This is a genomic window from Cellulomonas sp. CW35 (genome assembly GCF_052378485.1).
Lineage (GTDB): Bacteria > Actinomycetota > Actinomycetes > Actinomycetales > Cellulomonadaceae > Cellulomonas > Cellulomonas uda.
In genome coordinates, this window is record NZ_CP199000.1 from 170,646 (window position 1) to 281,494 (window position 110,849).

Annotated in this window: 122 protein-coding genes and 1 riboswitch (2 of these 123 cut by a window edge); of the genes, 54 read left to right on the plus strand and 68 right to left on the minus strand. The window is 74.3% G+C overall.

What is annotated here, in order from left to right; all coding sequences use genetic code 11:
- On the minus strand, positions 1-241 hold the 5' end (the start) of the coding sequence (locus ACT17Q_RS00735; RefSeq protein ID WP_444664016.1) for a hypothetical protein. Its footprint begins 278 nt before the window's first position; the window shows 241 of its 519 coding nt (coding positions 1-241); it begins with the start codon at positions 239-241; its stop codon lies beyond the left edge, outside the window.
- Positions 242-396: 155 nt separating this feature from the next.
- Here ACT17Q_RS00735 and ACT17Q_RS00740 point away from each other — a divergent pair, with 155 nt between their 5' ends.
- Positions 397-1,923: a phytoene desaturase family protein gene (locus ACT17Q_RS00740; protein ID WP_444664018.1), complete on the plus strand. Its 1,527-nt coding sequence runs from the start codon at positions 397-399 to the stop codon at positions 1,921-1,923.
- A 34-nt stretch (positions 1,924-1,957) separates the two neighbouring features.
- Here ACT17Q_RS00740 and ACT17Q_RS00745 read toward each other — a convergent pair whose 3' ends face one another.
- A complete protein-coding gene (locus ACT17Q_RS00745; protein ID WP_444664020.1) occupies positions 1,958-2,227 on the minus strand; it encodes a DUF4235 domain-containing protein in 270 nt (89 codons plus the stop codon).
- 71 nt (positions 2,228-2,298) lie between these two features.
- Positions 2,299-2,413: riboswitch (TPP riboswitch) on the plus strand.
- A 78-nt stretch (positions 2,414-2,491) separates the two neighbouring features.
- Here ACT17Q_RS00745 and ACT17Q_RS00750 point away from each other — a divergent pair.
- The 4 genes from ACT17Q_RS00750 (at position 2,492) to ACT17Q_RS00765 (ending at position 7,500) form a co-directional block, all read left to right on the plus strand.
- Positions 2,492-3,646, plus strand: coding sequence for a thiamine ABC transporter substrate-binding protein (locus tag ACT17Q_RS00750; protein ID WP_094181320.1), 1,155 nt, complete (start codon positions 2,492-2,494; stop codon positions 3,644-3,646).
- A 1-nt stretch (position 3,647) separates the two neighbouring features.
- Positions 3,648-5,429, plus strand: coding sequence for an ABC transporter permease (locus ACT17Q_RS00755; RefSeq protein ID WP_444664022.1), 1,782 nt, complete (start codon positions 3,648-3,650; stop codon positions 5,427-5,429).
- 101 nt (positions 5,430-5,530) lie between these two features.
- Positions 5,531-6,631, plus strand: a complete 1,101-nt coding sequence (locus ACT17Q_RS00760) for an ABC transporter ATP-binding protein (RefSeq protein ID WP_208405369.1) — start codon at positions 5,531-5,533, stop codon at positions 6,629-6,631.
- A gap of 98 nt (positions 6,632-6,729) precedes the next feature.
- Positions 6,730-7,500, plus strand: a complete 771-nt coding sequence (locus tag ACT17Q_RS00765; protein ID WP_444664024.1) for a hypothetical protein — start codon at positions 6,730-6,732, stop codon at positions 7,498-7,500.
- A 66-nt stretch (positions 7,501-7,566) separates the two neighbouring features.
- On the opposite strand, the gene ACT17Q_RS00770 is transcribed toward ACT17Q_RS00765, so the two are convergent.
- The gene (locus ACT17Q_RS00770; RefSeq protein WP_444664026.1) at positions 7,567-7,827 is read right to left on the minus strand and encodes a hypothetical protein; all 261 of its coding nucleotides are present in this window, start codon (positions 7,825-7,827) and stop codon (positions 7,567-7,569) included.
- A 463-nt stretch (positions 7,828-8,290) separates the two neighbouring features.
- On the opposite strand from ACT17Q_RS00770, the gene ACT17Q_RS00775 reads away from it, so the two are divergent.
- Positions 8,291-9,079, plus strand: coding sequence for a PadR family transcriptional regulator (locus ACT17Q_RS00775; protein WP_444664028.1), 789 nt, complete (start codon positions 8,291-8,293; stop codon positions 9,077-9,079).
- 102 nt (positions 9,080-9,181) lie between these two features.
- On the opposite strand, the gene ACT17Q_RS00780 is transcribed toward ACT17Q_RS00775, so the two are convergent.
- Positions 9,182-10,291, minus strand: a complete 1,110-nt coding sequence (locus tag ACT17Q_RS00780; RefSeq protein WP_444664030.1) for a GNAT family N-acetyltransferase — start codon at positions 10,289-10,291, stop codon at positions 9,182-9,184.
- Positions 10,292-10,354: 63 nt separating this feature from the next.
- Here ACT17Q_RS00780 and ACT17Q_RS00785 point away from each other — a divergent pair, with 63 nt between their 5' ends.
- Positions 10,355-11,005 (plus strand): hypothetical protein, encoded by a 651-nt coding sequence (locus ACT17Q_RS00785; RefSeq protein WP_444664032.1) that lies wholly within the window; start codon positions 10,355-10,357, stop codon positions 11,003-11,005.
- 64 nt (positions 11,006-11,069) lie between these two features.
- Positions 11,070-12,359, plus strand: coding sequence for an Nramp family divalent metal transporter (locus ACT17Q_RS00790; RefSeq protein WP_444664034.1), 1,290 nt, complete (start codon positions 11,070-11,072; stop codon positions 12,357-12,359).
- Between the two features lie 49 nt (positions 12,360-12,408).
- Here the strand turns inward: ACT17Q_RS00790 and ACT17Q_RS00795 are convergent, their stop codons facing one another.
- From ACT17Q_RS00795 to ACT17Q_RS00805, 3 genes are read right to left on the minus strand one after another with little or no spacing between them, the layout of a single operon-like run.
- Positions 12,409-13,320: a hypothetical protein gene (locus ACT17Q_RS00795; RefSeq protein WP_444664036.1), complete on the minus strand. Its 912-nt coding sequence runs from the start codon at positions 13,318-13,320 to the stop codon at positions 12,409-12,411.
- Position 13,321: 1 nt separating this feature from the next.
- Positions 13,322-13,897, minus strand: coding sequence for an RNA polymerase sigma factor (locus tag ACT17Q_RS00800; protein ID WP_268532497.1), 576 nt, complete (start codon positions 13,895-13,897; stop codon positions 13,322-13,324).
- A 29-nt stretch (positions 13,898-13,926) separates the two neighbouring features.
- Complete coding sequence (locus ACT17Q_RS00805; RefSeq protein WP_444664038.1) at positions 13,927-15,201, minus strand: MFS transporter; 1,275 nt, start codon at positions 15,199-15,201, stop codon at positions 13,927-13,929.
- A gap of 119 nt (positions 15,202-15,320) precedes the next feature.
- On the opposite strand from ACT17Q_RS00805, the gene ACT17Q_RS00810 reads away from it, so the two are divergent.
- Positions 15,321-15,548: a chemotaxis protein CheW gene (locus ACT17Q_RS00810; RefSeq protein WP_444664040.1), complete on the plus strand. Its 228-nt coding sequence runs from the start codon at positions 15,321-15,323 to the stop codon at positions 15,546-15,548.
- A gap of 15 nt (positions 15,549-15,563) precedes the next feature.
- Here the strand turns inward: ACT17Q_RS00810 and ACT17Q_RS00815 are convergent, their stop codons facing one another.
- The 3 genes from ACT17Q_RS00815 to ACT17Q_RS00825 form a co-directional block, all read right to left on the minus strand.
- Complete coding sequence (locus ACT17Q_RS00815; protein WP_444664042.1) at positions 15,564-16,241, minus strand: uridine kinase; 678 nt, start codon at positions 16,239-16,241, stop codon at positions 15,564-15,566.
- Positions 16,242-16,387: 146 nt separating this feature from the next.
- Entirely contained in the window at positions 16,388-17,335 is a 948-nt protein-coding gene (locus ACT17Q_RS00820) for a hypothetical protein (RefSeq protein WP_444664044.1), read from the minus strand.
- A 222-nt stretch (positions 17,336-17,557) separates the two neighbouring features.
- On the minus strand, positions 17,558-19,480 hold the full coding sequence (locus ACT17Q_RS00825) for a M3 family metallopeptidase (RefSeq protein WP_444664046.1): 1,923 nt from the start codon (positions 19,478-19,480) through the stop codon (positions 17,558-17,560).
- A 184-nt stretch (positions 19,481-19,664) separates the two neighbouring features.
- On the opposite strand from ACT17Q_RS00825, the gene ACT17Q_RS00830 reads away from it, so the two are divergent.
- The 8 genes from ACT17Q_RS00830 (at position 19,665) to ACT17Q_RS00865 (ending at position 29,541) form a co-directional block, all read left to right on the plus strand.
- Positions 19,665-23,411 (plus strand): nitrate reductase subunit alpha, encoded by a 3,747-nt coding sequence (locus tag ACT17Q_RS00830; RefSeq protein WP_444664048.1) that lies wholly within the window; start codon positions 19,665-19,667, stop codon positions 23,409-23,411.
- A 13-nt stretch (positions 23,412-23,424) separates the two neighbouring features.
- Positions 23,425-25,170 (plus strand): nitrate reductase subunit beta, encoded by a 1,746-nt coding sequence (gene narH / locus ACT17Q_RS00835; protein ID WP_232514484.1) that lies wholly within the window; start codon positions 23,425-23,427, stop codon positions 25,168-25,170.
- Complete coding sequence (gene narJ / locus ACT17Q_RS00840) at positions 25,167-25,850, plus strand: nitrate reductase molybdenum cofactor assembly chaperone (protein WP_094181308.1); 684 nt, start codon at positions 25,167-25,169, stop codon at positions 25,848-25,850. The genes narH and narJ overlap by 4 nt, the downstream gene beginning before the upstream one ends.
- Entirely contained in the window at positions 25,850-26,608 is a 759-nt protein-coding gene (narI, locus tag ACT17Q_RS00845; RefSeq protein WP_268534551.1) for a respiratory nitrate reductase subunit gamma, read from the plus strand. Before narJ ends, narI begins: the two co-directional genes overlap by 1 nt.
- A 26-nt stretch (positions 26,609-26,634) precedes the next feature.
- Positions 26,635-27,858, plus strand: a complete 1,224-nt coding sequence (locus tag ACT17Q_RS00850) for an MFS transporter (RefSeq protein ID WP_444664051.1) — start codon at positions 26,635-26,637, stop codon at positions 27,856-27,858.
- Between the two features lie 121 nt (positions 27,859-27,979).
- Positions 27,980-28,165 carry a hypothetical protein gene (locus ACT17Q_RS00855; RefSeq protein ID WP_444664053.1) on the plus strand — a complete coding sequence of 62 codons (186 nt, stop codon included), beginning with the start codon at positions 27,980-27,982 and terminating at the stop codon, positions 28,163-28,165.
- Positions 28,166-28,249: 84 nt separating this feature from the next.
- Positions 28,250-28,753, plus strand: a complete 504-nt coding sequence (locus ACT17Q_RS00860; RefSeq protein ID WP_094181305.1) for a hypothetical protein — start codon at positions 28,250-28,252, stop codon at positions 28,751-28,753.
- On the plus strand, positions 28,744-29,541 hold the full coding sequence (locus tag ACT17Q_RS00865) for a polysaccharide pyruvyl transferase family protein (protein ID WP_444664055.1): 798 nt from the start codon (positions 28,744-28,746) through the stop codon (positions 29,539-29,541). Before ACT17Q_RS00860 ends, ACT17Q_RS00865 begins: the two co-directional genes overlap by 10 nt.
- Before the next feature lie 6 nt (positions 29,542-29,547).
- Here the strand turns inward: ACT17Q_RS00865 and ACT17Q_RS00870 are convergent, their stop codons facing one another.
- The 5 genes from ACT17Q_RS00870 to ACT17Q_RS00890 all read right to left on the minus strand — a co-directional run bounded on the left by ACT17Q_RS00870 (position 29,548) and on the right by ACT17Q_RS00890 (position 32,569).
- Positions 29,548-30,486, minus strand: coding sequence for a cation diffusion facilitator family transporter (locus ACT17Q_RS00870; protein ID WP_094181303.1), 939 nt, complete (start codon positions 30,484-30,486; stop codon positions 29,548-29,550).
- An 85-nt stretch (positions 30,487-30,571) separates the two neighbouring features.
- Positions 30,572-31,531: an LLM class flavin-dependent oxidoreductase gene (locus ACT17Q_RS00875; RefSeq protein WP_268534561.1), complete on the minus strand. Its 960-nt coding sequence runs from the start codon at positions 31,529-31,531 to the stop codon at positions 30,572-30,574.
- Positions 31,532-31,549: 18 nt separating this feature from the next.
- On the minus strand, positions 31,550-31,876 hold the full coding sequence (locus ACT17Q_RS00880) for a hypothetical protein (RefSeq protein WP_268534563.1): 327 nt from the start codon (positions 31,874-31,876) through the stop codon (positions 31,550-31,552).
- A 73-nt stretch (positions 31,877-31,949) separates the two neighbouring features.
- Positions 31,950-32,270, minus strand: a complete 321-nt coding sequence (locus ACT17Q_RS00885) for a hypothetical protein (RefSeq protein WP_268534566.1) — start codon at positions 32,268-32,270, stop codon at positions 31,950-31,952.
- Positions 32,267-32,569, minus strand: coding sequence for a hypothetical protein (locus ACT17Q_RS00890; RefSeq protein ID WP_444664058.1), 303 nt, complete (start codon positions 32,567-32,569; stop codon positions 32,267-32,269). Before ACT17Q_RS00890 ends, ACT17Q_RS00885 begins: the two co-directional genes overlap by 4 nt.
- On the opposite strand from ACT17Q_RS00890, the gene ACT17Q_RS00895 reads away from it, so the two are divergent.
- The 4 genes from ACT17Q_RS00895 to ACT17Q_RS00910 all read left to right on the plus strand — a co-directional run bounded on the left by ACT17Q_RS00895 (position 32,568) and on the right by ACT17Q_RS00910 (position 35,366).
- A complete protein-coding gene (locus ACT17Q_RS00895; protein ID WP_444664060.1) occupies positions 32,568-32,897 on the plus strand; it encodes a sulfurtransferase TusA family protein in 330 nt (109 codons plus the stop codon). The two genes, ACT17Q_RS00890 and ACT17Q_RS00895, sit on opposite strands and share 2 nt — an antisense overlap.
- Positions 32,894-33,367, plus strand: a complete 474-nt coding sequence (locus ACT17Q_RS00900) for a fluoride efflux transporter FluC (protein WP_444664062.1) — start codon at positions 32,894-32,896, stop codon at positions 33,365-33,367. Before ACT17Q_RS00895 ends, ACT17Q_RS00900 begins: the two co-directional genes overlap by 4 nt.
- Entirely contained in the window at positions 33,364-33,720 is a 357-nt protein-coding gene (locus ACT17Q_RS00905; protein ID WP_444664064.1) for a fluoride efflux transporter FluC, read from the plus strand. Before ACT17Q_RS00900 ends, ACT17Q_RS00905 begins: the two co-directional genes overlap by 4 nt.
- A gap of 158 nt (positions 33,721-33,878) precedes the next feature.
- Positions 33,879-35,366, plus strand: coding sequence for an AAA family ATPase (locus tag ACT17Q_RS00910; protein ID WP_444664066.1), 1,488 nt, complete (start codon positions 33,879-33,881; stop codon positions 35,364-35,366).
- Positions 35,367-35,462: 96 nt separating this feature from the next.
- Here the strand turns inward: ACT17Q_RS00910 and ACT17Q_RS00915 are convergent, their stop codons facing one another.
- Positions 35,463-35,783 carry a hypothetical protein gene (locus ACT17Q_RS00915; protein ID WP_444664068.1) on the minus strand — a complete coding sequence of 107 codons (321 nt, stop codon included), beginning with the start codon at positions 35,781-35,783 and terminating at the stop codon, positions 35,463-35,465.
- Positions 35,784-35,832: 49 nt separating this feature from the next.
- A complete protein-coding gene (map, locus tag ACT17Q_RS00920; protein ID WP_094181298.1) occupies positions 35,833-36,609 on the minus strand; it encodes a type I methionyl aminopeptidase in 777 nt (258 codons plus the stop codon).
- A gap of 194 nt (positions 36,610-36,803) precedes the next feature.
- Here map and ACT17Q_RS00925 point away from each other — a divergent pair, with 194 nt between their 5' ends.
- Positions 36,804-38,312: an aldehyde dehydrogenase family protein gene (locus ACT17Q_RS00925; protein ID WP_444664070.1), complete on the plus strand. Its 1,509-nt coding sequence runs from the start codon at positions 36,804-36,806 to the stop codon at positions 38,310-38,312.
- A 120-nt stretch (positions 38,313-38,432) separates the two neighbouring features.
- On the opposite strand, the gene ACT17Q_RS00930 is transcribed toward ACT17Q_RS00925, so the two are convergent.
- Complete coding sequence (locus tag ACT17Q_RS00930; RefSeq protein ID WP_444664072.1) at positions 38,433-38,816, minus strand: mycothiol transferase; 384 nt, start codon at positions 38,814-38,816, stop codon at positions 38,433-38,435.
- 155 nt (positions 38,817-38,971) lie between these two features.
- Between ACT17Q_RS00930 and ACT17Q_RS00935 the strand changes: the two genes are divergently transcribed.
- Positions 38,972-39,106: a hypothetical protein gene (locus ACT17Q_RS00935; RefSeq protein ID WP_444664074.1), complete on the plus strand. Its 135-nt coding sequence runs from the start codon at positions 38,972-38,974 to the stop codon at positions 39,104-39,106.
- Between the two features lie 134 nt (positions 39,107-39,240).
- Here ACT17Q_RS00935 and ACT17Q_RS00940 read toward each other — a convergent pair whose 3' ends face one another.
- From ACT17Q_RS00940 to ACT17Q_RS00955, 4 genes are all read right to left on the minus strand, one after another.
- The gene (locus tag ACT17Q_RS00940; protein WP_094181294.1) at positions 39,241-39,513 is read right to left on the minus strand and encodes a DUF7218 family protein; all 273 of its coding nucleotides are present in this window, start codon (positions 39,511-39,513) and stop codon (positions 39,241-39,243) included.
- A gap of 66 nt (positions 39,514-39,579) precedes the next feature.
- Entirely contained in the window at positions 39,580-40,632 is a 1,053-nt protein-coding gene (locus ACT17Q_RS00945; RefSeq protein WP_444664076.1) for a zinc-dependent alcohol dehydrogenase family protein, read from the minus strand.
- Between the two features lie 52 nt (positions 40,633-40,684).
- The gene (locus ACT17Q_RS00950; RefSeq protein ID WP_444664078.1) at positions 40,685-41,848 is read right to left on the minus strand and encodes a GNAT family N-acetyltransferase; all 1,164 of its coding nucleotides are present in this window, start codon (positions 41,846-41,848) and stop codon (positions 40,685-40,687) included.
- Between the two features lie 885 nt (positions 41,849-42,733).
- Positions 42,734-44,680, minus strand: a complete 1,947-nt coding sequence (locus ACT17Q_RS00955) for a glycoside hydrolase family 11 protein (RefSeq protein WP_444664080.1) — start codon at positions 44,678-44,680, stop codon at positions 42,734-42,736.
- A 431-nt stretch (positions 44,681-45,111) separates the two neighbouring features.
- Here ACT17Q_RS00955 and ACT17Q_RS00960 point away from each other — a divergent pair, with 431 nt between their 5' ends.
- Together ACT17Q_RS00960 and ACT17Q_RS00965 are read left to right on the plus strand one after the other, a co-directional pair.
- Entirely contained in the window at positions 45,112-45,537 is a 426-nt protein-coding gene (locus tag ACT17Q_RS00960; protein WP_444664082.1) for an NUDIX hydrolase, read from the plus strand.
- Between the two features lie 277 nt (positions 45,538-45,814).
- Positions 45,815-47,521, plus strand: a complete 1,707-nt coding sequence (locus ACT17Q_RS00965) for a Tat pathway signal sequence domain protein (protein ID WP_444664084.1) — start codon at positions 45,815-45,817, stop codon at positions 47,519-47,521.
- A gap of 58 nt (positions 47,522-47,579) precedes the next feature.
- On the opposite strand, the gene ACT17Q_RS00970 is transcribed toward ACT17Q_RS00965, so the two are convergent.
- Entirely contained in the window at positions 47,580-48,245 is a 666-nt protein-coding gene (locus tag ACT17Q_RS00970) for a DUF6518 family protein (RefSeq protein WP_444664086.1), read from the minus strand.
- Positions 48,246-48,407: 162 nt separating this feature from the next.
- Here ACT17Q_RS00970 and ACT17Q_RS00975 point away from each other — a divergent pair, with 162 nt between their 5' ends.
- Both ACT17Q_RS00975 and ACT17Q_RS00980 read left to right on the plus strand, forming a co-directional pair.
- Positions 48,408-49,223, plus strand: a complete 816-nt coding sequence (locus tag ACT17Q_RS00975) for an alpha/beta fold hydrolase (RefSeq protein WP_444664088.1) — start codon at positions 48,408-48,410, stop codon at positions 49,221-49,223.
- A gap of 366 nt (positions 49,224-49,589) precedes the next feature.
- Positions 49,590-49,739: a hypothetical protein gene (locus tag ACT17Q_RS00980; RefSeq protein WP_444664089.1), complete on the plus strand. Its 150-nt coding sequence runs from the start codon at positions 49,590-49,592 to the stop codon at positions 49,737-49,739.
- Positions 49,740-49,892: 153 nt separating this feature from the next.
- Here ACT17Q_RS00980 and ACT17Q_RS00985 read toward each other — a convergent pair whose 3' ends face one another.
- Entirely contained in the window at positions 49,893-50,087 is a 195-nt protein-coding gene (locus tag ACT17Q_RS00985; RefSeq protein ID WP_444664091.1) for a hypothetical protein, read from the minus strand.
- 162 nt (positions 50,088-50,249) lie between these two features.
- Positions 50,250-50,459: a hypothetical protein gene (locus ACT17Q_RS00990; protein WP_444664093.1), complete on the minus strand. Its 210-nt coding sequence runs from the start codon at positions 50,457-50,459 to the stop codon at positions 50,250-50,252.
- A gap of 176 nt (positions 50,460-50,635) precedes the next feature.
- Here ACT17Q_RS00990 and ACT17Q_RS00995 point away from each other — a divergent pair, with 176 nt between their 5' ends.
- The 3 genes from ACT17Q_RS00995 (at position 50,636) to ACT17Q_RS01005 (ending at position 52,619) form a co-directional block, all read left to right on the plus strand.
- Entirely contained in the window at positions 50,636-51,262 is a 627-nt protein-coding gene (locus tag ACT17Q_RS00995; RefSeq protein ID WP_444664095.1) for a DUF6318 family protein, read from the plus strand.
- A gap of 62 nt (positions 51,263-51,324) precedes the next feature.
- On the plus strand, positions 51,325-52,071 hold the full coding sequence (locus ACT17Q_RS01000; RefSeq protein ID WP_444664097.1) for a hypothetical protein: 747 nt from the start codon (positions 51,325-51,327) through the stop codon (positions 52,069-52,071).
- A gap of 41 nt (positions 52,072-52,112) precedes the next feature.
- Complete coding sequence (locus ACT17Q_RS01005; protein ID WP_444664099.1) at positions 52,113-52,619, plus strand: AAA family ATPase; 507 nt, start codon at positions 52,113-52,115, stop codon at positions 52,617-52,619.
- A 62-nt stretch (positions 52,620-52,681) separates the two neighbouring features.
- Here ACT17Q_RS01005 and ACT17Q_RS01010 read toward each other — a convergent pair whose 3' ends face one another.
- Complete coding sequence (locus tag ACT17Q_RS01010) at positions 52,682-53,017, minus strand: type II toxin-antitoxin system PemK/MazF family toxin (protein ID WP_444664101.1); 336 nt, start codon at positions 53,015-53,017, stop codon at positions 52,682-52,684.
- Entirely contained in the window at positions 53,014-53,262 is a 249-nt protein-coding gene (locus ACT17Q_RS01015; protein ID WP_094181281.1) for a hypothetical protein, read from the minus strand. The genes ACT17Q_RS01010 and ACT17Q_RS01015 overlap by 4 nt, the downstream gene beginning before the upstream one ends.
- A gap of 9 nt (positions 53,263-53,271) precedes the next feature.
- Between ACT17Q_RS01015 and ACT17Q_RS01020 the strand changes: the two genes are divergently transcribed.
- The gene (locus tag ACT17Q_RS01020; protein ID WP_157732614.1) at positions 53,272-53,409 is read left to right on the plus strand and encodes a hypothetical protein; all 138 of its coding nucleotides are present in this window, start codon (positions 53,272-53,274) and stop codon (positions 53,407-53,409) included.
- 50 nt (positions 53,410-53,459) lie between these two features.
- Here the strand turns inward: ACT17Q_RS01020 and ACT17Q_RS01025 are convergent, their stop codons facing one another.
- Positions 53,460-56,753 carry a DEAD/DEAH box helicase gene (locus ACT17Q_RS01025; RefSeq protein ID WP_444664104.1) on the minus strand — a complete coding sequence of 1,098 codons (3,294 nt, stop codon included), beginning with the start codon at positions 56,751-56,753 and terminating at the stop codon, positions 53,460-53,462.
- Positions 56,754-56,870: 117 nt separating this feature from the next.
- Between ACT17Q_RS01025 and ACT17Q_RS01030 the strand changes: the two genes are divergently transcribed.
- From ACT17Q_RS01030 to ACT17Q_RS01040, 3 genes are all read left to right on the plus strand, one after another.
- Positions 56,871-57,512, plus strand: coding sequence for a DUF6318 family protein (locus ACT17Q_RS01030; protein WP_444664105.1), 642 nt, complete (start codon positions 56,871-56,873; stop codon positions 57,510-57,512).
- Positions 57,513-57,604: 92 nt separating this feature from the next.
- Entirely contained in the window at positions 57,605-58,327 is a 723-nt protein-coding gene (locus ACT17Q_RS01035; protein ID WP_444664107.1) for a PKD domain-containing protein, read from the plus strand.
- Between the two features lie 267 nt (positions 58,328-58,594).
- Positions 58,595-60,271 carry an NERD domain-containing protein gene (locus tag ACT17Q_RS01040; protein WP_444664109.1) on the plus strand — a complete coding sequence of 559 codons (1,677 nt, stop codon included), beginning with the start codon at positions 58,595-58,597 and terminating at the stop codon, positions 60,269-60,271.
- Positions 60,272-60,352: 81 nt separating this feature from the next.
- On the opposite strand, the gene ACT17Q_RS01045 is transcribed toward ACT17Q_RS01040, so the two are convergent.
- The 4 genes from ACT17Q_RS01045 to ACT17Q_RS01060 form a co-directional block, all read right to left on the minus strand.
- On the minus strand, positions 60,353-60,751 hold the full coding sequence (locus ACT17Q_RS01045; protein ID WP_444664111.1) for a PIN-like domain-containing protein: 399 nt from the start codon (positions 60,749-60,751) through the stop codon (positions 60,353-60,355).
- Between the two features lie 11 nt (positions 60,752-60,762).
- Positions 60,763-61,440 carry a DUF433 domain-containing protein gene (locus ACT17Q_RS01050; RefSeq protein ID WP_444664113.1) on the minus strand — a complete coding sequence of 226 codons (678 nt, stop codon included), beginning with the start codon at positions 61,438-61,440 and terminating at the stop codon, positions 60,763-60,765.
- Between the two features lie 66 nt (positions 61,441-61,506).
- Positions 61,507-62,403 (minus strand): nuclease-related domain-containing protein, encoded by an 897-nt coding sequence (locus ACT17Q_RS01055; protein WP_444664115.1) that lies wholly within the window; start codon positions 62,401-62,403, stop codon positions 61,507-61,509.
- Between the two features lie 142 nt (positions 62,404-62,545).
- Positions 62,546-63,568 (minus strand): glycosyltransferase family 4 protein, encoded by a 1,023-nt coding sequence (locus tag ACT17Q_RS01060; protein ID WP_444664117.1) that lies wholly within the window; start codon positions 63,566-63,568, stop codon positions 62,546-62,548.
- Positions 63,569-63,771: 203 nt separating this feature from the next.
- Between ACT17Q_RS01060 and ACT17Q_RS01065 the strand changes: the two genes are divergently transcribed.
- The 7 genes from ACT17Q_RS01065 (at position 63,772) to ACT17Q_RS01095 (ending at position 70,058) form a co-directional block, all read left to right on the plus strand.
- Entirely contained in the window at positions 63,772-64,905 is a 1,134-nt protein-coding gene (locus tag ACT17Q_RS01065; protein ID WP_444664119.1) for a glycosyltransferase, read from the plus strand.
- The gene (locus ACT17Q_RS01070; protein WP_444664121.1) at positions 64,905-65,963 is read left to right on the plus strand and encodes a glycosyltransferase; all 1,059 of its coding nucleotides are present in this window, start codon (positions 64,905-64,907) and stop codon (positions 65,961-65,963) included. The genes ACT17Q_RS01065 and ACT17Q_RS01070 overlap by 1 nt, the downstream gene beginning before the upstream one ends.
- On the plus strand, positions 65,960-67,498 hold the full coding sequence (locus tag ACT17Q_RS01075) for a glycoside hydrolase family 130 protein (protein WP_444664123.1): 1,539 nt from the start codon (positions 65,960-65,962) through the stop codon (positions 67,496-67,498). The genes ACT17Q_RS01070 and ACT17Q_RS01075 overlap by 4 nt, the downstream gene beginning before the upstream one ends.
- Complete coding sequence (locus ACT17Q_RS01080) at positions 67,495-67,902, plus strand: cupin domain-containing protein (protein ID WP_094181268.1); 408 nt, start codon at positions 67,495-67,497, stop codon at positions 67,900-67,902. The genes ACT17Q_RS01075 and ACT17Q_RS01080 overlap by 4 nt, the downstream gene beginning before the upstream one ends.
- Positions 67,903-68,041: 139 nt before the next feature.
- Positions 68,042-68,434 carry a LapA family protein gene (locus tag ACT17Q_RS01085; protein WP_444664125.1) on the plus strand — a complete coding sequence of 131 codons (393 nt, stop codon included), beginning with the start codon at positions 68,042-68,044 and terminating at the stop codon, positions 68,432-68,434.
- A gap of 55 nt (positions 68,435-68,489) precedes the next feature.
- A complete protein-coding gene (locus ACT17Q_RS01090; protein WP_444664127.1) occupies positions 68,490-68,951 on the plus strand; it encodes a hypothetical protein in 462 nt (153 codons plus the stop codon).
- Positions 68,952-68,957: 6 nt separating this feature from the next.
- Positions 68,958-70,058 carry a fatty acid desaturase family protein gene (locus ACT17Q_RS01095; RefSeq protein WP_444664129.1) on the plus strand — a complete coding sequence of 367 codons (1,101 nt, stop codon included), beginning with the start codon at positions 68,958-68,960 and terminating at the stop codon, positions 70,056-70,058.
- Between the two features lie 10 nt (positions 70,059-70,068).
- Here the strand turns inward: ACT17Q_RS01095 and ACT17Q_RS01100 are convergent, their stop codons facing one another.
- Positions 70,069-70,500, minus strand: coding sequence for a hypothetical protein (locus tag ACT17Q_RS01100; protein WP_444664131.1), 432 nt, complete (start codon positions 70,498-70,500; stop codon positions 70,069-70,071).
- On the opposite strand from ACT17Q_RS01100, the gene ACT17Q_RS01105 reads away from it, so the two are divergent.
- Complete coding sequence (locus ACT17Q_RS01105; RefSeq protein WP_444664133.1) at positions 70,486-70,917, plus strand: hypothetical protein; 432 nt, start codon at positions 70,486-70,488, stop codon at positions 70,915-70,917. The two genes, ACT17Q_RS01100 and ACT17Q_RS01105, sit on opposite strands and share 15 nt — an antisense overlap.
- Here ACT17Q_RS01105 and ACT17Q_RS01110 read toward each other — a convergent pair.
- From ACT17Q_RS01110 to ACT17Q_RS01170, 13 genes are all read right to left on the minus strand, one after another.
- Complete coding sequence (locus tag ACT17Q_RS01110; protein ID WP_444664135.1) at positions 70,905-71,324, minus strand: DUF2510 domain-containing protein; 420 nt, start codon at positions 71,322-71,324, stop codon at positions 70,905-70,907. The two genes, ACT17Q_RS01105 and ACT17Q_RS01110, sit on opposite strands and share 13 nt — an antisense overlap.
- Positions 71,321-71,770 carry a DUF2510 domain-containing protein gene (locus ACT17Q_RS01115; protein ID WP_444664137.1) on the minus strand — a complete coding sequence of 150 codons (450 nt, stop codon included), beginning with the start codon at positions 71,768-71,770 and terminating at the stop codon, positions 71,321-71,323. Before ACT17Q_RS01115 ends, ACT17Q_RS01110 begins: the two co-directional genes overlap by 4 nt.
- Complete coding sequence (locus tag ACT17Q_RS01120; protein ID WP_444664139.1) at positions 71,767-72,540, minus strand: hypothetical protein; 774 nt, start codon at positions 72,538-72,540, stop codon at positions 71,767-71,769. The genes ACT17Q_RS01115 and ACT17Q_RS01120 overlap by 4 nt, the downstream gene beginning before the upstream one ends.
- Positions 72,541-72,594: 54 nt before the next feature.
- On the minus strand, positions 72,595-72,909 hold the full coding sequence (locus ACT17Q_RS01125; protein WP_444664141.1) for a hypothetical protein: 315 nt from the start codon (positions 72,907-72,909) through the stop codon (positions 72,595-72,597).
- Between the two features lies 1 nt (position 72,910).
- Positions 72,911-73,471, minus strand: coding sequence for a hypothetical protein (locus ACT17Q_RS01130; protein WP_444664143.1), 561 nt, complete (start codon positions 73,469-73,471; stop codon positions 72,911-72,913).
- Positions 73,471-73,758 (minus strand): WXG100 family type VII secretion target, encoded by a 288-nt coding sequence (locus ACT17Q_RS01135; RefSeq protein ID WP_268531100.1) that lies wholly within the window; start codon positions 73,756-73,758, stop codon positions 73,471-73,473. The genes ACT17Q_RS01130 and ACT17Q_RS01135 overlap by 1 nt, the downstream gene beginning before the upstream one ends.
- A 79-nt stretch (positions 73,759-73,837) precedes the next feature.
- On the minus strand, positions 73,838-74,542 hold the full coding sequence (locus ACT17Q_RS01140; RefSeq protein ID WP_444664145.1) for a DUF2510 domain-containing protein: 705 nt from the start codon (positions 74,540-74,542) through the stop codon (positions 73,838-73,840).
- Entirely contained in the window at positions 74,539-75,480 is a 942-nt protein-coding gene (locus ACT17Q_RS01145) for a hypothetical protein (protein WP_444664147.1), read from the minus strand. Before ACT17Q_RS01145 ends, ACT17Q_RS01140 begins: the two co-directional genes overlap by 4 nt.
- Before the next feature lie 58 nt (positions 75,481-75,538).
- On the minus strand, positions 75,539-76,240 hold the full coding sequence (locus ACT17Q_RS01150) for an anti-sigma factor (RefSeq protein WP_232514477.1): 702 nt from the start codon (positions 76,238-76,240) through the stop codon (positions 75,539-75,541).
- A gap of 7 nt (positions 76,241-76,247) precedes the next feature.
- Complete coding sequence (locus tag ACT17Q_RS01155) at positions 76,248-76,928, minus strand: RNA polymerase sigma factor (protein ID WP_444664149.1); 681 nt, start codon at positions 76,926-76,928, stop codon at positions 76,248-76,250.
- Complete coding sequence (locus tag ACT17Q_RS01160) at positions 76,925-77,602, minus strand: sortase domain-containing protein (protein ID WP_444664151.1); 678 nt, start codon at positions 77,600-77,602, stop codon at positions 76,925-76,927. Before ACT17Q_RS01160 ends, ACT17Q_RS01155 begins: the two co-directional genes overlap by 4 nt.
- A 3-nt stretch (positions 77,603-77,605) precedes the next feature.
- On the minus strand, positions 77,606-78,439 hold the full coding sequence (locus ACT17Q_RS01165) for a DUF4397 domain-containing protein (protein ID WP_444664153.1): 834 nt from the start codon (positions 78,437-78,439) through the stop codon (positions 77,606-77,608).
- Between the two features lie 129 nt (positions 78,440-78,568).
- Positions 78,569-79,192, minus strand: coding sequence for a TetR/AcrR family transcriptional regulator (locus ACT17Q_RS01170; protein WP_444664155.1), 624 nt, complete (start codon positions 79,190-79,192; stop codon positions 78,569-78,571).
- A 73-nt stretch (positions 79,193-79,265) separates the two neighbouring features.
- On the opposite strand from ACT17Q_RS01170, the gene ACT17Q_RS01175 reads away from it, so the two are divergent.
- Entirely contained in the window at positions 79,266-80,165 is a 900-nt protein-coding gene (locus ACT17Q_RS01175) for an ABC transporter ATP-binding protein (RefSeq protein WP_444664157.1), read from the plus strand.
- 5 nt (positions 80,166-80,170) lie between these two features.
- Positions 80,171-81,775 carry an ABC transporter permease gene (locus tag ACT17Q_RS01180; protein ID WP_444664159.1) on the plus strand — a complete coding sequence of 535 codons (1,605 nt, stop codon included), beginning with the start codon at positions 80,171-80,173 and terminating at the stop codon, positions 81,773-81,775.
- Positions 81,776-81,981: 206 nt separating this feature from the next.
- Here ACT17Q_RS01180 and ACT17Q_RS01185 read toward each other — a convergent pair whose 3' ends face one another.
- The 7 genes from ACT17Q_RS01185 to ACT17Q_RS01215 all read right to left on the minus strand — a co-directional run bounded on the left by ACT17Q_RS01185 (position 81,982) and on the right by ACT17Q_RS01215 (position 88,759).
- Complete coding sequence (locus ACT17Q_RS01185; protein WP_094181250.1) at positions 81,982-82,428, minus strand: SRPBCC family protein; 447 nt, start codon at positions 82,426-82,428, stop codon at positions 81,982-81,984.
- A gap of 77 nt (positions 82,429-82,505) precedes the next feature.
- Positions 82,506-83,939, minus strand: coding sequence for a cellulase family glycosylhydrolase (locus tag ACT17Q_RS01190; protein WP_444664161.1), 1,434 nt, complete (start codon positions 83,937-83,939; stop codon positions 82,506-82,508).
- A 204-nt stretch (positions 83,940-84,143) separates the two neighbouring features.
- Complete coding sequence (locus tag ACT17Q_RS01195) at positions 84,144-85,187, minus strand: NAD(P)/FAD-dependent oxidoreductase (RefSeq protein WP_444664163.1); 1,044 nt, start codon at positions 85,185-85,187, stop codon at positions 84,144-84,146.
- Positions 85,188-85,190: 3 nt separating this feature from the next.
- Positions 85,191-85,715 carry an isoprenylcysteine carboxyl methyltransferase family protein gene (locus tag ACT17Q_RS01200; RefSeq protein WP_444664165.1) on the minus strand — a complete coding sequence of 175 codons (525 nt, stop codon included), beginning with the start codon at positions 85,713-85,715 and terminating at the stop codon, positions 85,191-85,193.
- The gene (locus ACT17Q_RS01205; RefSeq protein ID WP_444664167.1) at positions 85,712-86,839 is read right to left on the minus strand and encodes a type III polyketide synthase; all 1,128 of its coding nucleotides are present in this window, start codon (positions 86,837-86,839) and stop codon (positions 85,712-85,714) included. The genes ACT17Q_RS01200 and ACT17Q_RS01205 overlap by 4 nt, the downstream gene beginning before the upstream one ends.
- Positions 86,840-86,917: 78 nt before the next feature.
- Positions 86,918-87,733, minus strand: a complete 816-nt coding sequence (locus ACT17Q_RS01210; protein WP_444664169.1) for a UbiA family prenyltransferase — start codon at positions 87,731-87,733, stop codon at positions 86,918-86,920.
- A gap of 201 nt (positions 87,734-87,934) precedes the next feature.
- Complete coding sequence (locus ACT17Q_RS01215; RefSeq protein ID WP_444664171.1) at positions 87,935-88,759, minus strand: tryptophan-rich sensory protein; 825 nt, start codon at positions 88,757-88,759, stop codon at positions 87,935-87,937.
- 123 nt (positions 88,760-88,882) lie between these two features.
- Here ACT17Q_RS01215 and ACT17Q_RS01220 point away from each other — a divergent pair, with 123 nt between their 5' ends.
- The 4 genes from ACT17Q_RS01220 (at position 88,883) to ACT17Q_RS01235 (ending at position 91,731) form a co-directional block, all read left to right on the plus strand.
- Positions 88,883-89,275, plus strand: coding sequence for a cupin domain-containing protein (locus ACT17Q_RS01220; protein ID WP_141317734.1), 393 nt, complete (start codon positions 88,883-88,885; stop codon positions 89,273-89,275).
- Positions 89,276-89,357: 82 nt separating this feature from the next.
- Complete coding sequence (locus ACT17Q_RS01225) at positions 89,358-89,591, plus strand: FeoA domain-containing protein (RefSeq protein ID WP_141317736.1); 234 nt, start codon at positions 89,358-89,360, stop codon at positions 89,589-89,591.
- Positions 89,588-91,495, plus strand: coding sequence for a ferrous iron transporter B (gene feoB / locus ACT17Q_RS01230; RefSeq protein WP_444664173.1), 1,908 nt, complete (start codon positions 89,588-89,590; stop codon positions 91,493-91,495). Before ACT17Q_RS01225 ends, feoB begins: the two co-directional genes overlap by 4 nt.
- Positions 91,492-91,731, plus strand: a complete 240-nt coding sequence (locus tag ACT17Q_RS01235; RefSeq protein ID WP_141317740.1) for a hypothetical protein — start codon at positions 91,492-91,494, stop codon at positions 91,729-91,731. Before feoB ends, ACT17Q_RS01235 begins: the two co-directional genes overlap by 4 nt.
- Before the next feature lie 10 nt (positions 91,732-91,741).
- Here ACT17Q_RS01235 and ACT17Q_RS01240 read toward each other — a convergent pair whose 3' ends face one another.
- The 5 genes from ACT17Q_RS01240 to ACT17Q_RS01260 all read right to left on the minus strand — a co-directional run bounded on the left by ACT17Q_RS01240 (position 91,742) and on the right by ACT17Q_RS01260 (position 96,005).
- Positions 91,742-92,512, minus strand: a complete 771-nt coding sequence (locus ACT17Q_RS01240) for a hypothetical protein (RefSeq protein ID WP_444664175.1) — start codon at positions 92,510-92,512, stop codon at positions 91,742-91,744.
- A gap of 83 nt (positions 92,513-92,595) precedes the next feature.
- Positions 92,596-93,222: a DUF6318 family protein gene (locus tag ACT17Q_RS01245; protein ID WP_141317744.1), complete on the minus strand. Its 627-nt coding sequence runs from the start codon at positions 93,220-93,222 to the stop codon at positions 92,596-92,598.
- A gap of 144 nt (positions 93,223-93,366) precedes the next feature.
- On the minus strand, positions 93,367-94,764 hold the full coding sequence (locus tag ACT17Q_RS01250) for an endo-1,4-beta-xylanase (protein WP_444664178.1): 1,398 nt from the start codon (positions 94,762-94,764) through the stop codon (positions 93,367-93,369).
- Between the two features lie 105 nt (positions 94,765-94,869).
- A complete protein-coding gene (locus ACT17Q_RS01255) occupies positions 94,870-95,565 on the minus strand; it encodes a sigma factor (RefSeq protein ID WP_444664180.1) in 696 nt (231 codons plus the stop codon).
- A 53-nt stretch (positions 95,566-95,618) separates the two neighbouring features.
- A complete protein-coding gene (locus ACT17Q_RS01260) occupies positions 95,619-96,005 on the minus strand; it encodes a YciI family protein (RefSeq protein ID WP_444664182.1) in 387 nt (128 codons plus the stop codon).
- A gap of 159 nt (positions 96,006-96,164) precedes the next feature.
- On the opposite strand from ACT17Q_RS01260, the gene ACT17Q_RS01265 reads away from it, so the two are divergent.
- Complete coding sequence (locus ACT17Q_RS01265; protein WP_094182365.1) at positions 96,165-96,587, plus strand: NUDIX hydrolase; 423 nt, start codon at positions 96,165-96,167, stop codon at positions 96,585-96,587.
- Positions 96,588-96,680: 93 nt separating this feature from the next.
- Here the strand turns inward: ACT17Q_RS01265 and ACT17Q_RS01270 are convergent, their stop codons facing one another.
- Positions 96,681-97,478 (minus strand): lipase maturation factor family protein, encoded by a 798-nt coding sequence (locus tag ACT17Q_RS01270; protein WP_444664184.1) that lies wholly within the window; start codon positions 97,476-97,478, stop codon positions 96,681-96,683.
- A 40-nt stretch (positions 97,479-97,518) separates the two neighbouring features.
- Here ACT17Q_RS01270 and ACT17Q_RS01275 point away from each other — a divergent pair, with 40 nt between their 5' ends.
- The 4 genes from ACT17Q_RS01275 (at position 97,519) to ACT17Q_RS01290 (ending at position 102,014) form a co-directional block, all read left to right on the plus strand.
- A complete protein-coding gene (locus tag ACT17Q_RS01275) occupies positions 97,519-98,676 on the plus strand; it encodes a hypothetical protein (RefSeq protein WP_444664186.1) in 1,158 nt (385 codons plus the stop codon).
- Positions 98,677-98,924: 248 nt separating this feature from the next.
- Positions 98,925-99,443, plus strand: a complete 519-nt coding sequence (locus ACT17Q_RS01280; RefSeq protein WP_444664188.1) for a uridine kinase — start codon at positions 98,925-98,927, stop codon at positions 99,441-99,443.
- A gap of 38 nt (positions 99,444-99,481) precedes the next feature.
- Positions 99,482-100,693, plus strand: a complete 1,212-nt coding sequence (locus ACT17Q_RS01285) for an MFS transporter (protein ID WP_444664190.1) — start codon at positions 99,482-99,484, stop codon at positions 100,691-100,693.
- A gap of 136 nt (positions 100,694-100,829) precedes the next feature.
- Entirely contained in the window at positions 100,830-102,014 is a 1,185-nt protein-coding gene (locus ACT17Q_RS01290; protein ID WP_444665349.1) for an APC family permease, read from the plus strand.
- Here the strand turns inward: ACT17Q_RS01290 and ACT17Q_RS01295 are convergent.
- The 9 genes from ACT17Q_RS01295 to ACT17Q_RS01335 form a co-directional block, all read right to left on the minus strand.
- Positions 102,003-103,901: a heavy metal translocating P-type ATPase gene (locus ACT17Q_RS01295; protein WP_444664192.1), complete on the minus strand. Its 1,899-nt coding sequence runs from the start codon at positions 103,899-103,901 to the stop codon at positions 102,003-102,005. The genes ACT17Q_RS01290 and ACT17Q_RS01295 overlap by 12 nt on opposite strands.
- Positions 103,902-103,971: 70 nt before the next feature.
- Positions 103,972-104,244 (minus strand): metal-sensitive transcriptional regulator, encoded by a 273-nt coding sequence (locus ACT17Q_RS01300; protein ID WP_444664194.1) that lies wholly within the window; start codon positions 104,242-104,244, stop codon positions 103,972-103,974.
- Positions 104,245-104,266: 22 nt separating this feature from the next.
- Positions 104,267-104,398, minus strand: coding sequence for a hypothetical protein (locus ACT17Q_RS01305; RefSeq protein WP_255407174.1), 132 nt, complete (start codon positions 104,396-104,398; stop codon positions 104,267-104,269).
- A gap of 35 nt (positions 104,399-104,433) precedes the next feature.
- A complete protein-coding gene (locus tag ACT17Q_RS01310) occupies positions 104,434-106,137 on the minus strand; it encodes an FAD-dependent oxidoreductase (protein WP_444664196.1) in 1,704 nt (567 codons plus the stop codon).
- A gap of 66 nt (positions 106,138-106,203) precedes the next feature.
- Positions 106,204-106,593, minus strand: coding sequence for a DUF1905 domain-containing protein (locus ACT17Q_RS01315; RefSeq protein ID WP_141317752.1), 390 nt, complete (start codon positions 106,591-106,593; stop codon positions 106,204-106,206).
- A 57-nt stretch (positions 106,594-106,650) separates the two neighbouring features.
- Positions 106,651-107,943, minus strand: a complete 1,293-nt coding sequence (locus tag ACT17Q_RS01320; RefSeq protein WP_444664198.1) for a flavin-dependent oxidoreductase — start codon at positions 107,941-107,943, stop codon at positions 106,651-106,653.
- Between the two features lie 38 nt (positions 107,944-107,981).
- Entirely contained in the window at positions 107,982-108,446 is a 465-nt protein-coding gene (locus ACT17Q_RS01325; RefSeq protein WP_268534663.1) for a DUF3237 family protein, read from the minus strand.
- Between the two features lie 129 nt (positions 108,447-108,575).
- Positions 108,576-109,418: a tetratricopeptide repeat protein gene (locus tag ACT17Q_RS01330; protein ID WP_444664200.1), complete on the minus strand. Its 843-nt coding sequence runs from the start codon at positions 109,416-109,418 to the stop codon at positions 108,576-108,578.
- A 143-nt stretch (positions 109,419-109,561) separates the two neighbouring features.
- The gene (locus tag ACT17Q_RS01335) at positions 109,562-110,368 is read right to left on the minus strand and encodes a Nif3-like dinuclear metal center hexameric protein (protein WP_444664202.1); all 807 of its coding nucleotides are present in this window, start codon (positions 110,366-110,368) and stop codon (positions 109,562-109,564) included.
- Positions 110,369-110,459: 91 nt separating this feature from the next.
- Between ACT17Q_RS01335 and ACT17Q_RS01340 the strand changes: the two genes are divergently transcribed.
- Positions 110,460-110,849 carry the 5' end (the start) of a cold-shock protein gene (locus ACT17Q_RS01340; RefSeq protein ID WP_444664204.1) on the plus strand. Its footprint extends 558 nt past the window's final position, so only the first 390 of its 948 coding nucleotides appear in the window; its start codon is at positions 110,460-110,462; its stop codon lies beyond the right edge, outside the window.

Genomic DNA, 110,849 nt, shown 5'->3' on the forward strand with positions numbered 1-110,849 from the left:
GCGACGCGCCGTCCGCGGTTCGCACCGTGCTGAACAGGCGGAACGCGGTCACCGGCCACGCCTCGGCCTCCACCAGCGCACCCAGCGCGATGACGCCCAGCACGGTCCACGTGACCGCTCGGGCGCGGCGCCGTGCCCGCGCGTCCTCGCGCAGGTCCTCGTGCAGGTCCTCCCGCACCGTCGCCGCGGTGGGCTCCCGGCCCACGCCGTCCGCCGCCCCGCTCAACCCGTCCCCCCGCACGTCACCGTCCGCCCCCTCGGCCGACGGGACGAACTCTGCCAGACGCCGCGCACCGGACGGGCGGCTTTCGCGCCTCGACCTCGCGCGCCGCTCGCGCGCCCACGCGCTCGCCCTCGCGCACGCCCACCGCTCGCGGGTCGCGCCGTGGTGGTTGGATGGCGGGGTTCCTGGACGGGCGAGGCGAGGGGTCGCAGGTGCGCGGGCGCGGCGAGGGTCACACCGAGGTCGTCGTCGTGGGCGCCGGACCCAACGGCCTCGCGGCCGCGGTCACGTGCGCGCGCGCCGGGCTCCAGGTCACGGTGCTCGAGGCGCAGCCCGACGCGGGCGGCGGTGCGCGCACGCTCGACCTGGGCCTCGCGCCGGGCGTGGTGCACGACGTGTGCTCGGCGGTGCAGGCGATGGCGTGGGCGTCGCCGTTCTTCCGCGGTTTCGACCTGGCCGCGCGCGGCGTCGAGCTCCTGACCCCCGAGGTCTCGTACGCGCAGCCCCTGCCCGGCGGGCGGTCGGGCCTCGCGTACCGCGACCTGGACCGCACGGTGGAGGCGCTCGGCGAGGACGGGCCCGCGTGGCGTGCGCTCGTCGGGCGGCTGTCGGAGCACTGGCCGCACGTGGTGCGGCTCGCGCTCGGTGACAAGCGCTCGGTCCCGCCCGGCCTGCTCCCCGGCGGCGTGCCGAGCGCGGCGGCGTTCGGGTTCGCCGTGCTCGAGCAGGGCACCCGTGCGTGGGACCGGCGGTTCTCCGGGGACCTCGCACCCGCGCTGCTCACGGGTGTCGCGGCGCACGCGAGCACCCCGCTGCCGTCGCTCGCCGCGGCCGGGACCGCGCTGCTGCTCGCGTCGCTCGCGCACGCCGGGTCCGGCTGGTCCATCCCGCGCGGCGGCTCGCGCGCCATCACCGACGCGCTGCGCGCCGACCTCGAGGCGCACGGTGGTCAGGTCCTCACGGACCACCCGGTGCGCACCGCGGCCGACCTGCCGGGCGCGCACGCCTACCTGTTCGACACGACGCCGCGCACGGTCGTCGAGGTGCTGGGCGACGAGCTGCCCGCTCGCGCGCGGCGGGCGCTGAGCGCGTTCCGGTACGGCGACGGCGCCAGCAAGGTCGACTTCGTGCTCTCCGGGCCGGTGCCGTGGACGGACCCCGAGGTCGCGCTCGCGGGCACCGTGCACCTGGGTGGGACGCGCCGGGAGATGGCCGACGCCGAGGCGCAGGTCGCGCGCGGGCAGCACCCCGAGCGGCCCATGACGTTGCTGAGCGACCCCGCGGTGGTCGACGAGACGCGCGTCGTCGACGGCCTGCGTCCCCTGTGGACGTACGCGCACGTGCCCGCCGGGTCGGACGTCGACGTGACCGAGGCGGTCACCGCGCACGTCGAGCGGTACGCGCCCGGGTTCCGCGACCTCGTCGTCGCGAGCCGGTGCGTCCCCGCCGCGCGGATGTCCGGCCACAACGCGAACTACGTCGGCGGGGACATCGCGTCCGGCGCGGTCACCATGTGGCAGATGGTCGCGCGGCCCACCCCGCGGCTCGACCCGTACGCCGTCGGGCTCGACGGCGTGTACCTGTGCTCGGCCTCGACCCCGCCCGGACCCGGCGTGCACGGGCTCGGCGGCTGGTTCGCGGCGCGGCGCGCGCTGCGGGACGTCTTCGGCATCACGCAGGCGCCCGACCTGCACCCCTGACGCCGGGGCGCCGGGCGACGGGACGGGGGCCGGCTCAGTCGGTGATGTCGGTCTTCACCGCGAAGCGCGCCGTGCCGCGCGTCGCGAGCGCACGAGCGACCGCGACCGCCGCACCGGACAGCGCCGCGGCCACGAGGATCTCCGCGAGCTGCGAGTCGCCCGGGTCCTCCGCCTTCGGCGGCTTGTGGCCGCGCGCGGCCTGCCAGGACTGGGCGATCACCTGGTTCGCCGCCCACGCCGCCGCGGCGGCCGCGGCGAGTCCGACGAGCTTCGCGAGGACGGGGGTCGAGGGCTTGCCTGCCATGGACGCCGACGCTACCGCCCACGGGCGGTCCGCGCGCGCCGCTCGGCGTCCGGGCGCGGGTAGCATCGACCCCTGAACGACAGGGGAGCGCCGGGCTGACACCAGGGCGCTGAGAGTGCGGGACAGCCGCAGACCCTCGAACCTGATCCGGGTGATACCGGCGTAGGGAGTCGGGACTTCTCACCTCCGCCTCGTCGTGCCGGGGTCCTCGGTGCGACGAGGTGGTGGACCCCTCCTCGCAGACGACGCCAGGAGGCAGAACGCATGACCGGTCCGACGGTGCGCGGCACCCGCGCATCCCGACCCACCCGCCGCACGGCCGCGCTGCTCGGCGGCCTGCTGGTCCCCGCGCTCGTCCTCGCGGGCTGCGCGATCGCGGACGAGAGCACGCGGCCGGGCAGCACCCCCACCGCGGGCACGACGGGGACGGCCGGCGCCGACCCGTCCGCCGAGCTCGGCGGCACCGTCACCCTCGTGACGCACGACTCGTTCGCGCTGTCCGACGGCCTGCTCGAGAAGTTCACCGACGCCACGGGCGTCGAGGTCCAGGTGGTCCAGCCCGGCGACGCCGGCGCGCTCGTCAACCAGCTCGTCCTCACCAAGGACGCGCCGCTGGGTGACCTCGTGTACGGGATCGACAACGCGTTCGCGTCCCGCGCCCTCACCGAGGGCGTGCTCGAGCCGTACCGGTCGCAGGGCGACGCTGCGGACGACGCGATCGGCTTCGCGGTCGAGGGCGACGACGCGGGCGCGCTCACCGCGGTCGACTTCGGCGACGTGTGCCTCAACGTCGACGAGCAGTGGTTCGCGAAGCACGACCTGCAGCCGCCGACGACGCTCGACGACCTCACGAAGCCCGCGTACGAGGACCTGCTCGTCGTCCCCAACGCGGTGACCTCCTCACCCGGGTTCGCCTTCCTGCTCGCGACCATCGGCGCCAAGGGTGACGAGTGGCCGCAGTACTGGCAGGCGCTCGTCGACAACGGGCTCAAGGTCGCCGACGGCTGGTCCGACGCGTACTTCACGGACTTCTCCGGCGGGGGCGGCGGCGGGCCGCGGCCCATCGTGCTGTCCTACGCGTCGTCGCCGCCGTCGACCGTCCCCGAGGGCGGCGACGAGCCGACGACCTCGGCGCTGCTCGACACGTGCTTCCGGCAGGTCGAGTACGCGGGCGTGCTCGCGGGCGCCGAGAACCCCGCGGGTGCGCGCGCGCTGCTCGACTACCTGCTGTCCTACGAGGTGCAGGTCGACATCCCCGGCTCGATGTACATGTACCCCGTGAGCTCGCAGGTCGTGCTGCCCGCGCAGTGGACGCTGTGGGCGCCGCTGGCCGAGCACCCGTTCGAGGTCGCACCGGGCGACATCGCCGCGAACCGCGACGTGTGGCTCTCGACGTGGTCGCAGACCGTGATCGGCTGACATGACCGCGACGACCGAGCTCCCGCGCCCCGTGCGCGACGCACCGACCGTCGGGCCCGCGCGCCCGACGGCCCGCGTGCGCGTGCGGGGAGCGGGGCTCGGTCGGGGCGCGGCCTGGACCGTCGCGGTCCTCGTGCCGCTCGCGTTCCTCGTCGTCTTCTTCGCCTACCCCGTCGCCGTCATGGCCGGACGGGGGTTCGTGAGCGACGGGCGGCTCGACCTGTCGGGGTTCGCGGACGTGTTCGCGCGTCCTCGCACGTGGCGGATCATCGGGCAGACGCTCGCGCAGGCCGGCCTCGCCACGACCGTCAGCGTGCTGCTCGGCGTGCCCGGTGCGTACGTGCTGTACCGGCGGCGGTTCGCGGGCCGCGCCGCGGTGCGCGCGCTCGTCACCGTGCCGTTCGTGCTGCCGACCGTCGTCGTCGGCGTCGCGTTCCGGTCGCTGCTCGTCGAGAACGGGCCGCTCGGGTTCCTGCACCTCGACGGCACGTTCGCCGCCGTCGTCGCGGCGCTCGTGTTCTTCAACTACGCGATCGTCGTGCGCGGCGTCGGCGGCATGTGGGAGCGCCTGGACCCGCGCGCCGAGCAGGCCGCCCGGGCGCTCGGCGCGACGCCGTGGCGTGCGTTGCGCACCGTCACCCTGCCCGCGCTGACGCCCGCGATCGCGTCCGCCGCGTCGCTCGTCTTCCTGTTCTGCGCGACCGCGTTCGGCACCGTGCTGGTGCTCGGCGGGCTGCGCTACGGCACCGTCGAGACCGAGATCTGGGTGCAGACCACCCAGTTCCTCGACCTGCGCGCCGCCGCCGTGCTGTCCGTGGTGCAGCTCGTCGTCGTCGTGGTCGCGCTGCTCGCCGCGAACCGGGCCCGCGCACGGCGTGAGCGCGCGCTCCCGCTCGCGAGCACCGGGACCGCCGTGCGGCCCCTGCGGCTGCGCCGCCGCGCCGGCGAGCCCCGCGACGACGGGCTGGGGCTCGAGCGTGCCGCGGCCCTCGTCACCGCGCTCGTCGTCGCGCTCCTCGCGCTGCCGCTGGTGAACCTCGTCGTCCGCTCGCTGCGCGTCGGCGACCGCTGGGGGCTCGACCACTACGTCGCGCTGTCCAGCGTGCGCGGCGGCGTCACCGTGACCGTCTGGCAGGCCGCGCTCACGTCGCTGCGCACCGCCGTCGACGCGACGCTCCTCGCGCTGCTCGTCGGCGGGCTCGTCGCGCTCGTCGTGTCCCGCCGCCCGCGCCGGCCCGCCGCGCGCCGCGCCGTCGCCGGGATGGACGCGCTGTTCATGCTGCCGCTCGGGGTGTCCGCCGTGACCGTCGGGTTCGGGTTCCTGCTCGCGATGCACCAGCCGTTCGGGCTCGACCTGGACCTGCGCCGGTCGCCGTTGCTCGTGCCGGTCGCGCAGGCCGTCGTCGCCGTCCCCCTCGTCGTGCGGACCGTGCTGCCCGTGCTGCGCGCCATCGACCCACGGCTGCGCGAGGCCGCCGCGACGCTCGGCGCCGCACCCGGACGGGTGCTGCGCTCGGTCGACCTCGCCCTGGCCGGGCGGGCGCTCGGGCTCGCCGTCGGGTTCGCGTTCGCCGCGTCGCTCGGGGAGTTCGGCGCGACGTCGTTCCTCGCGCGGCCCGACCGGCCCACGCTGCCCGTCGTGATCTTCCGGCTCATCGGCCGGCCCGGGCCCGAGTCGTACGGTGCGGCGCTGGCCGCGTCGGTCGTGCTCGCGGTGCTGACGGCGGGCGTCGTCGCGGTGTGCGAGCGGCTGCGCCGCGCGGGAGAGGGAGGCGAGTGGTGACCACGGGGAGCACGAGCACGGGCGTCCCGACGACGGGCGTCCCGACGACGGCGGCGGGCGTCGCTCCGGCGCCGGCAGCCCCGAGGCCCGCCTCGAGCGGGCTGGGCGTGCGCGACGTCGTCGTGCGCTACCCGTCCGCGCGCCGCCGGCTGCCCGGCACCACCGCCGTCGACGGGGTGAGCCTCGACGTCGCGCGCGGCGAGGTGCTCGCGCTGCTCGGCCCGTCCGGGTGCGGCAAGTCGTCGTTGCTGCGCGTGGTGGCGGGGCTCGAGCCGCTCGCGGGCGGCGACGTCACGTGGGACGGGCGGTCCGTCGCCGACGAGCCCGTGCACCGGCGCGACTTCGGCCTGATGTTCCAGGACGGCCAGCTGTTCGCGCACCGCGACGTCGCGGGGAACATCGCCTACGGGCTGGCCGGCCGGCCGCGCGCGGAGGTCGCGGCGCGGGTCGAGCGGCTGCTCGAGCTGGTCGGGCTGCCCGGTGCGGGGGCACGGTCGGTCGCGACGCTGTCCGGTGGTGAGCGTCAGCGCGTCGCCCTGGCCCGCGCGCTCGCCCCCGCACCGCGCCTGCTGCTGCTCGACGAGCCGCTGTCCGCGCTGGACCGTTCGCTGCGCGAGCGCCTCGCGCTCGACCTGCGCGCCGCACTGCTCGCCACGGGCACGACCGCGCTGTTCGTGACGCACGACCAGGACGAGGCGTTCGTCGTCGCCGACCGCGTCGCCGTGATGTCCGCCGGGCGTCTGCTGCAGGTCGCCGCGCCCGCCGAGCTGTGGCGCGCGCCGGCAAGCGAGGACGTCGCCCGGTTCCTGGGGTACGAGGCGTTCGTCGTCGCCGCGGACGCGCCGGCCACCGTGCGCGCGGCCGCCGGGGACGTGCCCGACGAGGCGTCGACGCTCGCGCTAGCGCCGGGCGCGCTCGTCGTCGTCCCCCCCGCGACGCCGTCCCCGACCTCGGCAGCCGGTTCACCCACGACCTCGCGCACGACCGCGCCCGCTGCGCCGGTGGACGGCGTCGTGCTCGCGGTCCGGACGCGGCGCGGCACACCCGCGCTGCACGTCGAGGTCCCCGGCGTCGGCGAGGTCACCGCCACCGCACCGGCCGGTCTGCTCCCGGCTCCGGGCACCGCGGTGCACCTGCAGGCGACGCCCGGCGCGGTCGTCGTCCTCCCCCCGGCTCCCGCCCCGTCCCCGCCGGCGGGCTGACGCCCGCCCGTCCCTCGCCCGGCGACCGGGCCGACGTGCGCGCACCTGGTCGCGGGGCTAGCGTCCGAGACGACGAACCAGACGGGCAGGTGAGCGCCATGACGTTGGACCGTCGAGAGGTCGTGTCCCTCGAGATCCCCGCAGGTCTCGCCACGGTGTGGGAGCACCTGCGCGAGCCCGCGCTCGTCGGCCGGTGGTACGGCCCGGACGCCGGCGGCCAGGACCCCGGTGCGCGCGCGTTCGTCGAGACCGCGATCGAGCGGCGCGACGTCGAGCACGACTCCACCACCCACACGCTCACCTGGCCCAACCACGACGTCCTGCGCGTGAGCGCGGCCGCGCACGCGCCGCACCGCACGCGCCTCGTCGTCACGCGGCGCAGCCACGACGCCCTGCCCGTGCGGTTCGACGGCAACATGGACGAGGTCGACGAGCGGTGGATCGCCGACGTCCACCAGCTCCAGTTCGCGCTCACGCACCAGCCCGGCCAGGACCGCCGCACGCTCGTCGTGCAGGACGCCGACGCCGGTGAGCGCCGCACGCGCCTGCTCGACCGGCTCGGGCTGCACGGCGTGCGCGGTGTGCCCGTCGGGGGGCACCTGCAGGCGCAGCGTCCGGACGGGTCGATGCTCGGCGGCACGCTGCTCTACAAGACCGACCACCAGGTGGGGGTGCGGCTGCACGGGCCGAGCGACTCGTTGCTCGTCGTGCTCGAGACGCCCATCGGGGCCCACCCGCCGCACGGCACGGTGACCGCCGTGCTGTCCGTGTACGGGGTGCAGGACGACGAGTTCGCCGAGGTCGCCGCGCGCTGGCAGGCGTGGTGGCGGTCGGTCGGCGTGCACGAGCCGCTGGTCACCACGGGCTGACGCGCCGGTCGTCGGCGACCCGGCAGTCGCCTGTCAGGCGCCAGTCAGCCGCCCGTCAGCCGCCCGTCAGCCGGGGGGCGGGGCGTCGGCGCCCGGCTGCTCGTCGTGGCGGCCCAGGATCGTCGCGACGACGAACGCGAGGACGAGCGTGAGGTACGCCGCGCGGCCCTGCTGCCAGTGCCACGCCCCGACGCCGAGCGCGACGAGGCCGACGACGAGCGCGCCCGACGTGAGCAGCAGCACGCCGCGCTCACCGCGCCGGCGCAACCGCCGCACGTGCCAGGCGGCCACCACGCCGGCGGCCAGCGCCACCCCGAACGGAATCACGCCCCCGAAGTCTAGGCCGCCCCCGCCTCCGACCCCGCCCGTCTCCGACCCCGCCCACCCCCACCCCGCCCCGCTCCACGACCCCGCCTTTCCTCCGGGTCAGCGCCGCGATACCGCGAGCGATGGCGGTCTCGCGGACAGGGCGACGGTCGACCCCGGGGTTGCTCCGGGTCAGCGCCGCGATACCGCGAGCGATGGCGGTCTCGCGGACAGGGCGACGGTCGACCCCGGGGTTGCTCCGGGTCAGGGGCGCGATACGGCGAGCGATGGCGGTCTCGCGACAGGGCGACGGTCGACCCCGGGGTTGCTCCGGCTCAGAGGCGTGAGAGGCGGAGGAAGGGCGGGGTCGTCGTCGGTCGCGGGGTGGATGGCGCGGAAGGGGTTGTGGACGATGTATTGGCGATATATCGTTAGCGCGTCGCCGGAACACCGGCGCATCCACGAACCTCCAGGAGGCACCCCGATGCGACACGATCACGCAGGGTGCGGGCGGCGCGACGAGCGCCCCGACCCGATCGAGAACATCACCGGCCGCGAGCGCGGCGAACGACGACGCCGGCCCGAGGGCGGGCCCTGGGCGGACGTCCCGGACGGCTGGGACGGGCCGCGGCGCGGGCGTCGCGGCGGTCGCGGCTTCGGTCCGCGCGGCGGCTGGCCCGAGGGCCCGGGCGGGCCGGGCTTCGGCTTCGGACCCGGCGGTCCGCACGGCTTCGGCGGCCCCCGCGGCCACCGCGGCCGGGCCGGGCGCGGCGACACGCGCGCGGCGATCCTGCTGCTCCTCGCGGAGCAGCCCATGCACGGCTACCAGCTCATCCAGGAGATCGCCCAGCGCACCGAGGGGCGGTGGCGGCCCAGCCCGGGCGCGGTCTACCCCGCGCTGTCGGCGCTCGAGGACGAGGGTCTGGTGAGCATCGAGCGTGAGTCGGGCCGCAAGCTGGCCCGGCTCACCGAGGCGGGCGGCACGTACGTGACGCAGCGCGCCGACGAGCTCGGCGACCCGTGGCAGGCCGCGAGCGAGCGGCCCGAGCACCCCGGGCGGGCGCTGCGCCGCGCGATCGACACCCTCGCGGGTGCGGCCGAGCAGGTCGCGCGCGCGGGCACGCTGGAGCAGGTGGAGCGGGCCGTCGCCGCGATCGACGCGGCCCGCCGCGAGCTGTACCGCCTGCTGGCGGACGAGCCCACGGCCCGCGGGGCCGGCGGCGCGACGCCGGACGCCCCGGTCGACGAGCCCCAGGACCCCCAGGAGTCCTGACACGCGGCTCGGGACGCACGAACGGCCGGTGACGCATCTCGCGTCGCCGGCCGTTCGACGTCCCCGGCTCGTCGGGGCCCACCACGGGGCACTGCCCGGTGGTCAGGCGACCTTGAGCTGCCACTCGCCCGCGCAGCCCGCGGGGCGGAACCCGAGAGCGATGTTGATCGCGAGCATGTGGTCGTTCTCCTCGGCGTTCCACGTGTCGATGCGCCGCGCCTGCGGGCGGACCTCGGCGAGCCGCTGGAGGTTGACCGCCTTGAGCAGCATCCCCAGCCGGTGGCCGCGGTGTCCTTCGGCGACGAGCGTGTCCTCCTGGTGCACGAGGTCGCGCACCGGGGGGATCTCCTCGAGCGTCGTGTAGCCGGCGAGCCGGCCGGTCGCGACGTGCTGCACAGCCACCGTCCACGAGCGGATGCCCCGCGCGTCGTGCGTGTCCTCGAGGGTGCGCACACGCTTCGCGTCCCACACGTCCTGCTCGTAGTCGAGCCCGCCGAGCGGCGGGGCGACGCTCATCTCCGTGTAGAGCGCCGCGGCCTGGTCGACGAGCTCGTCGGGCACGTGCTCGTCCCACGTGACGACGCGGTACGCGTCGCCGGCGGCCCGCGCGGCATCGGCGCGGAACGACTCGAGCGTGTCGGGGTCGACGGGCAGCTCGAGGACCGAGCGGCGCGCGACCTGCTCGAGCGCCCAGCCGCGCGCGGCGAGGAACCGTACGCCGGCGTCGTCGACGGGCACACGTCCGGAGCCGGTGGTCGCCGAGCGGGCCGTCGGGCCCTCGGGCGGCTCGGCGCGGTGGTCGGTCTCGGCCATGAGCGTGGTGCGGCCGTGCGCGCGGGCGAGCCGCAGCACCTCGTCGTACAGGGCGCCGCCGATGCCCTGGCGCCGGTGGGCGGGTCGCACCACCACGCCGACGTACGCCCAGGCCGTGTTCTCCTGCAACGGGAGGAAGAGCAGGCCGGTGCCGAGCACGTGCTCGTGCCGCACCTCGTCGTCCGGGGGCGCGTCGTCGGCGACGGCGACCAGCCGGATCGTCCTCTCGTACGGCTGCGGGCGCGACGACTCGAGCAGCTCGGCGGCCGTGCGCGCGTAGTCGTCGTTGCCCCACACGTCGCGGTTGACCTCGTTGACCGCCTCCGTGTACCCGCGCAGCAGCGCGGCCCCCGGCTCCGTCGCCGAGGCCGTGACCGGTACCTCCCGGATGCTCACCATGTGGACAGGGTGCGCGCGCGAAGGTCCCCGGCGCCACCGGAAATCGGTGCCTACCCTCGGGGCATGAACTGGCTCGAGGTCGTCGGGTGGATCGGCTCGGTGCTCGTCGTCGTGTCGCTGATGCAGGCACGCGTGCTGCGCTTCCGGGTGCTGAACCTGGCGGGCGCGGCGATCGCGACCGTCTACAACGTCGTGATCGACGTGTGGCCGTTCGCGGCCATGAACGGCGCGATCGCGGTCATCGACGTGTACTGGCTGTGGCGGCTGCTGCGCGAGCGGCACGACGAGGCCGCGTACGAGGTCGTCGAGGTCGCGCCCGACGACGCGTACCTGCAGCGTGTGCTGGACGTGCACGCGGCGGACATCGCGCGGTTCGCGCCGTCGCCGGTGGTGCGTCCGACGAGCGCGGCGGGCGCGGCGGGTGCGGGGGCGACGGCCGCGTTCCTCGTCGTGCGCGGCGACGAGACCGTGGGGGTGGTGCAGCTGCGCGACGAGGGCGCGCGCACCGCGCGGGTGCTGCTCGACTACGTGACGCCGCGGTTCCGCGACTTCACGCCGGGGGAGTTCGTGTACCGGCGCAGCGGGGTGTTCCGCGAGCGGGGGTTCGACCGGCTGGTGGTGGAGCCGCTCGCGACGAACCGGGACTACTTCCGGCGGGTGGGGTTCGCGCCGGGCGCGGACGGGACGTGGACGCGGGCGGTCGCGGCGGCGTAGCCCGTCCGGGCGGAACGCGTCGGAGTACAGGGGTGCGCGCCCGGCTGTCCGCGCTAGAGTTCGGATGACCGAACTTCTGGACGAGGAGAGCCGGATGGCCGACGCGCCCACCGTCGCGCGCACGCCGCACGAGCGGCCCCACGTGCCGCGCCGCCGCGGCGGTGCCGTGCTCCTGGGACCCGCGTTCGTCGCCGCCATCGCGTACGTCGACCCGGGCAACGTCGCCGCGAACCTCACCGCCGGGGCGCGCTACGGCTACCTGCTGCTGTGGGTGCTCGTCGCCGCCAACGCCATGGCGGTGCTCGTCCAGTACCAGTCCGCCAAGCTCGGCCTCGTCACCGGCCGGTCGCTGCCCGACGTGCTGGGCGCGCGCCTGCGCCGCGGACCGCGCCTCGCGTACTGGGCGCAGGCCGAGCTGGTCGCCGCCGCGACCGACGTCGCCGAGGTCGTCGGCGGCGCGATCGCGCTGCACCTGCTGTTCGGGCTCCCGCTGTGGCTCGGCGGCGTGGTCGTCGGTGCCGTGTCGCTCGTCCTGCTCGCGACGCAGGACCGCTACGGGCAGCGGCGGTTCGAGCACGTCGTCGTCGCGCTGCTCGCCGTCATCACCATCGGGTTCCTCGCCGGGCTCGTCGTCTCGCCACCCGACGCGCGCGGCATGCTGTCCGGCCTCGTGCCACGGTTCGAGGGCAGCGACTCCGTGCTGCTCGCCGCCTCGATGCTCGGCGCCACCGTCATGCCCCACGCGATCTACGTGCACTCCGCGCTCGCACGAGACCGGCACGGGCACGCCGAGCCCGGGCCGTGGCGCGACCGGCTGCTGCGCGCGACTCGCTGGGACGTCGGCATCGCGCTCGTCGTCGCCGGCATCGTCAACATCGGCCTGCTGCTGCTCGCCGCCGCGGGCCTGCGGGGCGAGCCGGGCACCGACTCGATCGAGGGTGCGCACGCCGCGATCACCGACGCGCTCGGGCCCGTCGTCGGGCTCGCGTTCGCGGTCGGGCTGCTCGCCTCCGGCCTCGCGTCCACGTCCGTGGGGGCCTACGCCGGCGCGACGATCATGGCCGGTCTCCTGCACCGGCGGATCCCCATCCTCGTGCGGCGCGTCGTGACGATCATCCCCGCCGTGCTGCTGCTCGCCCTCGGTGCCGACCCGACGTGGACGCTCGTCGTCTCCCAGGTGGTCCTCAGCTTCGGCATCCCGTTCGCCGTGATCCCGCTCGTGCGGTTCACGCGCAGCCGTGACGTCATGGGCGAGGCGCGCACACGCACGCCGCTGCACGTGGCGCTCGTGGTGGTCGTCGCGCTCGTCGTCGTCCTCAACGCGACGCTGCTGGTGCTGCTCGTCGCGTCCTGACGGGGCGGCGCGGGTCACGTCGGCTGCGCCGGTGACCCGCGCCGCGCGGTCAGTCCTCCGCGACCTCCGTGACGACGTCCTCGGCGGGCGGCTCCTCGCCCGCGCGACGCACGTCCACGGTGAAGCGGTCCAGCTCCGCCGCCGTGCCGGCGGTCCCGTCCGCGAGCGTCGGTCGCACCTCCCGCACGGTCTCGTCCGACGGCCACCACGCGGCCCACACGCCGTCCGCGACGCTCGCCTCGAGCGTCGACCCGTCGCTCAGCCGCACCTCGACGGCCGCCACGTCACCCCCGACGCGCCCGAGGGCGAAGCCCCACGGCTCGTCCGACCCGACGTTCTGCACACCGGCCGAGACGAACGACGCACCGTCGTCACCCGGCAGCGTGTCCTCACCGACGAAGCCCAGCCCCACCTGCTCGCCGTCCGACGACCCCGTGCCGTCCACGAACGCCGAGCCACCCGCGTCGGTCGCGGTCACCGACGTGCGCACGCGCGGGCCGATCAGGCACGACTGGAGGCCGGCGTCGGAGCTCAGGACGGCGAACGTGGTGGCGCCCCGGCGGTCGGCGACCACGGGGCGCGCGCCGTCGAGGTTGAGCGGCAGGTCCGTGCCGGAGGCACCCGCGGCGGCGTCGGTGCGCAGCGCCAGGCACGCGTCGCCCGCCGCCGCGAGCTCGTCGGGGCCGAGCGTGGCCGGCACCGCGGTCCAACCCGCGAACGCCGCGGAGTCGGTCGGGTTCGGGACGAGCAGCGGCACGGCGGCCACCGCGGCGGCCGCGACGCCGACGAGCGCCAGGCGTGCGGCGCGGGGCCGGCGGCGCGGCGCGCGGTCGGCGAGCGTGGGCACGTCGTCGGCCGCGATGCGTGCGGTCACCAGGCGGTGCGCATCGCTCAGCCCGTCCGGGTCGATCGGGTCCGTGGGGCGGAGCGCGGCGAGGCGGTCCGTGGTCGAGGAGGTCATGTCAGCCTTCCGGGGTGACGAGGGTGAGTGCGGAGCGCGCGGCGGGCGAAGGCGCCGGGTCGTCGGCGTCGCTCTGCGAGGCGAGCGAGCCGTCGAGACGGCGACGGGCGCGGTGCAGGCGCACCTTGAACGCCGAGACCGAGCAACCGGCCACGCGGGCCGCCTGCGCGGGGAGCAGCCCGTCCCACGCGACGAGCAGGAGGGCCTCCCGCTCGACCGGGGTGAGGGCCGCCAGGGCCCGCAGCAACGCGTCACGCTCGGAGACGACCTCGTCCGCGGAGGACGAGGCGGGGGCCACGACGGCGTGCAGACGAGCGAGCTCGTCGGACAGCACACGCGCGCGGTGGCGCGAACGGCGGTGGGACGCGACGGTGTTGCGGGCGACGACGAGGAGCCACGGGAGCGGCTCGCCGGGCACGTCCGCGAGCCGCCGCCAGGCGACCAGGAACGTCTCGGCGACGATCTCGGGCGCCTCGTCACGGTCGACGTGGCGCAGCGCGTACGCCTGGATGCGGGGGGCGTAGCGGTCCCACAGGTCGGAGAACCGCTGCGCGTCGCTCGGCTGGGCTGTGCTCACACCTGGAAGTGTCCCGGGCGGGCCCAGGGTTACGTCGGTGGGTGTCCCGGCTCCGCGTCGGTGACCGGCGCGGGCTGCTCGTCGGCGTGCGCGACGTGCCGCAGCTGCCCCCAGATGAGGACGACGAACACGGTGGACCCCACGAACGCGAACCAGAACGGCGCGGTCACCCCCCACTCGCGCGCGAGCACCCCGCCGATCGCCGAGCCGAGGACCAACCCGCCGAACACCCCCACGAGGTTCACCGACCCGACGCGCCCCTGCAGCTCGGTCGGTACCGCGCGCTGGCGCACCGTGATGCTCGTCGTCCCCCACACGAACGCGTGCGCGCCGAACACGAAGAAGATGACGAGCGCGACCCACGGGGTCGACGTGAGCGCGAGCGCGAGGTGCGTGAGCGTCTCGATGACCAGGCCGATGCGCATGAGGTTCGCGAGCGACACCCGCCGCGTGATCCAGCCGTACGCCGAGGTCCCGACGAGCCCGCCGACGGCCTGCACGGTCGTGATGACGCCGAAGCCGACCGCGCCCATCCCCAGGTGCTCGCGTGCGTACAGCACGAGCACGGCCCAGGCCGCGCCGAACGTGACGTTGAAGATGAGGATCGTCAGCACGAGCGTGCGCACCGCCGCGTGGTGCACCACCCAGCGCACGCCCTCGGCGATGTCCGCGCGGATGTGCGTGCGCTCCGCGCGAGCACGCCCGTGCGGCGGGAGCCGCAGCCGCGAGATGAGCACCGCGCCCGCGAGCACCAGCACGCCGTACGCCGCGAACGGCGCCGCCTGACCGGCCGCGAACATCGCCGCGCCGATCGGCGGGGCCGCCATCTGGTTGACCGTCAGCAGGCCCGTCTGGATGCGCTGGTTCGCCGCCGCGAGGTGGTCGCGGTGCACCAGCATCGGCACGAGCGTGCTGGACGCGTTGTCCGCGAACGTCTCCGTGGTGCCCAGCACGAACAGCGCCGCGAGCACGAGCGCGATGGGCGCCGCGTCCACCGCCACGGCCACCGCGAGCGCCGCGACGACGAGCGCCCGCAGCACGTCGACCGTGATGACCAGCCGTCGCCGGTCCAGCCGGTCCGTCAGCGCACCGGCCCACAGCCCGAACACCAGCGGCGGCAGCCACTGCACCGTCGCGGCGAGCGCCACGAGGAACGCGTCGTCGGTGCGCGACGCCACGAGCAGCGGTCCCGCCGCGAGCACCAGCCCGTCCGCGAGGTTCGTCGTCCACGACGACGCGAGCACCCAGCGGAACGGGACGCCCAGCCGGCGGGGCACGAGCAGTTCCACGGTCCGGCGCAGCACCGTGCGACGATACCCGGCGCCGGGGACCCAAGGCCCTGGTCGGCCCGCCGGACCCGTGGGACGATCACGAGAGCCGGAGACCCCGGCCCCTGGTCAGAACATCCCACGAGGAGCTCGTCGTGTCCGCCGTCACCCTGTCCCCTGCTGCCCGTCCCGCCCGCCCGTCCGTCGCCACCTCGGTCCGGGTGCGCCGCTTCGTCGAGACCGTCCGGTGGGCGCCCGCCCCGCGGTTCGAGGGCTCGGCCGGCCGCCGCGCGGCGTTCGTCGGCTACCTCGTCGGCAGCATGGTCGCGTGGGTGCTCCTGGGTGTGGGGGTCTCGGCGCTGCTCGGCGCGCTCGTCGCCTGACGCCCGGCGTCCTGGCTACCGTCCCGGACTCGCGTCCGGCAGGGGTGCGCGGAGCACCGGTGCGGTGGGGTCGGTGTTGTCGACGACGAGCGTGGCGCGCTGCGCGGGCGCGCACGTGCTCAGGTAGAGCCGCTGCCCCTCGACGTACCGGCGGTTGCGGGCGTCCTGCGGGTCGGGCGGGCAGCCGTCGCGCACCGCCATGCGGCGGAACGTCTCCGCGAACGGCACGTCGAGGAACAGCGAGAGGTCCCACTGGTCGGCGAGCTCGTCGCGGTGCAGGAAGATCCCGTCGACGACGAGCACCGCGTCGTCCGGTGCGACGCGCTGCGGGGTGTCGACGCGCTCGTCGGACCGGTGGTCGAACACCGCGGTGCGGTACCGCCGGTCGCCGCCCGGGCCGAGCGGCACCAGCACCTCGCGGCGCAGCGCGGCGTAGTCGTAGGAGTCGAGGAAGAACCCCTCCGGCGAGGTCCGGCCTCGCCGGTACCGCTCGCGCGCGGGGTGGTGGAAACCGTCGACCGACACCCGCACCACAGGGACGTCCGCCGCGCGCAGCGCGTCGGCGAGCCCGTCGGCGAACCATGTCTTCCCGGCCCCGTCGACCCCGTCGACCCCGACCCGCACGGGCCGCCCGCCCCCGCACTCACCGATCTGCCGCACGACCCCGACCACGTGCCGCACGACATCCCCCACCGGCCCAACGTACCCGCCGCCCCCACCGGCCCGCCCCTCCCCCCCGGCGTGGTCGCGGGTCCGGTGGTCGGTCGCGCAGTCATCCGCGCGTCCCACCATCAGATGCGCGAACCACCACCAGACGCGCGACTCCCCTGGGCGGCAGGTCAGCGGCGGCCCGTGAGGGGGGACAGCAGGGGGTGGGGGCGGGGCGTCGGCGGGAGGGCGCCGGGCGGTAGGACGCGGCGGGTGCGGTCGAGGATCGTCGTGAGCGTGTCCGCCGCGGTGACGTGCACCGTCTGCCAGCCGGCCTCCGCGAACGCGTCGCGCCGCAGCTTCTCCTCGAGGAGCTTGTGACGCGGGGCGTCGGCGTACTTGCCGATCCCGTCGTACTCGACCGCCACGCGCCAGTCCGGCCAGCCGAGGTCCGCCCAGTACACGGCGCGCGGTGTCGCGACACGCACCTGGGTCAGCGGCGGTGGCCAGCCGGCACGCAGGAACGCGAACCGGGTCATGCTCTCGCGCGCCGACTCCGCCCCGTCGTCGGCGAGCGCGGCGAGCAGTCGCGCCCGCGCGCTGCCCAGCCCGCGCGCCGCGGTGACGAGCTCCTCGAGCCGGGACCGGGGGAGCCCGGCGCGCAGCGCGCTGTCCGCCACCACCAGACCCGCGAGCGGGGGCAGTGCCGCCAGGCAGTCCCGCACCGTGAGGGCCAGGTCGGTCACCGGTAGTCCGATCACGTCCGTGACGTGCTCGTCCGGGGGCAGCGGCCGGTGGTGCCGGACCGACGGGTCCGCGCTCCCGCTGCCCCGGTGCGCGTGGCGCAGGTGCGTGACGGGCTCGACCTCCCACAGCGCCAGCCCGTGCAGCACGGCGGCGGTGGTGTGGCTGAGCACGTGGCGCGCACGCGTCCTGCGGTGCACCCCCGCGGCGCGGGCGACGACGAGCGCGCGCGGGTCGCTCACGCCCGCCGGCACGTACACGCCGCACCCGGCCCGGGTCCACGCGCCGGCGGCGACCTGTCGCGCGACGACCCACGAGGGGTGCTCGTCGGCGTGCACGACGACGGGCCGGGGGACGGGAAGGACTGCGCTGCTGGATCCGGGACGTCGCGGCATGCGGGTCACGGTGCACCGTCCGTCGCCACGGCGCGGCGCCGCACCCCCGGGTCTGTGGACGGCCCGTCGTCGGCGCGGCCCTGTGGTCGGTTGGCGGTGTCCCGCCGCGCCACCTCGTCGGGCGTCTCCAGGTGGGTCGCGCCTTCGTCGGTGAGTCGTGCGGATGACTGCGCGACCTACCGAGAGATGCGCGACCCACCTGGGGAGGCGCGAGCGGCGGGGTCAGGGGGTGGTGGGGGTGAGCCAGGACTCGAAGGGGTCGAAGGAGCGGGGGCGGGACAGGAAGTCCTCGACCAGGTCCGCGGCGTCGCGGCTGCCGCCCGGCGCGAGGACCAGGTCCCGGTAGCGGCGGCCCACGGCCTCGTCCATCAGCGCGCCGTCGAACGCGGTGAGCAGGTCCTTCGCGATCACGAGCGACCACAGGTACGTGTAGTACGCCGAGCCGTACCCGTCGAGGTGCCCGAAGCCCGTGAACTGGTGGGTGTCCGGCAGCGACGCGTACGGGCCGAACCGCTCGTCGACCTGCGCGGTGAACGCGTCGAGGTCCTCCGGCGGTGTGGCGTGCAGGCCGTAGGACAGCGCGGTGAAGTTGAGCTGACGGCGGGTCCACGCACCGCGGCCGAACCGGTCGGCGCGGTTCATCCGCGCGACGAGCGACGCGGGGATCGGGGTGCCGTCGTCGTCGGTCGCGAACGACGCGAGCACGTCCGCGTCCCACGCCCACTCCTCGAGCAGCTGCGACGGCGCCTCGACGAAGTCCCACTCGGTCGCGACGCCCGTGAACGCGGCGTACCGCTGGTGGCCGCCGACGATCTCGTGGACCAGGTGGCCGAACTCGTGGAAGAAGGTGCACACGTCGTCGTGCTCCATGCTCCCGGTGGGGAAGTTGCACACCAGCACGCCCTCGGGCAGGCGTGAGTCCCGCGCCCCCGGCACGAGCGTGAACTGCGCGGCGTGGTTGAACTTGCCCGCGCGGGGGTGCATGTCGAGGTAGAAGCGGCCGAGCAGCGACTCGTCGGCGTCCACGGACCGCACGTCGTACACCTCGACCGACCCGTGCCAGGACGGTGCGTCGACGCGCGTGAACGCCAGCCCGAGCAGGCGGCCGACGGTCGCCATGACGCCGTCGCGGACCTTGTCGTAGCGGAAGTACCGGCGCACCTCCTGCGCGTCCACGTCGTACGTCTCACGGCGCACGACCTGGTCGTAGTACAGCGAGTCCGCGGGGGTCACCGCGGCGGCGGACGGGTCGTCGGCGCGCAGGCGCTCGAGCAGGACCGCGACGTCGCGCGCGGCGGGCTCGGCGGTGAGGGCGTCGAGCCGCTCCACGAACTCGGCGACCGCCGCGCCGGAGCCGATCATCTTGACCTCGGCGTCGTACGTCGGCCAGTCCGGGTAGCCGAGCAGGTGCGCGCGCTCGTCGCGCAGGCGCAGCAGCTCGGCGAGCACGGGCTCGTTGTCCGGGTACGCGATGCGCAGGTACTCGGTGGTCAGGGCGCGGCGCACCGACGCGTCGTGCGCGTACGTCCGCACCGGGATGAGGTCGGGGTACTCGGTGGTGAGCGTGATCAGCCCGTCGTCGTCGGCGGGACGGGCGGCGACGAAGTCCTCGGGCAGCCCCGCGAGCTGCTCGGGTCGCACCCGGATCGAGCGCGCGCCCTCCCGGATGTTGCGTGCGAACTCCAGCCCGAGCTCGGTGCAGCGCTGCGCGAGCGCTCGCAGCCGCTCGCGCTCCTCGGCGGAGCGGTCGACGCCCGCGCGGCGGAAGTCGCGCAGCACGTGCGCGTGCAGGCGGACCGAGTCGTCGTCGAGGCCCGCCGGGTCGGTCGCGCTGAACGCCTCGAACAGCGCACGGTCGAGGCCGCGCTCGGTCGCCAGGTCCTCGGCGGCCTGCGCGCGCGCCTCGGCGGCCTCGCGCAGCTCGGCGGCGGGGTGCACCTCGGCGAGGAGGTGGGCGGCGGCGGAGGCCCGCGCGAGCGCGTCGTCGGACGCGTTCCACAGGGCGAGCACCTCGGCGGCGGTGCGCGGTGAGCCGTCCTTGAGCGTCGCGAGGTGCGTGCGCGCCTCGTCGAGCGCACCGTCGACGGTCGTCGTGAGGAACGACGCCCAGCCGGCGTCGTCGGAGGGCAGCGTCGTGGGCGTCATGGCGGCAACGTACCCGCGGGCCGCGCGTCTGCCCACGCGTGTGCGGCGGGCATCGCCACGGTCGCGCCGGACGGCCCGGGCGCGCACCGTCCCACCCCGGCGTGGGCGACCCGTTCCGAACGCGGTGCTTTTCCACGGTGCGTCCCGGGTGGTGCGGATCACACCGATTACTACATTCGAACCCATGGCAGAGCCGCACACCCCTGGCCTCGACGGACCGGCGTCCGACGTGCTGCTGCGCGCCGGCCGGTTCTTCTCGCGCTGGGACGAGACCGACGACGGCCGGGCCGTGTTCCGCGAGGGCGGACGACGCGGCGACGTGTTCTACCGGGACCGCTGGCGCCACGACAAGGTGGTCAGGTCCACGCACGGCGTGAACTGCACGGGCTCGTGCTCGTGGAAGGTCTACGTCAAGGACGGGATCATCACGTGGGAGGCGCAGCAGACCGACTACCCGTCGGTCGGGCCGGACCGCCCCGAGTACGAGCCGCGCGGCTGCCCGCGCGGCGCCGCGTTCTCCTGGTACACGTACTCGCCGACGCGCGTGCGCTACCCCTACGCGCGCGGTGTGCTCGTCGAGATGTACCGCGAGGCGAAGGCGCGCCTGGGCGACCCGGTCGAGGCGTGGGCGCAGATCACGGGCGACCCGGACAGGCGCCGCCGCTACCAGCAGGCCCGCGGCAAGGGCGGCCTGGTGCGCGTGAGCTGGGACGAGGCGGTCGAGATGGTGGCCGCCGCGCACGTGCACACGATCAAGACGTACGGACCCGACCGGTGCGCGGGGTTCTCGCCGATCCCCGCGATGTCGATGGTGTCGCACGCGGTGGGCACGCGGTTCATCCAGCTCATCGGCGGCGTCATGACGAGCTTCTACGACTGGTACGCGGACCTCCCGGTCGCCTCCCCGCAGATGTTCGGCGACCAGACGGACGTCCCCGAGTCGGGTGACTGGTGGGACGCGACGTACCTCATGATGTGGGGCTCGAACGTGCCGGTCACCCGCACGCCCGACGCGCACTGGATGGCGGAGGTGCGCTACCGCGGCACCAAGGTCGTCTCCGTCTCGCCGGACTACGCGGACAACACGAAGTTCGCCGACGAGTGGCTGCCGGCCGCGGCCGGCACGGACGGCGCGCTCGCGATGGCGATGGGTCACGTGGTGCTGCGGGAGTACCTCGTCGACCGTCAGGTGCCGTTCTTCCGCGACTACGTCTCGCGCTACACCGACCTGCCGTTCCTGGTGACGCTCGAGGAGCGTGACGGCGCGTACGTCCCGGGCCGGTTCCTGCGCGCCACGGACCTGTCCGACGAGCACGCGACCGACCCGGTGACCGCGCCCGACGCGGAGGGCGCGGCGTGGCAGACCGTGCTGCTGGACGCGACCACCGGGCGGCCGGTCGTGCCCAACGGCTCGCTGGGCTTCCGCTACACGGACTCCGGCGAGGGCCGGTGGAACCTCGACCTCGAGGGCGTCACGCCCGCGCTGAGCATCCGCGACGCGGCCTCGTCGGACGCAGGCTCGTCGCAGACCGCCGTCGAGGTGCTGCTGCCCCGGTTCGACGACCCCGGCGGCGCGGGCGCGGTGCAGCGCCGCGGCGTGCCGGTGACGCGCGTGGACGGCCACCTGGTCACGACGGTGTACGACCTGACGCTCGCGCACTACGGCGTGGGCCGCGACGGTCTGCCGGGCGAGTGGCCCGCGGGCTACGACGACCCGACGCAGGGCTGCACGCCCGCGTGGCAGGAGCAGCACACGTCGGTCCCGGCGGACGCGTGCACCCGCATCGCGCGCGAGTTCGCGACGAACGCCGAGAAGTCGGGCGGCCGCTCGATGATCATCATGGGCGCGGGCGTCTGCCAGTGGTTCCACGGTGACGCGACGTACCGCGCGATCCTCGCGCTGCTGGCGTTCACGGGCTGCTTCGGTCGCAACGGCGGCGGGTGGGCGCACTACGTGGGCCAGGAGAAGTGCCGCCCGCTGACGGGGTGGATCTCGCTCGCGAACGCGCTGGACTGGTCGCGCCCGCCGCGCACGATGACGGGCACGTCGTACTGGTACATGCACACCGACCAGTGGCGGTTCGACGGGTACGCGGCCGACGAGCTCGCGTGGCCGATGGCGGACGGCCACCTGACGGGCATGCACACCGCGGACACGATCGCCGCGTCGGCGCGCGCCGGCTGGATGCCGTTCTACCCGCAGTTCGACCGCAACCCGCTGGACCTGGCCGACGAGGCGCGCGCGGCCACCGAGCAGGGCGCGGCGCCGGACCCGGCGGCGCACGTCGCGGGGCAGCTCAAGGACGGTGCGCTGCGGTTCGCGGTGGAGGACGTCGACGCGCCGGAGAACTGGCCGCGGACGCTGGTGCTGTGGCGCTCGAACCTGCTGGGCTCGAGCGCGAAGGGTGACGAGTACTTCCTGAAGTACCTGCTGGGCACGCACTCGAACGTCGCGGCGCCGGAGCCGACGGCGCGGCCGAGCGACGTGACGTGGCGTGACGACATCCCGGAGGGCAAGCTCGACCTGCTGGTCAGCGCGGACTTCCGGATGACGTCGACGACGATGCTCTCGGACGTCGTGCTGCCGGCCGCGACCTGGTACGAGAAGCACGACCTGTCCTCGACGGACATGCACCCGTTCGTGCACGCGTTCTCCCCGGCGATCGACCCGCCGTGGGAGGCGCGCAGCGACTTCGACGCGTTCCACCTGGTGGCGCGCCGGTTCTCGGAGCTGGCGCGTACGCACCTGGGGGTGCGGCACGACCTGGTGAGCGTGCCGATGCAGCACGACACCCCGGGCGAGGCGCCGCGGGACGGCGGGATCGGCGGGGACTGGCGGCGGGGGGACGCGCCCGCGGTGCCGGGCGTGACGATGCCGGTGCTCCAGGTGGTCGAGCGCGACTACACGGCGATCGCGGACAAGCTCGGGTCGCTGGGCCCGCTGGCGTCCACGCTGGGCTTCACGGTGAAGAACGTGACGTTCCGGCTCGAGCACGAGGTGGAGCGGCTGGCCCGTGCGAACGGCGTGATGCTCGGCGGTGCGGGTGACGGACGCCCGGCGCTGGACACGGACGTCAAGCTCGCGGAGGCGATCCTGGCGCTGTCCGGGACGACGAACGGCGAGCTCGCGACGCAGGGCTTCCGCTCGCTCGAGCGGCGGGTCGGCAAGGAGCTGCACGACCTCGCGGAGGGCTCGGAGGAGAAGCGGATCACGTTCCCCGACACGCAGGCGCGGCCGGTGCCGGTCATCACGTCGCCGGAGTGGTCGGGCTCGGAGACGGGCGGGCGGCGGTACGCGCCGTTCACGCTCAACGTGGAGCGGCTCAAGCCGTGGCACACGCTCACGGGCCGCATGCACCTGTTCCTCGACCACGGCTGGATGAAGGACCTGGGCGAGGCTCTGCCGATCTACCGCCCGCCGCTGGACCTGCACCGCCTGCTGGGCGAGCCGGAGCTCGGCCCGGACGGGTCGAAGCAGGTGACGGTGCGGTTCCTGACGCCGCACAACAAGTGGTCGATCCACTCGGAGTACCAGGACAACCTGCTGATGCTCTCGTTGTCCCGCGGTGGCCCGACGTGCTGGATGAGCCCCGCGGACGCCGACGCGATCGGCGCGAAGGACAACGAGTGGGTGGAGTGCTCGAACGCGAACGGCATCTACGTCGCGCGGGCGATCGTCTCGCACCGCATGCCGGAGGGCGTGGTGTTCGTGCACCACGCGCAGGAGCGCACGATCGACGTCCCGAAGACGGAGAAGACGCGCCGGCGCGGCGGCATCCACAACTCGGTGACCCGGCTGCTGGTCAAGCCGACGCACCTGATCGGGGGGTACGCGCAGCTGTCGTACGCGTTCAACTACCTCGGTCCGACGGGCAACCAGCGGGACATCGTCGCGACGATCCGTCGTCGTTCGCAGGACGTCGAGTACTGAGGAGGACGACGACATGCGCGTGATGGCCCAGGTCGCCATGGTGATGAACCTCGACAAGTGCATCGGGTGCCACACCTGCTCGGTGACGTGCAAGCAGGCGTGGACGAACCGTGCCGGCGTCGAGTACGTGTGGTTCAACAACGTCGAGACCCGCCCCGGGCAGGGGTACCCGCGCCGGTACGAGGACCAGGACCGCTGGCGCGGCGGGTGGACGCTCAACAAGCGCGGACGTCTGACGCTGCGCACGGGCTCGCGCGGCAGGCGCCTGCTGTCGATCTTCGCCTCGCCCGTGCAGCCCGAGCTGAACGACTACTACGAGCCGTGGACGTACGACTACGAGCGTCTGGTCGAGGCGCCGCTGGGCGACGACTTCCCCGTGGCGCGGCCGAAGTCGTTGATCACGGGCGAGGACACCAAGATCACGTGGTCGGCCAACTGGGACGACAACCTGGGCGGCACGCACGAGATGGGCCACCTCGACCCGATCGTCGAGAAGGTGCGGCGCGAGTCGGAGGACAAGATCCGCTTCGAGCTCGAGCGGACGTTCATGTTCTACCTGCCGCGCATCTGCGAGCACTGCCTCAACCCGTCGTGCATGGCGTCGTGCCCGTCGGGTGCGATCTACAAGCGCGCCGAGGACGGCATCGTGCTCGTCGACCAGGACCGCTGCCGCGGCTGGCGCCAGTGCGTCACGGGCTGCCCGTACAAGAAGATCTACTTCAACCACAAGACCGGCAAGGCCGAGAAGTGCACGTTCTGCTACCCGCGGCTCGAGGTCGGTCTGCCGACGGTGTGCGCGGAGACGTGCGTGGGCCGGCTGCGGTACATCGGGGTGTTCCTGTACGACGCGGACCGCGTGACGCAGGCCGCGTCGGTGCCCGACGAGAAGGACCTGTACGAGGCGCAGCTCGACCTGATGCTCGACCCGCAGGACCCCGCGGTCGTCGCGGCGGCGCGCGAGCAGGGCATCCCGGCGGACTGGATCGACGCGGCGCGGCGCAGCCCGGTGTACGCGCTCGCCAAGACGTACCGCGTGGCGCTGCCGCTGCACCCCGAGTACCGCACGATGCCGATGGTCTGGTACGTCCCGCCGCTGTCGCCGGTGGTGGACCTGCTGCGTGAGCAGGGGCACGACGCCGAGGACCCGGGCACCCTGTTCGGCGCGATCGAGGCGCTGCGCATCCCGGTGGAGTACCTCGCGGAGCTGTTCACGGCGGGCGACACCGAGGTCGTCACGGGCGTGCTCCGGCGCCTCGCGGCGATGCGGTCCTACCTGCGCGGCATCACGCTCGACGAGGGTGCCGACGAGTCGATCCCGAACGCGGTGGGCATGACCGGGCAGGCGATGTACGCGATGTACCGGCTGCTCGCGATCGCGAAGTACGACGAGCGCTACGTCATCCCCAAGGCGCACGAGGAGCGCGGCCACGAGCTGGAGGAGCTGGGCTGCTCGCTCGACTACGACGAGGGCCCGGGCATGTACGAGTCGGCGGCGTTCGGCGAGGCGTCGGGCCGGCCGGTCCCGGTCGCGGTCGAGACGTTCCACGCGCTGCGCCAGCGCCAGACGTCGGAGGGCATCGCGCCGTCCGACGAGATGCGCGGCCGGGTCAACCTCCTGAACTGGGACGGCGTCGGGACCCCGCCCGGGCTGTTCCCCCGCAAGGACGGACCGCCGGAGAGCGCCGACGAGGCCATCGCCACCGAGGGTCGCGACGACCCGACGGACCACCCGGTGCGCGACGAGGAGGACGCGCGATGAGGCTGCGCACCCGCCGCTCGTCGGCCACGTCGACGAGCGCGCTCCCGGGCGCGGCCACGCGCGTCGTGCACCAGGTGGCGTCCTGGTGCCTCGCGTACCCGGACGAGGCGCTCGTCGAGCGCCTGCCGCTGCTCGCCGCCGCGGTCGACGAGCTGGGCGGCGGGCGGGCGCGCGACGGGTTGCGCACGTTCCTGGACCACGCGACCACGACGCCCCTGCCGCGCCTGCAGTCGGACTACGTGCACCTGTTCGACCTGTCCCGCAAGCAGGCCCTGTACCTGTCGTACTGGACGGACGGCGACACGCGCCGTCGCGGTGAGGTGCTCGCCGCGTTCAAGGAGCGCTACCGCGCGTCGGGCTTCCTGGTGGACACCCGCGGGGAGCTGCCCGACCACCTGCCGCTCGTGCTGGAGTACGCGGCGCTCGCGGACCCCGACGACGGTGCGGCGCTGCTGCAGGAGTACCGCGCGAGCCTCGAGCTCACCCGGTTCGCGCTGATCGAGGCGGGCACGCCGTACGCGGGCCTGCTCGAGGCGGTGTGCGCCACGCTGCCCGGCCCGTCGCCCGCCGACAAGGCGGCCGTGCACCGCATGGCGTCGGCGGGCCCACCCACCGAGAGCGTCGGTCTCGACGCGGCCGACCCGCGGCTGCTGCCGCTCACCGAGTCCGGGAGGTCCTGATGGACGTCGTCCTGTGGGGTGTGCTGCCCTACCTCGTCGTCGTGACGTTCGTCGGCGGCCTCGTCTGGCGGTACCGGTACGACCAGTTCGGCTGGACCACGCGCTCCTCGCAGCTGTACGAGTCGCGGCTGCTGCGCATCGGCTCGCCCCTGTTCCACTTCGGTCTGCTGTTCGTGATCGTCGGGCACGCGGTCGGCCTGCTGATCCCCGAGTCGTGGACGGACGCGGTGGGCGTCGACCAGGAGACGTACCACGCCGGTGCGCTGTGGATCGGGTCGGTCGCGGGGATCTGCACGCTCACCGGCATCGTGATCCTCATCGTGCGGCGTCGGCGCACCGGTCCGGTCTTCATGGCGACGACGCGCAACGACAAGCTCATGTACGCGGCGTTGGTGTTCGCGATCTGCACGGGGCTCGCGACGACCGTGATCGCCTTCTCCCAGGGCCACGACACGCACGATTACCGCACGTCCGTCTCGGTGTGGTTCCGCTCGCTGTTCACGCTGCGACCCGACGTCGACGCCATGGCCGGCGCGTCGCTGCAGTTCCACGTGCACGTGCTGCTCGGGCTCGCGCTGATCCTGCTGTTCCCGTTCACACGGCTCGTGCACGCGTTCACCGCACCCCTGCACTACCTGTTCCGCCCGTACGTGGTCTACCGCAGCCGTGACCGCCGTCCCACGCCCGGTGCGTCCGCGCCGCGGCGCGGGTGGGACCCCGTCGGCACGCGCGACCGCGACACCTCCACCCACCGCTGACGACCCCTGCGACCGGGAGCCGGCTCATGAGCACCTCGACGACGAGCGCCGCCACCACCGCGACCACCCAGGGCCGCGCGCGCAACCTCGCGCTCGCGACCTGGGCGTTCGCCATCACGTTCTGGGCCTGGGCGGTCGTCGGACCGCTCGCGGTCCGGTACACCGAGCAGCTCGGGCTCTCGGCGAGCCAGAAGTCGCTGCTCGTCGCGACGCCCGTGCTCGTGGGTGCGGTGGGGCGGATCCCGGTCGGGGCGCTCACCGACCGCTACGGCGGGCGCGTCATGCTCTCGGTGCTGTGCGTCGCGTCGGTGCCGCCCGTGCTGCTCGTCGCGTGGGCCGGTGAGCGCGAGTCCTACGCGCTGCTGCTCGTGTTCGGCTTCCTGCTCGGCATCGCGGGCACGTCGTTCGCGGCGGGCGTGCCCTTCGTCAACGCCTGGTACGAGCCCGCGCGGCGCGGCTTCGCGACGGGCGTGTTCGGTGCGGGCATGGGCGGCACGGCGCTGTCGGCGTTCTTCACGCCGCGGTTCGTCGAGTGGTTCGGGTACGTCACCGCGCACGTGATCCTCGCGGTCGCGCTCGCGGTCACGGGCGCGGTGGTCTGGCTGCTCGCGCGGGACGCGCCGGGCTGGACCCCCAGCACGCAGGCGGTCCTGCCGAAGCTCGCGGCGGCCGTGCGGCTCGGTGTCACGTGGCAGATGTCGTTCTTGTACGCCGTGACGTTCGGCGGGTTCGTCGCGTTCTCCACCTACCTGCCGACGTACCTCAAGGACGTCTACGACTTCGACCTCGCGGGCGCGGGCACGCGGACCGCGGGGTTCGCGATCGCGGCCGTGGTCGCCCGCCCGATCGGCGGGGTGCTCTCGGACCGCACGCACCCCAAGCTCGTCGTCGTCACGTCCCTCGCGGGTGCCGCCGCGTGCGCGGTCGTCATGGCGCTGAAGCCCGCCCCGGAGATCCCCGCGGGTGCCGTCATCGTCCTCATGGCGTTCTTCCTGGGCCTCGGTGCGGGTGGCGTGTTCGCGTGGGTCGCACGGCGGGCACCCGCCGACCGCGTCGGTGCGGTCACGGGCGTCGTCGGCGCCGCCGGCGGGCTGGGCGGGTACTTCCCGCCGCTCGTGATGGGGGCGACGTACGACGAGGCCGCGCACTCCTACACCGTCGGGCTGGTGCTGCTCGTGCTGACCGCGCTGCTCGCGCTCGGCTACACGCTGTGGCGGCTGCCGCGCGAGGACCGCACGCCTCCGGCGTGACCTGACGCGGCTCCCGGACACCCCTCGGGGGCCGCTCGGCCGCCCGGTAGTCTGACCCCGCTCGGGCGGTCCGGGCCTCCACGGTGGACAGGAATCTCACGGCGTGCCCTCCCTACGCGCGATGCGCAACCTTCACTTCGTCGGTCGACGGACGGACTCCGACCGCGTCGGCTGGTTGCGGGAGCTGACGGCCGGCGCGGGCCAGAGCAACGTCTTCAACGTCTCGGTGGTCCGCATCGGCTCGCGGCTGCACGTCGCGTGGCGTGCGCTGCCGCACCCCGAGGCGCAGCGGCCGTTCCGCTCCTAATACACGTCGGTCGACCTGGACGGCTCGAACCCGGCCGAGATCGTCGACCTCACCGCGCACGGCGCCGCGCACGGCGTCACGGTCGTGGCCGACCCCAAGCTGTTCGTCGTGAGCGGCCGTGCGTACGTCACGTTCAACACCGGCTCGGTCAAGGGCGAGGCGAAGAACGACATCTACGTCATGCGCGTCGCGCCCGAGCTGTGCCCGCCGCAGCGCTGCGTCGTGCACAAGCGCCCCCGGCAGGAGAAGAACTGGGTGTTCTTCGTGCACCCCGACGGCGGGATCGGCGTGGTCTACCAGGTCGAGCCGCTCATCCTGCTCAAGCACACGGGCCGCCTGCTCTACATGGGCCGCCCCGCGACGTTCACCGACCTGGGCCGGCCCGAGGCGACGGTCCGCCTGGGCCGCCGCCGGTTCGTCCACTCGTGGTCGTCGCTGCTCCCGCACCGCCGCCGGCACAACCCGCGCCTGTTCTCCGCCACGTACTTCTCCGGCATCACCAAGGTCGGCGGCGAGTTCCTGCTCGGGTACGGCATCAACGACAAGAAGCCCGGAATCGTGAAGGCGAGCCAGAAGCTGTGGAGCTGAGGACGTTCTACTGGGACGCGACCAAGAACGGCACGAGCGCCGCGTGGCGTGCCGGCAACGCGGGGGACGTGTTCAACCGGGACCTCGCGGAGTACCTGTACGGGGCGCAGCTGCGCAACGCCGCGCACAACGGCGGCCGTCTGCTGCTCGTGGGGTCGATCGTGCACCGCGTGCTGCCGGGCGACGTCGTCTCCGGCGTCGGGCACAAGGGCTCGCCCATCCCGCTCGCGAGCGAGAACCCCGGGGTGCGGTTCCTCGGCGTGCGCGGCCCGCTGACGTTCGAGGCGGTCCGCGAGGCCGGGTACGACGTGAGCGGCATCCGCTACCAGTACGACCCGGGCCTGCTGGTGCGCGTCATGTACGCCGACCTCGTCGCGTCCGTGCCGGCCGAGCCGGGGCGCGTCGTGTTCGTGCCGCACTACCGCGAGCGCCCGCAGTACGCGGACCGCACGGACGTCGCCGTCATCGACATCGACTGCACGCCGCGCGAGCTGGTGCGCGAGATCCTGCGCGCCGAGCACGTGTACTCGTCCTCGCTGCACGGCCTGATCTTCGCGCACGCGCTGGGCCGCCCCTGCACGCTCGTCGCGCCGCTGACGCCGGAGCCCGAGCTCAAGTACCGCGACTACGTCGCGTCCGTCGGGCTGCCGTGGACGACGCCGCCGGACCTCGACGGTGCGATCCGCGCCGCCAAGCCGACCAGCCCGTTCGAGGTCGCGCTCACGCTCGACGACTTCGCGTTCCCGACGGCCGACGAGCTGCGGGCGATCGGCGCGCTCGTCGGCTGACGCCGGCTACGGGTGGCCGGGGGCCTCGTGCTCCGCGTGCGCCGCCGGCTCGATCTGGAACGTCGAGTGCTCGACCGACACGTCGAAGTGCGACGCGACGCACTCCTGCAGCGTGTCCAGGATGTGCGGCACGTGCCCTGAGGTGAAGCACGGCGCGTCGACGACGACGTGCGCGGACAGCACCGGAAGGCCGGTCGCGATGAGCGACGCGTGCAGGTCGTGCACCTCGAGCACGTGGTCCACGTCGAGCAGGTGGCGGCGCACGTCGTCGAGGTCGAGGCCCGGCGGGGTCGTCTCGAGCAGCACCGACGTCGCCTCGCGCAGGATCGTCACCGCGCGCGGCACGATCAGCGCGCCGATGAGCAGACCCGCGACCGCGTCGGCCTGCAGCCACCCGGTCGTCGCGATGACGACCGCCGCGACGATCACGCCGACCGACCCGAGCGCGTCGTTGAGGACCTCGAGGAACGCCGCGCGCAGGTTGAGGTTCGCCGAGCGGGCGCCCGCGAGCACCGCGAGCGACACGAGGTTCCCGACGAGACCGATCACGCCGAACACGACGAGCTCGCGCGCCGGGATCTCGGGCGGCTCGACCAGCCGCTGCACGCCCTCGACCAGCACGTACACGCCCACCGCGAGCAGCACCGCCGACTGCGCGAGCGCCGCGAGCACCTCCGCGCGTCGGAACCCCCACGTGCGGCGCGGCGTGGGCGGGCGGGCCGCGAGCGTCGCGGCGACGAGCGCGATCGCGAGGCCCGCCGCGTCGGTGAGCATGTGCGCGGTGTCGACGAGCAGCGCGAGCGAGCCGGTCAGCAGCGCGCCCACGGCCTGCGCGACCAGGATCGTCGCGGTGATGGCGAACGCGACCGCGAGGCGCGTGCGGTTCGCGTCCTCGTGGTGGTGGTGGTGACCGTGGCTCGCAGGCCCGGGAGCCGAGCCCGTCATGCGGCCGATGCTAGGCCGGGCCGCGACACGGCGGGAAGCCCGGGCGACGCGGGTCACACCGCCCGCGGCGCCGACCGCGGGAACGTCACACGATGCGCGCGAGCGACGTGAGCGCCGCCACCGGGTCCGGGCCCGCGGGGAACATGAGTGACGACGTCAGGCCCGCCGCGCCGAGCTCGGCGAGCCGAGCGCGCACCTGGTCCGGCGTCCCGGCGAGCGCGAGCTGCGCGACCCACGCGTCGGGCAGCGCCGCCGCGAACGCCTCGCGGGTGCCGGCGTCCGCCCGCAGACGGGCGAGGTCCTCGGCGAACGGGAGCCCGACGAGGTGCGATGCCCAGTCGGGCTCACCGATCCACTCCAGGCCGGGGCGTGCGGTGGCCAGCGCGGTCGCGGCGTCGTCGGCCACCGCCCCGACGTTGTAGCCCACGACCCGGTGCGGCCCCGCGGGCGCGGCCTGCGCGAGTGCGGCGCGCACGTACTGGGGTGTCGTCGGCTCGGCCAGGACCGTGCCCTGCGCGACCCGCCCCGCAGCCGCGAGCGACCGTGGCCCGCGGACGCCGAGCAGCACGTCCGGCACCACGTCCGGCAAGGACGACGGCTCCAGTGCGACGTCGGTGAGGCCCAGCATCTCGTCGGACACCGTCTCGCCGCGCAGCAGCGCCTGCAGTGCGCGCGTGTAGGCCGTCAGGAACGTCAGCGGCCGCGCGGGCCACACACCGGCGGACCGCATCCACCCGGGCATCCCGTGGCCGAGGCCGATCGTCACCCGGCCCCCGAAGAGCTGCGCGAGCGTCGCGGCCTCCATCGCGGTGAACGCCGCGTTGCGCACCGCGGCGGGCAGGATGCCGATGCCGACGTGGAGGTTCTCCGTGGCGGCGAGCACTGCCGCGGCCTGCGCGACCCCGCCGCGGAAGCCGAGGTCCTCGACGACCCAGAGCTCGGCGAACCCCAGCTCGTCGGCGCGGCGCGCGAACGGCAGGACGTCTGCGGCAGGCAGGTCACGGGGCAGGACGACGCCGACGGACGGCGAGAGGTGCGCGTTCATGGCCCGCATTGTGACCGTTCACACGGCGGTTGACGTGCTGCGACGCGCGAGCGTGAGGCCACCGAACAGCCCTGCGAGGCCGGCACCGGCACCGACGAGAGCGACACCCACCCAGACCAGCGGGTCAGGCCCGAGCGGACCGACCCCGTCGACCTGGTCGAGCTCGGCCACGGTGTCCCCGTCCGACACGACCGCCGACATGGGGCTGTATGCGAACCAGCCGACCGTGTACTCGGCGGCGTCCACCCGCAGGGACCACCACAGCAGGACCGCGCCGACGAGCGCGACCACCAGCCCGAACACCACCGCCGCCAGCATCGCGCGCGCCTGCCACCGATCGCTCATGCGCACAGCATGACGGAGCCCGTTCAGGTGGGGAAGGTCGGGCGCGTCCGCTCGCGCGCGAGGCACCGCGGGTTCAGCGTGTCGTGCGCGCGCTGGTCCGACTCGCGAACACCGCGCCTGCGAGCAGCCCGCCCGACGCGCCGCCCGCCGCCAGGAGCGTGATGCCCGCCGGGAGGAAGTCCCCCGGTGCCGGCTCGGGCTCGTCGGGTACCGAATCGGCCTGGGCGAGCTCGGCCCATCCCACCGAGGTCCCGCCCACGACCAGCGACGACCCCGTGACCACCTCGGTCGCCGTCGCGGCCCGCACCACGACCACCCCCGCGACCACCAGCACCGCCGCGAGCACCGCCAGCACGGCGGCGGATGCGCGAGCGCCGAGCGGCCGGGCCGTCACGACCCGGCCCGACGGACAAGGGCGACACCCGTGGCCGCGCCGACGCTCGCCGAGCCCAGCGCGACGAGCGCCGCGCCCCCCCAGAGCAGCAGAGGGTTCGCGCGCGACACCAGCCATGACCCGTCCCACGGCCCGTCGGAGCTCACGGCCACCATGCTCCCCTGCGAGTACGCGGACCAGTCGACCTCCGTCGACGTGCGCCCCCCGCTCAGGGTGAACCAGATCGACGCCGCGCCGACCGCCGCGACGACGAGCCCGGACACCACGCCTACGGCCGGCCACCTCGATCCTCGACCCATGGCGCACAGCATCGCGAAAGTCGCATGGGATGGGAAGATCTGGGCCGTGCCGGACGTGGTGGTGATCGAGGGCGGGGACCTGGGGTGCGCACGCCTGCTCGTGCTGCTGCGCGCGCGGGTCGCCGAGCTCGCCGAGGGCACGGTCGTGCACCTGTCGACGAGTGACCCCGTCGCGCCCATCGACCTGCCGGTCTGGTGCCGCATGACGGGCCACGAGTACCTGGGCACGGTCGAGGCCGCCGTGCCGACGTACGCGGTCCGGGTCACCGCCGCACCGACCGCGACCGACCCCGCCAACCCCTGGCGCCGTGCGCCGGAGGCCTCGTGACGCACCAGCCGGTCCCGTCGACGGGCGCGCGCATGAGCCGCCGGGAGCACCTGGGGCTCGTCGGGCTCGTGCTCGTCGGTGGCGCGCTCGGCACGTCCGCGCGGGCCGCGCTCGAGCACGCGCTCGCGCAGCCGACCGGGTGGCCGTGGGTCACGTTCGCGATCAACGTCGTCGGGTCGTTCGCGCTCGGGCTGCTGCTGGGCGCCCTCGCCGGACGCGGCGCCGACGAGGGCTGGCGGCGGGCCGTGCGGCTCGGCTGCGGCACCGGGGTGCTCGGCGGGTTCACCACCTACAGCACGTTCGTGCTCGAGGTGCACCGGCTGGCCGACGACGGCGAGTCGCTGCCGGCGTTCGCGTACCCGCTGGTCAGCGTGGTCGTCGGGGTGCTCGTCGCGGCGCTGGGCCTGGCCCTCGCCGACCGCGCGCACCGTCGTGCCCGGGCCCGGCGTGCGCAGGAGGGCGCGGCGTGACCGCGCTGCTGCTGGCCCTCGCGGGCGGGCTGGGGGCGGTCGCGCGGTTCGAGGTCGACTCGTTCGTCGCCCGGCGCAGCCGCCGGCTGCCGGTCCCGGCGGGCACGTTCGTCGTGAACGTGACGGCGTGCTTCCTGCTGGGCCTGGTGGCCGGGGGGCTCACGTCCGGCAGCGAGGTGGGCGAGGTGCTCGGCGTCGGCTTCCTGGGCGGCTACTCGACGTTCTCGACCGCGAGCGTCGAGGCCGCGCGCCTGCTGCGCGCCGGCCGCGCCCGCGCCGCCGTCCTGCACGCCGCCGCCATGCTCGCAGCAAGCCTCACCACCGCCTACCTAGGCCTCACCCTCACCACCTGACCCCGCCTCCCCCGCTCCACCCCCGCCCGCCCCCACCCACTCGCGCCTCCCTCGCTGGGTCGTGCGTCTGTCGGTAGGTCGCGCGGTCATCTGCGCGACCCACCGACAGATGCACGACCCCACCGGGGATGTGGAGGGCGGGGCGCTATCGTCGCCGCGTGGTCCCGGACGGAACGCGCGACGACGTCGCGGCCCTCATCGCAGCGCGCACGCCCGTCGTCGTGCTGGAGACCGCCGACGAGGAGGCCGCCGTCGCGCTCGTCGTGCGCAGCGCGGCGGCCGGTCCGGGCAGCCGCCCGGTGTTCCGGTGGAGCGTGACCGAGGGGTTGCGCCGGCTCGACGTGGACCTCGGCTCGGTGCAGCGGCACAACGCGGACGCGACGACGATGCTGCGCGGCATCGTCGAGAGCGGTGCGAACGCCACCTACGTGCTGCTCGACCTGCACCCCTGGTTCGACGACCCGGTCGTCGTGCGGCTGCTCAAGGACGCCGCGCAGGCGCCGGCCGAGCACCGCAGCACGATCGTGCTCGTGTCCCGGGCGCTCGACCTGCCGCGCGAGCTCGAGCACCTCGCGGTGCGCGTCCCCGTCGCGTTCCCCACGGCTGCCGAGCGGGCCGCGATCGTCGACGAGACCGTGCACGCCTGGTCGCGCGCCGTCGGGGCGTTCCCGCAGGTCGACCCGCACGCGCGGGACCTGCTCGTGCGGCGGCTCGCCGGGCTGTGCCGCAGCGACGTGGCGCGGCTCGCGCGCGGCGCGGTGGTCGACGACGGCGCGATCACGCACCGCGACGTGCCGGTCGTCGAGCGCGCGCGGTTCGACGCGCTCGCGGCGGACGGTGTGCTGTCCTACGAGTACGCGACGGTGGGTCCCGACGACGTCGTCGGCCTCGACCGCGTGGTCGCGTGGCTCACGCTGCGCCGCCCCGCCGTCGACGGCTCGGCGCCGCACCTCGAGGCTCCGCGCGGCGTGCTGCTCGTCGGGGTGCAGGGGTGCGGCAAGTCGCTCGCGGCGCGCGCCGCGGCGTCGATCCTCGGGGTGCCGCTGCTGCGGCTCGACCTCGCGGGCGTGCACGACAAGTACGTCGGCGAGTCCGAGCGCCGGCTGCGGGACGCGCTCGCGGCGGCCGACGCGCTCGCGCCGTGCGTGCTGTGGGTCGACGAGATCGAGAAGGCCGTCGCGTCGTCCGACGGCGACGGCGGCTCGGCGCGGCGCGTGCTCGGCACGTTCCTCACGTGGCTCGCGGAGCGGCGTTCACCGGTGTTCGTCACCGCGACCGCCAACGACATCTCCGCGCTCCCGCCCGAGCTGGTCCGCAAGGGCCGCTTCGACGAGCTGTTCTTCGTCGACCTGCCCGACGCGCGGGCGCGCGCCGCGCTGCTGCGGCTGCACGCGTCGCGCCGCGGGCTGGAGCTGCGCGACGAGGACGTGGTGCCGCTCGTCGGGGCGTCCGAGGCGTTCTCGGGGGCGGAGATCGAGCAGGCGGTGGTGTCCGCGACGTACGTGGCGCACGCGCGCGGCGTGCCGATGGACGCGGCCGCGGTGCTCGCCGAGCTGCGCGCGACCCGCCCGCTCGCGGTGGTCATGGCCGAGCGGGTCGCCGAGCTGCGCGCGTGGGCGTCCGTGCGGGCGGTCCCGGCGCGCTGACCGCGCCTGGGGTGCCTGGGGTGCCTGGTCGGGTGCCGAGGTGCCGACGCCGTGGCGTGAGCCGACCGACGAGGCGCGCGCCGGTCGCGCCGGTCGTCAGCGGCGGCGCTCGCCGCGCAGCGTGCGTATGCCGTCGATGCCGCCCGTGACGAAGCAGACGACGGCGACGACGGCGAACAGCCCGGCCCCGACGAGGGCGCCGACGACCGCGCCCGCGCCGATCGCCGAGCCGAGCGCGGCGCCGCCCCCGACGAGCACGAGGAGGACCACGAGCACGAGCACGCCGACGAGCAGGTCCTGCCAGAACCCGCGCGCGGTGTCCCGGACGGCGTCCCGCGCGCCTGCGCGCAGCTCGCGCGCGAACGTCTCCCGGAAGGCCGCGCCGGGGCTGCGCGGCTCCTGCTGCGGTTCGGTCATGCGCTGAGCATGGCGCGGACGGCCGGCTCCGGGTGAACGCGAGGGCGTGTCACGCGACCGGCGGCAGGGTGAGGATCTCCGCGCCCGTGTCGGTGATCGCGATGGTGTGCTCGGTGTGGGCGGTGCGGCAGCCGGTCGCGCTGCGCAGCGTCCAGCCGTCGTCGTCCACCACGAGCTCGTCGGTGTCGACCATGACCCACGGCTCGAGCGCGAGCAGCAGGCCCGGCCGCAGCGTGTAGCCCCGGCCGGGGCGGCCGACGTTCGTCACGTGCGGGTCCTGGTGCATGGTCGAGCCGATGCCGTGCCCGCCGAACTCGGTGTTCACGGGGTAGCCGGCGCCGGTCAGCACGGTGCCGATCGCGTGCGACAGGTCGCCGATCCGCGCACCCGGCCGGGCCGCGGCGATGCCCGCCCGCAGCGCGCGCTCGGTGACCTCGACGAGCGCGAGGTCGTCGGCCGACCGCGGGGTGCCGACCACGAAGCTCACGGCGGCGTCGGCGGCGATCCCGTCGAGCAGCACGGCCAGGTCGAGCGTGAGCAGGTCGCCGTCGGCGAGGCGGTAGTCGTGCGGCAGGCCGTGCAGGACCGCGTCGTTGACCGACGTGCAGATGTAGTGCCCGAACGGCCCGCGCCCGAACGACGGCGCGTAGTCGACGTAGCAGGACTCGGCACCCGCGGCGACGATGAGGTCCCGCGCCCAGCGGTCGATCTCCAGCAGGTTGGTGCCGACCGTGGCGCGGTGCCGGATCGTGTGCAGGATCGACCCGACGAGCGCGCCCGTGGCGCGCGCACGGTCGACCTCGGCGGGGGTCAGGATCTCGATCACGGGGAGCCTCCGGGTGCGGGACGAGGGACGGGACCCATCCTCGTCCCTCCCGGGCCGCACAATGGACACGACGACGGACGACCACCGCACGGACGCCCACGCACGGACGACGACGAGCAGGGCAGGCTGTGACCGCGGCAGCCACCAGGTGACCGCGTCCGACGAGCAGGCACACGCGACCCGAAGGCCAGACGATGACCACGACAGGACAGCTCACGCAGCTCACCGCGGGCACGCTCGTGCCGTTCGGCGGGGACCGGTTCACGACGGTCCACGAGGCGCTCGCGGCCGCGTTCCAGCCCGGTGACCGGCTGTACGTGGTGCACGACGACGGTGCGCTCCTGCACGTGCCCGCGGCCGTGTCCGCTGCGGTCACGACGAGCGTCGACGCGGCGGTGACCGCTGCGGCCGCGATGCGCACGGTCGCCGCGGACCGGGTCGCCGCGTTCTACCGCGCGTTCGCCGACGGGCTGGTCGCCGCGTGGGACGCGATCGCGGCCGCCAACGCCGCGGACGTGGCCCGCGCCGAGTCGCTGGGCCGCTCGACGACGCGCCTGAAGGTCGACGAGAAGGTACGCGACCAGATGGCCGAGGGCCTGCGGGGCTGGGCGGACCTCGTCGAGAAGGCCGCGAGCGACCAGGCCGCGCCGCCGCGCGTGACGCACCCCGACTGGCACGTCGACGTGGTCACGGCGCCGCTCGGCGTCATCGGCTTCGTGTTCGAGGGCCGGCCCAACGTGCTCGCCGACGCGGCGGGCGTGCTCGCGACCGGCAACACCGCGGTGCTGCGGATCGGCGGCGACGCGCTCGGCACGGCCACCGCGATCGTCGAGAACGCGCTCGACCCGGCCCTGCGCACCTCGGGCCTGCCGGTCGGTGCGATCAGCCTGGTCACGAGCCGTGAGCGGTCGGCCGGGTGGGCGCTGTTCTCCGACCGTCGCCTGTCGCTCGCGGTCGTGCGCGGCTCGGGTGCGGCGGTCGCGCAGCTCGCGGCGGTCGCGCGGCAGGCCGGCACGCCGGTCAGCGCGCACGGCACGGGCGGCGCGTGGCTCGTCGCCGACCCGAGCGCGGACACCGAGCGGTTCGCCGCGGTGGTGCGCCACTCGCTCGACCGCAAGGTCTGCAACACGTTGAACGTCGCCGCGGTCCCCGCGTCCCGTGCGGCCGAGCTGGTACCCGTGCTCCTGGGCGCGGCCGACGAGGCCGCCGCCGCGCGCGGGAGCGTCGCGCGCGTGCACGTGGTGCGCGGCAGCGAGCAGTGGCTGCCCGCCGGTGAGCTCGAGCGCACCATCGACGTGCACCGCGCCGAGGGCGTCGTCGCCGAGCCGCGCGCCTCGCTGCTGGACGCCGACGAGCTGGGCCGCGAGTGGGAGTGGGAGAACACCCCGGAGCTCTCGCTCGTCGTCGTCGAGGACGTGGCCGAGGCCGTGGCGCTGTTCAACGCGCACTCGCCGCGGTTCGTCGCCTCGCTCGTCGGGCAGGACGCCGACGCGTGGCGCGAGTTCCTCGACGCGGTCGACGCGCCGTTCGTCGGCGACGGGTTCACGCGCTGGGTGGACGGTCAGTACGCCCTGAACCAGCCCGAGCTCGGCCTGTCGAACTGGGAGCACGGCCGCCTGCTGGGCCGCGCGGGCGTCCTCACGGGCGCGGACCTCACGACGCGCCGCCTCGTCGCGAGCACCGCGACCGACCAGCACCGCTGACGCGCGCGCTCGTCGGAAAGCCGTTGACCCCGCCCGTGGCCGGGATCGACCACTCGGCGGCGATGGTCGAGGTGTCGCTGGTCTACGCCGACTCGACCTCGCACGTCTCGGTCTACCGCCTCACCGCCTGACCCGTCGGGCCGCGATCCGCTCGTCGCTGCGCGCCGCCGTCGTCACGAACCGGTGCCGCAGCTCCTCGGGCGTCAGCGTGCGCGCGGCCGTCCACTCCCAGTCCCGGTCCGCGGCCCAGTCGGCGTCCGCCCACCACTCGCCCGGTGCGTCCCCGTGCAGCACCACGCCGCACCAGTGGTCCTCGACGTACGCGAGGTGGTGCAGCAGCCCGCCGAGCGTCATCGTCGACGGCGGCAGCGTCGCCGCGAGCCCCGCGGCGTCCAGGCCGTCGACCTTCTGCAGCAGCGTGCGGCGGTGGAAGTCGAGGAACGTCAGGAGCGTCGTCGGTCCGTCGGCGGACGTCGGCGGGTCGGTGCGGTCGGTCGTGAGCACCGCCCGAGCGTAGAGGGCGACGTCGGGGACGGGCGCCGCTGCACGGCGGCTGTCCGACATGCGGGTTTGTGCTGGCGTCCGCGCAGGATGTGCGGGAGCGTTCCCAGCGCGACGACGAGGGGACGGGCGGGCGAGCGTCGGGCAGGCTGTCCACGGTGCGCCTCGCGGACCAGGTCGTGGTGCTCGACGCCGGGCGCGTGGTCGAGCAGGGCTCGCACGCGGACCTCGTCGCGACCGACGGCCCGTACGCCCGCCTCTGGACCCTCCAGTCCCGCGCCTACACCACCTGACCCCCGGCTCGCGGCTCGCCGCGGCCCGCCGCGGCCCGCGAGGTCGTGCTTCGCTCGGTCGTTCGTGCGTTCGTCTGCACGACTCGGCGCCAGACGCACGACCTCGCGAGAGAGGCGCGACCTCACGCCGGGGGTCAGTGGTGGCGCAGCGCGTCGACCAGCTCGGCCTTCGTCATGCTCGAGCGGCCCTCGATGTCGAGCTCGCTCGCGCGCTTGCGCAGGTCCTTGACGGTCCAGTCGTCGTACGAGCCGGACTCGCCGCCCTTGCGCCCCACCGACGACCGCCCGCGCGCGGCGGCGGCGTTGGCGATGCGCGCCGACTTCTCCTTGCTGTTGCCCTCGTCGCGGAGCTCCTCGTACAGCTCCTTGTCCTTGACGCTCGGGCCGGGATCGCGTCGACCAGGCATGCGGACCTCCTCGGGGATGGTCCGTCCACGCTAGGCACGCCCGGGTCCCGGTCGCATCCGCACGCGTCAGGGACGCAGCAGCACCTTCGTCGCGCGGCGCTCGTCCATCGCGGCGTACGCCTCGGCGACGTCGGCCAGCGGCAGCTCGAGGTCGAACACCGCCCCGGGGCGCAGGCGACCGTCGAGCACCTCGGGCAGGAGCTCCTCGATGTACCCGCGCACGGGCGCGACCCCGCCGCGCACGCCCACGTTCGTCGAGAACATCCGCCCGACGGGCAGCTCCGGCCCGCCCGCGGGGACGCCGACGAACCCGACCTGCCCACCCGGGCGCGCCGAGCGCAACGCCTGGTCCATCGACTCCTTGGTGCCCACGCACTCGAGCACGACGTCCGGGCCGATGCCGTCGAACAGCTCCTTGAGCCGCGCGACGCCCTCGTCACCGCGCTCCGGCACCACGTCGGTCGCGCCGAACGAGCGCGCGAGCGCCTGACGCGCCTCGTGCCGCGACATCGCGACCACGCGCGACGCCCCGAGCCGCGCCGACGCGAGCACCGCGCACAGCCCCACCGCGCCGTCGCCGACGACCGCGACCGTCGACCCGGGCCGCACGCCCCCGGACACCGCCGCGTGGTGCCCGGTGCACATCACGTCGGACAGCGTCAGCAGGTCCGGGACCAGGTCCTCGGACGGGAGCCCGCCGGGCACCACGACGAGCGTGCCGTCCGCCAGCGGCACGCGCAGCCGCTCGCCCTGACCGCCGTCGGCCGAGCTCCCGGTGCCGTCCTCGCTGCCCCACCACCCGCCGTGCAGGCACGACGTGCTCACACCGTTGCGGCAGTTCACGCACGTCGAGTCGCACACGTAGAACGGCGCGACGACGAAGTCGCCGACGGCCACGTCCCGCACCTCGTCGCCGACCTGCTCGACGACGCCGACGAACTCGTGACCCATGCGCGTCGGCTCGGTGACGCCCTGCACGCCCCGGTACTTCCACAGGTCCGAGCCGCACACGCACGCGGCGACCACGCGCACCAGCGCGTCGGTCGGGTGCTGCAGCACCGGGTCGGCGACGTCCTCGAGCCGCACGTCCCGCTCACCGTGGATCACCGTCGCCCGCATCGCGCACTCCTTCTCGTCCCAGGTCCGCGGGCCAATCTACGGCGCCCGCGGGTCAGGGCGCGCGGCGCTCGAGCAGGACCACGTCGCGCCACCGTCCCGCGTGCGGGCCGTGCGTCATGAGCCCGACGCGCTCGCGCGAGCCGATCACCCGGAACCCCGCCGCGGCGTGCAGCGCGAGGCTCCCGGCGTTCTCCGGGAAGACGCCCGACTGCACGGTCCACACCTCGCCCGCCTCGGCCGACTCCAGGAACGCCCGCATCAGCGCGGTGCCGACGCCCCGCCCACGGGCCTCCTGCGCCACGTAGAGCGAGAGCTCGACGACCCCGCGGTACACCGCTCGCGTCGACGTCGGCGTCGCGGCCGCCCAGCCGAGCACGCGGCCGTCGGCGACCGCGACGAGCCGGTGCGCGGGCAGCCACTTCGCGTCGAGCTCGGGCCACGTGGGCGTGCGTGACTCGAACGTCGCGTCGCCGGTCGCGATCCCCTCGCCGTAGATCCGCACGACATCGTCCCCGTGCTCACCGGTCATCCCGACGACCCGGACCCCCTCCGCACGGCCGCCGCGAGCGGCGGACGCCGGGGCGACCGCGGGGTCGGTGGGGGTGGTGAGCCAGGTGAGGACCGGGTCCGTCAGGATCGCGGCCAGGCGCTCGTAGCCCGCCGAGCGGGGGTGGAAGCCGTCGCCCGCGCGCACGGCCGCGCGCCACACCTCGTCGTGCTCCGTCGTGGTCAGGCAGCCGACGAACGGCACGCCCAGCGCCGCGGCCTCGTCGGACAACGCCCGCTCGCGCTCGTGCAGCCGCGCGACGTGCGCGTCGTCGTCCACCGCTGGCGGCCCGACGACGAGCAGCGCGGCACCCGGCACCGCGGACCTGACCTCGTCGTGCAGACGCCGCAGCGCGGCCCGCGTCTCGGCGGGCGTGGTGCGCGGGCGGCCGTCCTCGAGGACGGTGTCGTTGACCCCCACGGCGACGACGACGCGCGCGTCCTGCGCCGGTCGCAGCCGGGGCCCGCACTCGGCGGCGGCGCGACGAGCGACGTCGACGCTCGTGTCGCGGCGGATGCCCAGGTTGTACGCGGTGAGCTCGACGCCGAGCTCGTCGGCCCGTCCCGCCGCGGCGACCACGCGCCCGACCCACCCGAGCCCTGTCTCGTCGCCGACCCCGGCGACGTACGAGTCCCCGACGAAGCACACCCGCAGATCCCGCCGCTCCACCCGGCCACCCTAAAGGCCCCCACCCCCACCCGACCGCCCCACCCCGCGCCCGACTCCCCGCCCCGACCTGCCCCGCTCGACCCCGTCATTCCTCCGGCTCTGCCACGCCGAAGCCGGAGCAACCGCGGGGTCGGCCCGACGATGCCGCGCGACCCCGTTGTTGCTCCGGGTATCGGGACCCGGAGCCGGAGCAACCGCGGGTCGGTGGGTGGATGCCGCGCGGGAGCTGGGGCGACCGCGGTCGACCGGTCGATGCGCGCGACCCCGTCATTCCTCCGGCTCTGCCACGCCGAAGCCGGAGCAACCGCGGGGTCGGCCCGACGATGCGCGCGAGACCGTTGTTGCTCCGGGTATCGGGACCCGGAGCCGGAGCAACCGCGGGGTCGGTGGGTGGATGCCGCGCGGGAGCTGGGGTGACCGCGGCCGACCGGTCGATGCGCGCGACCCCGTCATTGCTCCGGCTATGGCGGGCTGAAGCCGGAGCAACCGCGGGGTCGGCCCGACGATGCGCGCGAGACCGTTGTTGCTCCGGGTGTGGCGGGCCATAGCCGGAGCAATCGCGGGGTCGGCGGGTCGGTGTCGCGGTGTGGGTGGGGTGGTGGCCCGGCGGCCTCGTGGTTGCTCCGGTTGAAGGGGCGGTGGACCGGAGCAACCGCGGGGTCGTCGGGACAGCAGGGCCGGGAGGTGGGGCCGGCGTCGCCGGGAAGGAGGCCGGCGTCGGCGGGAACTGGGCCGGTGTCGGCGAACGGGGCCGGTGTCGGCGAACGGGGCCGGTGTCGGCGAACGGCGCCGGCGGGAACGGGACGGGGTCAGACGAGTGGGAGGGCGGGGACGTCCGCGTGTCCCCGCCCTCCCGTGCCCTACCCGAGGGCCGACCCCGTCAGGTCAGCCCGCCGTGCAGGACGCCGTGGGCGTCGTGCTGCTGCCGTTCTTGTAGAGCGTGATGCCGAAGCTGTTCCCGGCTCCGTTCGGACGTGCGGTCAGCGTGCCGCTGCTGCCGCTCACGCTCGCGTTCCACGAGTTCTGCAGGCTCTGCGAGCCGTTGAGCCGGATCGTCGTGACCCAGGAGCTCGTCCCGCTCACCGTGAAGGTCACGTTGAAGCGGTCGCTCCAGTCCTCGGCCTTGGTCACCGACACCGTGCAGGAGCCGGTGCTCCCACCGCCGGTGTTGCCACCGGTGTCCCCGCCGCCGGTGTTGCCACCCGTGTTGCCGCCCGTCGCGGGAGCCACGGCGCGGCCGGTGCTCGGCGAGATCGTGCCGGTGCACAGGTTGCGCGACTTGAGGTCCTGCAGGATGCCCGGCAGGGCCTGGACCGTCGCGGCCGGCCAGTCGTGCATGAGGATGATCTGGCCGTTGGTGAGGCGGCCGGCGGCGCTGCGGATGGTCGACGACGACGCGTTGTTCCAGTCGGTCGAGTCGACGTCCCAGATGATCTCCCGCAGGCCGAGCTGCGACTCGATCTGCTTGAGCGTGCTGTTCGACTCGCCGTACGGCGGGCGGAACAGCTGCGGCGTGACACCCGCGGTCTGCTGGATGACCTGCTGCGACCGCGAGAGCTGCGACTGGATGTCCGACGCGCTCATGTTGATCAGGTGCGGGTGGTCCCACGAGTGGTTGCCGATGGTGAACCCGGCGTTCTTGTAGGCCTGCATGAGCGACGCGTTGTTCTGCGCGTTCTGGCCGGTCGGGAAGACGACCGCGGTGGCACCGTTGCCCGTGAGGGTGTTGATGATCTGGTTGGTGGTGCTCGAGGTGGGGCCGTCGTCGAACGTCAGGGCGACGTAGCCGGCCGAGCAGTTCCAGCCGTTGTTCGTGCCGCCGCCGGTGTTCCCACCGGTGTCACCGCCACCGGTGTTGCCCCCGCCCGTGTTGCCACCGCCCGTGTTTCCGCCGGTCGAGCCGGTGGCGGTGCAGCTGGCGGACGGGATGTTCGTGTTCCCGCCGGAGTAGTACGTGACCCCGAAGGTGTTGTTGCCGCTCGAGGTGAACGTGTTGCCGTTGCGCGTCGCGTTCCAGGAGTTCTGGATCGACTGGCCGGAGCCGGGGTTGACGGTGACGGACCAGCTGGACGCGCCGGACACGGTGTAGTTCACGTTGAACCGGTCGCTCCACGACTCGGAGCGCGTGGCCGTGACGGTGCAGCCGTTCGACGTGCCGCCGCCGGTGTTGCCACCGCCGGTGTCACCGCCGCCGGAGGTGCCCTCGGACACCGTCACGTTCGACGAGCCGGACGACTGGTAGCCCTCGGTCGCGAGGATCTGGTAGTCGTGCGTGCCCAGGTTCATGCCCTTCGACGCCCACGCGTCGAAGTGGTTCCCGGCGGTGATGGTGCCGCCCGTGCGCTTCTGCTGGCGCACCGACCAGTACTGGTAGAACGTCGACGTGCCCTCGATCGACGGCTGGTTGACGCGCTGGGTGCGGTAGATGTCATAGGTGCCGCCGTCGGAGTTGACGGTCCCCATGAACGTGCCGGTGGGCCGGTACGTCCCCCAGTTGTCGACGATGTAGTACTCGACCAGCGGGCCGCGCGTCCATCCGTAGAGGGTCAGGTACGCGTTGCCCGACGGGTTGAACTGACCGGAGTAGCTCACGGCCCGGCGCGAGCCGGTCTGCCAGCCCTTGCCGGCGACGAAGTTGCCGGTGTTGCGCCAGGAGGTCGAGTAGTTGCCGCCGGAGCCGAGGTCCATCGAGACCGAGCCCTGCGTGTCGGTCCAGAACGAGTAGAAGTACCCGTTGTTGGTGCCGGTGGTGTTCGACGTGACCGCCGCGGAGGCGGGGGTGGCCACGGCCAGGCCTGCGGCGGCCGTGGTGACGGCGGCCGCGAGGGCCACCCAGGCGCGCAGTGACCGCCGTGGCGATCGCCTACGCATCGTGAAACTTTCGGACACGGTGCACTCCTTCGTGCGGATCAGGCCAGGCGTCTCCACCCCGCACGGCGGTGGCGCCCGGGCGCGGCCGGTGTGGCCGCGCTCCGGCCTCCAGCGAGGCATCCCGAGCTCGGGACGCGTTGGAAACCGTTATCGAACGAGTGTGGGCGGGGTCGTCGCGCCCGTGAACAGGTCCGTTGCGCGGTGAAATGGTTAACGTCGTCCGAAACCGGTGCCGTCGGCGGCGTCAGGGTCGACGGGCACCGCGGCCCGTGTGCCCGTGGCCGTGAGGCGCCGATAGTTGCGGGCTTCGTCGGGCCGACGAGGGTGGGCGCGCGCGCTCGTCGGCCCGACGAGCAGGCGTCGTCGAGCCGCCGCGAACCTACGATGTGCCCGTGACGGACGACGACGTGATCGAGGTCAGCGCGGTCGTCCTGCGCTCCGCGGCCGGGCACGTGCTGACCGTGCGCAAGCGCGGCACGGCGCGCTTCATGCTCCCCGGCGGCAAGCCAGAGCCGGGCGAGTCGCCGGCCCGCACGGCGGTGCGCGAGTGCGCCGAGGAGATCGGGGTCGACCTCGACCCCGCCGCGCTGCGCGAGCTCGGCGTGTTCACCGACGCCGCCGCGAACGAGGCGGACCGGCTGGTGCGCGGCACGGTCTACGTGCACCCGGCCGTGCCGGTCGTCGCCGCGGCGCGGGAGATCGCCGAGCTGCGCTGGCTCGACCCCGAGGGTGACCCGCTCCCGCCGGACCTCGCCCCCATGCTCGAGCACCAGGTGCTGCCGGCGCTGCGCCGGGACGGGCCGGACGGTCGCCCCTGATCCTCGAGCACGCGGTGGACGTCGTCCCCCGGGCGAGGACGAGGTGCCCACGCGCTAGTCGTGCGTCAGACGCCAGGTCGTGCCTTTCTCGCCAGGTCGCGCAGATGACCGCGCGACCTGGCGAGAGATCCGCGACTCGCGGGCGTGCGGGAGGGGGCGGGTCGGGGCTGGGGGGCGTCGGGTCGGGTTTGTCATGGTCTTTCCTCGGCTGACACGTGTCAGTAGGCTCGGCGGGGGCTGCATCGGTGCAGCCCGGACGCCGTCGGAGGGACCCGCGATGACGCACCACCTGGACGCACGCCGCGACGAGACCAGCCCCGCCGGCCGCAGCCCGGCCACCGGCACTCCCACATCCGGCACCCCCACATCCGGCACCCCCACATCCGCCACCGCCACACCGGCCCCCGCCACCGGCAGCGCCACCGGCAGCTCCACCGGCAGCTCCGGCACCCCCGTCATCGCCACCGCCGCCACCGGCGGCCTCGTCGCCCTGGACAGGGTCGGGCCCGACGCCGGCGGCGGTGCGGTCCGTGACGCCGCTCGCCGGGTGGCGGACGGACGGCTCGGCCGGCGGTCGTTCCTCGCGCTGTCCGGGGCGGCGATCGCCGTGGCCGTCGGGGCGAGCAGTGCCGCCGCAGGCGGTGCACGCCCGGGCCCCGGTGTCCCGCCGCACCACCTGCACCCCCGGCCGCACCCCCACCCGCACCCCGGGCCGGCCAAGCCCGGCTCGTCGTCGTTGCGCTCCGCCGTGGCGTTCCTGCGGGCGGCCGCCGACGCGTACCCGGAGCTCAACACCGGCCCGCGGCTCGCGCAGTCCTACGCCGACGAGCTGGGCCTGTTCTCCACCGCGTTCGTGTACGACAACGCGTTGGCGATCCTGGCGCTGCTCGCCGACGGCTCGCGCGCGAGCCTCGCCACCGCGAAGGCGCTCGGCGACGGTCTGGTCCACGCGCAGGAGCACGACCCGGCGTACGACGACGGCCGGTTGCGCCAGGGCTACAACGTGGGCCCGTACACGTTCTACGACGGCAACCCGCAGCCGTACGGGTTCGTCCTGCCGGACGGGAACGCGAACATCGGGTGGCAGTTCGGCTTCCTCGGCACGGCGGTCGGTGACATGGCGTGGCCCGGGCTGGCGCTCGCGCACCTGTACGGCGTGACGCGTGACGCGCGCTACCGGGACGCGGCCGTGCGGATCGGGGAGTGGATCACGACGAAGACGTGGTCGACGAGGCCGCTGGGCGGGTTCTCGTTCGGGGTCGACGGCGGCAACAACCCGGTGCCGAACGGCTCGACCGAGCACAACGTGGACTGCGTGGCGTTCTTCACGGTGCTGCGCACCATCACCGGAGCCAAGACGTGGACGAAGGCGGCCGAGCACGCGCGCGCGTTCGTCGAGCGGATGTGGTCCCGGGCCGACGGCTGGTTCTGGACCGGGACGAACGACGGCGTGGAGATCAACCGCTCGCCGGTCCCGCTCGACCCCGCGACGTGGAGCTGGCTCGCGCTGCGCGAGCGGCGGTACGGCGGTGCGCTGGACTGGGCGGCGCGTGCGCTGGCGGTCACCGACCGCTCGTCGGACGAGACCTCGCAGCTCCCCGACGGCCTGTCGGTCTCGGGCGTGACGTTCTCCACGGCGAGCCTCACCTCGACCGCGCAGTACAACGGCATCACGGTGCACCCGCAGGGCGTGTGGCTCGAGGGGACGGCGCAGCTCGCGACGTCGCTGCTCGACCGCGGTACGCACCGGGACCGCCTGCGCGCGCGTGCGCTGCTCGACCAGGTCCGCCACGCGCAGGCGAGCCTGGGCGGCGGTCAGCACCTGGGCGGCGTGGAGGTCACGGGGGGTGTGGTCGCGGCGTCGTCGCTGCTCGACTCGGGCTTCGGGTTCGGGTACTTCCAGGTGCAGCACGTGGGGGCGACGTCCTGGTACGTGTTCGGTGCGACCGGCACCAACCCGATGCGGTGGGGCGGCCTGCGCTGACCCGCGGCTGCGCGCGGTCGTCGTCGGCGTGCGTCGGTGCTCGTCGTACCCGTGGGCGTCAGCCGGCGACGCGGGGGAGGACGACGACGAGCGCGGCCGCCGCCGCGAGCGTGCCGACCGTCGCGAGGAGCACGGTCCCGCGCTCGCGCAGGCGGCGGACCGCCATGCCGACGAGCAGCGCGACCCCCGCCACGCCGATCGTCACCCAGTACGTGACGCCCGTGGTGTCGGCGACGTGCGTCAGCCCGAACACCCCGTCCCCGACGAGGATGCCGGCGACCGCCGCGGTGCCGAGCGCCGCGGTCCGTCCGGTGGTGCGCAGCCAGGCGGCCGCGAGCCCGACGAACGGGCCGGTGACGAGCCCGACCGTGCCCCACAGGACCGGGCTGTACGCGAGCCCGCGCAGGTGCGACGCCGCGGTGTAGCCGAGCACCAGCAGCACGAAGCTCGCCGCACCCAGCGCCGCGGCGCGCCACCCGCCGGTCCGGGAGAGGACGACCAGCGCGACGGTCAGCGCCGCCCACCCGCTCGCCGAGTTGGCGAACGGTGCCGCCTGCTGAGGCAGGACCCCTTGCGCCCAGGACGTGAGGCCGCCGAGCAGGACGCTCGCGGCGAGCACCACCCCGACGCGCAGCGCCTTGCCCGTCCGGAGCGTCTGCGCGGGCGTCCGGGCGGCGGTCGGTCCCGTCGTCGTCGGGCTCGTCGTCATGGCGGCCGTGTTCACGTCCGCGACGCTAACGACCGCGCGCCGCACCCGGCGTCCACCCGTCGGCGGGCCGGCCGGGCGCGAGCCCCCGCCCCCGGGATGACACGGGTGCCTCGCAGGTCCACCGGTCGCCGCGCCCGGCCGCTCCTGGCCTGACGACCGGCGGGTACGGTCGGCGGTGTGGACGTGACGGGCGTGGACGGGGCTGCGCTGACCTGGCACCGGGAGGGTGGTGCGGGCGAGCCGGCGATGGTGCTGCCCGGCGGGCCGTGCCGCGGTGTCGAGTACCTGGAGGACCTCGCGGGCCTCGCCGACGACCGCCCGCTCGTCGTGCTGCACCCGCGAGGGGCGCCGACGACGACCGCGCGCTCACGCGGGTGGTGGCAGGACGCCGACGACGTGGTGGCGCTCGCCGACCACCTGGGGCTGCCCACGGTCGACGTGGTCGCGCACTCGGCCGGGACGCGGCTCGCGCTCGCGCTGCTGGCCCGGCACCCCGCGCGCGTGCGGTCGTTGCTGCTGGTCACACCGTCCGCGTCCTGGCTCACCGGCACACCGCTCGACGGTGACGAGTTGCTCCTCGCACGCCGGGACCCGGACGCGACCGCCGCGCTGGACGCGCTGCTCGCGCCCGCGCCCACCCACCAGGCGCAGTTCCAGCGGCAGCGTGACCTGGTCGCCGCGGGCTCCTACGCGCGGTGGACCGACCGTGAGCGGCGGCACGCGGCCGTCGGAGAGCAGTCGCTCGACGCCGTGCGCGCCTGGTTGCAGGGCGTGCCCGACGACGCCGCCGCGCAGGTGCTCGCCGCACCGCACCCGCCGACGCTCGTCGTCGCCGGCGCCGACGACGCGCTGTCCGGCCGCGCCCCCGTCACCGCGTACGCCGCCGCGCTGTCCGCGGCGCTCACATGGCTCCCGGACTGCGGCCACTACCCGTGGGTCGAGCAGCCGCAGGCGTTCCGCGCGATCGCCGCGGACTGGCTCAGCGCCCGGTGATCGTCGCGCGGACCTAGGTGAGGGCGATCCCGCTGGCCTGCCCGTCGATCGAGTCGGACCCCGGGTCCACCGGGCCGTGCGGGGACTCCGGCGCCTCGAGCGCCATGAGCCTGTAGTCCACGAACACGCGACCACCCGCGATGCGATCGCGCCAGAGCAGCGCAGCCGGTCGGGGCGAGACCGGGCACCGGTGCGCCGCCGCGCGCGACGACCGTTCCGGTTGCGGCCCTCGCGCACCCGGGTGAGGGTGGGTCAGCCGGTCACGTTCGACGAGGAGCGGGCCGGTGCCGGACGTGGGCGGTCCCCCCGCCGCTCGCGCCGGGACCGTGACCGACCCGCTTCGCCGGGCACCGACCAGGAGGACCGATGACCGCGACGGCAGCCACCACGCCCGCCACGACCCGTCCGCGCTCCGCAGTCGCCGACGTGCTCGCGCACCGCACGCTCGCAGCCGCCGCCGTGCTCGTCGGAGCCGGTGCAGGTGTGCTCACCGCGATCGCGACCACCGTCGGCTGACCGGCCCTTCACACCGGCGTTCCCTCCCGGCCCTTTCCGCCGAAGCGCCCGGCTCGCGCGACCCTCAGGTCCGTGCGAGCCGGGCGCTTCGTGCGTCGTGCCGGCGTCCGGGCCGACCCGGGGGGAGGGGAAGGGTCGGCGCCGGACGCCCCGTCAGCGCGAGGAGGTGAGCTCGCGCTGGTCGTCGGGAACGGCCCAACCCGTCGCCTCCAGCGGCGAACGGCCCGGGACCACCCGCTGCGTCATGGGCGGCACCCGCACCGCCGGCGGGGTCGCGGGCGCGATGCCGAGCATCACAGCGAGGGACCGTTCACCGGTGCCCACCGTCTGCTGCTGGATGCCGTACATCGTGCGTCCTCTCGACCGAACCGGGTGCGTGGTCGCTCCCTCTGCTTCCATGATCGGAAACCACGCGCCGATCCTGGAGCGATCCGGGCGCGATGGTCCACGAGTTGGTCCACGCCGACGCCCACGCCCGCGGACGCGCTCCCGCTCGCTGCGCGACGAGCCTCAGCGGCGGGTGCCCGAACCCTGCGCCGTGAGCTCGTCGGGCGCCGCCCACCCCGTCGCCTCGAGCGGCGAGCGGCCGGGCACCAGGCGCTGCGCCAGCGACGGCAGGTGGATCGCCGGAGGCGCAGCGTGCGCCACACCCAGCGCGACCGCCAGGGACCGACCACCGGACGGCGTGCCCGCGTCGGCGAGCTCGCGGCTGCTGGACATCGGTGACTCTCCTCGGCGCTCACGGACGCCGGGTGCTGAGCGGCGTCGCTCTGCTTGTCTGATCGTCAGGAGCGTCCGTGTGCTTGAGGGATACCGGCTGCGACGCCCACGTGAGTTGTCCACAGGCGTGAGATGACCGGTGATGCGGCCTGTCCGATCTGTGTAGGTTCGGCGCCATGCGTTTCCCGAAGATCGCCGCGGCCGCCACGCTCGCCAGTGCGTTCGTCCTCGTCGCCGGGTGCGGCAGCACGGCACCGACTGACGTCCCGACGACGACGGCCCCCCACACTCCGAGCGCGCAGCCAACACCCAAGCCCACGCCTCAGCAGGCCACCACCGCGCCGGCCGCGGAGTTCGACGCGACTGTGCCACCTGATCGCCCCGAGTCCCTCGACGCTGGCCCGAGCGAAGCGACCGCGAGGGCGGCCGCGATCTACTTCATCTCCCTCTTCCCCTACGCGTTCGCGACAGGCGACCTCGACGAGTGGCGGGCCATGAGCGGCAAGTCGTGCGAGTACTGCTCGGGCATCGTCGGACAGGTCGAGTCGGAGCAGGCAGCGGGGAAGCGGCGTGAGGGCGGGCGCATCGAGTTCCTCGATGTGACGGCCATCGAGCTCGAGGACGAGCAGTATGTGGTCGGCGCGACGATCAAGGAGCATGAAGGCAGGCTGCTCAGGGCTGACGGCTCCGTGGAGAAGGACACCGACTACGTGCTCGATGCGCGGATGGAGCTCCTGGTCAGCTGGAGCGAGAGGGGCTGGCTCGTCGAAGGCCTGGAGATCAAGTGGTCCGGCAAGGCCTGATCCTGACAGCGACAGCGTGTCTCGCGGTGTCCATGTTGATGGCAGCGCCCGCGCGAGCGGCGGTGCAGCCCTCTGACGTCGAAGTCATCGGCAAAGGCGACACCCTCGCGGCGGGAGCCTTCCCCGCCGAGCACGACCGCCGGGTAGACGAGGCACGCCCGCCGAGCAAGCGACAGTACGAATATGAGCGGACTGCCGACTGCCTCGTCCCCGGCGGCGCGGAGGACGATAACTGTCCGCCCACGTTCCCTCCGTCGTCCATGGTGTGCGAGGACGGCCCTCCCGTTCCTCCGCTCTGGCGCCGACCGCTCGAGAACGGAGGAGTGTGGCACCTCAGATGGGGATGGTCGTGCCCCGAGGAGCTGCAGCCGCCTTTCAGCGAGGCGGACCTGCGCAAACTCAAGGTCAAGGCTGTCGAGGTGCAGCATCAGCCCGTCGATGGCCCGATGCTGATCACCAAGCCCGTGATCGTCTACGCCGAGCCCACGGCGCAGGAGTTCCGCGTCCGGCTGATGGACTTCTACGACGTCGACGTCGTCGTGACCCCGCGTGAGTACACGTGGGAGTTCGGCGACGGCGGAACCCTGACGACCGCCGATCCTGGACGGCCCTATCCCGCTTTCGACCTGACTCATGTGTACGAGAGCCTCGGGAAGGCTCGGATCACGCTGAGAACAGCGTGGTCTGCCAAGTACCGGGTGGACACGGACCCGCTCAGGCGATGGCGGGACGCCGAGGGCTCCGTCTTCACCGTGGACGAGGGCGAGGAGTTCGAGGTGATCGAGCTGCGGTCGACGCTCGTCGACTGAAAGGTCGTGCGGTGTCCTCGTCCGGCTTGGATCATGCGGGAATGACCTCTGGGATGGACGGTGCCGCGCGGGTGGTGCTCGTGTGCGGGCCGGCCGGGGCGGGCAAGACGACGCACGCTCGGGCGCTCGAGCGTAAAGGGTATGAGCGGCTCTCCTTCGACGAAGAGGCGTGGCAGCGCGGGTACCGCTCGCATCCACTGCCGGACGAGGCGGCTGCCGAGGTGCACGCCGTGCTCGCCGAGCGGCTCGTCGGCCTCGTCGGAGAAGGCCGGGATGTCGTCGTCGACACGTCGTTCTGGTCACGGGCGTCGCGCGACCGGTATCGCGCGCTCGTCGCGCCGTTGGGGGTCGCGGCGGTCGTGCACTACCTCGATACGCCCCGCGAGGTGGTCCTCGGTCGTCTCTGGCACCGTGAGGGCGGCGGACCGCACGACGTCGTCGTTCCGCCCGACCAGGCGGACGCGTACCTCGCGGGGTTCGAGGCGCCGACGGTCGACGAGGGCCCGCTCGTCGTCGTGAGACCCGATGCGGCAGACGAGCGGGGGTGACCGCCGCCCGATCAGGTGACATCGGGCTGTCCACCAGCTCGACGGGCCAGTGACCTCGCGCGTCAGGACGAGCCGAGCAGGCGCTTCGTGATGAGCTCGATTCGCATCATGACGACGTCATCTGCGATCCCGAAGTGGCGCCCCAACCGCTCTGGGGAGATCGCCCGCAGGTCCTCGCACTTGGCGTAGCTGGTCGCGGCGAGCCCGGAACCGCCGGGCTCGATCTCGACATGAGTGGGCGACTCTCCGGGGGTGCGGGTGATCGGGACCACGGCCACCACCGGAGGGCGCGAGTCCAGCCACGGCTGGGCTGAGAGAACCAGGACCGGGCGCGCGAAAGCCTGCTCGTGGCCGACCGGGTCGCCCAGGTCGGCGAGGTAGATCTCCCCTCGTCTCACCAGCCGTCCGTCCCGAGTGCGTCGTCAGCCGAGTCCTCGAGGTCGTCGCGGAGCGCCACCGACGCGAGCGGGTCGGCGTCAGTGCGCTGGTTGCTGATGCGAACGGCGGTCCAGAACTCCTGCTCCTCCGCCGCGTCCAACGCCTGCTCCAACGCACCCGCGAGTGTCGTGTGGCTCGCGCGAGCGCGTTGCGCCAGGCGGTCGCGCAGGTGGCGGGGCACCTTGATGGTGGTCACTGACGACATACCTCAAGCATGCCCAATCGGTGGACGAGCGAACCAGAGATTGCGGCCGAATCGCCGGAGTTCACGCTGCTCATGGGCGCACTCGAGGACCGGGTCGCGGGCCGGTACTACTCGCCCCCGCCCGACGATGCGGCCACGGCTGAGTGATCGCGACGACGTCGCGCGTCGGTGCGCACCAGAGCTCGGCGCCGAGAGGATCAGGACGGGGTGAGCAACGCGCGCACGTCGTCCGCGGTGATCGCCCGGGCGAACGCCTGCTCGTCGTCCCCCAGGACGGCGTCGAAGACCGCCCGCTTGCGCGCGGCCAGCGCCATGACCTTCTCCTCGATGGTGCCGCGGGCGACGAGCCGGTTCACCATCACCTTGCGGTCCTGCCCGATCCGGTGCGTGCGGTCGATGGCCTGCTGCTCCACGGCCGGGTTCCACCACGGGTCGAGCAGGTACACGTAGTCGGCCTCGGTGAGGTTCAGACCGAACCCGCCGGCGCGCAGGCTCACGAGGAACAGCGGCGCGGAGCCCGCCCGGAAACGCTCGACGACGTCGGCGCGCCGCCGCGTCCGCCCGTCGAGGTACTCGTACGCGAGGCCCTCGGCGCGGCAGCGGTCGGCCACGAGCCGCAGGTAGCCGGTGAACTGCGAGAACACGAGGGCACGGTGCCCCTCGGCGGCGACGGGGACGAGCTGGTCGACCAGCGCGTCGAGCTTGCTCGACGGCACGCTCGCGTACCGGTCGGGGTCGACGAGCGACGCGTCGAGGGCAAGGCGACGCAGCGTGGTCAACGAGCGGAAGATTGCGAGACGGTTCGCGTCGAAGTTGTCAAGCAGGCCCAGCAGGCGGGACCGCTCGCGGTGCAGGTGCGTGTCGTACGTGCGGCGGTGCGCGGGTGCCAGGTCCACGAGGTGGATCTGCTCCTGGCGGTCGGGCAGGTCGGGGGCGACCTGCTCCTTGGTGCGCCGCAGCAGCACCGGACGCATCCGGCGGCGCAGGTGCGCCAGGGCGAGCGCGGCCTGCGCACGGGTCGCGTCGTCGGCGGTCGGGCGTGCCGCGGCCTCCACGGGCCGGGCCACGTCCTCGCGGAACTTCGCCGCGGACGCGAAGAGCCCCGGCGCGACGATCGCGAGCATCGCCCACAGCTCCATGACGTCGTTCTCCAGCGGGGTGCCGGTGATCGCGAGCTTGAACGGCACCCGCAGGGCCCGTGCGTGCGCGTTGGCCTTGGTCGCGTGGTTCTTCACGAACTGCGCCTCGTCGAGCACCAGCCCCGCCCAGTCCAGGGCGCGCACGTCGTCGTGCTCGATGCGGAACAGGGCGTACGACGTCACGACGACGTCCGCGCCGGCGACCGCGTCGGCCAGGGGGATACCGGACCGGCGTGCGGTCTCGCTGAGCGTGACGACGCGCAACGTCGGTGTGAAGCGCGCGGCCTCCGCAGCCCAGTTGCCGACGACCGACGCGGGCGCGACCACGAGGAACGGCGGCGCGTCGGGCTGCCGCTCGCGCGCGTGGGCGACCAGGGCGAGCGTCTGCAGGGTCTTGCCCAGGCCCATGTCGTCGGCGAGCACCCCGCCCAGCCCGTGCTCCCAGCACATCGCCAACCAGGCGAAGCCCTCGCGCTGGTACGGGCGCAGGTCCGCCCGCACGCTCGCCGGCACGGGCCGGTCGGTCGCCGGCCCCGGCCCGTCACGCAGCAGCCGGACGAACCCGTCGACCTTCTGCTGCCACGACGCCGACTGCTCGACCTCGTCGGCAAGGTCCGTCAGGTCCGCCCACAGGCTGGTGCGGTAGGGGTTGAGCCGCAGGCGGCCGGGCCGGTCCTCGAGGCGCGCGGCCTCCTCGATGAGCCGCCGCAGCTCGTCCAGCGCCGGGTGGTCCAGACGCAGCCACGCGCCGTCCGCGAGCAGCAGACGGTCGTCCCCGATCGCCAGGGCGCGGAACAGGTCGGCGAACGGCACGTCGCGCCCCTCGACGCTCACGGCGACGGACAGGTCGAACCAGTCGGCGTCGGCCGAGTCCCGGACCGCGACGGTGACGCGCGGCGCGCCTTCGAGCGCGACGTACGCGGGCACGTCCCCGGCCTCCGTCCGGACACCCTCGATGCCGGCCAGCAGCGGCAGCATCGTCTCGGCGACGTCGAGCGCCGACAACCCCGCGAACTCGTGCTGCGGGGTGACGCGGAACGCCCCCAGCCGCGGCAGGCCGCGCACCGCGTCCTGCACCCGGCGCACCGTGTCCGCCTCGACGTCCAGGTCCCGGACGGCGGCGTCCTGCGGAGTCGCGACGAGCGGGCGCCGCGTGCTCGCCGCGCCCAGCGCGTACTCCCAGTCCCACTGCAGCCGCACCGCGGCCGGCGACGTGAAGTCGCAGGTCACGACGAGCACGGGCCGGTCCGGCTCGGGCAGGTCCACACTCCCGTCGCTACTGGTCACGACGACCGCACGGCGCAGCCGCGGGTACTCCTCGGCCATGAGAGCGGGCACGTCGGGGGCGGGCACGACGAGGGTGGGCAGGTCGAGCAGGGCGAGCGCGTGCTCCGTCAGGGGCTCGGCCACCGGACCCAGCGTCAGCACCCGCGGCGTGCCGTCGTGCCACGTGAACAGGCCCGACGTGCCGACGGCGCCGCGCACCGGAGTCGTGACCGCCTCGCCGGCGAGCTCGAGGCGCGGACCGACGCGCACCGCGCCGCCCTCGTCCGCGACGACGTCCAGGCGCAGCGCGGCGTCGTCGACCAGGCGCACCACGTCTGCCGTCCCCGTCCCCACCAGCTCGATCCCCAGACGCGCCGCCGACACGAGGTGCGGCCACACGTACCGCGAGCACGCCCCGAGGTCGAGCCACGCGCCGGACATGTACCGGTCCTCGAGGCGCATCGCGGCCAGCTCACGGAACCAGGCACGCGCGGCCGGGTCGATCGGCGTCCGCGACCAGCCGTAGGAGTACCGCATCACGTCCCACGACACGTCGGTCCCGGCCGTCCACGTGCCCTTCGCCGTGCCCCGCACCGGACGCGCCGACAACGACAGGGCACCGGGTGACCAGGGGTCCGCCGGATGCTTCGGCAGGCCGTTCACACGGAGCTGGAGCGCGAGAGCGGGGGCCTCCAGCGCGGCCGGGCTGTGCGCGGCAGGCTGTGTCAGCACGCCCAGGGCGTGCCGCCACGGAGCGACCGTGCGCCGGGCCGCACGTCCGTCGGACGGGTCGCCCGCGCTCGTCTGGAGCAACGTCGCCGCGACGTGCTTGCACGCGACCCGCACCGGGCACGAGCAGTGGCCGTGCACGACCCCGAGGCGCATGTCGAGGACGACGTAGCACCGGTAGGCATGTGACCCGCTGCCGCGGACCAGCGACGTCAGGACCCGGTCCTCCGGGTCCCAGTCGAGCGTGACGACCCGCCCCTCGCGCTGGTACCCCACGCCACGCTCGAACGACGGGGCGTCGACCGCGTCCCGGATCGCCCGCAGCGGGACGGCGGGGACGTCGGTCGCGAAGGTCACGCGACGCATGGTGCCACGCGCGATCTGTCGCCACGGCGGGGTCGGGGCCCGAACCGTTGTCCACAGGTGTGAGACGGCGGGTGATGTGGTCTGTCCGATCTGGGTAGGTTCGGCGCCATGCGTATTCGCAGAACTGCCGCCGTTGCCGCGCTCGCGGGGATGGTCGTCGTCGGTACGGCGGCGTGTGACAGCGCGACACCTGTGGCGCAGGCGACGGTGACGCCTCCGGTGACCTCCCGTGCGACAGTGACGCCGGGGCCGACCGGCAAGCCGACCCCGATCCCTTCACCGACGTCGACGGCCGAGGACTTCGACGCAACGATCCCGCCGAAGCGGCCGACCGCACTGGATGGCCCTCCCTCGGAGGAGAGTGCTGCCGAGGCTGCGAAGTACTTCCTCGCGCTGTTCCCCTATGTGTTCGCCACGGGTGACTTGGCGGAGTGGCGCGCGATGAGCGGCGAGTCGTGCAAGTACTGCGCAGGCACCGTCGAGCAGGTCGAGACCGAGCAAGCGGCGGGGAAGCGGCGCACCGGCGGACGCATCGAGATCGACTACGCAGACTCGGTGCTCGTCGACGGTCGGCAGTACGGGGTCGGTGTGACGTTCCGGGAGCACGAAGGGAAGCTGTTCCGTTCCGACGGCTCCGTGGAGAAGGACATCGACTACGTGCTCGAGGCCCGTATGGAGTTCCTCGTGTCCTGGACTGAGCACGGGTGGCGGGTCGACGGGGTGGATATCAAGTGGTCCAACCCCGTCTGAGAATTCTCGCGGCAGCGTGGGGCGCCGCACTGGCGTCTGGGGTGTTGGGCTCGGCGCACGCGTACGCGACAACTCTTCCTGGTGACATCAAGGTGATCGGCGAGGAAGACGGCGTCGATGCGAGCGCGTTCCAGAGAGAGCACGAGCGTCGTCTTGAAGAGGCACGCCCCGTGAGCCAACGGAAGTTCAGGTACCAACGTACGGGGGAGTGTCAGGCCCCCGCCGGCTCCCAACACCTTTGTCCGTCGCCCATACCCCCGCCCGGCCTCGCTTGCGAGGACGGGCCGCCGCTCGCTCCACTCTGGCGGCAGGCGCTCGAGGGCGACAACCAGTGGTACCGGCTCGGGGACTGGGTGTGCCCCGAGGACCTGCAGCCGCCGCTCACCGGGGAGGACCTTCGCCGGTTGAAGGTCGAGCCGGTGCGGGTGCGGCACCAGCCTGCGTCGGGGCCGATGTTGATCACGAAGCCTGTGATCGTGTACGCCGAGCCGAACGAGCAGCGGTTCGACGTCAGGCTCCTGGACTTCTACGACGTCGAGGTGCTCGTGACACCGGCCGAGTACGCCTGGGACTTCGGCGATGGTGGTTCGCTCACGAGTGTCGTGCCCGGGCGTCCGTACCCGGCCTTCGACCTCACGCACGTGTACGGCGAGCTGGGGCGAGCGCGCATCACGCTGCACACGACGTGGGCTGCGAGGTACCGGGTCGCGACGGACCCCGCCCACAGGTGGCGTGATGCGGATGGGACCGTGCAGACGGTGGACGAGGGCGAGCCGTTCGAGGTGATCGAGCTGCGGTCGACGCTCGTCGACTGAAGGTGGTGCTTCGGCCTCGTCGGGCTGGGCAGCGCGGGTATCGCGATGTGTGCCGACGGGCGCGACGAGGAGTGCTCCGCACCGCGCAACTGCTGCGCGGGCGACGACCCGGCGGGGGCGGATGCGGCGAGACGCCTCGTCGACGCCGCAGGCGCAGCCGTCGCGCTGCAGGCTGAGGCGGGCTCGCCGCTGGCTCCGATCCGAGCGGGTTGAGGGCGGACGTGCGCGTGTCGATATCTCGGTGGAGAGTCGACGCGAGGAGGCCCGGTGGCGCGTAGCTATCCCGAGCACCCGTCGTTCCCCGAGGACGGCGGGGCAGAGCAGCGCGTCTGGGAGGCGCTGTGCGAGCACCTTCCCGACGACGCCGTGGTGCTCGCCGGGACGCTGCTCCAGGACGGCGCGATCGAGCGGGAGATCGACCTGCTCGTCGTCTGGCCCGGTCTGGGTGTCGCGGCGATCGAGGTCAAGGGCGGGCACGTCACGCGCGCGGACGGGCAGTGGTGGCAGGGGTCCGGCGAGCACCGGCACGCCATCGACCCGGTGGGTCAGGTGCAGTCCGCGAAGCACACGCTGCTGCGCCTGCTCGACCGTCAGGGTCTGGCCGCGGCGCGGACCAGGACAGCGCACCTCGTCGCGCTGCCGCACGTCTACGTCCCGGCGCCGTGGGACGCTCCGGAGCTCCCGCGGACGATGCTCCTGGACCGCGACGACGTCACCGACGGGTCGGCTGCCGTGCGCGTCATCCGGCGGGCGATCGAGGACCACGGGACGGGGCACGCCCCGCTCGACGAGGTCGCGGCTGAGGCGCTCGTCGGATGGCTGACCGGCGGGTTCCCGTCGCAGGCCGAGGCGCTCGCGGACGCTGCGCAGTACGAGGACCACCTCGACCGGCTGACGCGCGAGCAGGCGCACGCGATGCGGTACCTCGATGCGCTGCCGCGCGTGCACGTCGTCGGCGGGGCGGGGACGGGCAAGACGTGGCTCGCGCTCGAGCACGCGCGTCGTCGCGCCCGGGCCGGAGATCGCGTGGCCCTCATGTGCTACTCCCGCGGGCTGGCGCGCTACCTCGAACGCGCGACCGCCACCTGGCCCGCGCGTGAGCGGCCCGCGTACGTCGGGCTGTTCCACGAGCTGCCCGTCCGGTGGGGTGCCACGCCGGGCGACGACAGAGACCCCGCCGACTGGGAGGAGCGCCTCCCGCGCGAGCTGGGCGACCTCGCGGCGCAGCGCGCTGCCGACGAGCTGTTCGACGCGGTCGTCGTCGACGAGGCCCAGGACTTCGGCGACGCCTGGTGGCCCGCCCTCCTGCGCTGCCTGCGCGACCCCGACGCCGGCCGGCTCGCCGTGTTCTCGGACGACGGCCAGCGCGTGTTCCCGCGCTCCGGGACCGCGCCCGTGGAGCTGACCGTGATCACGCTCGACGAGAACCTGCGCTCCACCAAGCAGATCGCCCAGCTCTGCGGCGCGCTGCACACCGGCATCACCCGGCCGCGGGGGTGGGCAGGCGCACCGGTGCGGGTGGTCGACGTACCGGCCGACGACGCCGTGGGTGCGGCCGACGACGCGGTCGACGCGCTGCTCGCCGAGGGGTGGGAGCCCGGGCAGATCGCGCTGCTCACCACCGGGCGGCGGCACCCGCTGCAGGTCGAGACCGTCGAGCTGGCGGGGCACCGGGAGTACTGGGACGGCTTCTTCGGCGGGCAGGACGTGTTCTACGGGCACGTGCTCGGGTTCAAGGGGCTCGAGCGGACCGTCGTCGTGCTGGCCGTGAACGGGGTCCGGGACGCGGAGCGTGCGCGGACGATGCTCTACACGGGGCTTTCGCGGGCGCGGGTGCTGCTCGTCGTCGTCGGGCCTCGCGGGTACGTGGAAGAGGTGGGCGGGGAGGCGGTGCGCATGAGGCTGCGCGACGCGTGGGAGTGGGTGCCAAGTGATCCACTCTGACGCCGCCGAGGCTGCGCGGTCGCGTATGCGGCGTGCGCTCGTCGGGCTCGGGGCTCAGATGGCCGAGAACTTGTCTCGTCCTTAGCCGTCGGCGAGGCGCAACGGGCGTACGCCGGCCTCGCCGAGCGCCAACGCCCACGGTCCGGGCCCGCGTTTGACCATCTCGCGCTGGAGCCGAGTCTCGTGGCGGAGGAACAGCTCGAGCCGCTCGTGCGGTCCCAGGTCCCGCTTCGCCCCGATCCACACGGACCTGATGCCGAACTCGCGGTACGCGAGGAGCTCGGCGGGACGGGTCCGGATCCGCTTGTCCCGGGTGACCACCACCTGGTCCCGTGCTGCGATCACGGGCATCCAGTCGAGGTCGAGGGTCCCGAGCGGGACCTCGGGAAGCGACGGGTGCCCCGGGTGGACGACGTCGCCGCGCCCGCTGCGACGCAGGAGCTTGCCGAGCCCGAGCGTGTTCTCGTCGGCGAAGTACACCTCAGCGTCCGTCAGGCCGCCTGGTCGCCGACGATCATCTCGAACCGCAGCGCCGCATCCACCTGGTCGTTGGTGAGGTCGAACAGGTCGGCGATGTTCTCGCGGCTCGTGCCGGCGCGGTACGCCTCCGCGATGGTCTCGGTGCGGACGTTCCGTACCGCGGGCTGCCCGAACGCTCGCCGCGCGTCCATGAACACGTCCGGTGTGCGCGCCTCAGGGCGGAGCCGGCTGACGACGCCGTCCTCGTAGTCGACGGCAGCGCGGAATCGTTCGGTGGTCTCGGTGAGCACGAACTGGTTGTTCCGCACGACGACGAGTCGAAGCCGGCTGTCGAGGCCGACCTCCTCCTCGACGTAGCGCACCAGCTCGCGACCCTCGACATCGAGGAGCGTGTGCGAGTGGGCGAGTGGGTAGGGGCCGAACTCGGCCCGGAGCCGCACGATCGCCGGCCGCATCCGCTGCACCGGCACGTCGCGGCTGCGGAACTCGGCGAGCAGTCGGGCCTCGACCATCTCACCCCAGGTGACGCTGTCCGCACCGGTGGGCTCGGCCCGCAGGACGGGCTCGTAGAAGTGCCCGCCACGGGTGTAGCCCTCGAGCCAACGGCGGGCGGTGCCCGTGTGGACGCCGACGAGCCGATCGACGTCCGCGTCGGAGTAGATCGCCCTGTCCAGCAGCGAGGTGGCCATGCGCGCACCCTTCCACGGCCTGCTGGCGCGCGGTGGTTCTCTCCGTAGCGACGCGCTGCGCCTGCGTCACAGGGGCGGTGTGAGCTGCTGGCCTTGCGAGGCGATCGTCGAGCCGAGCGACGCCGGTGGGCCGTCGTCGCCCCACATGTAGTTGGACAGCGCGATCAGGAGGAGTGCGGGCCAGATCGCGAGGGCTGCCCGAGAGCGGGAACCGAGGAACGCGAACCGATGTCCGCTGATCGTCGTCCACAGTGCGCCCACGAGGAGCGCCATGCTCGTCAGTGCCACGACGCCCGCAAGACCGGCAGTCGAGCCGAGCGCGACGGCGACCGCCAGCAGCACGTAGCCAGCGAGACCCGCGGGACGTCGTGGTGTCGGGCGTACGTTCGGGCGACGCGCGGTGGCCGGAGCAGGAGCGTTCGCGCGCCTTTCGCGCGGCTGGTTCGAGCTGAGCTCATAGGCCAGGAACCGGGCGATGTCAGCGACTTCCAGGACCGTCAGTCGTGGCGGCATCGCGAGCAGGTGCTCAGGTAGCTGCCAGCGACCACCCACGAAGACGCCGTTGACCATGGTGACCGGTTGGTCCTCCTGGCCCGCGAGGCACATGACGCCACGCACCGCAGACCGGTGCTGAGGCATGAGGAGGGCGGCCACTGCGGCTGCCGCTTGGTTGACACCCTCGAGTGCCGACGCCCGGCCATACCCGTTCTGTCGAACTGCCTCGCTGGACACGCGCACGTCTCCGGACCAGTTCTTCGCGTCGACGACGAACACGCCGCCTGGACCGATGGCGATGTGATCGATGTTCGCCTGCCGACGGCCCGGCCAGCGCACGTCGTGGAGCATCGTCCAGCCGTAGCGCTCGAGGCGCCCGAGCGACTCTGCGACGCGTCGCTCGCCCTCGGCGCCTGCGGCCCACGCCCGCTGGTCGCGTCGGAGCCGTTCGAGTGCGGCCTCGTCCACCGCGCCACCGCGCTCTCGCTCCGCGTGGAGCTGCGCAGCGCGTCGTGCGCGCCGTGAGGCCTGCTCCTCGGCGCCTCGACCTGCGACGTCCATGGTCGATGTATCGGCGGTTGCCCGTCCTGTCTGGAGCCGCGTCGGTCGCTCACGGCGTCTGCGCGCGCCCGCCTTGGTCGGTGGTGATGCGGGTGAAGAGGCGTTCGTAGTCGTCGATCATGCGGTCCGACGAGAACCGGGCGACGGCGTCGGCGCGCACGGCTGCGCGGTCGAGACCAGCCGCCTCGGGCACGGCCGCGACGGCATCGGCCTCGTCACGGACCAGGATCCCGGACACCCCCGGCCGGATCAGCTCGGGCATCGACCCCAGCGGGTACGCGATCACCGGCGTCCCGGCCGTCATCGACTCCACCACCGAGAGCCCGAACGGCTCGGGGAAGTCGATCAGGTGCAGCAGCGCGACGGCCCCACCGAGCAGCCGGTCACGTTCGGCGGGCCCGACAGGCCCCACGTACCGCACCCGAGAACCGTCGACGTGCGGCAGGACGAACCGCTCGTGGTACTCGGCGTCGTGCACCACCCCCGCGATCACCAGCGGTACCCCCGCACGCAAGGCGACGGCGATCGCCGTCGCGGTGCCCTTGTCCGGGTGGATCCGCCCGAGGAACAGCAGGTACCCGCCGTCCCCGGCACCGAGGGTGAACGACGACGAGGCGATGCCGTGATGGATGGTCGCGGCGTAGGTCAACGACGGGTGCCGGTCGGCGTCGCTGATCGCGACGTAGTGCGCGACGTCGTCGTACGCGCGGTAGACGGGGACGATCTTCTCGGACGAGAACCCGTGGATCGTCGTCACCACGGGCGTGGCGGTGAGCCGGCTGAACACCAGCGGCAGGAAGTCGAACTGGTTGCTGATGACGTCGAACTCGTCGGCGCGCTCGAAGACGGCGGCGATGTGCAGCGCCTCGCAGACCTTCGCGTCGACCGACGGGTCCTCCTCGTACCCGGCGGGTGCTTCGGCGTGCAGGCGCCCGGCGGTCACGGAGTCGGCGGTGGCGAAGAGGGTGACGTCGTGCCCGCGGGCGACGAGGCCCTCGGCGAGCGTGGACGCGACCTGCTCCCACGGCCCGTAGCCGCGCGGCGGGACGCGGTGGGCGATCGAGGCGAGCACGGCGACTCTGACGGTGGACCTCCCGGGGTCGGGCCGAGCGTACGCCGCGCTGTTAGGCTCGGGGTGTTCTCGTCGGGTGTCAGCCCTCCGGCAAGGACGACCCGGCGCCGGCATCCGGCGCCCCTGGGGACGCGGCCTTCTCCTTCTCCCACCGTGGACGGCAGCACTCACGCTGCGCGCAGGTACAGGGAAGTAGCCCCCTCATGATCGTCCGTCTCGGAGTTCTGTCGACCTACCCGACCACCCAGTGCGGCATCGCGACGTTCAGCGCGGCGCTCGTGCGGCATCTGCTCGCGGCGGGTGCGGACGTGGGGGTCGTGCGGTTGGTCGACGAGCCGCAGGGTGCGGCGCCGCTCGTCGTGCACGAGTGGGTCGCGGGGGACGACGAGGGTGCGCGGCGGGCCGCGGCGGCGCTCGACGAGTTCGACGTGGCGCTCGTCCAGCACGAGTACGGGATCTACGGCGGGCCGGACGGGCAGGACGTGCTGGACCTGGTCGCGCAGGTGCGGGTGCCGGTCGTGACGGTGCTGCACACGGTGCTGACCCGCCCGACGCCGAACCAGCACCGCGTGCTGGCCGAGCTGGTCGAGCGGTCCGCGGCGCTCGTCACGATGACCGCGACCGCACGGGACCGCCTGGTCGCGGGCTGGGGCGTCGACCCGGCGCGCGTCACGGTCGTCCCGCACGGTGCGGAGGACAACCGCGCCACGGCGGGGACGGGGCGCACGACGAGCGCGCGGCCGCGGACCGTCCTCACGTGGGGGCTGCTCTCGCAGGGCAAGGGGATCGAGTGGGCGCTGCTGGCGCTCGCGGAGCTGCGCGGCCGCGCCCCGCTGCCCACGTACCGCGTCGTCGGGCAGACGCACCCGCGCGTGCTCGAACGTGACGGTGAGGCGTACCGCGACCGGCTGACGGCCCTGACCGAGGACCTGGGACTGACCGGGTCGGTGCGGTTCGACGGTCGGTACCTGCCCGCTGCGGACCTGCGCGCGGTGGTCCGCAGCGCGGACGTCGTCCTGCTCCCGTACGACTCCAACGAGCAGGTCACGTCCGGCGTGCTCACCGAGGCCGTCGCCGCGGGCAAGCCCGTGATCTCCACGCGGTTCCCGCACGCCGTCGAGCTGCTCTCGAGCGGGGCGGGGATCCTGGTGCCGCAGCGTGACCCGTCCGCGATGGCCGCCGCGATCGAGCGGGTGCTGACCGTCGACGGCGTCGCCGACGCGATGGCGGCCGAGGCGCGACGCCTCACCGCCGTGCTGCTGTGGCCCGCGGTCGCCGCGCAGTACCTCGACGTCGCCGCCGGCGTGCGGCACCTCGCGCTCCCGGCAGCCGTCTGATGGCGCCCACCACCGTCCTCGCGACGGCTCCCGACCGGCGGGTGCGGTTCGACCACCTCGCCCGCCTCACCACGCCGACCGGGCTGTACGAGCACGCCCTCGGCACGCAGCCGCGCGTCGAGCACGGCATGTGCGTCGACGACGTCGCGCGCGCGCTCGTCGTGACGTCCCGCGCCCTGCGGCAGGACGGGACGCGCGAGAACGACGAGACGCTCGCGCTGACCCGCGTCTACCTACGGTTCGTGCGCTCGGCGGTGCGCCAGGGCGGCCTGCTGCACAACCGCCGCAGCCCGGACGGCGCGTGGCTCGACACACCGTCGTCGGGTGACCACTGGGGGCGCGCGCTGTGGGCGATGGGCACCGCGGCGGCCCGTGTGCCGGACGCGGAGCTCGCCGACGACGCGCGTCGTGGGGCGTCGGCCGCGACGTGCGCCCGCTCGTCGTACCCGCGGGCCACCGCGTACGCGGCGCTCGGCGCGGTCGAGCTCCTGCGCGCCACCCCGGACCACGCGGGTGCGCTGCGCCTGCTGCAGAACACCCGTCGCCGGTTCGCGCGTCCCGTGCGGGACGCGCGCTGGCCGTGGCCCGAGAGCCGCCTCACCTACGCGAACCCCGTGCTGCCGGAAGCGATGATCGCGGTCGGGGGCGCGCTCGCGGACGACGGCCTGCTCGCGGACGGGATCCGGCTGCTCGACTGGCTGGTGGCCGAGCAGACGGTCGACGACCACCTCTCGGTGGTCCCCGCGGGCGGGCGCGGGCGCGACGACGCGCGGCCCGGGTTCGACCAGCAGCCCATCGAAGCCACTGCGCTCGCCGAGGCCGCCGCGACGGCGCTGCGGGTCACCGGCGACGCCGGCTGGTCCGTGGTCCTCGAGCGCTGCGTCGCGTGGTTCGAGGGCGCGAACGACACGGGCGTCCCCGTGCGGGACGCCGCGACAGGCGGCGGTTTCGACGGGCTCGAGCGCGACGGGGTCAACCGGAACCAGGGTGCCGAGTCGACGCTCGCGTGGCTGGCATGCGCGCAGCTCGTCGGGGCGGGTCCCACGGTCGCACCGTGACCGCCACCGGCAACCCGCCCTGGGTGCGCCGCACCGCGCACGTACTGCGCCCGGACCCCGACCGTGTCGTGACCCGGCTGTTCCTGCCTGGCCAGGAGATGGTGACGTCCGGCGAGTCGCGGTCGACGGCGGTCCTTGCGCGGGTCCTGGCGCTCGACGACGACGAGGTCGAGCGTGAGCTGCGTGAGCTGACGGCCGACTTCGGGCACCGCCACCACGACCTCGCCGGGACGTGGGACGCGCACTTCGCGCTCGTCCGGCACCGGCTCGCGCACGCCGACGAGCTGCCTGCGCACCGGCGCCGGCTCGTGGGCGCGTACTTCACGCAGGAGTACGCGGTCGAGTCGGCCGCGTTGTTCAACCCCTCGATGGTCCCGCACCCCGACCAGCGCGGGCTGCCCGCGGGCGCGACGCGCTTCGTGCTGACGTTGCGCGCGCTCGGCGAGGGGCACGTGTCGAGCCTCGAGCTGCGCACCGGCGTGATCGACGCGGCGGGCACCCTCACGCTCGACGCGACACCGGCGCACACCCGGCAGCCGGTGGTCGCCGAACCCCGGTACGCGCGCGCCGCGTTCGCGCACGAGATCGACGAGGACCTCGACGACGACCACGCGAACGCGGACTTCGTGCTCGGCGCGCTCGGCCGCGAGTTCGGCCGCGCGGACCTCGACCGCGCGTACGGCGAGCTGCGCGCGCAGCGGCTCACGCGCGGGTCCGCGTCGCGCACGGTCGAGCGGTTCGAGCGGATCGCCCGACGCAGCTACGACGTCACGTTCCCGCCGGACTCCGCCCTGCCCGAGCGTGTCCTGATGCCGCAGACCTCGACCGAGAGCCGCGGCATCGAGGACGTGCGCCTGGTGCGCTTCACGGCGCCCGACGGCACCGTCACCTACCTCGGCACCTACACCGCGTTCGACGGCCACGAGATCACGATGCAGCTCCTGTCGACGACCGACCTCGCGCACGTGTCGAGCCGGCCGCTCGGCGGCCCGGGTGCACGCAACAAGGGCCTGGCCCTGTTCCCGCGGCAGGTGGGCGGGCGGTACGTCGCCCTGTCGCGCGCCGACCGGGAGAGCAACGCGGTCACGACGTCCGACGACCTGCTCCGGTGGGGACCACCCGTCGTCGTGCAACGCCCCGAGCGCGGCTGGGAGCTGGTGCAGCTCGGCAACTGCGGGCCTCCGGTCGAGACCGAGCGCGGCTGGCTCGTGCTCACGCACGGGGTCGGGCCGATGCGCACCTACAGCATCGGCGCGCTCCTGCTCGACCTCGACGACCCGACGCGCGTCGTCGGACGGCTCGATCACCCGCTCCTGACGGGCACGGACGACGAGCGCTCCGGCTACGTCCCGAACGTCGTCTACTCGTGCGGCGCGATGCTGCACGGCCGCACGCTCGTCGTGCCGTACGGCAGCAGCGACACCGCCACACGGTTCGCGCTCGTCGACCTCGACCCGCTGCTCGACGCGCTGCGTCCCGCAGCGGCCGCCACCACCCTGCAGGACCCCGCACGACCGATCGAGGGAGCATCATGACCGTCAGCACCGGACCGCATGCCCGGTTCTCCGCCGGGTCCGTGCAGGTCAAGCCGTGGGGGCACGAGCACATCTACGCCGAGGGCGAGCACGGCTACGTCGGCAAGCTCCTCGTGGTGCGGGCCGGCGAGCAGCTCAGCCTGCAGTACCACGTCGACAAGGACGAGACGATGGTCGTGGTGTCCGGCGACGCGCTGATCGAGCACGGCGCGGCGGCCGAGCTCCTGGTGCCGCAGCAACTGGGCGCCGGCGACGTCGTGCACCTGCCCGCCGGCGTGCTGCACCGCCTCACGGCGGTGACCGACGTGCTGCTCGCGGAGTCCTCGACCGCGGCACCGGGGTGGCGCGACGACGTCGTGCGGCTCGCGGACCGGTACGGACGGGCGGACACCACCCACCCCTGACGCGAGCAGCGACGACGGCCCCGAGGAGCTCACGCCCGAACCGGGCGAATTCGCTCGAACGGGCGTACGATGGGAGAAGTTCCGAGATGACCTGCCCTCAGTCGATGGCCCGCCTCCCGGCACGTCGAAGGAGGGCGTCATGCCCGTCCAGCGCAACACCCCCATCTCTCGCACCCACTCCTCCCCGCTCGACGTGCCGATGCGTCCGCTGCCTGACGGCCACCGACCGTCGAAGGTGACGCAAGGGTCGCCCACGGACCGGCCCCTGCGCTCGCGGACCGGCGCCGCCTGGGTCGGCGTGTGCGTCGGCGTCGCCGTCCTGATCGCCCTCGTGGTGTTCATGATGCAGAACACGACGCCTGTCGAGGTCACCTTCCTCGGGATGTCCGGTTCGGCCCCGCTGTCGCTCGTCCTGCTCATCGCCGGGATCGGTGTCGGCCTGATCGCGCTGGTCATCGGAAGCCTGCGCATCGGCCAGCTGCGCCGCCGCATCCGCACGGACCGGCAGGCCACGACGGCATCGACCGTCTGAGCCGTGATCGGCGCGCACCCGCGCCGTCCGCATCCAGCTGAACAGAGGCACCACCATGACCACCACCACCAGCCCCCCGACCGATCCCGCCGCGGCGAGCGACCTGCATCTGCTCTCCGTGCTCGAGACCGGACTCCCGCTGCAGATCGGCACACCCGACGAGCCCGCGGCCTACACGGTCCCGGCCGTCTTCTCCCGACAGGTCAGCCACACCGAGCGGGCCCGGATCGAGGACCCCGCGACGGCTCGTGCCCTCTGTGCGCAGATCGGTGCCCCCACGGACGGGCCCGTGCTGCGGCTCGTCGTCGCCGACCGCCGCCTGCTGATCGAGAACACGACCCTCGCCCAGCTCCGCGACGGCCTCGCCGCGGCGCTGGCCGCGATGCTCCGTGACCTCGGCCGGGACCTGCGGACCCGTGCCTCGGAACGGGCGGCCGTTGCCGAGGCACTCGCGGGCGACGAGCGTGCGCGGGCCGCCGCGACGCACGCGGCCGTCGAGTCGATCCGGTTCGAGTAGGCCGCCGTGCACTCCTCGACGAGCCCCGACGGCGCTGCGACGCCCACGGCCGCCGGTGCGGTCTCGGTCCGTGAACGGCAGGTCAGCGACTTCGCGGAGCTGAGCCGTGCCGTGCACGACTCCGGGCTGATGCGCCGACGCCACGCCTACTACTGGGTGCGTTTCCTGGTGCTGACCGCCCTGCTGGCGCTGACGTTCGCCGCGTTCGTCGTGATCGGGCCCTCGTGGTGGCAGCTCGTGATCGCCGCGGTGCTCGCGGTGCTGCTCGGGCAGGTGATGTTCCTGGGCCACGACGCCGCGCACCGGCAGATCTTCGACTCCGGACGGTGGAACGACTGGTCGAGCCTGGTGATCGCGAACCTGTACGCCGGGATGAGCTACGGCTGGTGGCAGCACAAGCACTCCCGGCACCACGCCAAGCCCAACCAGGTCGGCGCGGACCCGGACATCGCGACCGGGTTCCTCGTGTTCCACACGCAGGAGCTGCGGGCTGCCCGGACCGGCGTGAAGGGGTGGTTCGCGAGGCGGCAGGGCTGGCTGTTCTTCCCGCTGCTCCTGCTGGAGGGCCTGAACCTGCACGTCTCCGGGGTCAAGACGGTCTTCGGGCGCGGCACGGTCAAGCGCCGCCCGGTCGAGATCGCGTTCATGACGCTGCGGATCGGCGGCTACCTCGGTGTGGTCTTCTGGCTGCTGCCGGTGGGGATGGCGTTCGCGTTCCTCGGCGTCCAGCTCGGGCTGTTCGGCGTCTACATGGGTGCGGTCTTCGCGCCCAACCACAAGGGGATGCCTCTGGTGCCGCGCGACGCGCGCCTCGACTTCCTGCGCCGGCAGGTGGTCGCGAGCCGCAACGTCCACGGCGGTCCGGCGACCGACCTGTTCATGGGCGGTCTGAACTACCAGATCGAGCACCACCTGTTCCCGAGCATGCCCCGGCCGAACCTACGGCGCCTGCAGCCCACGGTCCGGGCGTTCTGCGCCGAGCGGGGCATCACCTACACCGAGACGAGCCTGCCGCGGTCGTGGGGGATCGTCGTGCGACACCTCAACGCCGTGGGGCTGGCCGCGCGTGACCCCTTCCAGTGCCCGCTCGTGACGCAGTACCGCTGACGCGCTCGCGTCAGGCGTCCCACCAGCGCAGCACGCGCAGCGCGCGCAACGTCACCCAGCGGCTCGGGAAGCCCTCGCCCTCCTGTTCCATGTCGAACAGGGTCGGCCCCTCGTGGCGGTTCTCGTACGGGAACAGGCCGTGCTCGTCGGCCTTGGAGCGGACGAGCTCGACGGCCTCGGTGAGCCGCTCGTCGCGGCGGTCGGCGAGCCGGAAGTGGTCGAGCCCGCGCAGCACGTCGTAGTACCAGCGGACCGGGTAGGAGAGCATCGCGAACCGCGGGTCGACGATCTCGCCGGTGGTCAACCGCCGCAGCAGCCCTCGCTCGAGCAGGTACTCCTCCCCGGCCGACCGGGCGGCGCGCGACGCCGCGGTGCCCCCGGTCGCGGTCTCGTACTCGAGCAGCCCTTCGAGCGCGCAGATGGTGGAGTGGAACGACGACACGGCGTCGGCGTTCTCCGCCCAGCAGTTCCACCCGCCGTCGGCACGTTCAACGCGGCGACGCCAGCGGTGCCGTTCGAGGTGCTGCTGCGCACGGTCGCCGACGAGGTCGGGGTGGCGTTCGAGCCCGTCGTCCTGTCCGACGAGCAGCGAGCGGTCGAGGGCGTGCGCGCGTGGGCGGACCTGCCGCTGTGGCTCGACGACCCGACGATGCGCGGCCTGCTCGACGTCGACATCACGCGCGCGCTCGCCGCGGGGCTCCGCGCCCGACCGCTGGCCGCCACGGTCCGGGACACCCTCGCGTGGGTCCGCACGCGCGGTTCCGACGAGCGCCGTCCCGACGAGCAGCCGGCCGACGACCTGCGCGCGGGTCTGACCCGCGCCCGTGACGCCGAGCTCGCCGCCCGCTACGGAGCCTGAACCTGCGTCGGTGGGCTGGAGGGGTCGGGCGTCCACTGCCGCCGCTGCGCGATGAGGCGGCAGAAGTGGGCGTTGACGAGCATGAGCACGCCGGCGATGACCAGGGTGGACGCGAGCAGCAGTCCCATGGCCCGAGCCGAGGACGAGCGCGCCTGGACGGCGACGAGCGTGGGCAGCAGTGCGAGGGCGACGTACACGCCCGCGATCACGAGCTGGGTCCTCGGCCCGCCGGGGCCGCCCCACGGGATGCCGGCCCACCGGATCCGGTCGTGCGCGAGCGTGGGCCGGGTGTGCGCGGTCCACCGGGTCCCGTCCCACCAGCGCTCGGTCCGGGGCTCTGCCGGGTACCAGCCCGCCGGCGGCGATGGTGGTCCGGCGGCCGGGTGCGCCGCGTGGGATGCGTTCACGGTCGAGGCGCCCGGGCCGCGCGCTTGCGCTGCTCGAGCACGCGGCAGAAGTGCGCGTTGATGAACAGTGCGGCGGCTCCGACGAGCAGCACCAGCGCGATCGCCACCATGAACAACGCCCGCCACAGCTCGTCCTCCATGAGGGCGAACAGCAGCGGTGGCAGGGAGATCAGGACGAAGAGCGCGCCGAACCCGGTGGAGAGCGCGCTGCCGCCGTACCCGCCCCAGGCGACCCCCGCCCACGTGATGCGTTCGAGCTGGAGGACCTCGGTCGGCCGCCCGGCGGCCCGCCCCGGCGCCGCCTGGCCGGGTGCGGCGGGCTGCGTCGGCGACACGGGCCGGACGTGCTCGGTCCAGCGGAACCCGTCCCACCACCGCTCGAACCCGGCGCGGTCGGCGGGGTACCAGCCGGCAGGTGGCGGTGGGGGTGCGCTCTGGCTGCTCATGTCGCGAAGGCCGACCTCGGCCAGGACAGTGCGGGAGTGGTCGCCAGGCGCTCGGCGTTCGCCGAGTTGTGCGCGGAGGCGCCCGTGAACGCCGAGATCAGGCTGTAGATGCCGACGATGATGCTGAGCACCGCCACGACCAGCCCGATCACCGCGCCGACGCCCACCGTCTCGACCGCGGTGAGGATCGCGAGCACGAGCCCGGCGACGCACAGCAGGTACGAGATGAAGGCGATCTTGAGCTCGTCGAAGAACTCCTCGATGTCGTTCGCCAGGGCGTTGAGCGCGTCCCGCAGCCCGCGGGCGACGTCGTCGATCGAGCCGACCGCCGTCTTCTGCTCGGTGATCGCGGTGTCGTAACCGTCGGACGCGACGGAGTCCCAGCCGGAGCGGTCGTCGGCCTTGAGGTTGGCCGGGACGAGGTCCGCGCCGAGCGAGGCGGCGCGGGCGATGACGTCCGTGTCGAGACGGCCCGCCGCGGAGCGCAGCAGGGTCGGTCGTCCCACGGACCGCGCCAGGGTGCGGAACAGGTCGAGCGCGTCGTAGATGACCTCGGCGCACTCGCGCACGGCCTCCATGATGAGCCGACGCACGAGGTCCTTGGCGGGCTCGGGCAGCGGAACGCCGACGGGCCAGCCGACGCGCACGGCGTCGAGCGCACGGTCGATCAGCGCGGGGGCGGCCGCGACGTTGGCCCTGACCATCTTCTCGAGGCCGTCACAGCCGGTGATGATGAAGTCGGCGACCTGCTCGGCGCTAGGACCCAACACGGGCTGCTCCTCTGGTGTGCGAAGACGGGTTCGTCGGCCGGTCGGTCAGCGACGTCATCGGGTGCGGAACGACTCGACGATGGCGGCCTCGGCGTCCTCGTACAGGTCGCAGACCGCGGTGAGCGTGCTCGCCACGCCCTCGAACACCGTCGCGCCCGTGGCGACCTGGTCCGCGAGGCCGCTGGCGATCGACGCGTACGCGGTGCGCACCTGGTCGGCACCGGGCAGCAACGAGAAGGCGAGGACGTCGAGGTCGCTGCCGACCGTCGGCACGGCGCTGCCGATGTCGTTCAGCCGGTCCTGCCAGCCGCGCCACGTGGACGCGTCGGTACGCAGCGCCTCGGTGTCGACGGAGAACTCGTCGGCCATGTCACGCCCTCCCCGGGGTGGTCGAGGCGGTGACGGCCTCGTTGACGGTCGCGAGCACCTCCGCGGCGACGCCCGCGCGGGACGTGTTCGCGAGCCAGGTGTGGTCGCACCGCACGCGCCGGACGACGCCGGCCTGCGCGCTGACCTCGACGGTGTTGCGCACGTTGCGGTGCGCGGCGGGCTCGGCGTCCGGGTCCAGCCCGCCGAGGACCTGGTCGAGGATCCGTCCGAGGTCGAGCTCACCCGCGCGGGCGGCGGCCGGGAAGCTCGCCTGCGTCGTCGCGACGTCGGGGGCGGGGCGGCGCCGCGTGGCGTCCGTGACCGCCAGGCCGATCTCGTGCTCGAGCTCGTCGGCCGGGAGGTCCTGCTCGATGGTGAGCTCGGTGAGCAGCCCGTCGGCGTCCATCTCGGCGTGCACGGCGTGCGGGAGCTGCGGCGGCACGATGGCGTCGATCTGGCTCTGGATGTCGCGCAGCCGCGCGAGCGAGGCCTCCGCACGCCGGGAGAAGGCCTCGAGCCCGGCGACGACGTCGGGCGTGGGGCCGCCGGCGGGAGAGCTCATCAGGCGCACCTCTCGATCACGGCGGCCTCGGTCTCCGTGTAGGACAGCGACGCCTGGTACAGCAGGTCTCCGATGATCCTCAGATCCGCCACGGCCAGGGACATGTCCGAGTCCCACGCGCGGTACCTGGCCTGGAACGCGTCGGACGCGTCGCCGGTCCAGGCCGCGGCGAGGACCTTCATGTCCGCGTCGAGCCCGTCGAGCGACGCCTCGAGGTTGGCGGCGGACGTCCGGATGTCCGACACCGCGTCCTCCAGGTCGTCGGGGTCGACCGTGAGCTGGATCATGCGTGGCAGCGTAGCGGCGGACCGCCCGCTTCGTACCGTTCGCTCACCCGCCTGTGGACGACGACCGGGCTGTGCGTGCTCAGGCGTCGTCTCGTCTCGGCATCGGGATGCCCGCGGCCCGGCGGCGGCGTTCGAGGACCAGGCGGAACCAGCCGTCGGCCAGGCACATCGCGCCGAGCAGGGCGAGGACGAGCGCGACCGTCCCGCCGACTGCCGCATCGCCCCATGCCGAGTCGGGCCACGTCAGGAGCGTGACGACGACGGCGAACAGTGCCGCGAGCGTCACGACGGAGCCGACGACGAACGAGCGCTGCGACCAGCCGCGTCCCACGCCCCACAGGACCCCGAGCCACCGCACGTGCGCGAGCTGCGCCTCGGGCGGCGAACCCGCGACCCCGGCGGGCCGTCGTCGGCTCTCGAGGCGCCAGCAGAAGGATGCGTTGACCAGCAGCATCGCACCGCCGATGACGGCGACGAGCGTCACGGCCGCCGCGGGCAGACGCAACGACCCGCCCTCGAGCGCGACGAGCAGCGAGACCCGCCCGCCGAGCAGCAGCAGCGTCCCGGTGACCACCTGGAGGACCGGTCCGCCGGTGCCGCCCCACCGCAACCCCGCCCAGCGGACCCGGGTGGGGTGCGGCGTGGGCCGCACGTGCGACGACCACCGGTGCCCGTCCCACCAGCGTTCGCCCGCGGGGTCCTCGGCCGGGAACCACCCGGCGAGCGACTCGTCCGGCGAGGGGACCGCGTCGTGCACCGCCCGCCCCGGTTCGCCGCCGCTCATGTCTCCAGGCTGCGTGACGTCGGGCTCGTCGGGAGGTCCGACGCGCGGACGCCGTGCGCGATCGACGCCATCGCGGGGTGCTGCAGCAGCGCCTGCGGGCCGTACGCGGCGGCGACGACGACCACGGCGACGAGCGGCGCGTGCTCGCCCCAGAGCATGACCGGCGCGCAGTCCCGGTACTGGCAGACGATGCCGCGGCGATCGGGGTCGGGGTACACGGCGGTCAGGCCGCCGTGGTCGAAGCTCAGCCACTCGCCGTGACGCTGCACGACGAGGCGCCGGTCGCTGACGACCAGGCGCACGCTCTGGTGCTCGCGCCACTGGGCGACGGCCTGGCGCAGCGCGGCCGCGCGTGCACCGGCGTCGAGCAGGGCGGTCGTGGCCAGCCCCGCGGCGACGAACGCGGGCCGCCCCGCGTACGCGGCGACCGTCTGCGGGACCTGGACGGCGGTGCCGTAATACCGGGCGTACCCGATCGGCACGTCGGCGTGGAAGGACTCGTCGTGCCACGGGACGACGTCCCAGACCGTCAGCGCAGGTGGTCGGCCGCCGTGGACGATCGCCCGTGCGGCACCGACTGCCTGGTGCCAGGTCGCGGCGGCGCTCGCCTCGGCCTGCGCTCGACGCTCCTGCTCCGCGAGCTCCCAGCGGGTGAAGCGCCCCGCCCGTCGCCGGGCCTCGCGCTTCAGGCGCGCCGCCTGGACCACGGCGGTCACCAGGAGCGCGAGCGGCGCCAGGAACGTGACCGCGATCAGCGTGAGCACCCCGAGCGCGTACGGCAGGCTCGGGTCCTCGGGCGCCCCCGTGCTGATCGGCTCGACGACGGCGATCATGACGACGAACAGGACGGGCGCGCCGAGCAGCGGCAGGAGCCAGCGCAGATGACGGCGTGGGCGCGTCCCCGCACGGGGTGCCTGGTCCTGCGGCGTCTGTCGCATGCCGGGGAGCGTACCGGTCCGGTATGCCCGGGTCCGGGCACCTGTGGACAGGCGGGCGTCAGGCCTTGAGGGCGCCGCGGACGATCGAGTCGCCCGAGTGGGCCGGGTCGCCGTCGAACTGCTCGAGCGACACGTCGACCACCGAGAACTCGTCGAGGTCGAGCCCCGCGGGCAGGTCGAACCGGCCCGTCGAGCCGGTGAGCGTCCCGAGGCTGACGAGCCCGCTCACGTCCGGCCGCAGCAGCCACACCTCGCGGAAGCCGTCCTCGTCGTCGCCGTCCTGCACGTCCACGACGAGGACGCGCTCACCGTCCTGGCCGACCTCGACGCGTGCGGTGCCCTCCGCGGACCAGCCGGGCAGCGGGTCGAGCGCGGCGGACGCGACGACGGTCTCACCGCCGCCGGTCCGCGACTGCGTCCACGCGACCCCCACGCCGCCGATCAGCACACCCGCGGCCGCGGCCCCGGCGACCCAGCCCCACGCGAGGCGGCGTCGCGGCAGGGGCACGACGACGTCGGCGTCACCGGATGCCCCGGCGTCCGACGAGGCGGGCGTCAGGCCGAGCTCGGCCTCGATGCGGTCCCACACCTGCGGCGCGGGCGCGACGAGCGGCCCCTGCGACACCCGCGCGAGCGACACGACGCCACCGAGCGCCGCGACCTCGGCCGCGCACCGCTCGCACTGCTCGACGTGCGCGCGCTCGTCGGGCGACGCGGCGTCCTCCCCGAGGGCGAGGAGGGCCAGCACGTCGTCGTCCACGTGCGACTCATCCCACGGCACCGTCCACCTCCCATCGGTTGCGCAGCCGGGCGAGACTACGCCGCACGTGGCTCTTCACGGTGCCGAGCGGCAGGTCCAGCCGGGTCGCGATCTGGTCGTGCGTCAGGTCCTCGTAGAACGCGAGGCGCAGGATCGTGCGTTGCGGGTCGCCCAGCCTGTCGAGCTCGTCGGCGACGACCACGGCGTCGACCACGCGGTCGTCGTCGCCGCCCACGGTCGCGGGGGCGACGGGTGCGGCGGCGGCCAGGCGCTGGTCGCGCGAGCGGCGTTCGTGCGCATCGGCGACGGCGTGCCGGGTGATCCCGAGGAGCCAGGCGGGCAGCCGCGCGCGGGTGGGGTCGAACCGGTGCCGGCCGCGCCACGCCTCGACGAACACCTGCTGGGTGACCTCCTCGGCGTCCGCGACGGTGCCGAGCGAGCGCAGCGCGACGGTGTGCACGAGCGTGGCCCACCGCCGGTAGGCCTCACGGATCGCGTCCTCGTCGCCCGCGGCGAACGCGGCGCCGAGCTCGTCGACGCCCTCACCGTCGGGGTCGGGCGGCGACGGGACGTCGCGCAGCGGTGCGCCCGTGCGCTCCTGACCGCCACGTGCCACGCAGCTCTCCCGGTACGTCGTCGTCCCCGTGGGCGCGTGCCGCACGGCCGTGGGCACCGCCGTCGTCGTCATGGTCGGTCGGCCACCGGTTCGGCGGTGACCACGACGTTGTCGCTGTAGTGCCCGATGTCAGCCTGCCACGTCCCGCCGCAGGTGACGAGGACGAGCCGGGGCGGTCCGCTGCGGGCGAACCACACGTCGAGCGGCGCGGAGTCCTTGGGGATCTTCTCGACGCCCGTGACGCGGTACCGGTGCGCGGTCCCGTCGGCGTCGGTCACGGTGACCGTCGCGCCCGGCGGGACGTCCCGCAGCCGGGCGAACGGGCCGATCCCGGTGAGGCGGGAGTCGACGTGCGCGGCGACGAGCGTGTTGCCGTCGTCGTCCGCGGGGACGGGGCCGAACCGGTACCAGCCGGCCTCGCCCGCGTCCTCGGGGATCTCCATGGTCCCGTCGTCGAGGACCCCGACCGGCACGACCGGCATGTCGAGGTCGACGTCGGGGACCGCGAGCTGCACCGGCGCCGCGCGGACCTCGGGCGCCGGTGCGGTCGCGTCCCGGACCGGGACGTCGGGCAGCGCTGGGGACGGCGCTGCCGTGGTCGGTCCGGGTGGCGCCGACGACACCGGGCGCGCGACGGGCTCGGGCACGGGCGGCTCGGAGGTGCAGCCCGCGAGCAGTCCCGCGGCGAGCACGCCGGCCAGGGCGCCGGGGAGGACCCCGGCCGGCGTGCGGTGTCGTCGTGCCATGGGTCAGCGCGTGGCGGTCGCGTGCCGGCGGACGGCGACGAGGCCCGTGGCGCCGAGGACGGCGATGCCGGCCAGCGCGTACGGCCACACGGCCGCACCCGGCTCGTCGGCCGCGAGGCCGAGCTCACCGGCCTGGACGGCGCCCGGGTCGCTGTGCAGCCCGTCGATGGTCTGCGTGGCGAGCGCGAGCGTCGCCGGGTCGGACGTCGCCGAGCCCCACGCGTAGACGATGGTGTTGGTGCCCTCGGCGACGTTCACGTCGGCCGGGCCGAGCAGCGCGGGCTCCGTGGTGCCGGCGGCGACGACGCTCGCGGAGACCGTCCCGGCGGGCAGGTCGAGGACCTTCTCGTCGGGGTTCTCGAGGCCGGAGATGACGGCGTCGCCGCCCGCGAGGACGTCGACCGCGGGTGCGGCGGCCACGTGACGCACCGTGAGGCGGCCCTCGCCGGCCTTGGTCGCGGACGTGTCGTTGGTGAACAGCGTCGCGGTCGGCTCGCCCGACGCGTCGAGGTGCGCGACGGCCGTGTAGCTGGTGCCGGCGGCGAGCTCGAGGTCGACGGGGCCGATCGCGGGGTCGCTGTCGTCGGCCGCGTCGGCCGCCGTGATCGCGACCGTGTACGTCCCGGCGGGCAGGTCGAGCGGCCCGGCGAGCTCGCCCGGCTCGAAGTCGTCGAGCGTCAGCTCACCGTTGACGTACACGTCGACGGTGAGGTCCGGGACGCCGTGCAGCACGGACAGTGCGGCGTCGTCGGCGGCGGAGGCGGGACCTGCGGTGAGGGCGACGGCGGCGAGACCGAGGGCACCGGCTGCGGTGCCGGCGAGGAGTCGAGTGCGCATGGTGCGTCCTTCCGGGAGCGGGCGCCGGGTTGGCGCCTGACACCCCTTCTTCCGGCCGAGGTCCGGGTTCGGATGCACCTCGCGCGGATTTCTTCCCGACGAGTCCGGGGGCAGGTCAGGCAGGGCAGGTCACGCGGGGCGAGCCGCGGGCGGCGGTGCCACCCGGCCGCGCTCGAGGCTCGCCGCGACCGACGGCACGAGCTGCGCGGTGAACTCGTCACGCGTCAGCGCGTCGAACGCGGGCATCCGCACGACGTACCGGACCAGGGCCGCGCCCAGGAGCTGGCTCATCGCGGTGACGACCGCGACCGGCTCGAACCGGTCGCCGAGCGCACCGGCGATCCGCTGCTCGAACGCGGTGCGCAGCGCGTCGGCGGCCGAGTCGGTGGTGGCGATCGACATGAGCATGGCGCGCACCTGCGGGCCTGTCAGGGGGGACTCCCACATCTCGACGTAGGCGCGCGTGAGCCGCTCGGGCACCTCGTCGACCGGTGCCTGCAGCGCGCCCAGCAGCGCGCGCAGGCCCTCGACGGGGAGCTCGAGCGACGCTGCGAACAGGTCGTCCTTGCTCGAGAAGAAGTGCATGACGAGCTTGGGGTCGACGCCCGCGGCCTGGGCGATGCCGCGGATGGTCGCGCCCGCGAAGCCGCGTTCGGCGAACTGGTCGCGGGCCGCCGCGAGGATCGCGTCGCGGCCGCCGGGGAACTTCTCGCCGCGACCGCGCCGGCGGGGGGTCGAGGCGTCGGTCGTCACGTCCGCAGGGTACGCGCGGCGCCGCATATCCACACCTGTTGATTTGCGGCGGCGGCGTGAGTACGTTCGGCTCATGGGCGCTGAGGCAGTCATCGAGATCGAGGGACTCACCAAGTCCTTCGGGCGGTTCCCCGCGTTGCGCGGGTTGGACCTGCGCGTCGAGCGGGGCGAGGTGCACGGCTTCCTCGGCCCCAACGGCGCCGGGAAGTCGACGACGATCCGCGTGCTGCTGGGCCTGCTGCGCGCGGACTCCGGCACCGTGCGGCTGCTCGGCGGGAACCCGTGGGCGGACGTCGTCGCGCTGCACCGCCGCCTGGCGTACGTCCCCGGCGACGTGTCGCTGTGGCCCGGCATGACGGGCGGCGAGGCGATCGACCTGCTCGGGTCCCTGCGCGGCGGCCTCGACGAGCGGCGCCGCGCCGAGCTCGTCGAACGGTTCGAGCTCGACCCGACCAAGCGCGGCCGGCAGTACTCCAAGGGCAACCGGCAGAAGGTCGCGATCGTCGCCGCGCTCGCCTCCGACGTCGAGCTGCTCGTGCTCGACGAGCCGACCAGCGGCCTCGACCCGCTCATGGAGAACGTGTTCCAGGAGGCCGTCGGGGAGGCGACGCAGCGCGGCGCCACCGTGCTGCTGTCCAGCCACATCCTCGCCGAGGCGGAGGCGCTCGCGGACCGCATCAGCATCATCCGCGACGGGCGCGTCGTGCGGTCCGGCACGCTCGCGGACCTGCGCGGCCAGACGCGCACGACGATCCACGCGACGCTCGCGCGCGTGCCCGGGCACGACGAGCTGGCCGGGCTCGGCGACGTGCGCGTCGACGGGGACCGGCTCACCGCGACCGTCGAGTCCACGCGCGTCGGCGCGGCGATGGCCCTGCTCACGCCGCTCGGGCTGACGTCGCTGACGGTCGCGCCGCCGTCCCTCGAGAGCCTGTTCCTGCGGCTGTACGGCGACGACGAGCGCGCACGATGACCGCGGTGAGCGCACCGCGCGCGGGCAGCCTCGTCGGGACGCGTCCGCTGCTGCACGCGACCATGCGCCACGACGGGCGGCTGTTCGCGCCGTGGGTCCTGGTCGCGTCCCTGCTGTCGACCTCGTCCGTCGTCGTCTACCCGTGGGTGTTCCCCGACCAGGCGTCCCGCGAGGCGCTCGCGGTGGCGATCGGCGCGAACCCTGCGCTGGGGCTCATCTTCGGCCCGGCGTACGACCTGTCGACCGCCGACGGGTTCAACGCGTGGCGCACGCTCGCGCTCGGCGGCTTCCTCGTCGCGCTCGGTGCGGTCTTCGCGGTCACGCGCGCCACCCGCGCGCAGGAGGACTCGGGGCAGGCGGAGCTGCTCGCGTCCGGTGTGCTGGGCCGCTCGTCGCGTCTCATGGCGGGTGTCGCGCTCGCGCTCGTCGGGTCGCTCGCGGCCGGGCTCGTCGCGGGGCTGGCCACCGGGCTGTGCGGCGGTGCGTGGTCGTCGTCGCTGCTGCTGGGTGCGACGTACACCGCGACGGGCTGGATGTTCGCGGGGGTCGCGGCCGTCACCGCGCAGGTCGGCTCGGACGCACGCACGGCGAGCGCGCTCGCGGTCGGCACCCTCGGGACGCTGTTCCTGCTGCGGGGCTTGAGCACCTCCCTCGACGCGCCCGCGTGGACCAGGTGGGCCAACCCGCTGGGCTGGACGCTGGAGACCCGCCCCGCGACCGGCGACCACTGGGCGCCGCTGCTCCTGACGGTCGCGTTCACGGTGGCCGCCGTCGGTGCCGCGTTCGCGCTGCAGGCCCGGCGTGACTTCGGGCAGGGCATGCTCGCGCAGCGGCCCGGCCCGGCGCGCGGCACCGCACGCACCCCCTGGCGGCTCGCGGTCCGGGTCAACCGCCCGTCGCTGCTGACGTGGACGTGCGTGTTCGTCGTGCTGGGCGTCGTGTTCGGGCACTTCACGACGTCGATCGAGGACCTGCTCGCGGGCGAGCCGGCCGTGCAGCGCATCCTCGCCGCCGGGGCCGCGAGCCCCGCCCAGCTCACGGGCGCCTTCGTCCGGACCGTGCTCAGCCTCGTCGGGATCGTCGCGTGCGTGCCCGGCGTGCAGGTGCTGCTCCGGGTCCGCGCGGAGGAGCTCGAGGACCGCGTCGAGCCCGTGCTCGCGGGCGCCGTCGCGCGCACCCGGTTCTACGCGAGCCACGTCCTGTTAGCGCTCGGCACCGTCGCGGTGCTGGTGCTGCTCGCCGGGACGGTCGTCGCCGTGCTCGCGGGCGGGGCGGACATCGGGGTGAGCACCCGCGACGTGCTGGTGCAGGCCGCGGCGACCGTGCCGGCGGTGTGGACCGTGGTGGCCCTCGCGACCGCGCTGGTCGGCGCGCGACCCGCGGGCAGCCGTGCCGCGTGGGCGGGGGTGCTCGTCTCGTTCCTGCTCACGCTGCTCGGGCCCACGTTCGGGCTGGACGACTGGGTGCTCGGCATCAGCCCGTTCTGGCACGTCCCCACCGTCACCGCCGGCGACCCGGACTGGACGGGCCTGGGTTGGCTCGCCCTCGTCACCGCGGGCCTGGTGACGGTCGGCCTCGCCGGCTTCCGCCACCGCGACCTCGCCCGCTGACCGCGCCGGAGCTCGTCCGGGGCTCAGCGCGTGCGGGGCTCAGCTCGTGCGGAACGGGGCGAGCGTCGCGCGGATCGCGTCCGCCGTGCCCCAGTCGGGATCGAACTGCGCCACCACGGCCAGCGCTCATGGTCGTGCCGAGCAGCCCCCACGCACGACGGTGGGGCCGACCGTGCGGTCGACCCCACCGTGACGTGCGTCGGTCCTCAGACGGTGCCGCGCCAGGCGCCCGTCTCGACGCCGCGCGACTCGATGAACTCCTTGAAGCGCTTGAGGTCCGCCTTCACCTGACGGTCGTCGGCACCGACGACCGCGCCCGCCTTCTCGACGAGCGTCTCCGGCTCCCAGGCGGTCTGCACGCGGACGCGGGTCTGCGTCGGGCCGAGCGGCTCGAACGTCACCTGCCCGACGTGCGTCGTGCCGTCGATGCTCTGCCAGGCGACGCGCGTGTCGGGCGTCTGCTCGACGATCTGCGCGTCGAACTCGCGCTCGACGCCACCGATGGACGTGCGCCAGTGGGTGAGGGTGTCGTCGACCTGCCGGACCTCCTCGACACCTCCCATGAACTCCGGGAAGTCCTCGAACTGCGTCCACTGGTTGTACGCGGTGCTGATCGGGACGTCGACCTCGACGGACTCGTCGATCGTGGCCATGGCGTGCTCCTTCCGTGGTTCGCACAGGGGGACCCGACCACGCTAGGTCGGGTCCCCCGATCGCGCGCGGCGAGCCGTCAGCTCGTCGGGAAGCTGTCCGCCGTCATCACCCGGCTGCGCACGAACTGGCCGGACTGCGACAGCCGCGAGGTGCCGTAGTCGGAGCCCGAGCAGGTGCCCGCCTGGAACGCCGCGCTGGACTCCGGGGCGTCGGAGAACGTCCAGTTCACGTGGCTGATCTTCAGCGAGTCGAGCAGGTCGAGCCACGTGCGCGAGCTCGCGAGGTCCACCGTGCCGCCGCCGGTCGCGCTCGTCGTGCCCCACTCGCTCACGAACAGCGGGAGCTTGCCGGCCGCGTTGCGCACCTCGTTGCGGTAGTTGTCCTGGTGGGACGCCGCGTAGAAGTGGAACGTGTACATGATGTTGTCGAACGGCACCGGGTTGGCCACGATCTCCGCGGAGCTCGAGCCCTCCGAGACGCCGAGCGACGACCAGGCGCGGGTCCCGACGAGGATCACCGCGTCGGGGTCGGCGGCCCGGATGATCGGGATGACCTGGCTCGCGTAGCTGCGGATGCCCTGCCAGGAGACGCCGTTCGGCTCGTTGGCGATCTCGTAGATGACGTTGTTCTTCGCGGCGTTGCGGGCGGCGACGCTGCGGAAGAACGTCTTGGCGTTGTCCAGGTTGACGTTGGGGTCACCGGGCGTGAGCGTGTGGAAGTCGACGATCGCGTACATCCCGCGCTGCTCGGCCGCGTCCACCAGGCTGTTCACCTGCGACGTGAAGCCGGACGGGTTGGTGACGTAGCCGTCCTCGTTGACGTACATCGCGATGCGCAGCACGTCGGCCTTCCAGTCGTTCGCGAGCGTGTTGAGCGAACTGGTGTTGTAGCAGCCGGGGAACCACTGCAGACCGTGCGTGCTCACGCCGCGCAGCTGGATCGGCTTGCCGTACTGGTTGCACAGGTTCACGCCGCAGACCCGCAGCTGGCCGTTGACCGCCACGGGCGTCGTGCCCGTGGGGGGCGGGGTCGTGCTGGTGGGGGTGGGGGTGGGCGTCGGGGTGTGGGTGGGGGTCGGCGTCGGGGTCGGGGTGGTGGTCCCGCCCGTGCACGCGACGCCGTTGACGGTGAACGCCGTGGGCTCGGGGTTGGCGCCGGACCACGAGCCGTTGAAGCCGAAGCTCGTCGAGGCCCCCGTGGCGAGCGTGCCGTTGTAGCTCGCGTTGCGGGCGGTGACGGTGCCGCCCGACTGCGTGACGGTGGCGTTCCACGCCTGCGTGACCTGCTGACCGGACGTGTACGTCCAGCCCACGGTCCACGAGTCGAGGCGGTCACCCACGTTGGTGACCGTGACGTTGGCGCCGAACCCGCCACCCCACTCGTTGGTGACGGTGTAGTCGACCTTGCAGCCGGCGGCCGCCTGGGCCGAGGACGCGGTGATCGCACCGACGCCCACCAGGGCGAGCACGGACGAGACCACCAGGGCTGCTGACTTGAGACGCGCGGACATCGATCTCCTCGTCGTTGAAGGGCGTGCCGTGCTGCGGCCCGTGCCGGGCACGACACTCGTCGCCCCGCGAGTGTCTGCCCGCCCAGCGCCGGCGGCCCGGGGAGCAGGAACCCTCGAATCGATTTGGGCGCGCAGGTGCCGCCGGACGGGTGCACGGGCACCGAGATCTTCGTCGACGGCGGCCAGTCCCTGGTCGTCCGAACGTCAGCGGGCCAGGCGGTCGACGATCGCGCCGTACACGCGGGGCAGGCGGGCCGCGGCGGGGACGATCGTGCGGCGGGCCGGCGAGGTCGCGGCGGCGACGAGGCCCGTGGTGAGCACGCGGTAGTCGCGCGTCGCGCGCACCCACGCGCGCTCGTAGCCTGCGGGGTCGTCGAGGTGCGTGACCGCGGCGGCGGCCTGGGCCAACCCGACGCGCAGGCCCTCACCGGTGAGGGCGTCGACGTACCCGGACGCGTCGCCGACGAGCAGCACGCGGCCAGCCGTGCGCGCGGTGGTGCGCTGCAGCAGGGGGCCCGCGCCGCGCACCGGGCCGTCCGGCTCGGCGCCGGCGAGGCGGCGCGCGAGCGCGGGCAGCGCGTCGAGCGTCGCGTCGAGGTCCGTGCGCGCGGGGCCCAGCACCGCGACCCCCACCAGCCCCGGGCCGACGGGCGTCACGTACGCCTCCGCGTGCGGGGCCCAGTGCACCTCGACCAGGTGGCCCCACGGTGCGACCCGGTAGTGCCGGCGCAGCCCGAACCGCCGGCGATCGTCACCGCGTGCTCGTCGGACCGGGGCCTGCAGGCCCACCAGGCGCCGGACAGTCGAGTGCAGGCCGTCGCACGCGAGCACGTGCCCGGCCCGCAGGCCGTCGACGACGACGCCGTGCGCGTCCTGCCGCACGCTCGTCGCGCGCCCGACGACCACCTCGGCCCCCAGCTCCGCCGCGCGGCGGGCCAGCGCGTCGTGCAGCACCGTGCGCCGGACGCCGCGGCCCGTCCCGCGCGGGAAGCGGTGCTCGGCACGGCGCGTGGCGTCCACGTACGCGATCCCCGTGAGCTCGTGGCCCGCGGGGTCGATGCCGAGCCGGCGCACGGCCGTGAGCGCACCGGGCATGAGCCCCTCGCCGCACGCCTTGTCCACGGGACCGGACCGCGGTTCCAGGACGAGCACCGACAGCCCCGCGAGCCGCGCCTCCACCGCTGCGGCCAGCCCCACCGGTCCACCGCCGACGACGAGCACGTCGGCGTCGAGGTCGCCCGCGGGCACCGCTCAGGCCTGCCGTGCGTCCGCGAGCGCGCGCTCCTCGGCGGGGATCCGGAAGCCCAGCAGTAGGACCGCGTTGAGCACGGTGAACGCGACGGCCGTGACCCACGCGGTGTGCACGAGCGGCAGTGCGACGCCCTCCGCGACCACCGCGACGTAGTTGGGGTGGCTGAGCCAGCGGTACGGGCCGCGGTCCACCAGCCCGAGGCCCGGCACGACGATCACGCGCGTGTTCCACTGCGGGCCGAGCGTCGCGATGCACCACCACCGCAGCGCCTGCGCGGCGAGCACGACGACGAGCATCGGCCAGCCGAGCCACGGCAGGAACGGCCGGTCGGCGAGCGCCACCTCGGCGAGGCATGCGACCAGCAGCCCGGTGTGCAGCGCGACCATCGCGGGGAAGTGGCCGCGTCCGCTCTCGCGTCCTCCGCGGTCGAACGACCAGCGCGCGTGCCGCGTCGAGACGACCAGCTCGGCGATCCGCTCGACGCCTGTCGCCAGGACGAGCACCGTGTACAGCGCGAGGCTCATGCCACACCTTCCTCGTCGGACGGGTGCTCGTCGGACGGCCAGCGCAGTGCGACCAGCTCGACGCCCACCCCCGGCCCGAACGCCGCGAGCACGCCCAGCGCCCCGGGCGGCGGGGTGTCCGCCATGCCGTCGGCGAGCACGTGCAGCACCGACGCCGACGAGAGGTTCCCGGCGCGCGCAAGGTTCGCCCACGAGCGGGCGAGCGCGCCGTGCGGCAGGTCGAGCGCGTCCTGCACGGCGTCGAGGATCTTCGGGCCACCGGGGTGCACGAGCCACGTCGCGACGTCGTCGGGGACCGCGCCCTGCGCCGTGAGCAGCGCCTTCACGTCGTCGGCCACGTGCGCGCGCACGACGTCCGGAAGCCCTCCGGACAGCACGATCCGCAGTCCCGACGAGCCGACCTGCCAGCCCAGCGCGTCCGCGGAGCCGGGGTAGAGCACGCTGCGGGACCCGACGACGCGGGGCGCGGCCGTCCAGGTCCGGCGTGCGGGGCCCGACGCCGCCCGGGGCGCGACACGTCCGCTGCCCGCCATGACCACCGCCGCACCACCGTCGCCGAACAGCCCGCTCGCGACGAGGTTGGCCGTCGAGTCGTCGTCGCGCTGCAGCGTCAGCGAGCACAGCTCGACCGACACGAGCACCGCGACCTGGTCCGGGTGGCCCGACAGGTGGTCGTGCACGCGCGCGAGGCCCGCGGCGCCGCCCGCGCAGCCCAGGCCGAAGCTCGGCAGCCGTGTGACGTCCGGGCGCAGCCCGAGCCGGTCGACGAGCATCGCGTCGATCGACGGCGCACCGATCGCGGTGACGGTGGTGAGCATGAGGTGGTCGACGTCGGCGGGTTCGAGGCCCGCGGCGGCCAGGGCCGCGCGGACGGCGCGCTCGGCGAGGTCCAGGCCGGTCGACAGCGCGAGGGCGTTGGTCTCGTCGAACCCGCCGAGCGTGCGGTAGCGCTCGAGGGGGACCGCGAGGTGCCGGGTGTCGATGCCCGACGACGCGTGCAGCCGCTTCAGCAGGACGCGGCGCGCGGGGTCCGTGGTGAGGATGTCGGCCAGCTCGTCGGCGATCTGCGACTGCGGGTAGGCATGGCGGGGCAGCACGGGTGCAACCGCCACGATCCGGGACATGCCGGGATCGTCGCACGCGGATGCGCCGGCCGCGCGAGGTGGTGTCCGGGTGCCGGAGCGCTCGCTTTCAGCCTGTGGTCAGCCCGTGATCACCAGGACCGCGACCGTCATCGCCGCGACGCCGATCGCCGCGAGGAACGGGTACCGGCGCGAGGGGCGGCGTGCGGCCACCCAGGCGGCGCTCGCGGCGAGCGCGGCCGCGAGGACCAGCGCGGTGATCCCCACAGCCGTGGCCCCGCCGGGCGTGCCCAGCACGACGAGCGCGGTCGCCGCGAGCAGCAGCGCGACCGCGCCCAGCGTGGTGCGGCGCCGACCGAGGCGGTGCGGCAGCCCGACGACGCCCGTGGCCGCGTCGTCCTCGAGGTCGGGCAGCACGTTCGCGAGGTGCGCCCCGACGCCCAGCAGGGCCGCGGCGACCGTCGTCGTGACCGGTGCGGCGCGGGGAGGGTCCAGGGCGAGCGTCGCGACCGACGGCAGCAGGCCGAACGACAGCGCGTACGGCGCCCACGACCACCGCGTGGACTTGAGCCACAGGTTGTACGACCACGCCGACGCGACCGTGACCAGGTGCACGACGCCCGCGGCGGCGCCGAGCGCGAACGAGAGCACCACGCATGCGGCGACCGCGACGAGCGCCGCGGTGCGGACCGTGCGGACGTCGAGGGCCCCGGTCGCGATCGGCTTGTCGGTGCGGCCGACCGCGCGGTCCCGCGCCGCGTCGACCCAGTCGTTCGACCAGCCGATCGACAGCTGCCCCGCGAGCACCGCTGCCGTGACCAGCCATGCGGGCGCGCCGACGGCCCACGAGTACGCCCCGGCGAACGCGGTGACGGCGATCGCGGGCGCGGCGTGCGCGGCGCGCACCAGCGCCAGCACGCCCCGCGCCCCGACCATGCCCACACCCTGACACGCACCCGGGTGCCCCGCACCCCTCCCGCCGCTGGTCAGCGCGGCCGGTCACCCCCGGTGAGGTCGTGCATCTCTCGTCGGGTCGTGCGTTTGACGATGAGTCGCGCAGTCATCCGCACGACCTATCGAGAGACGCACGACCCGACGGCGCCACGGGTGGGTGGGTGGGTGGGAGAGAGAGGGGGGTTAGGGGTGGGGGGTTGTCGACGTGGCGACGATGGGGGCCAGGAGGGCGAGGGTCGCTGCGACGAACGCGGCCCTGGCGGCCGTCTCGTCGACCAGCTCGCCGGTGGTGCGGCCCAGACCGATCCACAGCAGCCCCCACGTCATCGCCAGCCCCACCGGGACGACGACGGTCGGCCGGCGCCGCCCGTAGAACGCGTACGCGACGGCGAGCACCGCGGCGAGCGACACCAGCACCACGGACCACCCGGTCGCGCCGAGGCCCAGCTCGCCCACCTCGGCGTCGGCCAGGAATGCCGCGGTGTTCGCGAGCGTCGCGACGCTGACCCACCCGGTGTACAGCCCCATGGTCACGTCGGTCACGACCGACGGCAGGGCGGAGGTGTGCTCGAGCCGGACCAGCTTCACGTAGACGGCGGCGAGCACCGCGAGCAGCACGGCGATGACCAGCACGCTCGCGCCCACCGACCCGGCCTGCACCACCCCGATCCACAGCGCGTTGAGCAGCATCGTCGCGAGCACCCACCACGCGACGGCCCGCAGGCGCCGGTCGGCCGCGTGGCGTGGCAACGCCTGCACCACGGCGAACACCGCGAGGCCCGTGTAGATCACCGACCAGATCGAGAACGCCGGGCTGTCGGGCGCGACGGGCGTGGCCGTCGCCGACAGCGCGCCGTCGGCGGCCTGGGCGATGGGCTGCCCGCCGAACGCGCCGGACCCGATGGTCGCGCCGACGATCGCGACCACCGCGCCGACGAGCACCGTGACCTGGCGGACCCGGTCGCGTGACGTGGCGGTACCGACTGCTCCTGCGGTCATCGTCCCCATGTCGCCCACCTTCTCCGGAGATCGTCGGCCCGGCATCTCGGGCGAGTGTGCCGCTCGACGCGCGGCATCGCGGTGTCGGTTGCAGGATGACCAGGACGTCGACCCGACGAGAGGTGAGGACACGTGGAGCACTGGACGATCGCGACCGTCGCCGAGCAGAGCCCGGACTTCCGCCGGGTGCTGTGGACGGGGCAGCACACGCAGCTGGTCGTCATGACGATCCCGCCGGGCGGTGAGATCGGTCAGGAGGTCCACGAGGACATCGACCAGATCCTCACGTTCGTCTCGGGGACAGGCAAGGCGATCGTCTCCGGTCAGGAGCGCAACGTGGCGCAGGGCGACCTCGTCGTCGTCCCCGCGGGCCGCACGCACAACTTCGTCAACACGGGCGAGAACCCGCTGATCCTCTACACGGTCTACGGCCCGCCCGAGCACGCCGAGGGCGCGGTGCACGCGACCAAGGAGGAGGCGGACGCCGCGGAGGAGTCGGGCCAGGACGAGCCGCCCACGCAGTGAGGTGCCCGGCGGCGGGTGGTGCGAGTGAGGACGGGACCGAGGTCCCATGAGGTAAGGCTTGCCTGATCGCTAGCGTCGACGCGTGGACCTGGCCTCGTGTGAACCCGGAGCGACCGTCCGGGTCCTCGACGTCGAGCTCGACGAGAGCACCCGCCGCCGGTTCCGCACGTTCGGGCTCGCCCCGGGCGCGGTGCTGCACGTGACGCACCGCGGCGGCTTCGGTGGACGCGTCGTCGGCGTGGGTGCCGACCGGCTCGCGCTCGACGCAGGCACGTGCCGACGCGTGCGCGTCGAGGCCGTCGCGGTGCGCTCGTGAGCTGCCACGACGACGACGCGGCACCGGCCGCCGCGACGAGCGTGCTCGACGCCCCGCGCGTCGTCCTCGTCGGGAACCCGAACGTCGGCAAGTCGACGCTGTTCAACGCGCTCACGGGCGCGCGCCAGCGCGTCGTCAACGCGCCCGGCACGACTGTCGAGCTGCAGGAGGGCCGCTGGCGCGTCGAGGACGTCGACCTGCGGCTCGTCGACCTGCCCGGGACGTACGCGCTGCAGGCAGCGTCGCCCGACGAGCAGGTCGTCGCCGACGAGCTCGACGGCGGCGCCGCGGACCTCGTCGTGCTCGTGGCGGACGCGAGCGCGCTCGCGCGGTCCCTGCTGCTCGCGGGGCAGGTCGCCCGCAGTGCGGGCCCGGACGGGCGCGGCGTGCCGGTCGTCGTGGCACTGACCATGGGCGACGTCGCTCGGGCGCGCGGGCTCGGGCGCGCGGCGGACCACCTGCGAGCGCGGCTCGGCGTCCCGGTGGTCGAGGTCGACCCGCGCACGGGCGCGGGTGCGGGCGAGCTCGCGCGCGTGGTCACCGCGGCCGTGCGCACCCGCCCGACGATGACCCTGGCCATCCCCGACGACGACGCGCCCGACGACGCGCTCTACGACTGGGTCGCGGACGTGCTGGCCGCGGTCCCGGCGCCCGTCCGCCCCGTGCGGACGTGGTCGGACCGCATCGACCGCGTGCTGCTCGACGCGCGTCTGGGCGTGCCGGTCTTCCTGGGCGTCATGTGGGCGCTGTTCCAGCTCACGACGAGCGTGGCCGCGCCGCTGGTCGACGGGGTCGACCGTCTCGTCAACGGCGTCGTCGCGGACGCGGTGCGCGGCGTGCTGCCCACCGGGTGGCTGCAAGGGCTCGTCGTCGACGGCGTGCTCGCGGGTGCCGGGACCGTGCTGTCGTTCGTCCCGCTCATGGCACTGATGTTCGTCGCGGTCGCGCTGCTCGAGGACTGCGGCTACCTCGCGCGTGCCGCGTTCGTCGCCGACCGTGCGATGCGGACGCTCGGGCTCGACGGCCGCGCGGTGCTGCCACTCGTCGTCGGCTTCGGCTGCAACCTGCCCGCGCTCGCCGCGACCCGCACCCTCCCGCACGCGCGCCAGCGCCTGCTCGTCGGGCTGCTCGTCCCGTTCACGTCGTGCACCGCACGGCTGACCGTCTACGTGCTGCTCGCGTCGGTGTTCTTCCCCGAGCATGCCGGCACCGCGATCTTCGTCATGTACGTCGCATCGGTGCTGCTCGTCGTGCTCGGCGGGACGGTGCTGCGCCGCACCCTGTTCCGCGACCTCGTGCGCCAGCCGCTCGTCCTGGTGCTGCCCGCCTACCAGCGCCCCGGGCTGCGAGCCATCGCGGTGTCGAGCGCGGTGCGGGCGCGCGCGTTCGTGCGCAAGGCCGGGTCGATCATCGTGGTGACCCTCACCGCGGTGTGGGTGCTCCTGGCCGTGCCCGTGGCCGGTGGGCACGACTTCGCCGCCGTACCCGTCGCCGACTCGCTGTACGGGCGCGCGGCGCACACCGCCGCGCCCGTGTTCGGCCCCACCGGGTTCGGCTCGTGGGAGGCGACAGCGGCTCTCGCGACCGGGTTCGTCGCGAAGGAGGTCGTCGTCGGCTCGTTCGCGCAGACCGCCGCGGTCGCCGAGCCCGACGACCCTGCGCAGCCCGGCCTGGTGGGTGAGCGGCTGCGGGCGACGTTCGACGCGTCGTCGGGCGGGCACGGCGCCGCAGCGGCCGCCGCGTTCCTGTGGTTCGTGCTCGCGTACAGCCCGTGCCTCGCGACGCTCGCCGAGCAGCGCCGCCTGCTCGGGAGCCGGTGGACCGCCTTCGGGCTCGTCGTCGGGCTCGTCGTCGCGTGGGTCGGTGCGGTGCTCGTGTTCACGGTCGGGAAGGCACTCGGATGAGCGTGCTCGACGACGTGCTGACGGCCGCGCGCACGGGCGCGACCCCCGACGCGATCGCCCGCGGCCTGCGCCTCGACCGCGGGCTCGTGGACGCCGCGCTCGCGCGCCTCGTCGCCCGCGGCGACGCCAGCGCCGCGCGCACCGAACGGCCCGCGCCGCACGCCGCCGCGTCCGCCTGCTCGTCGTGCCGCCCGTCCCCCGCGTGCGCAGGCTGCCCCCTCGCCGCTCGCCGTTGAGCCCGTGTCGTCAGCCGGTCAGGTGGGACCTCAGCTCGACCACGTCGAACGGTGCGCTGACGGACTGCGTCGTGGCGGTCCCGGCGACGTCGCGCCACTTGTGCAGCGGGTCGGCGTCGATGCGGAACCTGCCCTCCCACACCACGGACAGCCCGACCGTGGTGTGCGTGAGGGGCTCAGTGAAGACATGGGTGACGTCGAACGACGGGTACGGGGCTCCGGGGATCGCGCTCACGACCGACTCGCCGTCGCCGAACGTCCAGTGGTACTCGACGGGAGTCGCGACGATGTCGATGCCCCACGTGCCGAAGACCGTGGTGCGCAACCGTTGCTCGCTGCCGTCGGTGTAGAGGATCGTCCGCTTGTTGACCAGGACGTCGGCGGACGGTTGGACGTTCACCTCGGGTGCGTCGATCACGAGCCGGCGGAACTCCTCCTGCGTCAGGGGCGGGAGCTGGTGCTCGGGGCATGACCACCCGAGCACCTGCTCCCAGCGGTTCCAGACGTCGCGTTCCGCCGTGCGCTCCCGCAGGGTGTGCCGCCACGGGGGCTCGACCGCGGGCCCGTCCTCGCACGGCGGTGGCTCGACCTGAGTGCCCGGAGGCAGGTAGCAGGGCTGGTCGATGCCGGGCTCGTCGTCGGAGTCCTCGATGCAGATCGCCTTGCGCTTGTACTCCACGGTGCGGTCCGGGTCGTTCGCGGTCGTCTTCAGATAGGCCTCGTAGACCCGGTTCGCCTTGAACGCCCTGAGCCAGAACGCCTCGTCGCCGTCGCCCGACACGACAACTTCCTTGGCACTCGCAGGGGACGCGGGGGCCAGGAGCGTTGCGCACGTCACGAGGACGAGGGCGTGGAGCCGCGCCCTCACAGCTTCTTCTCGACGAGCGTCGGGTCGACGCCCTGGACGAGCCATCGACCGTCACGCCACTCCAAGCTCACGTCTGCTTGGGTGACCTTGATCCCTGGGTAGTCCTCGACCACCTCGCCGTCGCTGTTGACGGTCTGGGACGGGTGCTCGTCGAACGCGATCGTCGCGCTGAACGTCCCGTCCTCGAAGTCCATTGCGCTTGCGAACGTGAACTCGATGTGGCCGCCGACTTCGTGATAGCCCTTGGAGCGATCTGCGGCTGCCAAGTCGGTGATGTCGGCGCAGTAGCCGCAGTCCTCGCCGCTCAGCTCGTCCCAGGCCGTCGTATCGCCTGTCGCGAAGACGTATGGGAACAGGGACATGAAGTACTGGGCGACGGCCTGCGCGTTGTCCGCATCTGCTGGACCTTCGAGCGCTGCGGGTGGCTGGGGCGGGACCGTGACGTCCGGGAGTGCGCTCGGTGTCGGGCTCGGCGTGGGTGTGGGGCCGGCGGATGCCGAGGGCGGAGCGGGGGCCGTGGTCGTCGTCGCTCGTGTGGTGGGCGCCGCGGGCCCCTGGTCGGTGCACGCGGTGAGCACGAGCGTGGCGAGCGCGAGTGCGGTGATGGCCCCCTGGTTCTTCATGGGGCCCGAAAGTACACGAACCGGACATCGCGCGGACGGGTCGTGTGAGTGGCTGTGGACAGGCGGCCGGGGACACGACGACGGCGCCGCACCGGTGGGGTGCGACGCCGTCGTGGTTCCGGCGACAAGCCGGGGGTCAGCGGCTCAGGCGCAGGTCACGGAGCCTGCGCTCGGAGCGCTGCCGTTGCCGACGAACCCGAAGGTCGTCGACTGGCCGGCGCCGACCGAGCCGTTGTACGGCGCGTTGGTCACCACACCGTTGGCGAGCACGCCGTTCCAGAGGTTGCTCGTGCTGACACCGCTGGGCAGCGTGACGCGCCAGCCGTTGATCGACGACGAGCCCGCCTTGACGGTCACGGTCGCCTGGTACCCGCCGGGCCACGCGTTCGCGATCGCCAGGCTCGCCGTGCACCGGCCCGTCGGGTCGGTCGGAGGCGTGGTGGGGTCGGTCGGCGGGGTGGTCGGGTCCGTGGGCGGGGTCGTCGGGTCCGTGGGCGGCGTGGTCGGGTCCGTGGGCGGCGTCGTCGGGTCCGTCGGGACGCCGCCGCGGTTCAGCGCGTCGAGCGTGGAGGTGTACGCGGCCTTCTTGTTGCCCGAGCCGTCGAACAGCAGCGGGGTACCCGAGGAGCGCCACGAGTCGGAGTCGCGCACGCCCCACACCGTGATGCCGGTGCAGGCCTTGACGGCGAGGCAGTCGGCGACCACGTTGGCGTACGTCTGGGCCTGCTGCTGGCCCGAGCCCTCGATGTCGAGCTCGGTGATCTGCACCTCGACGCCGAGCGCGGCGAAGTTCTGCAGCGTGGTCCGGTAGTTGCTCGGGTACGGGCTGCCCGAGTTGAAGTGTGACTGGAAACCGACGCAGTCGATCGGCACCCCACGGGCCTTGAAGTCCTTGACCATGTTGTAGACGCCCTGCGTCTTGGCCCAGGTCCAGTTGTCCGTGTTGTAGTCGTTGTAGCAGAGCTTGGCGCCCGGGTCCGCGGCGCGGGCCGCGCGGAACGCCGCCTCGATCCAGTCGTCGCCGGTGCGCTGCAGGTTCGAGTCGCGACGGCCGCCGCCGCTGTCCGCGTACGCCTCGTTCACGACGTCCCAGGCGTAGATCTTGCCCTTGTAGTGCGTCGCGACCTGAGTGACGTGGTTGAGCATCGCGTTGCGCAGCTGGGTGCCGGACATGTTCTGCATCCAGCCCGGCTGCTGCGAGTGCCACGCGAGCGCGTGCCCACGAACCCGCTTGCCGTTGTTGCGCGCCCAGTTGAGGATCTGGTCGCCGCTGGAGTAGTTGAAGTTGTTCTGCGACGGCTCCGTCGCGTCCATCTTCATCTCGTTCTCGGCCGTGATCATGTTGAACTCACGGTTCGCGATGGACGAGTACGTGCTGTCGTTGAGCTTGAACGCCGCGATGGCGGTACCGAAGTACCGGCCGCTCTCGGAGGCCGCGGCCTGCAGCGTGCTGCCGGCGGCCTGGGCGGGGATCGTCGTCGCGATGGTCGCGCCGAGCGTCACGATCGCGAGCGCGGACGCGATGCGCGCGCGTCTGGACATGGATGAGGGGGTCATCGTCTCTCCTAGGTCGGCCGTGGCCCGGATCCACGGTGAGCCGGTCGGCGAGGGTCACTCTTCGCCGGGACGATCCGACCGTCAACGAACCTAATCGTTTGCTGGTTTCGCGCGGCTTTCCGATATCGAACCGCTTCGAGAGACCGTTCGACGACGTCTGTTCAGATCAGCGCGGGGAGGACGGCCGGGGCCGACGACGCCGCGCGCGCCACGCCCTTCGACGCGCACCCGGGCAGCGACCGACGCGGCGATAGTGTCGCCGCCGCCCGTCAGGGCCGCGTCGCGGCGCCGCCCAGCTGGTCGCGCCGCCGGGTCAGGTGCGCCACCTCCGCGGTGTTGCCCGCCAGCTCGATCGCCCGCCCGTACGCCTCGCGCGCCTGCGCGCTGCGACCCAGTGGTCGTCTCCTGCACCAGGAAGGCGCGCGCGATCTCCGGCACGGTCAGCCCGCCCAGCATCCGCAGCGTGAGCGCCACGCGCGCGTCCGGCGACAGCGCCGGATGGCAGCACGTGAACACCAGCCGCAGGCGGTCGTCGTCCACCGCACCGAGCGGTGCGCGCTCGTCGTCGTCGAACAACAGCCGCGCCTCCTCGTGCTTGGCGTCGCGGTGCGACTCGCGCCGGACGCGGTCGAGCGCCTTGCGGGTCGCCGTCGTCGTCAGCCAGGCACCGGGCGTCGTCGGGACCCCGTCGCGCGGCCAGCGCTCGACGGCCGCCGCGAACGCCTCCGCGGCCGCGTCCTCGGCGACCCCCAGGTCGCCGAACCTGCGCGTGAGGGTGGCGACCACCCGCGCCCACTCCTGGTGGTGGGCGCGGGTGACCGCCGCCTCGACCTCGGGTGTCACGACCCGAGCAGGTCCTTGATCGACTCCTCGGTCTGGAACGGGCGGACCTCGACCTTGCCGCGGCACGCCTTCGAGCCCTCGGCCGCGAGGCGCAGCGCCACATCCAGGTCCGGCGCGTCGATGATCCAGAACCCGCCGATGTGCTCCGTCGACTCGAGGTACGGGCCGTCGGTGATGACCGGCTGGTCGCCCTGGCCGTCGACGACCGTGGCCGTCGTCGCCTCGGCGAGGCCGTCGGCGTAGACGAAGTAGCCCTCGGCGACGAGCTTGTCGTTGAACGCGCCGGTGTCGGCGAACGCCTCGAGCATCGCCTCCTTGGACGCGTAGTTGCCGTACGGGGTGCGCTCGGCGGGGCCGAACACGGACAGCAGGTACTTGGGCATCTCGGGTCTCCTCGGTGCACGGGTGGTCCCACGACGCGGTCCGGATGACCGCCTCGCACCTTCCCGACGAACGGGCCTGACGGAATTCGACACCAGATTCGACACCCGCAGGGAGGAGCTTCGCGACCCGGCCACGACGACGCGGCTAGCGTGGCAGGCGTGCAGCAGCGGGTGGGGGCGTACGCGGTGGTCGTCGACGGCGGACAGGTGCTGCTCGCGCACTGGGCGTCGCGCGGCATCTGGACCGTGCCGGGCGGCGGCATCGACCCCGGCGAGGACCCGCGGGACGCCGCGGTGCGCGAGGTGGCCGAGGAGACGGGCTACGACGTCGCGCTCGACGCGCTGCTCGGCGTCGACTCCGAGGTCGTGCCGTCCGTGCGCGCCGGTGCGCCGGACTGGCACGCGTTGCGCGTCGTGTACCGCGCGCACGTCACGGGCGGCGCGCTGCGCGACGAGGTCGACGGCTCGACCGACCGCGCCGCCTGGTTCCCGCTGGACGCGGTTGCGGACCTGCCCCGCCACGGCTTCGTCGACGAGGCCCTGCACCTCGCGGGCCTGCTGGGCGACGCGCGGTCCCGGTGAGGTCGTGAGTTCCTCGGTCAGTCGTGCAGATGACTGCACGACCTGGCGAGAAACTCACGACTTGCCGAGGGACGCGCGACCCGCGGGGCCGGGTCAGCGCAGGGAGCGCACCGCCGCCAGGTCCAGCGCGTCCGTCAGCAGGCCCTGGTCCTCGCGCAGCCAGCGGTGACCGGTCGCGCGCCGTTGCAAGCGCGTGGCGAACCGGTAGCCGTACAGGTGGGCTCGCACGAACCGCGGCCGGGCACCGTCGAACGGGTCGACGCGCAGCAGCCGCAGCGTCGCGGGGTCCGCCTCGAGCAGACGGCCCAGGAACGGCACGAACCAGCGCAGCTGCGCCGAGGACCCGAGCCCCAGGAACCACATGCCCCAGTCGAGGCGCAGGTGGTACGGCGCGACCTGGCGCGGCAGCCGCCGCACGTCACCCGGCTTCCCGTGGATCTGGTACTCCCGCCAGGTCGCGTGGGCGGGGTCGTCGTCGGACGTCCCCTCGACGACGACCTCGGTGCGTCGCCGCGTGATGCTGCCGAACGCGCCGTACGTGTTGACCAGGTGGAACACGTTGAACGACGCGTTCATCACCTGGTGCTTCGAGACGAGGTTCCGCGCCGGGTGCCGGCTGAGCACCACGCACACGGCGGTCACGACGAGCGCGACGACGACGAACCAGCCCGGCGCCGACGACCGCGCGGCCTCGACCCGGACGCCCAGTAGCCACGACCACGTGCGGTCGTCGACCGCCGCGCACGCCAGCACGATCGTCAGCCAGTTCAGCCACGCGAAGTTCCCCGACAGCACCAGCCACAGCTGCGTCACGACGACCACGCACGCCGCGACGCCGTGCTGCAGCACCGCGCGGCCCACCGTGTACTGCTCGGCCGCGAACCACGGCACGTCCACCCAGCCCGCGTCGCAGGTCCCGGGGGGTTGCCCGATGACCGCACGACTTCGTCCTGCCCTGACAGCGGCGGCGCTCGCCGCCGCGCTCGCACTGACCGCCGTGCCCGCGAGCGCGGCGCCCGGGCGCCCGTGCCCGCCGCCCACGTGGAAGGCCGTCGAGCTCGGCACGCTCGGTGGCGAGCGCACCACGCCGACCGCCGTCAACGACAGGGGCCAGGTGGTCGGCCGCTCGCAGGTCGCCGACGGCCGGTGGCACGCGTTCCTGTGGGTGAACGGCGTGATGACCGACCTGACGCCCGACGCGCAGGACAGCACCGCGACGGACATCTCCGACCGCGGCCACGTCAGCGGCTGGGTGCAGCCGCAGCCGGGCGAGGACTCGGACGCGTTCGTCTGGCGCCGCGGCACCACGACCGTGGTGGCCGAGGGCGCCTACGGCACGGTCGTCAACGAGCGCGGGCAGGTCGGTGGCGTCGTCGCGAAGTCCGAGACGTGGTCGGAGAACCCATTCGTGTGGACCGCGGGCACGCGCGTCGACCTGCCGCCCCCGCCGTTCCCGGGCGCGCGTTCGGTCGCGTCGATCAAGGACCTCAACGACAAGGGCGTGGTGCTGGGCGACGGCGAGTACGACGACGACTCCGACCTGGCGTACGTGTGGTCGAAGGGCACGTTCACCGAGCTGCGCGACGACGGCGCCGTGCTGCGCGGCGTCGACCTCAGCAACCGCGGCCGGGTCGCGGGGTCGGTCGGGCTCGGCGGCGGGCTGCGCGAGGCGGCGCTGTGGCGCGGCGGCGGGATCGTCCGGCTCGGCGCGCTGCCCGGGACCGCGTCGTCGCAGGCGTACGCGCTGAACGACAAGGACGTGGTGGTCGGCGTGAGCGCGGTGGCGCCGGGGCAGCGGGGGACCGGGTTCGTGTGGCGTGCGGGGGTGCTCACACCGGTCACGACGAGCGGGTGGAGCGTCGCGACCGACGTGAACGAGCGTGGCCAGGTGGCCGGTGCGCTCGGTTCGACGAGCGCCGACCTCACGCAGCCGTTCGTCTGGCAGGGCGGGCACCTCCAGCGGCTCGGGAGGCCGACGTCCGACGACGTGGACGTGGTCGACCTCAGCGACAAGGGCCACGTGCTCACGGTCACGGGCGGCTTCCTCGCCGAGCGCGGCGTCCTCTGGACCCCGACACCCGCCCGCTGACCCCGCACCCCGACGACGACGTCCCGACCCGCCCCGGTCCCTCACCCCCCTCGCCGAGTGCGCACGTCCCGACCCGAGTGCGCACGCCGGGCATGCGCACTCGCGCACGACCGTGCGCACTCGGCGGCGGAGGGGGCGGGGTGGGGGAGGGGCGGGGGCGGGGGGCAGGATGGGCGGCGTGGTGACGGGTGGGCGGGGCGACGTGCTCGAGGGCGTGCTCGACGGCGTGCTCGACGGCGTGCCGGTGGGTGGGCGCCCGCCCGCGGCCCGTCGTGCTGCTCCACGTCGACGACTTCTTCCACCCCCCGCACGTCCGGCACGCGCGCGGCCGGATGTCGCCCGAGGGCTTCTGGCTCGACACGTACGACTACGACGCGCTCGTCGCGACCGCGCTCGAACCGCTGACGCGCGCCGGCTCGGGGTCGTTCCGGCGCACGTCCTCGACCCCGCCTGACGGCGCCGAACGGGCGCCCGACGACGCGCTCGTCGTCGTGGAGGGCACGTTCCTGCTGCGTGACGAGCTCGTGCGGTTCTGGGACGTGGCGGTCTTCCTCGACGTGCCGCAGGACGAGGCCGAGCGCCGGATGCGGGCGCGCGGCCGGCTCGACGAGGCGCTCGCGGACCAGCTGCTGGCGCGGTACGACGGTGCGCAGCGGCTGTACTTCGCGCACGCGCGCCCCTGGGAGCGCGCCACGCTCGTCGTCGACACCACGGACCCGACCGCGCCGGTCGTCGTCGACGCGGGGCAGGCGCACGCGGCACGCTGACGAGCACCGCGGGGGTAGGCGCGGTCTACCGTCCTGGTGTGACGACGGATGCGGCGGCGCGGTCCGCGGCCTGGCGCGTGGTGCTGGGCCTCGGCGTGGTGTCGCTCGCCGCGGACATGGTCTACGAGGGCGCGCGGTCCGTGACCGGGCCGCTGCTCGCGTCGCTGGACGTGCCGATGGTCGTCGCGGGCCTGGTCACCGGGCTCGGTGAGGCGGTCGCCCTGGTGCTGCGGCTGCCGTTCGGCGCGCGGGCGGACCGGGCGGGACGGTACTGGCCGACGACGATCGCCGGGTACGGGCTGACGGCGGTCGGCGTGCCGCTGCTCGCGCTCACCCCGGTGCTCGCGTCGGGCGGGGCCGCCGTGGCGTGCGTGCTGCTGCTGCTCGAGCGGTTCGGCAAGGCCGTGCGCAGCCCGTCGAAGTCGGTGCTGCTGGCGCGTGCCGCCGAGCACGTCGGGATGGGCCGCGGGTTCGGCGTGCACAAGGCGCTGGACCAGGTCGGTGCGTTCGTCGGGCCGTTGCTCGTCGCGGCCGTGCTCGCCACGACCGGGTCGCTGGTCCCGTCGCTGGCCGTCCTCGCGGTGCCGGGCGCGCTGGCGATGGTGCTGCTGCTCGTCATGCGCCGCCTCGCCCCCGACGACGAGCCGCCGGCCGACGAGCTCCCGCACGCGGCCGCCGGACCGCGCGGGTGGCTCGCACCCGCACGGGACCTGCCGCGTGAGTTCTGGGTGTTCGCCGCGGGCGCGGCCGCGGTCGGTGCGGGCCTGGCCACGTTCGCCGTCATCTCCTACCACCTCGTCGACGACGCGCTGCTGCGACCCGCGGCCGTGCCCGTCGTCTACGCCGGCGCGATGGCCGCCGCGGCCGTGGGGGCGCTCGTCGTCGGTGCGCTGCACGACAGGCTCGGACCGCGCGTCGTCCTCGTCGTGCCCCTGCTCGTCGCCGCCGTCCCGCCGCTCGCGTTCGGCGCGACGCTGCCCGCCGTGCTCGTGGGCGTGGCGGTGTGGGGGCTCGCGGGCGGGATCCTCGACTCGACCGTCAAGGCGCGCGTCGCCGAGCTCGTCCAGCCCGGCCGCCGGGGCACGGCCTACGGCTGGTTCGCCGCGGTGCAGGGTGTCGCGGCCGTGGTCGGCGGCGGGCTCGCGGGCGCGTTGGCGGCGGACGCGCTCGGCGTGCTCGTGGCGGTGGTCGCCGGGCTCCAGGCGGTCGCGTTCGCCCTGCTGGCGGGCGCCGACCGCCGGGTACCCTGACCGCATGCCGGGATCCGCGGACCACCGACCCGGCGAGCCGCATTCCGCGCGTGACGAGGGCCCGGTGAGCGGCGCGCAGCCCGCGCTCGCGCGGCGGCTGGGCACGGGCGACGCGGTGGTCGTCGGGCTCGGGTCGATGATCGGCGCGGGCGTGTTCGCGGCGTTCGCACCCGCCGCGCGCGCCGCGGGGTCGGCGCTCCTCGTCGGGCTGCTCGTCGCGGCGGTCGTCGCGTACGCCAACGCGACCGCCTCCGCACAGCTCGCGGCGCAGTACCCCACGTCGGGCGGCACGTACGTGTACGGCCGGGAGCGGCTCGGCCCCTGGTGGGGGTTCCTCGCGGGGTGGGGCTTCGTCATCGGGAAGACCGCGTCGTGCGCCGCGATGGCGCTCACGTTCGCCGCGTACGTCGCGCCGGGCGCGCAGCGGCCGGTCGCGGCGGCCGCGGTGCTGCTCCTGACGGCCGTGAGCTACCGGGGGGTCACGCGCACCGCACGGCTCGCGCGCGTCGTGGTGGCCGTGGTGCTCGTGGCGCTGACCGCGGTGGTCGTCGCGACGCTCGTCGGCGGCGACCCCGACTGGTCGCGCGTGGAGCCGTGGGGTGGGGCGAGCGGCGGCTGGTACGGGACGGTGCAGTCCGCGGGGCTGCTGTTCTTCGCGTTCGCGGGGTACGCGCGGGTCGCGACGCTCGGCGAGGAGGTGCGCGACCCGGCCCGGACCATCCCCCGGGCGATCCAGCTCGCGCTCGCGATCACGCTCGTCGTGTACGCGACCGTCGCGGTGACGCTGCTGGCGACGTTGGGTGCCGACGGGACCGCAGCCTCGTCGGCGCCGGTGGCCGACGCCGCGGCGACCAGCGGGTGGGCGTGGACCGGTCCCGTCGTCCGCGTCGCGGGGGCGGCCGCGTCGCTCGGCGCGCTGCTCGCGCTCGTCGCGGGGGTGGGGCGCACGGGCCTGGCGATGGCGCGCGAGGGTGACCTGCCGCGCTGGCTGGCGGCCGTGCACCCGCGCTACCGCGTGCCGCACCGGGCGGAGGTCGCGCTCGCGGTGGTGGTGTGCGCGCTGGTGCTGACCGTGGACCTGCGCGGGGCGATCGGGTTCTCGTCGTTCGGGGTGCTGCTGTACTACCTCGTGGCGAACCTGGCCGCGTGGACGCAGCCGCGCGAGCACCGCCGGTTCCCGCGCGCGTGGCAGGTGGTCGGCGCGGTCGGCTGCACGGTGCTCGTCGTGACGCTCCCCGCGACGGCGGTGCTGGTCGGGGCGGCCGTGCTGGTCGTGGGCGTCGTGTGGCGGGCTGCGCGACGACGCGCGTCACGCGCCTGAGCGCACCCGCTCGTCCTCGCGCGGCGGCACGGGGAACGGCCCGGCCCCCGCGACCGCGGTCCGCTCGGCCCGGCTGGGCCGGACCGCGAGCAGCGCCCACAGGATCGTCGCGAGGTCCACGACCTCCTGCAGCCACGCGCCGGCCAGCGCCGGCAGCCGCCCGGCGGCCGCGACGAGCATGAGCCCCACTGACATGACGAGGCCGATCCCGATCGACTGCCACGCGACGCGCAGCGTGCGCTGCCCCACCTGCACGGCACGTGCGGCGCGCGACAGGTCGTCGACCATGACGACGACGTCGGCGGACTCCGAGGCCGCGCTCGAGCCGCGCGCGCCCATCGCGATCCCCACGTCCGCGGACGCGAGCACGGGGGCGTCGTTCACGCCGTCGCCGATCATGAGCACGGGGCGCAGCGGTGCCGTGCGGATCGCGGTGACCTTGTCCTGCGGCAGGAGCGCCGCTCGCACGTCGTCCACGCCGGCCTGCGCGGCGATGCGCCGGGCGACCGGCTCGCTGTCCCCGGTGAGCATCATGGTGGTGCGCACGCCCGCCCGGTGCAGGGCGGCGATCGTGCCCGCGGCCTCGGGGCGCAGCTCGTCGGCCAGCGTGAGGTGACCGGCCGGCCGGCCGTCCACCGCGACGTGCACCCCCGTGCCGGCGCCGGGCTCGCTCGGCGTCGTCCCCGTCTCGTGCGCGACGAACCGCGCGCTGCCGACGACGACGACACGCCCGTCCACCGTCCCGCGCACCCCGTGGGCGGGCACCTCGAGCACGTCGTCGGCGGCCGGGACCGCGCGCCCGGTGGCGCGAGCGTGCTCGACGACGGCCTGCGCGAGCGGGTGGCTCGAGTACTGCTCGACGGCCGCGGCGAGCAGCAGCAGCTCCTGTGGTGCGACGCCGTCGGCGTGCACGTCCGTCACGCGCGGCTGCCCGAACGTGAGCGTGCCGGTCTTGTCGAACGCGGCCGTCCGGGCGCGCGCGAGCTGCTCGAGCGTCCCGCTGGACTTCACGATGACGCCCGCGCGGGCGGCGCGTGACATGCCGCCGAGGAACGCGACGGGTGCCGCGATGATCAGCGGGCACGGCGTCGCCACGACGAGGACCTCGGCGATGCGGGCGGGCTCGCCGGACACGAGCCACGCGGCGACCGCGAGGCCGAGCGCGAAGAGCGTGAACGGCACCGCCACGCGGTCCGCGAGCCGGACGAACGGCGCCTTGGAGTCCTGCGCCTCACGGACGAGGGCGACGATGCGCTGGTACTGCGAGTCGGCCGCGAGCGCCGTGGCGCGCAGGTCGAGCGCCTCGCCGCCGTTGACCGCACCCGAGAGCAATTCGTCGCCCTCCACGTGGTCGACGGGCAGCGACTCACCCGTCAGTGACGACTCGTCGAGCGTCGCGCGGTCCGACTCCAGCACGCCGTCGACGGGCACGACCTCGAACGGCCGCACGACGAGCACGTCACCCACCGCGACCTCGTCGACCGGCACCTCGGTGACCGAGCCGTCGGCGTCCTTGCGGCGTGCGGTGCGGGGCGCGTTCTGCAGCAGACCCGTGAGCTCGCGGCGCGCGCGGCCGGCCGCGTAGTCCTCGAGCGCCTCGCCGCCGCTGAGCATGAGGCACACGACGAGCGCGGCCCAGTACTCGCCGACCGCCACGGTCGAGACGATCGCCGTGACGGCGAGCAGGTCCACGCCGTACCGGCCCGCGCGCAGGTCGGCGACCATGCCCCGCGCCTGGATCCCCGCGACGACGAGAGCGAACGCGGACACGACCACCTGCGCGGCACCGGGCAGCCCGGCGGCCTCGAGCACACCGCCGACCGACCCGACCACGAGGGTGGCGAGCACGACGGGGTAGGCGACCAGGCGCCCGAGGACGGTGCGCATGTTCCACTTGTACGCCCGAGGCGCCGGTCCCGGCCACGTTGGACAGGCTGGCCTGACCTCGCGCGGGCGGTCAGGCGAGCGAGAGGAACAGCTTCTCGAGCTTCGCGACGTCCAGGGTGGGCGCCTCGTCGGCGTCGTCGGGCTGCGTGAGGCACTGCCGCATGCCGGACGCGATGATCGCGAAGCCCGCGCGGTCGAGCGCACGCGACACGGCCGACAGCTGCGTGACGACGTCCTCGCAGCTCTTGCCTTCGTCGAGCATGCGGATGACGGCGGCGAGCTGGCCCTGCGCGCGCTTGAGCCGGTTGCTGACCTTGGTCATCTCGGTGGGGTCGAGGTCCACGGTTCCTCCTGGGTCGGGGGTGTCAGGCGCGGGAGGTCGCCTGGCACGTGCACTGCTGATCCTGGGGCACGCCGGCCATGACGTCGTCGACGTGCATGCCGCAGCCGGTCCAGGTGACCTTGCCGCAGCGGGGGCACAGAGCGGGGCTGCACATGGTGGTACTCCTTCAGAGGGGTCGGGTTCAGGGGGTCAGCGGGTGGGGGTGAGGTCGGGGCGGGCGGTCGTCAGGCTGATCCAGCCGCCGGAGAGGTTGCTCGCGTCGAACCCCGACTGCACCAGGACGCGCGTCGCGATGTTCGAGCGGACACCGCTCGCGCAGTGCACGGCCACGTGCCGGCCCGCGGCCGCCTCGCGTACCTCGTCGAGCCGCTCGCGCAGCTCGGTGTGCGGGATGTTGAGCGCGTCCGCGAGGTGACCGCGCGCGAACTCGTCGCGCGAGCGCACGTCGAGCACGAGGCTGGAGGCGAGCACGTCGTCCAGCTCGGTGGGGTGCCACTGCGGCACGGTGCCGTCGAGCACGTTCTGCGCGACGAACCCGAGCATGTTGACCGGGTCCTTCGCGGAGCCGTAGGGCGGCGCGTACGCGAGCTCGAGCTCGGCGAGGTCGTCGGCGGTCATGCCGGCGCGCAGCGCGGTCGCGAGCACGTCGATGCGCTTGTCGACGCCGTCACGGCCGACGGCCTGGGCCCCGAGGAGCCGCCCGTCGGGTGCGAAGCTCGCGACGACGTGCACCTGCTCGGCACCCGGGAAGTACCCGGCGTGGTGCCCGGCGTGCGTGCGGACCACCTCGTGCGGGATGCCCGCGCGCTGCAGCGTCGCCTGGCTCGCGCCCGTCACCGCGGCCGTGAGCCCGAACACGCGCACGATCGCGGTGCCGAGCACGGACGCCTGCGGCGTGGTGCGGTGGCCGAGCATCGAGTCGGCCGCGCGGCGGCCCTGGCGGTTCGCGGGTCCCGCGAGCGGCACGGGGCCGGTCAGGCCGGTGACCGCCTGGACCACCTCGACCGCGTCGCCGACCGCCCAGATGTGCGGGTCGGAGGTGCGCTGGTCGTGGTCCACGCGGATGCCGCCGCGCTCCCCGAGCTCGAGGCCGGCCTCGCGGGCGAGGGCGCTCGCGGGGCGCACGCCGACGTTCACGACGACGAGGTCGGCCGGCAGCCGCGTGCCGTCGGACAGCGTGACGAGCGCGGAGCCGTCGTCGGCGGACGCGACGGCGCTCGCGGACACGCTGAGGTGCAGCGCGACGCCGTGCGTGCGCAGCTCGTCGGCGAGCAGGGGCGCGAGCTCGGCGTCCAGGGGCGGGAGCACGTGGTCGGCGAGCTCGACGAGCGCGACGTCCAGGCCGCGCCCGGCGAGCGCCTCGACGGCCTCGAGGCCGATGAACCCGGCGCCGACGACGACCGCGCGGCGCGGCCCGTCGGCGGGCAGCCGGTCGACGCTCGCGATGATCGCGTCGAGGTCCGGGACGGTGCGCAGCTGGTGGACCGCGGGGTGGTCGAGGCCCTCGACGGGCGGGCGGACGGCGACCGCGCCGGGCGCGAGCAGGAGCGCGTCGTACGGGAGGTCGTACGTGCCGTCGGCGGTCTCGACGGTCACGGTGCGTGCCGCGCGGTCGATCGCGGTGGCGCGGCTGCCGGTGCGCACGTCGAGCGCGAGCGCGGCGCGCAGCGACTGCGGCGTGTGCAGGAGCAGGGAGTCGCGGTCCTCGATCTCGCCGGACAGGTGGTAGGGCAGCCCGCAGTTGGCGAACGAGACGTACTGCGACTGCTCGAGGACGACGATCGAGGCGGACTCGTCGAGGCGGCGGGCGCGGGCGGCTGCGCTCATGCCGCCGGCCACCCCGCCGACGACGACGATGCGTCGGGGCGTGCTGGGTGCGTCAGTGGGGGACATGGCTCGACTATACCCCCGGGGGTATCCAGTCACGCAAGCGTGCAGGTCCCGCTCGCTCCCACCGTCTCACTGCGCGGCCGGGTCGTAGTAGTCGTCGTCGTCCGCCGGGTCGTGCTGCGGCCGGCCGCGCGGCGGCGGCGCGGCCTCGTCGGGCACCTCGGGTGCGTCGGGGTCCTGCACACGCACGACGAGCGCCACGTCGTCACCCAGCTCGACCCCCTCCGCGCGGCGTGCGGCGGACTTCACCGGCACCAGGAACCCGCCGTCCTTCGGGAAGATCGACGTCGTGAACGTCGTCCCGCCGAGCGTCACCGTCGCGGGGATGCAGCCCCACCCGTAGGTCACGTGCGCCGCGACGGCCCGCAGGCGCGCGGCCTCGTCGTCCGGGAGCGCGACGAAGTGGAACGGCGCCGGCCCGCGCCACCAGATGACCTCACCGCCGAACCGCAGCTCCACCCGTCGAGCATGACAGCGACCACCGACGCGGCCACCCCACGCCGGTCCCGCACGCCCTCAGCCGGCGACGACCGCGCGGGCTCCGGGCGGGATCGTCGGCGGGGCGGCGTTGAGCCGGTCGACCGCGAAGCCCGCGGCGGCCTTGTACCCGGCCATGAACGCGGCGCGCTCGGCCTCCGGGACCACGTCGTCGATGTCGTCGAACTGCCCGCCGCAGCGCTGGTCGACCAGGTCCAGCAGCCCGAACGGCCCGTCGCCGCGGTTGCGCAGCACCAGCTCGGACACCGGCCCGCACAGCTCGGCGTCGAACGCCGCCAGCGCCTCGACGCTCACGCCGTGGCGCAGCATCGCGGCGCCCAGCAGGCGCGCGTCCATGATCGCCTGGCTCGCGCCGTTGGACCCCGTCGGGTACATCGCGTGGGCCGCGTCGCCGACCAGCAGCACGGGCCCGTCCTGCCAGGTCGGCAACGGGTCACGGTCGATCATCGGGTTCTCGTAGGCGACCTCGGCGCGGCGCAGCAGGTCCGGCACGTCGAGCCAGTCGTAGCGCCAGTCGTCGAAGTGGTGCGCGAAGTCCGCGACGTCCACCGCCCGGAACCAGCCGGTGGCCTGCCAGTCGTGCGCGGCGTCCACCCGGAGCTCGGCGATCCAGTTGACCGTCGCGAGCCCGGTCGCGGGGTCCGGCGGGGAGATCGGGTAGAGCACCACGCGGTGCCGCGCGGACCCGAGCCCGACGAACGACGAGCCCGTGCGCACCGGCGGGGCCTGCGTCGTCCCGCGCCACATGATCGTGCCGCCCCAGTGGATCGGCGGCTGGTCGGGGTGCATCTGCGCACGCACCGCCGAGTGGATGCCGTCGGCGCCGACGAGCAGCGTCCCCTCCTCACGGAACGCGGTGCCGTCCGCGCGCGTCCCGAGCGCCGCGACCGTCCCGTCCGCGTTCTTCTCGTAGCCCGTGACGCGGTGCCCGAGCCGGACCGCGTCCACGCCCGCGCGCTCCCGCAACGTGTCCGCGAGCAGGAGCTGCAGCCGGCCGCGGTGCAGCGCGTACTGCGGCCAGCGGTAGCCGGCCGGCAGACCTCGGGGCTCGCTGTGGATGTCGTGACCGTTGCGCCCGACGAGCGCCCACTCGCGCACGCCCACGCCGATCGTGTCGAGCGCGTCCGTCCCGATGCCCAGGTCACCGAGCTCGCGCACCGCGTTGGGCTGCAGGTTGATCCCCACCCCCAGCGGCGCGAGCTCGCGTGCGCCCTCGAGCACCGTGAACGGCACGCCCAGCTGGTGCAGCGTCAACCCCACGGCGAGCCCGCCGATGCCGCCGCCGCAGACGAGCACCCGCGGTCCCGTCACAGCCGTCCCCACTCCAGCCGTCCCCACTCCAGCCGTCCTCACTCCACGCTGTACAGGTCGACCTGCACACGGCTGCCGTCGCGCGCACCGGTGGCGACGAACACCATCCGGTTGAGCCACCGGTAGTCCGGGTGGCCGCTCTCGAGCCGCGCGACCGAGCGCATCGAGTACTGCTCGGGCGGCGTCGGCTCACCCGCCGCCAGGCGCGCGATGACCTCCGGCGGGCCGTGCCGCGTGCCCTGGTTGACGATCTCGACGAGCGCGCCGTCGTCGGTGCGGAACGCGTACCGCGCGTCGAGCTCCGCGACACCGTCGGGGCCGACCGTCTGCCAGTCCGCGCCGACGTCGAGGATCGTCCCGCTGATCCGCCCGGTCACCCGGCCGCCGACGACCGGCACGACACGGCGCTGCCCGGTCCGGCCGCCGCCGAGGTCGAGGACGGGCGCGAGCTCGACCTCGAGCGTGCAGAACGGCCGCACCACCGGCGGTGGCAGCACCAGCACGTCGACCTCCCGTCGTCGGGTGCCCGCACCCTACCGGCGACACGTGGCCCGCAGGACGAGCGGTCCGACGTGACCATCACCGATGTCACTATCACCGATGTCACTGTCACCGGTGACGGTCGGACCCCGTCAGCCCGCGCGACGGACGGCCGAGAGCAGGGAGTCCGCCGCCGACGGGCGGCCCGCGAGCGCTGCGGCGGCCCGGACGTCGCCGTCCGACAGGCCGTACTCCCGCACGACGTCGATCGCCTCGTGCACGCCGTCGCCGTCGCCGTGGGCCAGGAGCGTCAGGTACCAGCGGACGGCGGAGGTGGGGTCGGGCCGGCCGCCGAACCCCTCGCGGTACCAGTCGGCGGCGGCGCGCATCGAGCCGGCGTGCCCGCGCTCGGCGGCCCACACGTACCAGCGCAGCGCGGCCTCGTCCTGGTCCCGCTCGGAGAGCCGGTCGCCCAGCCGCGCGCCCGCGCGCTCGACGCCGAGCCCCGCGGCGAGGGCGAGCAGCATGTCGCCCTCGCGCTGCGGCACGGAGCCGGCGAGGTTGAGCAGGGCGATCGGGTCGCCCTGGTCGGCGGCGCGACGCGTCCACCGTGTGCCGGCGTCCTCGTCGCGCTCGACGCCGTGGCCCTCGCACAGCAGGAACCCCCAGATCCGCTGCCCGAGCGGGTCCCCGCCCTCGGCGGCGACGCGGGCGTAGTCCGCCGCGGCGGGCAGGTCGCCGATGAACTCGGCGACCATGAGCGCCAGGACGCCGGCCGCGGCGGCGTCGCCCGCGTCCGCGCGGTCGTCGAGGTGCGAGGCCGCGTGCTCGAGGCCCGCGCTCACGTCCGCACCGTGCCGCCCGCCGGCCTCGAGCCACGCGCGGGCGGCTGCGGTCCAGTCGCCCGCGCGTGCGGCGGTGTCGGCCCGGCGCAGGAGCTCGTCGAGCGTGGGCGGGTGCGGGGCGTCCTGCGGCGGCGTGAGGAGGGGGTCCACCCGGCCGACACTAGGGCAAATCGGACAGATGTCCATGAGGGTGCGCGGCGCGGCACCCGGTCGGCGGTCACCCGGCGGCGGGAGGTGCGGCGCTCACCGACCGCCGCAGGCGCCGCGAGGCGAGCTCCTGACCCGCTACCCGCCTACGCGCTGACGGTCCGGAACGGGTCGGCGGCGGCGACGAGCTCCACGGGCAGCTCGGGCACCAGCCCGGCGAGCCAGCGCGCGGCCTCGGCCATGCCCTCCTGCTCGGACGGCACGTGCCCGACGACGACGACACCCGCGCACACCCCGGCGGTCACGGCGTCGGCCGCGTACTCGCCGGTCTCCCACTCGTGCCCCTCGCCGATCACCAGCACGTCGACGTCCGGCCGCGCGAGCAGGTGCCGGTTGCGCGCGAACCCGACGAACCCCGGCTGCAGCCCCACGACGGACACGGGCGCCCCGGGGTCACCCACGTACCGCAGCGCGCGCGCCCCGAGCGACCGTGCGACGTGCGCGGCGAGCACGCCGAGCGTCGTCGTCGGCAGGTCGTACACGCCGGGCTCGTCGGGCCGCGCGGCGTCCAGCCAGCCCAGCGCACGCGCGGTACCGGTGAGGATGCCGTCGGGGCGCCGGTCGTGCCACGCGTCGTGCGCGCGCAGCACGACGAGCCCGTGCTCGGCGACGAACGCGGCCTTCGCGGCGTGCACGGGGTCGCGCTCGGCGGCGAGGACCTCGTCGGACGCGCCCTGGTGGTCGAAGTACAGCGGCTCGTGCGACACGACCAGGTCGAGCCCCCGCGCGGCCGCGCGCTGCAGGACGTCGAACGTCGCCATCATCGTGACCGCGACCCCCCGCACCTCGGCGTCCGGGTCGCCGGCGAGGAAGCCGTCCACCGTGCTCGGCCGGGGCGCCGCGCCCACGCCCGCGCTCATCCGCTGCGCCACCTGCCGTGCCGTCGTCGCCACGGCGGCCACCCTAACGAGCGCGCGTGGCTCGCGTCGCGCGTGCGGCGGGGGACACTGGAGGGAGCAACCCACCTTCCGACGAGGAGACGACGTGCCCCAGGGAACTGTCCGATGGTTCGACGCCGAGCGAGGGTTCGGCTTCCTGGCGCTGGGTGACGACGCGCCGGACCTGTTCGTGCACGCGTCCGAGGTACTGGGCGACGAGCGTGTGCTCCGCGAGGGGCAGGAGGTCGAGTTCGAGCTCGGCGAGGGGGACCGCGGCCCGCAGGCGCGGCGCGTGCGTGTCACCGGCGACGTCGCGGCGGACGCCCCGCTCGGGCGGCTCGGCACGGTCTCCTGGTACGAGCCCGCGAAGGGCTACGGCTTCCTGACGCCCGACGAGGGCGGCGCGGAGATCTTCGTGCACTCCTCCGCGATCGTCGGCGGCGGGGTCGTCCACGAGGGCCAGCGGGTCGCGTTCCTCGTCGTGCCCGGTGAGCGT

Bases quoted from the DNA above. Each gene is read 5' to 3' on its own strand.
- ACT17Q_RS01275 (WP_444664186.1), top strand. From the start codon at position 97,519: ATGACCGCACGACTTCGTCCTGCCCTGACAGCGGCGGCGCTCGCCGCC.
- ACT17Q_RS01155 (WP_444664149.1), bottom strand. From the start codon at position 76,928: ATGACGACGACGGCGGTGCCCACGGCCGTGCGGCACGCGCCCACGGGG.
- ACT17Q_RS01185 (WP_094181250.1), bottom strand. From the start codon at position 82,428: ATGGCCACGATCGACGAGTCCGTCGAGGTCGACGTCCCGATCAGCACC.
- ACT17Q_RS01015 (WP_094181281.1), bottom strand. From the start codon at position 53,262: ATGTCGTCAGTGACCACCATCAAGGTGCCCCGCCACCTGCGCGACCGC.
- narH (WP_232514484.1), top strand. From the start codon at position 23,425: ATGCGCGTGATGGCCCAGGTCGCCATGGTGATGAACCTCGACAAGTGC.
- ACT17Q_RS00740 (WP_444664018.1), top strand. From the start codon at position 397: ATGGCGGGGTTCCTGGACGGGCGAGGCGAGGGGTCGCAGGTGCGCGGG.
- narJ (WP_094181308.1), top strand. From the start codon at position 25,167: ATGAGGCTGCGCACCCGCCGCTCGTCGGCCACGTCGACGAGCGCGCTC.
- ACT17Q_RS01005 (WP_444664099.1), top strand. From the start codon at position 52,113: ATGACCTCTGGGATGGACGGTGCCGCGCGGGTGGTGCTCGTGTGCGGG.
- ACT17Q_RS01200 (WP_444664165.1), bottom strand. From the start codon at position 85,715: ATGAGCCTCGCGCTGTACACGGTGCTCGTCCTGGCGACAGGCGTCGAG.
- ACT17Q_RS01145 (WP_444664147.1), bottom strand. From the start codon at position 75,480: ATGCGACAGACGCCGCAGGACCAGGCACCCCGTGCGGGGACGCGCCCA.
- ACT17Q_RS00825 (WP_444664046.1), bottom strand. From the start codon at position 19,480: ATGACGCCCACGACGCTGCCCTCCGACGACGCCGGCTGGGCGTCGTTC.
- ACT17Q_RS01210 (WP_444664169.1), bottom strand. From the start codon at position 87,733: ATGGTCGGGGCGCGGGGCGTGCTGGCGCTGGTGCGCGCCGCGCACGCC.
- ACT17Q_RS00890 (WP_444664058.1), bottom strand. From the start codon at position 32,569: ATGGGTCGAGGATCGAGGTGGCCGGCCGTAGGCGTGGTGTCCGGGCTC.
- ACT17Q_RS01190 (WP_444664161.1), bottom strand. From the start codon at position 83,939: ATGTCCGCGCGTCTCAAGTCAGCAGCCCTGGTGGTCTCGTCCGTGCTC.
- ACT17Q_RS01205 (WP_444664167.1), bottom strand. From the start codon at position 86,839: ATGTCCCGGATCGTGGCGGTTGCACCCGTGCTGCCCCGCCATGCCTAC.
- ACT17Q_RS00880 (WP_268534563.1), bottom strand. From the start codon at position 31,876: ATGAGCGATCGGTGGCAGGCGCGCGCGATGCTGGCGGCGGTGGTGTTC.
- ACT17Q_RS01310 (WP_444664196.1), bottom strand. From the start codon at position 106,137: ATGTCCCCCACTGACGCACCCAGCACGCCCCGACGCATCGTCGTCGTC.
- ACT17Q_RS01250 (WP_444664178.1), bottom strand. From the start codon at position 94,764: ATGTCCAGACGCGCGCGCATCGCGTCCGCGCTCGCGATCGTGACGCTC.
- ACT17Q_RS00755 (WP_444664022.1), top strand. From the start codon at position 3,648: ATGACCGCGACGACCGAGCTCCCGCGCCCCGTGCGCGACGCACCGACC.
- ACT17Q_RS00980 (WP_444664089.1), top strand. From the start codon at position 49,590: ATGACCGCGACGGCAGCCACCACGCCCGCCACGACCCGTCCGCGCTCC.
- ACT17Q_RS01090 (WP_444664127.1), top strand. From the start codon at position 68,490: ATGACCACCACCACCAGCCCCCCGACCGATCCCGCCGCGGCGAGCGAC.
- ACT17Q_RS01080 (WP_094181268.1), top strand. From the start codon at position 67,495: ATGACCGTCAGCACCGGACCGCATGCCCGGTTCTCCGCCGGGTCCGTG.
- ACT17Q_RS01085 (WP_444664125.1), top strand. From the start codon at position 68,042: ATGCCCGTCCAGCGCAACACCCCCATCTCTCGCACCCACTCCTCCCCG.
- ACT17Q_RS01065 (WP_444664119.1), top strand. From the start codon at position 63,772: ATGATCGTCCGTCTCGGAGTTCTGTCGACCTACCCGACCACCCAGTGC.
- ACT17Q_RS00895 (WP_444664060.1), top strand. From the start codon at position 32,568: ATGGCGCACAGCATCGCGAAAGTCGCATGGGATGGGAAGATCTGGGCC.
- ACT17Q_RS00985 (WP_444664091.1), bottom strand. From the start codon at position 50,087: ATGTACGGCATCCAGCAGCAGACGGTGGGCACCGGTGAACGGTCCCTC.
- ACT17Q_RS00745 (WP_444664020.1), bottom strand. From the start codon at position 2,227: ATGGCAGGCAAGCCCTCGACCCCCGTCCTCGCGAAGCTCGTCGGACTC.
- ACT17Q_RS01050 (WP_444664113.1), bottom strand. From the start codon at position 61,440: ATGGCCACCTCGCTGCTGGACAGGGCGATCTACTCCGACGCGGACGTC.
- narI (WP_268534551.1), top strand. From the start codon at position 25,850: ATGGACGTCGTCCTGTGGGGTGTGCTGCCCTACCTCGTCGTCGTGACG.
- ACT17Q_RS00780 (WP_444664030.1), bottom strand. From the start codon at position 10,291: ATGGTGAGCATCCGGGAGGTACCGGTCACGGCCTCGGCGACGGAGCCG.
- ACT17Q_RS00850 (WP_444664051.1), top strand. From the start codon at position 26,635: ATGAGCACCTCGACGACGAGCGCCGCCACCACCGCGACCACCCAGGGC.
- ACT17Q_RS00940 (WP_094181294.1), bottom strand. From the start codon at position 39,513: ATGCCTGGTCGACGCGATCCCGGCCCGAGCGTCAAGGACAAGGAGCTG.
- ACT17Q_RS01215 (WP_444664171.1), bottom strand. From the start codon at position 88,759: ATGGGGACGATGACCGCAGGAGCAGTCGGTACCGCCACGTCACGCGAC.
- ACT17Q_RS01165 (WP_444664153.1), bottom strand. From the start codon at position 78,439: ATGCGCACTCGACTCCTCGCCGGCACCGCAGCCGGTGCCCTCGGTCTC.
- ACT17Q_RS00870 (WP_094181303.1), bottom strand. From the start codon at position 30,486: ATGACGGGCTCGGCTCCCGGGCCTGCGAGCCACGGTCACCACCACCAC.
- ACT17Q_RS01115 (WP_444664137.1), bottom strand. From the start codon at position 71,770: ATGAGCAGCCAGAGCGCACCCCCACCGCCACCTGCCGGCTGGTACCCC.
- ACT17Q_RS01175 (WP_444664157.1), top strand. From the start codon at position 79,266: ATGGGCGCTGAGGCAGTCATCGAGATCGAGGGACTCACCAAGTCCTTC.
- ACT17Q_RS00990 (WP_444664093.1), bottom strand. From the start codon at position 50,459: ATGTCCAGCAGCCGCGAGCTCGCCGACGCGGGCACGCCGTCCGGTGGT.
- ACT17Q_RS01125 (WP_444664141.1), bottom strand. From the start codon at position 72,909: ATGGCCGACGAGTTCTCCGTCGACACCGAGGCGCTGCGTACCGACGCG.
- ACT17Q_RS00820 (WP_444664044.1), bottom strand. From the start codon at position 17,335: ATGCCGCGACGTCCCGGATCCAGCAGCGCAGTCCTTCCCGTCCCCCGG.
- ACT17Q_RS01295 (WP_444664192.1), bottom strand. From the start codon at position 103,901: ATGCGCACCGTCCTCGGGCGCCTGGTCGCCTACCCCGTCGTGCTCGCC.
- ACT17Q_RS00830 (WP_444664048.1), top strand. From the start codon at position 19,665: ATGGCAGAGCCGCACACCCCTGGCCTCGACGGACCGGCGTCCGACGTG.
- ACT17Q_RS01130 (WP_444664143.1), bottom strand. From the start codon at position 73,471: ATGAGCTCTCCCGCCGGCGGCCCCACGCCCGACGTCGTCGCCGGGCTC.
- ACT17Q_RS01030 (WP_444664105.1), top strand. From the start codon at position 56,871: ATGCGTATTCGCAGAACTGCCGCCGTTGCCGCGCTCGCGGGGATGGTC.
- ACT17Q_RS01140 (WP_444664145.1), bottom strand. From the start codon at position 74,542: ATGAGCGGCGGCGAACCGGGGCGGGCGGTGCACGACGCGGTCCCCTCG.
- ACT17Q_RS01290 (WP_444665349.1), top strand. From the start codon at position 100,830: ATGATCGGCGCGGGCGTGTTCGCGGCGTTCGCACCCGCCGCGCGCGCC.
- ACT17Q_RS00945 (WP_444664076.1), bottom strand. From the start codon at position 40,632: ATGCGGGCGACGGTGATCCACGGTGAGCGGGACGTGCGGCTCGAGGAC.
- ACT17Q_RS00790 (WP_444664034.1), top strand. From the start codon at position 11,070: ATGACCGAACTTCTGGACGAGGAGAGCCGGATGGCCGACGCGCCCACC.
- ACT17Q_RS01305 (WP_255407174.1), bottom strand. From the start codon at position 104,398: ATGTGCAGCCCCGCTCTGTGCCCCCGCTGCGGCAAGGTCACCTGGACC.
- ACT17Q_RS01020 (WP_157732614.1), top strand. From the start codon at position 53,272: ATGCCCAATCGGTGGACGAGCGAACCAGAGATTGCGGCCGAATCGCCG.
- ACT17Q_RS01070 (WP_444664121.1), top strand. From the start codon at position 64,905: ATGGCGCCCACCACCGTCCTCGCGACGGCTCCCGACCGGCGGGTGCGG.
- ACT17Q_RS01245 (WP_141317744.1), bottom strand. From the start codon at position 93,222: ATGAAGAACCAGGGGGCCATCACCGCACTCGCGCTCGCCACGCTCGTG.
- ACT17Q_RS00765 (WP_444664024.1), top strand. From the start codon at position 6,730: ATGACGTTGGACCGTCGAGAGGTCGTGTCCCTCGAGATCCCCGCAGGT.
- ACT17Q_RS00915 (WP_444664068.1), bottom strand. From the start codon at position 35,783: ATGACCGAACCGCAGCAGGAGCCGCGCAGCCCCGGCGCGGCCTTCCGG.
- ACT17Q_RS01235 (WP_141317740.1), top strand. From the start codon at position 91,492: ATGAGCGTGCTCGACGACGTGCTGACGGCCGCGCGCACGGGCGCGACC.
- ACT17Q_RS00795 (WP_444664036.1), bottom strand. From the start codon at position 13,320: ATGACCTCCTCGACCACGGACCGCCTCGCCGCGCTCCGCCCCACGGAC.
- ACT17Q_RS00995 (WP_444664095.1), top strand. From the start codon at position 50,636: ATGCGTTTCCCGAAGATCGCCGCGGCCGCCACGCTCGCCAGTGCGTTC.
- ACT17Q_RS00855 (WP_444664053.1), top strand. From the start codon at position 27,980: ATGCGCAACCTTCACTTCGTCGGTCGACGGACGGACTCCGACCGCGTC.
- ACT17Q_RS00875 (WP_268534561.1), bottom strand. From the start codon at position 31,531: ATGAACGCGCACCTCTCGCCGTCCGTCGGCGTCGTCCTGCCCCGTGAC.
- ACT17Q_RS01260 (WP_444664182.1), bottom strand. From the start codon at position 96,005: ATGCCCAAGTACCTGCTGTCCGTGTTCGGCCCCGCCGAGCGCACCCCG.
- ACT17Q_RS00965 (WP_444664084.1), top strand. From the start codon at position 45,815: ATGACGCACCACCTGGACGCACGCCGCGACGAGACCAGCCCCGCCGGC.
- ACT17Q_RS00925 (WP_444664070.1), top strand. From the start codon at position 36,804: ATGACCACGACAGGACAGCTCACGCAGCTCACCGCGGGCACGCTCGTG.
- ACT17Q_RS00775 (WP_444664028.1), top strand. From the start codon at position 8,291: ATGCGACACGATCACGCAGGGTGCGGGCGGCGCGACGAGCGCCCCGAC.
- ACT17Q_RS00750 (WP_094181320.1), top strand. From the start codon at position 2,492: ATGACCGGTCCGACGGTGCGCGGCACCCGCGCATCCCGACCCACCCGC.
- ACT17Q_RS01160 (WP_444664151.1), bottom strand. From the start codon at position 77,602: ATGGCACGACGACACCGCACGCCGGCCGGGGTCCTCCCCGGCGCCCTG.
- ACT17Q_RS00785 (WP_444664032.1), top strand. From the start codon at position 10,355: ATGAACTGGCTCGAGGTCGTCGGGTGGATCGGCTCGGTGCTCGTCGTC.
- ACT17Q_RS01135 (WP_268531100.1), bottom strand. From the start codon at position 73,758: ATGATCCAGCTCACGGTCGACCCCGACGACCTGGAGGACGCGGTGTCG.